Annotated in this window: 131 protein-coding genes, 1 tRNA gene, 1 pseudogene and 1 riboswitch (1 of these 134 cut by a window edge); of the genes and pseudogenes, 97 read left to right on the forward strand and 36 right to left on the reverse strand. The window is 46.6% G+C overall.

Going from position 1 to position 113053, the window contains the following annotated elements; translation table 11 throughout:
* A partial coding sequence (locus BR62_RS0109000) for an IS3 family transposase (RefSeq protein WP_032870582.1) occupies positions 1-258 on the reverse strand: 258 nt, incomplete at its 3' end.
* Between the two features lie 111 nt (positions 259-369).
* A complete protein-coding gene (locus BR62_RS0109005) occupies positions 370-951 on the reverse strand; it encodes a nucleotidase (protein WP_032870585.1) in 582 nt (193 codons plus the stop codon).
* 133 nt (positions 952-1084) lie between these two features.
* Between BR62_RS0109005 and BR62_RS0109010 the strand changes: the two genes are divergently transcribed.
* Positions 1085-1462 (forward strand): DUF308 domain-containing protein, encoded by a 378-nt coding sequence (locus BR62_RS0109010; RefSeq protein ID WP_087920773.1) that lies wholly within the window; start codon positions 1085-1087, stop codon positions 1460-1462.
* Positions 1463-1494: 32 nt separating this feature from the next.
* On the opposite strand, the gene ispG is transcribed toward BR62_RS0109010, so the two are convergent.
* The 3 genes from ispG to BR62_RS0109025 form a co-directional block, all read right to left on the reverse strand.
* Positions 1495-2613: a flavodoxin-dependent (E)-4-hydroxy-3-methylbut-2-enyl-diphosphate synthase gene (ispG, locus tag BR62_RS0109015; RefSeq protein WP_169510269.1), complete on the reverse strand. Its 1119-nt coding sequence runs from the start codon at positions 2611-2613 to the stop codon at positions 1495-1497.
* Between the two features lie 132 nt (positions 2614-2745).
* On the reverse strand, positions 2746-3048 hold the full coding sequence (locus BR62_RS0109020) for a LysM peptidoglycan-binding domain-containing protein (RefSeq protein ID WP_007408299.1): 303 nt from the start codon (positions 3046-3048) through the stop codon (positions 2746-2748).
* Between the two features lie 91 nt (positions 3049-3139).
* Positions 3140-3904: a DUF1189 domain-containing protein gene (locus BR62_RS0109025; protein ID WP_020954234.1), complete on the reverse strand. Its 765-nt coding sequence runs from the start codon at positions 3902-3904 to the stop codon at positions 3140-3142.
* A 158-nt stretch (positions 3905-4062) separates the two neighbouring features.
* Here BR62_RS0109025 and BR62_RS0109030 point away from each other — a divergent pair, with 158 nt between their 5' ends.
* The 9 genes from BR62_RS0109030 to pstB (BR62_RS0109070) all read left to right on the forward strand — a co-directional run bounded on the left by BR62_RS0109030 (position 4063) and on the right by pstB (BR62_RS0109070) (position 13514).
* A complete protein-coding gene (locus BR62_RS0109030) occupies positions 4063-4545 on the forward strand; it encodes a DUF456 domain-containing protein (RefSeq protein ID WP_015240226.1) in 483 nt (160 codons plus the stop codon).
* Between the two features lie 165 nt (positions 4546-4710).
* Positions 4711-5316 (forward strand): superoxide dismutase SodA, encoded by a 606-nt coding sequence (sodA, locus tag BR62_RS0109035; protein WP_032870587.1) that lies wholly within the window; start codon positions 4711-4713, stop codon positions 5314-5316.
* Positions 5317-5435: 119 nt separating this feature from the next.
* The gene (locus tag BR62_RS0109040) at positions 5436-6725 is read left to right on the forward strand and encodes an MFS transporter (RefSeq protein ID WP_012118002.1); all 1290 of its coding nucleotides are present in this window, start codon (positions 5436-5438) and stop codon (positions 6723-6725) included.
* A gap of 101 nt (positions 6726-6826) precedes the next feature.
* The gene (pbpA, locus tag BR62_RS0109045) at positions 6827-8974 is read left to right on the forward strand and encodes a penicillin-binding protein 2A (RefSeq protein ID WP_015240224.1); all 2148 of its coding nucleotides are present in this window, start codon (positions 6827-6829) and stop codon (positions 8972-8974) included.
* A 156-nt stretch (positions 8975-9130) separates the two neighbouring features.
* On the forward strand, positions 9131-10033 hold the full coding sequence (locus BR62_RS0109050; RefSeq protein ID WP_007408304.1) for a phosphate ABC transporter substrate-binding protein: 903 nt from the start codon (positions 9131-9133) through the stop codon (positions 10031-10033).
* A 48-nt stretch (positions 10034-10081) separates the two neighbouring features.
* Complete coding sequence (gene pstC, locus BR62_RS0109055; RefSeq protein WP_007612605.1) at positions 10082-11011, forward strand: phosphate ABC transporter permease subunit PstC; 930 nt, start codon at positions 10082-10084, stop codon at positions 11009-11011.
* Positions 11011-11895 carry a phosphate ABC transporter permease PstA gene (gene pstA / locus BR62_RS0109060; protein ID WP_032870589.1) on the forward strand — a complete coding sequence of 295 codons (885 nt, stop codon included), beginning with the start codon at positions 11011-11013 and terminating at the stop codon, positions 11893-11895. Before pstC ends, pstA begins: the two co-directional genes overlap by 1 nt.
* Before the next feature lie 18 nt (positions 11896-11913).
* Positions 11914-12720, forward strand: a complete 807-nt coding sequence (gene pstB, locus BR62_RS0109065; RefSeq protein WP_032870592.1) for a phosphate ABC transporter ATP-binding protein PstB — start codon at positions 11914-11916, stop codon at positions 12718-12720.
* A gap of 11 nt (positions 12721-12731) precedes the next feature.
* Positions 12732-13514 (forward strand): phosphate ABC transporter ATP-binding protein PstB, encoded by a 783-nt coding sequence (pstB, locus tag BR62_RS0109070; protein WP_003153040.1) that lies wholly within the window; start codon positions 12732-12734, stop codon positions 13512-13514.
* 98 nt (positions 13515-13612) lie between these two features.
* On the opposite strand, the gene BR62_RS0109075 is transcribed toward pstB (BR62_RS0109070), so the two are convergent.
* Positions 13613-14077 (reverse strand): endolytic transglycosylase MltG, encoded by a 465-nt coding sequence (locus BR62_RS0109075; RefSeq protein WP_007408308.1) that lies wholly within the window; start codon positions 14075-14077, stop codon positions 13613-13615.
* Positions 14074-14427, reverse strand: a complete 354-nt coding sequence (locus BR62_RS0109080; RefSeq protein WP_003153047.1) for a hypothetical protein — start codon at positions 14425-14427, stop codon at positions 14074-14076. Before BR62_RS0109080 ends, BR62_RS0109075 begins: the two co-directional genes overlap by 4 nt.
* Before the next feature lie 346 nt (positions 14428-14773).
* Here BR62_RS0109080 and rpmG (BR62_RS19160) point away from each other — a divergent pair, with 346 nt between their 5' ends.
* From rpmG (BR62_RS19160) to BR62_RS19555, 3 genes are all read left to right on the forward strand, one after another.
* A complete protein-coding gene (gene rpmG, locus BR62_RS19160) occupies positions 14774-14923 on the forward strand; it encodes a 50S ribosomal protein L33 (RefSeq protein WP_003153056.1) in 150 nt (49 codons plus the stop codon).
* A 78-nt stretch (positions 14924-15001) separates the two neighbouring features.
* Positions 15002-15556: a 5-formyltetrahydrofolate cyclo-ligase gene (locus BR62_RS0109085; RefSeq protein ID WP_025285003.1), complete on the forward strand. Its 555-nt coding sequence runs from the start codon at positions 15002-15004 to the stop codon at positions 15554-15556.
* Between the two features lie 70 nt (positions 15557-15626).
* The gene (locus tag BR62_RS19555; protein WP_007408311.1) at positions 15627-15800 is read left to right on the forward strand and encodes a hypothetical protein; all 174 of its coding nucleotides are present in this window, start codon (positions 15627-15629) and stop codon (positions 15798-15800) included.
* 75 nt (positions 15801-15875) lie between these two features.
* Here BR62_RS19555 and nhaC read toward each other — a convergent pair whose 3' ends face one another.
* Positions 15876-17240, reverse strand: coding sequence for a Na+/H+ antiporter NhaC (nhaC, locus tag BR62_RS0109090; protein ID WP_015240219.1), 1365 nt, complete (start codon positions 17238-17240; stop codon positions 15876-15878).
* 197 nt (positions 17241-17437) lie between these two features.
* On the opposite strand from nhaC, the gene BR62_RS0109095 reads away from it, so the two are divergent.
* The 5 genes from BR62_RS0109095 (at position 17438) to BR62_RS0109115 (ending at position 21283) form a co-directional block, all read left to right on the forward strand.
* Positions 17438-17647 (forward strand): YqgQ family protein, encoded by a 210-nt coding sequence (locus tag BR62_RS0109095; RefSeq protein WP_007408313.1) that lies wholly within the window; start codon positions 17438-17440, stop codon positions 17645-17647.
* 34 nt (positions 17648-17681) lie between these two features.
* Positions 17682-18644: a glucose kinase GlcK gene (glcK, locus tag BR62_RS0109100; RefSeq protein ID WP_015240218.1), complete on the forward strand. Its 963-nt coding sequence runs from the start codon at positions 17682-17684 to the stop codon at positions 18642-18644.
* 81 nt (positions 18645-18725) lie between these two features.
* Positions 18726-19853: a M14 family metallopeptidase gene (locus BR62_RS0109105; RefSeq protein WP_032870594.1), complete on the forward strand. Its 1128-nt coding sequence runs from the start codon at positions 18726-18728 to the stop codon at positions 19851-19853.
* A gap of 72 nt (positions 19854-19925) precedes the next feature.
* Positions 19926-20963: a YqgU-like beta propeller domain-containing protein gene (locus BR62_RS0109110; protein ID WP_020956082.1), complete on the forward strand. Its 1038-nt coding sequence runs from the start codon at positions 19926-19928 to the stop codon at positions 20961-20963.
* Positions 20964-20968: 5 nt separating this feature from the next.
* Positions 20969-21283 carry an MTH1187 family thiamine-binding protein gene (locus BR62_RS0109115; RefSeq protein WP_003153073.1) on the forward strand — a complete coding sequence of 105 codons (315 nt, stop codon included), beginning with the start codon at positions 20969-20971 and terminating at the stop codon, positions 21281-21283.
* Between the two features lie 32 nt (positions 21284-21315).
* Here BR62_RS0109115 and BR62_RS19165 read toward each other — a convergent pair whose 3' ends face one another.
* Positions 21316-21489 carry a DUF2759 domain-containing protein gene (locus tag BR62_RS19165; protein ID WP_003153076.1) on the reverse strand — a complete coding sequence of 58 codons (174 nt, stop codon included), beginning with the start codon at positions 21487-21489 and terminating at the stop codon, positions 21316-21318.
* Positions 21490-21643: 154 nt separating this feature from the next.
* On the opposite strand from BR62_RS19165, the gene BR62_RS0109125 reads away from it, so the two are divergent.
* A complete protein-coding gene (locus BR62_RS0109125) occupies positions 21644-22282 on the forward strand; it encodes an MBL fold metallo-hydrolase (RefSeq protein WP_032870596.1) in 639 nt (212 codons plus the stop codon).
* Positions 22283-22321: 39 nt separating this feature from the next.
* Here BR62_RS0109125 and BR62_RS0109130 read toward each other — a convergent pair whose 3' ends face one another.
* Positions 22322-22567 (reverse strand): DUF2626 domain-containing protein, encoded by a 246-nt coding sequence (locus tag BR62_RS0109130; RefSeq protein ID WP_003153078.1) that lies wholly within the window; start codon positions 22565-22567, stop codon positions 22322-22324.
* Positions 22568-22803: 236 nt separating this feature from the next.
* On the opposite strand from BR62_RS0109130, the gene BR62_RS0109135 reads away from it, so the two are divergent.
* The gene (locus tag BR62_RS0109135) at positions 22804-23184 is read left to right on the forward strand and encodes a Spx/MgsR family RNA polymerase-binding regulatory protein (RefSeq protein WP_003153079.1); all 381 of its coding nucleotides are present in this window, start codon (positions 22804-22806) and stop codon (positions 23182-23184) included.
* Between the two features lie 64 nt (positions 23185-23248).
* Here BR62_RS0109135 and BR62_RS0109140 read toward each other — a convergent pair.
* A tRNA-Gln gene (locus BR62_RS0109140) sits at positions 23249-23319 on the reverse strand.
* 71 nt (positions 23320-23390) lie between these two features.
* Here BR62_RS0109140 and BR62_RS0109145 point away from each other — a divergent pair.
* Positions 23391-24221, forward strand: a complete 831-nt coding sequence (locus tag BR62_RS0109145) for an STAS domain-containing protein (RefSeq protein ID WP_015240214.1) — start codon at positions 23391-23393, stop codon at positions 24219-24221.
* Between the two features lie 37 nt (positions 24222-24258).
* On the opposite strand, the gene BR62_RS0109150 is transcribed toward BR62_RS0109145, so the two are convergent.
* A complete protein-coding gene (locus BR62_RS0109150; protein ID WP_032870599.1) occupies positions 24259-25560 on the reverse strand; it encodes a hemolysin family protein in 1302 nt (433 codons plus the stop codon).
* Positions 25561-25705: 145 nt separating this feature from the next.
* On the opposite strand from BR62_RS0109150, the gene BR62_RS0109155 reads away from it, so the two are divergent.
* From BR62_RS0109155 to BR62_RS0109195, 9 genes are all read left to right on the forward strand, one after another.
* Positions 25706-26656 carry a magnesium transporter CorA family protein gene (locus tag BR62_RS0109155; protein WP_032870601.1) on the forward strand — a complete coding sequence of 317 codons (951 nt, stop codon included), beginning with the start codon at positions 25706-25708 and terminating at the stop codon, positions 26654-26656.
* A gap of 191 nt (positions 26657-26847) precedes the next feature.
* Positions 26848-27918: a competence type IV pilus ATPase ComGA gene (comGA, locus tag BR62_RS0109160; RefSeq protein WP_032870603.1), complete on the forward strand. Its 1071-nt coding sequence runs from the start codon at positions 26848-26850 to the stop codon at positions 27916-27918.
* Entirely contained in the window at positions 27905-28942 is a 1038-nt protein-coding gene (gene comGB / locus BR62_RS0109165) for a competence type IV pilus assembly protein ComGB (RefSeq protein WP_032866436.1), read from the forward strand. Before comGA ends, comGB begins: the two co-directional genes overlap by 14 nt.
* A gap of 4 nt (positions 28943-28946) precedes the next feature.
* Positions 28947-29255, forward strand: a complete 309-nt coding sequence (gene comGC / locus BR62_RS0109170) for a competence type IV pilus major pilin ComGC (RefSeq protein ID WP_003153087.1) — start codon at positions 28947-28949, stop codon at positions 29253-29255.
* Positions 29245-29682, forward strand: a complete 438-nt coding sequence (gene comGD / locus BR62_RS0109175; RefSeq protein WP_012117983.1) for a competence type IV pilus minor pilin ComGD — start codon at positions 29245-29247, stop codon at positions 29680-29682. The genes comGC and comGD overlap by 11 nt, the downstream gene beginning before the upstream one ends.
* Positions 29666-29980: a competence type IV pilus minor pilin ComGE gene (comGE, locus tag BR62_RS0109180; RefSeq protein ID WP_007408323.1), complete on the forward strand. Its 315-nt coding sequence runs from the start codon at positions 29666-29668 to the stop codon at positions 29978-29980. Before comGD ends, comGE begins: the two co-directional genes overlap by 17 nt.
* Positions 29889-30389, forward strand: a complete 501-nt coding sequence (gene comGF, locus BR62_RS0109185; RefSeq protein ID WP_258566475.1) for a competence type IV pilus minor pilin ComGF — start codon at positions 29889-29891, stop codon at positions 30387-30389. Before comGE ends, comGF begins: the two co-directional genes overlap by 92 nt.
* On the forward strand, positions 30390-30767 hold the full coding sequence (gene comGG / locus BR62_RS0109190; protein ID WP_007408325.1) for a competence type IV pilus minor pilin ComGG: 378 nt from the start codon (positions 30390-30392) through the stop codon (positions 30765-30767).
* 56 nt (positions 30768-30823) lie between these two features.
* Positions 30824-31003 (forward strand): YqzE family protein, encoded by a 180-nt coding sequence (locus BR62_RS0109195; protein ID WP_003153093.1) that lies wholly within the window; start codon positions 30824-30826, stop codon positions 31001-31003.
* 39 nt (positions 31004-31042) lie between these two features.
* Here BR62_RS0109195 and BR62_RS0109200 read toward each other — a convergent pair whose 3' ends face one another.
* Entirely contained in the window at positions 31043-31372 is a 330-nt protein-coding gene (locus BR62_RS0109200) for a DUF3889 domain-containing protein (protein WP_020954231.1), read from the reverse strand.
* A gap of 258 nt (positions 31373-31630) precedes the next feature.
* Between BR62_RS0109200 and tapA the strand changes: the two genes are divergently transcribed.
* The 3 genes from tapA to tasA all read left to right on the forward strand — a co-directional run bounded on the left by tapA (position 31631) and on the right by tasA (position 33708).
* Entirely contained in the window at positions 31631-32302 is a 672-nt protein-coding gene (gene tapA / locus BR62_RS0109205; RefSeq protein WP_020954230.1) for an amyloid fiber anchoring/assembly protein TapA, read from the forward strand.
* Complete coding sequence (gene sipW, locus BR62_RS0109210) at positions 32274-32858, forward strand: signal peptidase I SipW (protein WP_007408328.1); 585 nt, start codon at positions 32274-32276, stop codon at positions 32856-32858. The genes tapA and sipW overlap by 29 nt, the downstream gene beginning before the upstream one ends.
* Positions 32859-32922: 64 nt before the next feature.
* Positions 32923-33708: a biofilm matrix protein TasA gene (gene tasA, locus BR62_RS0109215; RefSeq protein WP_007408329.1), complete on the forward strand. Its 786-nt coding sequence runs from the start codon at positions 32923-32925 to the stop codon at positions 33706-33708.
* 47 nt (positions 33709-33755) lie between these two features.
* On the opposite strand, the gene sinR is transcribed toward tasA, so the two are convergent.
* From sinR to BR62_RS0109235, 4 genes are all read right to left on the reverse strand, one after another.
* Entirely contained in the window at positions 33756-34091 is a 336-nt protein-coding gene (gene sinR, locus BR62_RS0109220) for a transcriptional regulator SinR (RefSeq protein ID WP_003153104.1), read from the reverse strand.
* A 33-nt stretch (positions 34092-34124) separates the two neighbouring features.
* Positions 34125-34298 (reverse strand): anti-repressor SinI, encoded by a 174-nt coding sequence (gene sinI, locus BR62_RS0109225; RefSeq protein ID WP_003153105.1) that lies wholly within the window; start codon positions 34296-34298, stop codon positions 34125-34127.
* Between the two features lie 176 nt (positions 34299-34474).
* The gene (locus tag BR62_RS0109230) at positions 34475-35269 is read right to left on the reverse strand and encodes a YqhG family protein (protein WP_007408330.1); all 795 of its coding nucleotides are present in this window, start codon (positions 35267-35269) and stop codon (positions 34475-34477) included.
* 21 nt (positions 35270-35290) lie between these two features.
* A complete protein-coding gene (locus BR62_RS0109235) occupies positions 35291-36961 on the reverse strand; it encodes a DEAD/DEAH box helicase (protein WP_007408331.1) in 1671 nt (556 codons plus the stop codon).
* 144 nt (positions 36962-37105) lie between these two features.
* A riboswitch (glycine riboswitch) is annotated at positions 37106-37206 on the forward strand.
* A 178-nt stretch (positions 37207-37384) separates the two neighbouring features.
* On the opposite strand from BR62_RS0109235, the gene gcvT reads away from it, so the two are divergent.
* The 3 genes from gcvT to gcvPB are packed head-to-tail and all read left to right on the forward strand — an operon-like array spanning position 37385 to position 41314.
* Positions 37385-38485 (forward strand): glycine cleavage system aminomethyltransferase GcvT, encoded by a 1101-nt coding sequence (gene gcvT / locus BR62_RS0109240; protein WP_020956076.1) that lies wholly within the window; start codon positions 37385-37387, stop codon positions 38483-38485.
* 14 nt (positions 38486-38499) lie between these two features.
* Entirely contained in the window at positions 38500-39846 is a 1347-nt protein-coding gene (gene gcvPA, locus BR62_RS0109245) for an aminomethyl-transferring glycine dehydrogenase subunit GcvPA (RefSeq protein ID WP_020956075.1), read from the forward strand.
* A complete protein-coding gene (gene gcvPB, locus BR62_RS0109250; RefSeq protein ID WP_022552970.1) occupies positions 39839-41314 on the forward strand; it encodes an aminomethyl-transferring glycine dehydrogenase subunit GcvPB in 1476 nt (491 codons plus the stop codon). The genes gcvPA and gcvPB overlap by 8 nt, the downstream gene beginning before the upstream one ends.
* A gap of 52 nt (positions 41315-41366) precedes the next feature.
* Here the strand turns inward: gcvPB and BR62_RS0109255 are convergent, their stop codons facing one another.
* Positions 41367-41747, reverse strand: coding sequence for a rhodanese-like domain-containing protein (locus BR62_RS0109255; RefSeq protein WP_007408335.1), 381 nt, complete (start codon positions 41745-41747; stop codon positions 41367-41369).
* 193 nt (positions 41748-41940) lie between these two features.
* Between BR62_RS0109255 and BR62_RS0109260 the strand changes: the two genes are divergently transcribed.
* From BR62_RS0109260 to BR62_RS0109270, 3 genes are all read left to right on the forward strand, one after another.
* Positions 41941-42777, forward strand: a complete 837-nt coding sequence (locus tag BR62_RS0109260; RefSeq protein ID WP_003153114.1) for a lipoate--protein ligase family protein — start codon at positions 41941-41943, stop codon at positions 42775-42777.
* Between the two features lie 99 nt (positions 42778-42876).
* A complete protein-coding gene (gene mntR, locus BR62_RS0109265) occupies positions 42877-43305 on the forward strand; it encodes a transcriptional regulator MntR (protein ID WP_007408338.1) in 429 nt (142 codons plus the stop codon).
* Between the two features lie 114 nt (positions 43306-43419).
* A complete protein-coding gene (locus BR62_RS0109270; protein ID WP_032870606.1) occupies positions 43420-44295 on the forward strand; it encodes a patatin-like phospholipase family protein in 876 nt (291 codons plus the stop codon).
* Here the strand turns inward: BR62_RS0109270 and BR62_RS0109275 are convergent.
* Positions 44292-44687, reverse strand: coding sequence for an SA1362 family protein (locus BR62_RS0109275; RefSeq protein WP_007408340.1), 396 nt, complete (start codon positions 44685-44687; stop codon positions 44292-44294). The two genes, BR62_RS0109270 and BR62_RS0109275, sit on opposite strands and share 4 nt — an antisense overlap.
* Positions 44688-44721: 34 nt before the next feature.
* Entirely contained in the window at positions 44722-45678 is a 957-nt protein-coding gene (locus BR62_RS0109280) for a DUF1385 domain-containing protein (RefSeq protein ID WP_007408341.1), read from the reverse strand.
* A 221-nt stretch (positions 45679-45899) separates the two neighbouring features.
* Here BR62_RS0109280 and BR62_RS0109285 point away from each other — a divergent pair, with 221 nt between their 5' ends.
* The 26 genes from BR62_RS0109285 to spo0A all read left to right on the forward strand — a co-directional run bounded on the left by BR62_RS0109285 (position 45900) and on the right by spo0A (position 68260).
* Positions 45900-46430: a YqhR family membrane protein gene (locus BR62_RS0109285; protein ID WP_003153121.1), complete on the forward strand. Its 531-nt coding sequence runs from the start codon at positions 45900-45902 to the stop codon at positions 46428-46430.
* A 131-nt stretch (positions 46431-46561) separates the two neighbouring features.
* A complete protein-coding gene (locus BR62_RS0109290) occupies positions 46562-47623 on the forward strand; it encodes a M24 family metallopeptidase (protein WP_032870608.1) in 1062 nt (353 codons plus the stop codon).
* 24 nt (positions 47624-47647) lie between these two features.
* Positions 47648-48205, forward strand: a complete 558-nt coding sequence (gene efp / locus BR62_RS0109295) for an elongation factor P (protein WP_003153123.1) — start codon at positions 47648-47650, stop codon at positions 48203-48205.
* 145 nt (positions 48206-48350) lie between these two features.
* Complete coding sequence (locus tag BR62_RS0109300) at positions 48351-48632, forward strand: YqhV family protein (RefSeq protein ID WP_003153124.1); 282 nt, start codon at positions 48351-48353, stop codon at positions 48630-48632.
* A gap of 77 nt (positions 48633-48709) precedes the next feature.
* Positions 48710-49633 carry a stage III sporulation protein AA gene (gene spoIIIAA, locus BR62_RS0109305; protein ID WP_007408342.1) on the forward strand — a complete coding sequence of 308 codons (924 nt, stop codon included), beginning with the start codon at positions 48710-48712 and terminating at the stop codon, positions 49631-49633.
* Entirely contained in the window at positions 49627-50142 is a 516-nt protein-coding gene (gene spoIIIAB / locus BR62_RS0109310) for a stage III sporulation protein SpoIIIAB (protein WP_032870611.1), read from the forward strand. Before spoIIIAA ends, spoIIIAB begins: the two co-directional genes overlap by 7 nt.
* A gap of 22 nt (positions 50143-50164) precedes the next feature.
* Entirely contained in the window at positions 50165-50371 is a 207-nt protein-coding gene (gene spoIIIAC / locus BR62_RS0109315; protein ID WP_003153142.1) for a stage III sporulation protein AC, read from the forward strand.
* A 12-nt stretch (positions 50372-50383) separates the two neighbouring features.
* Positions 50384-50773 carry a stage III sporulation protein AD gene (spoIIIAD, locus tag BR62_RS0109320; protein WP_071392571.1) on the forward strand — a complete coding sequence of 130 codons (390 nt, stop codon included), beginning with the start codon at positions 50384-50386 and terminating at the stop codon, positions 50771-50773.
* A gap of 32 nt (positions 50774-50805) precedes the next feature.
* Positions 50806-52014, forward strand: a complete 1209-nt coding sequence (spoIIIAE, locus tag BR62_RS0109325) for a stage III sporulation protein AE (protein ID WP_003153145.1) — start codon at positions 50806-50808, stop codon at positions 52012-52014.
* 16 nt (positions 52015-52030) lie between these two features.
* Positions 52031-52651, forward strand: a complete 621-nt coding sequence (spoIIIAF, locus tag BR62_RS0109330; protein WP_003153146.1) for a stage III sporulation protein AF — start codon at positions 52031-52033, stop codon at positions 52649-52651.
* On the forward strand, positions 52644-53336 hold the full coding sequence (gene spoIIIAG / locus BR62_RS0109335) for a stage III sporulation protein AG (RefSeq protein ID WP_032870613.1): 693 nt from the start codon (positions 52644-52646) through the stop codon (positions 53334-53336). The genes spoIIIAF and spoIIIAG overlap by 8 nt, the downstream gene beginning before the upstream one ends.
* A gap of 3 nt (positions 53337-53339) precedes the next feature.
* Entirely contained in the window at positions 53340-53990 is a 651-nt protein-coding gene (locus BR62_RS0109340) for a SpoIIIAH-like family protein (RefSeq protein WP_007408346.1), read from the forward strand.
* A 153-nt stretch (positions 53991-54143) separates the two neighbouring features.
* Positions 54144-54623, forward strand: a complete 480-nt coding sequence (gene accB / locus BR62_RS0109345; RefSeq protein WP_007408347.1) for an acetyl-CoA carboxylase biotin carboxyl carrier protein — start codon at positions 54144-54146, stop codon at positions 54621-54623.
* A 14-nt stretch (positions 54624-54637) separates the two neighbouring features.
* Positions 54638-55990, forward strand: a complete 1353-nt coding sequence (gene accC, locus BR62_RS0109350; RefSeq protein ID WP_007408348.1) for an acetyl-CoA carboxylase biotin carboxylase subunit — start codon at positions 54638-54640, stop codon at positions 55988-55990.
* Between the two features lie 21 nt (positions 55991-56011).
* Positions 56012-56419 (forward strand): Asp23/Gls24 family envelope stress response protein, encoded by a 408-nt coding sequence (locus BR62_RS0109355; protein WP_003153156.1) that lies wholly within the window; start codon positions 56012-56014, stop codon positions 56417-56419.
* 264 nt (positions 56420-56683) lie between these two features.
* Positions 56684-57076 (forward strand): transcription antitermination factor NusB, encoded by a 393-nt coding sequence (gene nusB, locus BR62_RS0109360; protein ID WP_007408349.1) that lies wholly within the window; start codon positions 56684-56686, stop codon positions 57074-57076.
* Between the two features lie 11 nt (positions 57077-57087).
* Positions 57088-57939: a bifunctional methylenetetrahydrofolate dehydrogenase/methenyltetrahydrofolate cyclohydrolase FolD gene (gene folD, locus BR62_RS0109365; protein WP_007408350.1), complete on the forward strand. Its 852-nt coding sequence runs from the start codon at positions 57088-57090 to the stop codon at positions 57937-57939.
* Positions 57940-58062: 123 nt separating this feature from the next.
* Entirely contained in the window at positions 58063-59406 is a 1344-nt protein-coding gene (gene xseA / locus BR62_RS0109370) for an exodeoxyribonuclease VII large subunit (RefSeq protein ID WP_007408351.1), read from the forward strand.
* Complete coding sequence (locus BR62_RS0109375) at positions 59406-59660, forward strand: exodeoxyribonuclease VII small subunit (protein ID WP_007408352.1); 255 nt, start codon at positions 59406-59408, stop codon at positions 59658-59660. Before xseA ends, BR62_RS0109375 begins: the two co-directional genes overlap by 1 nt.
* Positions 59650-60540 carry a polyprenyl synthetase family protein gene (locus tag BR62_RS0109380; protein WP_012117964.1) on the forward strand — a complete coding sequence of 297 codons (891 nt, stop codon included), beginning with the start codon at positions 59650-59652 and terminating at the stop codon, positions 60538-60540. Before BR62_RS0109375 ends, BR62_RS0109380 begins: the two co-directional genes overlap by 11 nt.
* A 143-nt stretch (positions 60541-60683) precedes the next feature.
* On the forward strand, positions 60684-62585 hold the full coding sequence (dxs, locus tag BR62_RS0109385; protein WP_032870616.1) for a 1-deoxy-D-xylulose-5-phosphate synthase: 1902 nt from the start codon (positions 60684-60686) through the stop codon (positions 62583-62585).
* On the forward strand, positions 62582-63427 hold the full coding sequence (locus tag BR62_RS0109390) for a TlyA family RNA methyltransferase (RefSeq protein ID WP_007612503.1): 846 nt from the start codon (positions 62582-62584) through the stop codon (positions 63425-63427). Before dxs ends, BR62_RS0109390 begins: the two co-directional genes overlap by 4 nt.
* Before the next feature lie 96 nt (positions 63428-63523).
* Positions 63524-63973: a transcriptional regulator AhrC/ArgR gene (ahrC, locus tag BR62_RS0109395; RefSeq protein ID WP_003153173.1), complete on the forward strand. Its 450-nt coding sequence runs from the start codon at positions 63524-63526 to the stop codon at positions 63971-63973.
* 31 nt (positions 63974-64004) lie between these two features.
* On the forward strand, positions 64005-65735 hold the full coding sequence (gene recN, locus BR62_RS0109400; RefSeq protein WP_007408359.1) for a DNA repair protein RecN: 1731 nt from the start codon (positions 64005-64007) through the stop codon (positions 65733-65735).
* A gap of 163 nt (positions 65736-65898) precedes the next feature.
* Positions 65899-67179 carry a SpoIVB peptidase gene (gene spoIVB / locus BR62_RS0109405; protein WP_007408360.1) on the forward strand — a complete coding sequence of 427 codons (1281 nt, stop codon included), beginning with the start codon at positions 65899-65901 and terminating at the stop codon, positions 67177-67179.
* A 280-nt stretch (positions 67180-67459) separates the two neighbouring features.
* Positions 67460-68260, forward strand: a complete 801-nt coding sequence (gene spo0A / locus BR62_RS0109410) for a sporulation transcription factor Spo0A (RefSeq protein WP_003153177.1) — start codon at positions 67460-67462, stop codon at positions 68258-68260.
* 148 nt (positions 68261-68408) lie between these two features.
* Here the strand turns inward: spo0A and alr are convergent, their stop codons facing one another.
* The 6 genes from alr to BR62_RS0109440 all read right to left on the reverse strand — a co-directional run bounded on the left by alr (position 68409) and on the right by BR62_RS0109440 (position 72722).
* Positions 68409-69590, reverse strand: a complete 1182-nt coding sequence (gene alr / locus BR62_RS0109415; protein WP_032870619.1) for an alanine racemase — start codon at positions 69588-69590, stop codon at positions 68409-68411.
* A gap of 175 nt (positions 69591-69765) precedes the next feature.
* Positions 69766-69978 carry a spore germination protein gene (locus BR62_RS0109420; RefSeq protein WP_003153181.1) on the reverse strand — a complete coding sequence of 71 codons (213 nt, stop codon included), beginning with the start codon at positions 69976-69978 and terminating at the stop codon, positions 69766-69768.
* Between the two features lie 125 nt (positions 69979-70103).
* Positions 70104-70316 (reverse strand): spore germination protein, encoded by a 213-nt coding sequence (locus BR62_RS0109425; RefSeq protein ID WP_007408362.1) that lies wholly within the window; start codon positions 70314-70316, stop codon positions 70104-70106.
* 127 nt (positions 70317-70443) lie between these two features.
* Complete coding sequence (locus BR62_RS0109430) at positions 70444-71562, reverse strand: NADH-dependent flavin oxidoreductase (RefSeq protein ID WP_032863662.1); 1119 nt, start codon at positions 71560-71562, stop codon at positions 70444-70446.
* 93 nt (positions 71563-71655) lie between these two features.
* Positions 71656-71793, reverse strand: coding sequence for a hypothetical protein (locus BR62_RS19710; RefSeq protein WP_162839613.1), 138 nt, complete (start codon positions 71791-71793; stop codon positions 71656-71658).
* A gap of 296 nt (positions 71794-72089) precedes the next feature.
* The gene (locus BR62_RS0109440) at positions 72090-72722 is read right to left on the reverse strand and encodes a helix-turn-helix domain-containing protein (protein WP_007408365.1); all 633 of its coding nucleotides are present in this window, start codon (positions 72720-72722) and stop codon (positions 72090-72092) included.
* A 146-nt stretch (positions 72723-72868) separates the two neighbouring features.
* On the opposite strand from BR62_RS0109440, the gene ytaF reads away from it, so the two are divergent.
* The 10 genes from ytaF to prpB all read left to right on the forward strand — a co-directional run bounded on the left by ytaF (position 72869) and on the right by prpB (position 82442).
* Positions 72869-73492, forward strand: coding sequence for a sporulation membrane protein YtaF (gene ytaF / locus BR62_RS0109445; protein WP_007408366.1), 624 nt, complete (start codon positions 72869-72871; stop codon positions 73490-73492).
* Between the two features lie 308 nt (positions 73493-73800).
* A complete protein-coding gene (locus BR62_RS0109450; RefSeq protein WP_032870622.1) occupies positions 73801-74118 on the forward strand; it encodes a hypothetical protein in 318 nt (105 codons plus the stop codon).
* A gap of 18 nt (positions 74119-74136) precedes the next feature.
* Entirely contained in the window at positions 74137-74763 is a 627-nt protein-coding gene (locus BR62_RS0109455) for an N-acetylmuramoyl-L-alanine amidase family protein (protein ID WP_032870625.1), read from the forward strand.
* A gap of 87 nt (positions 74764-74850) precedes the next feature.
* Entirely contained in the window at positions 74851-75588 is a 738-nt protein-coding gene (locus BR62_RS0109460) for a glycerophosphodiester phosphodiesterase (RefSeq protein ID WP_032870627.1), read from the forward strand.
* Between the two features lie 140 nt (positions 75589-75728).
* On the forward strand, positions 75729-76910 hold the full coding sequence (locus BR62_RS0109465; protein WP_032866408.1) for an acetyl-CoA C-acetyltransferase: 1182 nt from the start codon (positions 75729-75731) through the stop codon (positions 76908-76910).
* Positions 76911-76929: 19 nt separating this feature from the next.
* Positions 76930-77781 carry a 3-hydroxybutyryl-CoA dehydrogenase gene (locus tag BR62_RS0109470; RefSeq protein WP_032870629.1) on the forward strand — a complete coding sequence of 284 codons (852 nt, stop codon included), beginning with the start codon at positions 76930-76932 and terminating at the stop codon, positions 77779-77781.
* Between the two features lie 29 nt (positions 77782-77810).
* Positions 77811-78944 (forward strand): acyl-CoA dehydrogenase, encoded by a 1134-nt coding sequence (locus BR62_RS0109475; RefSeq protein WP_032870631.1) that lies wholly within the window; start codon positions 77811-77813, stop codon positions 78942-78944.
* A 23-nt stretch (positions 78945-78967) separates the two neighbouring features.
* Positions 78968-80065 carry a citrate synthase gene (mmgD, locus tag BR62_RS0109480; protein ID WP_007408375.1) on the forward strand — a complete coding sequence of 366 codons (1098 nt, stop codon included), beginning with the start codon at positions 78968-78970 and terminating at the stop codon, positions 80063-80065.
* A 25-nt stretch (positions 80066-80090) separates the two neighbouring features.
* Entirely contained in the window at positions 80091-81518 is a 1428-nt protein-coding gene (locus BR62_RS0109485; RefSeq protein WP_020956067.1) for a bifunctional 2-methylcitrate dehydratase/aconitate hydratase, read from the forward strand.
* Positions 81519-81536: 18 nt separating this feature from the next.
* Positions 81537-82442, forward strand: a complete 906-nt coding sequence (gene prpB, locus BR62_RS0109490) for a methylisocitrate lyase (protein WP_015417790.1) — start codon at positions 81537-81539, stop codon at positions 82440-82442.
* A gap of 28 nt (positions 82443-82470) precedes the next feature.
* Here prpB and BR62_RS0109495 read toward each other — a convergent pair whose 3' ends face one another.
* Positions 82471-82713: a DUF2627 domain-containing protein gene (locus tag BR62_RS0109495; RefSeq protein ID WP_007408378.1), complete on the reverse strand. Its 243-nt coding sequence runs from the start codon at positions 82711-82713 to the stop codon at positions 82471-82473.
* Positions 82714-82866: 153 nt separating this feature from the next.
* Between BR62_RS0109495 and BR62_RS0109500 the strand changes: the two genes are divergently transcribed.
* The 8 genes from BR62_RS0109500 to BR62_RS0109535 all read left to right on the forward strand — a co-directional run bounded on the left by BR62_RS0109500 (position 82867) and on the right by BR62_RS0109535 (position 92899).
* Positions 82867-84936 carry a sigma-54 interaction domain-containing protein gene (locus BR62_RS0109500; RefSeq protein ID WP_015240180.1) on the forward strand — a complete coding sequence of 690 codons (2070 nt, stop codon included), beginning with the start codon at positions 82867-82869 and terminating at the stop codon, positions 84934-84936.
* A 122-nt stretch (positions 84937-85058) separates the two neighbouring features.
* A complete protein-coding gene (gene yqiS / locus BR62_RS0109505; protein ID WP_032866400.1) occupies positions 85059-85952 on the forward strand; it encodes a phosphate butyryltransferase in 894 nt (297 codons plus the stop codon).
* A 13-nt stretch (positions 85953-85965) separates the two neighbouring features.
* Entirely contained in the window at positions 85966-87060 is a 1095-nt protein-coding gene (gene bcd, locus BR62_RS0109510; RefSeq protein WP_003153209.1) for a branched-chain amino acid dehydrogenase, read from the forward strand.
* 17 nt (positions 87061-87077) lie between these two features.
* Positions 87078-88193, forward strand: coding sequence for a butyrate kinase (gene buk / locus BR62_RS0109515; protein ID WP_094032254.1), 1116 nt, complete (start codon positions 87078-87080; stop codon positions 88191-88193).
* On the forward strand, positions 88183-89604 hold the full coding sequence (gene lpdA / locus BR62_RS0109520) for a dihydrolipoyl dehydrogenase (RefSeq protein WP_032870632.1): 1422 nt from the start codon (positions 88183-88185) through the stop codon (positions 89602-89604). Before buk ends, lpdA begins: the two co-directional genes overlap by 11 nt.
* Positions 89605-89626: 22 nt before the next feature.
* Positions 89627-90619, forward strand: a complete 993-nt coding sequence (locus BR62_RS0109525) for a thiamine pyrophosphate-dependent dehydrogenase E1 component subunit alpha (RefSeq protein WP_014418336.1) — start codon at positions 89627-89629, stop codon at positions 90617-90619.
* 12 nt (positions 90620-90631) lie between these two features.
* Positions 90632-91615: a 3-methyl-2-oxobutanoate dehydrogenase subunit beta gene (gene bfmBAB, locus BR62_RS0109530; RefSeq protein ID WP_032870635.1), complete on the forward strand. Its 984-nt coding sequence runs from the start codon at positions 90632-90634 to the stop codon at positions 91613-91615.
* Between the two features lie 21 nt (positions 91616-91636).
* Positions 91637-92899 (forward strand): dihydrolipoamide acetyltransferase family protein, encoded by a 1263-nt coding sequence (locus BR62_RS0109535; RefSeq protein ID WP_007408384.1) that lies wholly within the window; start codon positions 91637-91639, stop codon positions 92897-92899.
* 43 nt (positions 92900-92942) lie between these two features.
* Here the strand turns inward: BR62_RS0109535 and BR62_RS0109540 are convergent, their stop codons facing one another.
* Positions 92943-93839, reverse strand: coding sequence for a YegS/Rv2252/BmrU family lipid kinase (locus BR62_RS0109540; RefSeq protein WP_020956063.1), 897 nt, complete (start codon positions 93837-93839; stop codon positions 92943-92945).
* Positions 93840-94017: 178 nt separating this feature from the next.
* Between BR62_RS0109540 and brxB the strand changes: the two genes are divergently transcribed.
* The 6 genes from brxB (at position 94018) to BR62_RS0109570 (ending at position 98534) form a co-directional block, all read left to right on the forward strand.
* On the forward strand, positions 94018-94455 hold the full coding sequence (gene brxB, locus BR62_RS0109545) for a bacilliredoxin BrxB (protein ID WP_003153223.1): 438 nt from the start codon (positions 94018-94020) through the stop codon (positions 94453-94455).
* A gap of 245 nt (positions 94456-94700) precedes the next feature.
* On the forward strand, positions 94701-95468 hold the full coding sequence (locus BR62_RS0109550; RefSeq protein ID WP_015240174.1) for an arginine ABC transporter substrate-binding protein ArtP: 768 nt from the start codon (positions 94701-94703) through the stop codon (positions 95466-95468).
* A 61-nt stretch (positions 95469-95529) separates the two neighbouring features.
* Positions 95530-96189 (forward strand): arginine ABC transporter permease ArtQ, encoded by a 660-nt coding sequence (locus tag BR62_RS0109555; protein ID WP_003153227.1) that lies wholly within the window; start codon positions 95530-95532, stop codon positions 96187-96189.
* Complete coding sequence (locus BR62_RS0109560) at positions 96182-96904, forward strand: arginine ABC transporter ATP-binding protein ArtM (protein WP_003153229.1); 723 nt, start codon at positions 96182-96184, stop codon at positions 96902-96904. Before BR62_RS0109555 ends, BR62_RS0109560 begins: the two co-directional genes overlap by 8 nt.
* A gap of 76 nt (positions 96905-96980) precedes the next feature.
* Positions 96981-97934, forward strand: coding sequence for an aromatic acid exporter family protein (locus BR62_RS0109565; RefSeq protein ID WP_007408388.1), 954 nt, complete (start codon positions 96981-96983; stop codon positions 97932-97934).
* 69 nt (positions 97935-98003) lie between these two features.
* Positions 98004-98534 (forward strand): L,D-transpeptidase, encoded by a 531-nt coding sequence (locus BR62_RS0109570; RefSeq protein WP_014418329.1) that lies wholly within the window; start codon positions 98004-98006, stop codon positions 98532-98534.
* Between the two features lie 13 nt (positions 98535-98547).
* On the opposite strand, the gene prli42 is transcribed toward BR62_RS0109570, so the two are convergent.
* Positions 98548-98643, reverse strand: coding sequence for a stressosome-associated protein Prli42 (gene prli42 / locus BR62_RS19560; RefSeq protein WP_007408390.1), 96 nt, complete (start codon positions 98641-98643; stop codon positions 98548-98550).
* A 93-nt stretch (positions 98644-98736) separates the two neighbouring features.
* On the opposite strand from prli42, the gene mce reads away from it, so the two are divergent.
* The 3 genes and pseudogenes from mce (at position 98737) to BR62_RS0109585 (ending at position 101806) form a co-directional block, all read left to right on the forward strand.
* A complete protein-coding gene (gene mce / locus BR62_RS0109575; RefSeq protein WP_007408391.1) occupies positions 98737-99165 on the forward strand; it encodes a methylmalonyl-CoA epimerase in 429 nt (142 codons plus the stop codon).
* Positions 99152-100674, forward strand: a pseudogene (locus BR62_RS0109580) (acyl-CoA carboxylase subunit beta). Before mce ends, BR62_RS0109580 begins: the two are co-directional and overlap by 14 nt.
* Positions 100675-100690: 16 nt before the next feature.
* A complete protein-coding gene (locus BR62_RS0109585; protein WP_003153237.1) occupies positions 100691-101806 on the forward strand; it encodes a tripeptidase T in 1116 nt (371 codons plus the stop codon).
* Between the two features lie 111 nt (positions 101807-101917).
* Here BR62_RS0109585 and BR62_RS0109590 read toward each other — a convergent pair whose 3' ends face one another.
* Both BR62_RS0109590 and BR62_RS0109595 read right to left on the reverse strand, forming a co-directional pair.
* Positions 101918-102754 carry a membrane protein insertase YidC gene (locus tag BR62_RS0109590; RefSeq protein ID WP_007408393.1) on the reverse strand — a complete coding sequence of 279 codons (837 nt, stop codon included), beginning with the start codon at positions 102752-102754 and terminating at the stop codon, positions 101918-101920.
* A 32-nt stretch (positions 102755-102786) separates the two neighbouring features.
* Positions 102787-103068, reverse strand: a complete 282-nt coding sequence (locus BR62_RS0109595; RefSeq protein WP_003153239.1) for a hypothetical protein — start codon at positions 103066-103068, stop codon at positions 102787-102789.
* A gap of 75 nt (positions 103069-103143) precedes the next feature.
* Between BR62_RS0109595 and BR62_RS0109600 the strand changes: the two genes are divergently transcribed.
* Positions 103144-104388, forward strand: coding sequence for a DNA polymerase IV (locus BR62_RS0109600; RefSeq protein ID WP_032870638.1), 1245 nt, complete (start codon positions 103144-103146; stop codon positions 104386-104388).
* A gap of 108 nt (positions 104389-104496) precedes the next feature.
* Positions 104497-105906 (forward strand): NADP-dependent phosphogluconate dehydrogenase, encoded by a 1410-nt coding sequence (gene gndA, locus BR62_RS0109605; RefSeq protein WP_007408395.1) that lies wholly within the window; start codon positions 104497-104499, stop codon positions 105904-105906.
* An 89-nt stretch (positions 105907-105995) separates the two neighbouring features.
* Here gndA and zwf read toward each other — a convergent pair whose 3' ends face one another.
* Positions 105996-107465, reverse strand: a complete 1470-nt coding sequence (gene zwf / locus BR62_RS0109610) for a glucose-6-phosphate dehydrogenase (protein ID WP_020956056.1) — start codon at positions 107463-107465, stop codon at positions 105996-105998.
* 208 nt (positions 107466-107673) lie between these two features.
* Between zwf and rnz the strand changes: the two genes are divergently transcribed.
* Both rnz and rpmG (BR62_RS0109620) read left to right on the forward strand, forming a co-directional pair.
* Positions 107674-108600, forward strand: coding sequence for a ribonuclease Z (gene rnz / locus BR62_RS0109615; RefSeq protein WP_032870641.1), 927 nt, complete (start codon positions 107674-107676; stop codon positions 108598-108600).
* A gap of 75 nt (positions 108601-108675) precedes the next feature.
* On the forward strand, positions 108676-108825 hold the full coding sequence (gene rpmG, locus BR62_RS0109620) for a 50S ribosomal protein L33 (protein ID WP_003153246.1): 150 nt from the start codon (positions 108676-108678) through the stop codon (positions 108823-108825).
* A 49-nt stretch (positions 108826-108874) separates the two neighbouring features.
* Here rpmG (BR62_RS0109620) and BR62_RS0109625 read toward each other — a convergent pair whose 3' ends face one another.
* The 3 genes from BR62_RS0109625 to BR62_RS0109635 form a co-directional block, all read right to left on the reverse strand.
* A complete protein-coding gene (locus tag BR62_RS0109625; protein WP_012117933.1) occupies positions 108875-109648 on the reverse strand; it encodes an alpha/beta fold hydrolase in 774 nt (257 codons plus the stop codon).
* Positions 109649-109761: 113 nt separating this feature from the next.
* Positions 109762-110778 carry an NADPH dehydrogenase NamA gene (gene namA, locus BR62_RS0109630; protein ID WP_003153250.1) on the reverse strand — a complete coding sequence of 339 codons (1017 nt, stop codon included), beginning with the start codon at positions 110776-110778 and terminating at the stop codon, positions 109762-109764.
* 139 nt (positions 110779-110917) lie between these two features.
* On the reverse strand, positions 110918-111241 hold the full coding sequence (locus BR62_RS0109635; RefSeq protein ID WP_032870644.1) for a GlpM family protein: 324 nt from the start codon (positions 111239-111241) through the stop codon (positions 110918-110920).
* A gap of 138 nt (positions 111242-111379) precedes the next feature.
* On the opposite strand from BR62_RS0109635, the gene BR62_RS0109640 reads away from it, so the two are divergent.
* The gene (locus tag BR62_RS0109640) at positions 111380-112258 is read left to right on the forward strand and encodes a LysR family transcriptional regulator (protein ID WP_015240165.1); all 879 of its coding nucleotides are present in this window, start codon (positions 111380-111382) and stop codon (positions 112256-112258) included.
* Positions 112259-112593: 335 nt separating this feature from the next.
* Here the strand turns inward: BR62_RS0109640 and loaP are convergent, their stop codons facing one another.
* On the reverse strand, positions 112594-113053 hold the 3' portion of the coding sequence (loaP, locus tag BR62_RS0109645; protein WP_007408401.1) for an antiterminator LoaP. The gene runs 71 nt beyond the window's last position; 460 of the gene's 531 nt are visible here — the last part of the coding sequence; its start codon lies off the right edge, out of view; its stop codon occupies positions 112594-112596.

The raw sequence follows: 113053 nt of genomic DNA on the forward strand, positions 1-113053 counted from the left end.
TCTCAGGTAACGAATCTCTGCCTGCAGTTTCTCTAAATCGGAAGAATACTCCGGACCTTTTCCGTAAGTGTATTGCTTTCCAACAGGCTGTTCGAATCGATGTGTATCACCAGCCTTATACCATCTAACCCATGTCTGAACCTGTGTCTTATTCTTAATATTCAACTCCTGCAGGATCTCTTTCATAGGTACGCCTGCCAATCTCATTTCTACAGCCTTCTGTTTCACTTCAACCGGATAACTCACTCTTGTCCCCATAGAAAAAACACCTCCAAGTCTAATTTCGGATAACAATCATCCGTATTCAAACTTGAAGGTGTTTTTATTTGTCTCATCTTATGGGGTCAGTCCCTATACAGGAGGTTTTTTTCAGCTTTTAACATGCTGAAAGCTGTGTTTGTTTTTATTAATCCAGGCGACGGCTTCAAGCCAATTCTGCACCCTGATAATATTGGAATCGATGGGGAGCTGATTATATGGGGAGTTAAAAAGGATAACCGGAATGCCTGCTTCTTTTGCGATCATTGTCGCATTGCCGTGGTGATCTTCGAAAAATAAATCAATGCCGTGTTTTTTGACGGCTTCCACTTTGTGATGGCCTCCGACAAGCTCAATGTGATCGTAATGAATGTCCCGGTTTGCAAACCAGTCCAGTGTAACATCTTCTAAGTGGCCGCGTCTTGCCGTAATGTAGATCAGACGGTGCTCTTCTTTCAGTCCGTCCAGTGCCTGCTTGGCAAATTCCGCGAGCTTCGCTTCTTTATATATGGCTGCTTCATGAACGTTCATCCATTCCCAAAATTCCTCGTCTGTAATGTTCAAAAGCTTCGTCAGATCATAATCAGTCATATCATCCAAGGTAATGGAAAGATGAAATGAGCTGTTTAAATAAGGGACAAATGTATCCTGTGCCGTAACTGTGCCGTCAATATCTATACCTAACCGTAACATGTCCACACTCCTATAAATTCATCCCTTCAAGTGTAACATAAACAATTAACAATACCAGAAAAGTTTAGCAAACATGAATTCGTAAAAAACGCGGAAACTAAAAAAGCTCCTTTCATAAAAGAAAAAGGGGGAATTGAAGGTGGCATACGATTACGAAAATCGAAAAGGCAACGACTACTACGTGGATCATGGATCGGAAGGAACCGATATCACGCGTGATGTTTATTCAGAAGAAACAGCGGCCGAAATTTCAGAGCCATATCGTGCTTCTGACCGGGCAGCAGACCGTGATGATAATCGGGACGGAGTAAGTGAAGGCCGGGGGATAGGGTATGCAGCATTGGCTATTTCTATCATTTCCCTGTTTGTGCTCCCTGTTTTATTAGGGGCATGCGGCATTATCGTCGGCTATATCGCCAGAAGAAGAGGAGCAGGCGCTTTAGGCGGATGGGCGATGGGAATCGGTATTGTTTCCCTTGTGCTCGGCATCTTCATTACACCGTTTTTTTAACACAACGCAAAAAAAGCTTGGCGGAATATCCGTCAAGCTTTTTGTGTTTCTTGTTCTGCTTTTGCTTTTTCCGCTTCAAGCTTTGCGTAGTGTTCTTCTGCCAGCTTGTCGATTTCTTTTTTCAGCTCTTCGACCATGGTTTCTTCAGGGACTTTGCGGACGATTTGGCCTTTGCGGAAAAGAAGTCCTTCGCCGCGCGCGCCGGCAATCCCGATATCAGCTTCTCTTGCTTCGCCCGGTCCGTTAACGGCACATCCGAGAACGGCTACTTTAATCGGCGCTTTGACTTTAGAAATGTATTCTTCCACTTCATTTGCGATGCTGATGAGATCAATTTCGATCCGTCCGCATGTCGGGCATGAAATAAGCGTAGCCGCGTTTGAAGCGAGACCGAATGATTTCAGCAGTTCTCTGGCTACTTTTACTTCTTCAACCGGGTCGGCGCTCAGAGAGATCCGGAGCGTGTTTCCGATTCCTTTGCTTAAAATCGCTCCGAGTCCGGCCGCGCTTTTTACCGTTCCGGCAAACAGCGTGCCCGATTCTGTAATTCCGAGGTGGAGCGGATAATCAAATGCTTTTGAAGCTTTTTCGTATGCTTCTATGGCTAGATTGACGTCAGACGCTTTCATGCTGACGATGATGTCGTGAAAGTCAAGGTCTTCCAGGATTTTGATATGATGAAGCGCACTCTCAACCATTCCGTCAGCAGTCGGATAGCCGTATTTTTCTAAAATGCGTTTTTCCAAAGAACCCGCGTTTACGCCGATCCGGATCGGAATTCCTTTTTCTTTCGCTGCTTTTACGACGGCTTCCACTTTTTCGCGGCGGCCGATGTTTCCCGGGTTGATTCTGATTTTGTCGGCCCCGCCCTCAATTGCTTTTAATGCAAGCTTGTAGTCAAAATGAATATCGACAACGAGAGGGATGGAAATTTGTTTTTTGATGTCGGCAATCGCGTTAGCGGCGCGTTCGTCCGGACATGCCACCCGGACAATTTGGCAGCCGGCTTCGGCTAAACGGTTGATTTCCGCAACTGTTGCTTCTACGTCGTGTGTTTTGGTCGTCGTCATACTCTGAATGACGACTTCGTTATTTCCGCCTATTGTTAAAGGTCCCACTTTGACGGGACGCGTTTTTGTACGATGTGTGATTTCACTCACTTGTCAATCGCTCCTTAATTGTAGTTACCGCTTTTGCAGGCTGAGCCTTTTACATGTCAGGCAACTTCTATTTACATGTTATATTGTAACAGTGTATTTGCCGAACTGACAAGAAATTAACGTTTAATTGCGGTAGACGGGGAATTTATAAGCGGTGCCTGCCTGAATGGCATTTGCTTTTACATTCGGATTCAGCGCTTCAAAATCTTGTGCAATATCATCTGGCGCTTTATGTGCGCCGACTATCGACATCACCGTATCGCCTTTTTTGACCGTAACCGTTCTGTATGAAGATTCCTGTCGGGCTGGCTGTGCCGCCGCTGCGTATGCTGGAAGGTCTTGAGAAGGGATCGTGCCGATTTTAAGATCGTAAAAGATAATGAATATCACAAATAAACTGCCGAATACAAAAGTAAGCCGCTTCATTCCAACCGCCTCCCGCATACATTTTTACTTCATTGTATGCTTGTCCCATTTTGTTCATGACAAAAAAGAAGACCGCCGGGGGCAGTCTTTGTTACACAGCTGTTTTACTTCGCGGTATCTCTTTTAAGACGAGGAAAAGGATGATAAAGTTTACAAACCAATTCACTAAAAATTCACTCGGCACCGTAATAACAAGCGCGCGCATGATCGTAAAGAATATGGTCGAAAGTGTAATGGAATAAGCCGAAAGCTTCCAGAGCTGCTGGTAATTCAATGTCTTTCTTTGCGCATTTTTCAATATCAGGCCGATGACGGCGAGAAATGATACTTCAATGAATTTTCCGGCCGCTGTCATGATGAACAGCAAAATGGACAGGACAGTGACGATCATTGTTTTATTTTGGTTTAATGCTGATATGATTTCTTTTTTTGTGATATCAGCTGGCATCAGCGAATAATTCATTTCTGTCGCCTGTCCGTCTACAGCAAGCACCATTTTATTTTTCAAAATGCCGATCGCATTTTGTTTCGCCGCTATTTGTTTCGCGCCGTAAGCATCTGTCGGATCAAACACGATGACGAACCCGTTCGCTTCCGTTTCCTTAGAGGCGGATGCTTTCGTCTGCAATTCTCCGTTTGAAATGCTGAAATCAGGGAAATCTTTCTTTAACACGGTTTTGAAACCGTTCATTGAGTTTACGGTGCCTGAGGAAAGGTAATAAGCGCTTGGCAGCGTAAAAAGGACAGACAGCAAAAATACATAAAGGATCGCTTTTCCTATCCCCTGAAAACGTGTTTTTGCAATATCCGCCGGAGAGTATGTACTTTTCAATAAAGCCGTAAATATGTTCAACATCTTCACTTCCTAGCCTAAACTGGTATATGTTGCTTATTGTATCGTTCACAGGGGATGAACACAAGTGAGAGTATTTAAAGCGGTGATAAGGAATCATACATAATAAGATAAAGCGGGAAGCGGTGATCGCCCGCAAAACAAAGGAGGGTGTTTTTGTCATGAGTGTTTTGTATTGGCTGATTATCATTGCGGTCTTCGTCATTGCTTTTATCGGGCTTGTATATCCGGTGATTCCAAGCGTTATTTTTATTGTGGCCGGTTTTCTTCTCTACGGATTTTTGTTTTCCTTCAGTCCTTATTCTTACCTGTTTTGGCTCATTGAGGCGGTATTTGCGGCCGTTTTATTCGCAGCTGACTATGTGTCAAATTTACTTGGCGTTAAAAGGTACGGAGGAAGCAGGGCGGCAATCTGGGGAAGCACGATCGGATTATTGATCGGACCCTTCGTTATTCCCGTGGCAGGCATTATATTAGGCCCGTTTATCGGTGCTCTCTGCGCTGAGGTGTTTGTTCATCAAAAGGATATCAAGTCCGCGGCAAAAGTGGGGCTCGGCTCGTTAATCGGCTTTTTAACAAGCGTGGCGGCAAAAGGCGTCATTCAGCTCTTTATGATCGGGTATTTCTTATGGACGGTGCTTTAGAAAGGTTTAATTTCGGCCGTGAACGGATAAAGTGTAATATGTCTGCTGGAATCGCCGGATTGTGAGCTTTTTCATTGATTACCACGCTTTCTTTTGTTACATTGAGATTAGAAAAGTTCGCGTTAAGCGGCATTTCAGTACATATATTTAAAGGAGGAAAAAATTATGGCTTACAAACTTCCAGAATTGCCTTACGCTTATGATGCTTTAGAACCTCATATCGATAAGGAAACGATGACGATTCACCATACGAAGCACCATAACACATACGTGACAAACCTCAACAAAGCGATCGAAGGATCAGCGCTTGCAGAGAAATCTGTAGATGAGCTTGTTGCTGATTTGAACGCAGTGCCGGAGGACATCCGCACGGCAGTCCGCAACAATGGCGGCGGACATGCAAACCACTCTTTATTCTGGACTCTTTTATCTCCGAACGGCGGAGGCGAACCGACTGGTGAGCTTGCTGAAGAGATCAAAAGCACGTTCGGAAGCTTCGATCAATTTAAAGAAAAATTCGCCGCAGCAGCTGCAGGCCGTTTCGGTTCAGGCTGGGCTTGGCTCGTTGTAAACAACGGCAAACTTGAAATTACAAGCACGCCAAACCAAGATTCACCGCTTTCAGAAGGTGAAACACCTGTTCTCGGTCTTGATGTTTGGGAGCACGCGTACTACCTGAACTACCAAAACCGCCGTCCTGATTACATTTCAGCTTTCTGGAATGTTGTGAACTGGGATGAAGTTGCCCGTCTTTACAGCGAAGCAAAATAATTGAGTTGAATGATCACAAGGTCTCCCGCGGGAGGCCTTGTTTTTTTATTGACTTTGATTCCTTTTACATATCTCAGTTTGAGTGAGACAAACTAATGTGTAGTAAAGGGGAGTCAATGATGAGCAAAATAAAAAAAATTATCGGCGACATCGAAATAAATAAAGGGCTGCTGCTGTTATTGACGATTGGCGGCCTTTACTCATTGGGCATCGCGCTGTCAAATACATTTGTCAACGTGTATTTGTGGAAGCAGTCGGGAAAATTTATTGATTTGGCCATATACAATTTGTCGGTCGTGACGATGCAGCCGGTTACCTTTCTGCTAGCTGGCCGGCTGGCTAAAAAAATTGACAGGGTGTTTATTCTCAGGTTCGGCGTTATCTTTTTGGCCGCTTTTTATTTAAGTGTGCTGCTTGCCGGAGAAACTGCGGCTTCCCGTCTCGTTTTGATAGGGGCCGTGCTCGGAGTTGGATACGGCTTTTACTGGCTGGCTTTTAATGTGCTGACTTTCGAAATCACGGAACCGGAAACGAGAGATTTTTTTAACGGGTTTTTAGGCATTTTGTCTTCATCGGCGGGTATGATCGGTCCGATTGTGGCCGGATATGTCATTTCAAGACTTGAAAACAATACGGGTTATACAATCATTTTCAGCCTGTCGCTCGGCTTATTTGCCCTTGCCGTGGTAATGAGCTTTTTTCTGAAGCGGAGGGAGTCGAAAGGCCGGTTTATGCTGAAAAAAGTTTTTGATGAGCGCCACACGAATCTGAATTGGCGCCGGATTACCAACGCGCACTTTTTTCAAGGCTTGAGAGAAGGGATTTTTGTTTTTTTAATCAGCGTATTTGTATTCATTGCGACAAACAGTGAGCTGGCGCTCGGAACATTCGGTCTCGTCAATTCCGCGGTTTCTTTTTTTGCCTATTATTTTGCATCAAGGCTCATCAAAAAAAGAGCGCGGAAAAAGGCGATTCTTATCGGCGGATTGATCTTGTACGGCGCCCTGTTTCTCATAATTTTTAAAATGAGCTTCACGACGCTCCTTTTGTACGGAGTGTTTATTGCGATCGGCTATCCAGTTCTGCTCGTGCCGTATGTCTCGCTTACATATGATGTGATAGGCCGGGCGCGGCTTGCCAGAAAAGCCAGAATTGAATACATTGTGCTCAGGGAGTTATTTTTAAATGCGGGCCGGATCGTTTCCATCCTTTGTTTCCTTGTCATCGTTACATTGTTCAAGGAAAAAGTGGGAATACCGGCGGCGCTCGTGCTGCTCGGAGCCGGCCATCCGCTGATTTATTACTTTATAAAAGACATCAAACTGGATACGGAAACTTCTGATGAAACAGTAGAAGAAGACCGACAAAAACAGGCGGCGGAACCGAATTTTATAAAAGGAGAAAGATAAAAGGGTTATCTGTAGAAAAATATCGAAAAAACCTTTAGAATGAAAAATGGCACCTGAACAGAAGGTGTCATTTCTTTCTGTAAATAAGAAAAGGTGATGTCATGAGGAGAAATAAAAAGAAAATAGCTGTAAACAAAGAAAAGAAAAAATCACTGCCGATCCGGCTTAATTTTTTGTTTTTGGCCGCGTTTCTTATTTTCACTTGGATTATCGTCGAGCTTGGCATCAAGCAGATCGTTCAGGGTGATGATTATAAAAACGCCGCTAATAAGCAGGAGGAGTCTGATGTCAGCACGGCGGTTCCGAGAGGGAAAATATACGACCGGAACCTAAATCCCATCGTAACGAATAAAGCATTAAATGCGATTACATATACACGTTCAGCCTCAACCACCCAGGCGCAGCGTTTGAAAATCGCAAAAAAACTGTCGGGTATGATTAAGGTAAGCACCAAAAAGGTGACTGAGCGGGATAAAAAAGACTATTGGATGTTAACGAGGCCTGATGAAGCGAAAAAACTGATTACGGCCGAAGAAAAGCAAAAAGCTGAAGACAAAAAACTGTCTGACGATGATTTATATCAGCTTCAGCTGAAACGCATCACAGACAAACAGCTGAATGAGCTCACTTCAAAAGACATGCAGATTCTTGCGATCAAAAGGCAGATGGATTCAGGCTACTCCCTGACGCCTCAATACATCAAAAATGAAGGCGTGTCGGCAAAAGAAATGGCCGTCGTCAGCGAACATTTAGATGAACTGCCGGGAGTTGACGTGACGTCTGACTGGGAACGGTCTTATCCTTATAAAAGCCTGATCCGGACATTGCTCGGCAGTGTATCCAGTTCGAACGAAGGTCTCCCGTCCAACCTGCTGGATCACTATCTGTCACTCGGCTACAGCCGGAATGACAGGGTCGGAAAAAGCTATTTAGAATATCAATATGAAAGCCTGCTGCAGGGTCAAAAAGAGAAAGTGCAGAACTTAACCGACTCATCCGGAAATGTCACGGGCAGCAAAGTGATTTCAAAAGGACAGGCCGGCAAAGACCTTGTTTTATCCATTGATATGGACCTGCAGAAATCCGTTGAAAAAATCATTGAGAAAAATTTAAGATCGGCAAAAGCGAGACCGAGCACGAAGCTTCTTGATCGGGCCTTCGTCGTCATGATGAACCCGAAAAACGGAGAAGTGCTGACGATGGCCGGCAAACAGATTACGAATGACCATGGAAAGTACAAAATTAATGATTATGCCCTCGGCGCAATGACTTCCTCCTACGCAATGGGATCGGCGGTCAAAGGAGCGACGGTGTTGACCGGACTGCAGACGGGCGCGATTAATTTGAACACCGTTTTCCAGGATGAACCTATGTATTTCAAGGGAAGCAAAAACCCGAAAAAATCATGGACGAATTTAGGTCCCGTAGATATCCAAAAAGCGCTTCAGGAATCGTCAAACGTGTTCATGTTCAAAACGGCGATTGCCGTCGGTAAAGGGGAATACAAAAAAGGCCAGTCCCTGCCGCTTGATATGAAGGCATTCGATACTTTCAGATATTACTTCAATCAGTTCGGACTCGGAGTTAAGACGGGAATTGATCTCCCGAATGAAGCGACCGGGTACCAAGGGTCACAGCGAATTTCCGGTCTTCTGTTAGACTTTGCCATCGGACAGTATGATACGTTTACACCGCTGCAAATGGCGCAGTATGTATCTACAATTGCCAATGGAGGCTATCGTTTGAAGCCTCAGCTTGTAAAAGAGGTCAGGCAGCCTGATTCGAAAAAAGGAATCGGAGCCGTTGTAGAGTCTGTTCAGCCCCAAGTACTGAACAAGATTGATATGAATAATGCAGACATTAAAGAAGTGCAGGCAGGTTTCAGACGTGTCATGACAAAAGGGACAGCCGCAACTGATTTTGCGACGGCGACATACAGTCCTGCCGGTAAAACGGGTACGGCGCAATCTTTCTATGACGGTCCGGACAAATCAGAGACGGGTGAAGGAACGTATAATACGACTCTTGTCGCTTATGCACCTGCGGATAATCCGGAAGTGGCTATTTCTGTAGTCGTTCCTTGGGCCTATATTGATTACAGCGATCGATATTCGATTACGAATGATATAGGAAGAGCAGCTCTGGACAAATACTTTGAGCTGAAAAAGAAACAAGAAGATAATAATACGAAGCAGAAAAACGAAGATAAAATTCAGGAAGACGCTGAAAACGGCAATACAAATCACTAACAGAAAAACGCTCACAACTTGTGAGCGTTTTTTTTTATACAAAAAAACATCCGGATTTACAAAACCTTAACACTTGATTTATACGCATTTTACAAGAACCCTTTACTCTAGACCTGTAGGACAAATTACACATTAAATGCAGGGGGAATTCAGGAAATGAAAAAAAACAAATGGATGCTTATGCTTCTGATGGCTGCTGTTATGATTGTTGCTGCAGCATGCGGAAATGCAAAGGAAAGCGGCAAGACAGACAGTCAATCTGCAAGTGAGGATAAAAAAGCATCAGGTTCTTTAACCATTTCTGGTTCATCAGCCATGCAGCCGTTAGTACTGGCAGCGGCGGAAAAGTTTATGGAAAAACATCCGGATGCTGATGTGCAGGTGCAAGCGGGAGGTTCAGGAACAGGTCTTTCGCAAGTGTCTGAAGGGGCAGTGCAAATCGGCAACTCAGATGTCTTTGCTGAAGAAAAAGAAGGCATTGATGCAAAAGCCCTAAAAGACCACCGAGTAGCGGTAGTGGCGATGGCGGCTGCGGTCAACCCCGGTGCGGGCGTAAAGGATATAACCAAAAAACAGCTGACAGACGTCTTTACAGGAAAAATTAAAAACTGGAAAGAGCTTGGCGGTAAAGATCAAAAAATTACACTCGTGAACCGTCCTGATTCATCAGGAACACGCGCTACGTTCGTCAAATACGCGCTTGACGGAGCAGATCCTGCTGAGGGCATTACAGAGGATTCCTCCAATACAGTCAAAAAAATCATTGCGGAAACGCCGGGAGCTATCGGTTATCTGGCATTCTCTTATATAAACGATGACAAAGTAACGCCTTTATCGATCGGAGGCATCAAACCGGAAGAGAAAAACGTCGTCACAGGCGAGTATCCGATTTGGGCTTACGAGCACTCTTATACGAAAGGTGAAGCGTCAGGCCTTACAAAAACGTTTCTTGACTATATGAACAGCGATGAAGTACAGAAAAGTATCGTAAAAGATCAGGGCTACATCCCGATCTCTGATATGAAAGTCACACGTGACGCAAACGGCAAGCAAAGCTGAGGGGAGGGCGGGCTCCCCGCCTCTTCTTCCTTATAGGAGTGTAAACAAATGATAAATCACAGAGAAAAAGAGTCTGTAAGCGAACGCTTAATAAGCTCAAAACAAAACAGGCAATTGGATGAAGTCCGCGGAAGGGTGATTGTGTCTGTGTGTGCCGCGATTATCATTGCGGCATCAGCGGCGATCACAATTTTTCTCGGCATTAAGGGGCTGCAATCTTTTTTTGTAAATGGTGTAAGCCCGATTGAGTTCTTAACAAGTCTGAATTGGAATCCAACCCAGGCAAAACCTGAGTTCGGCGCGCTGCCTTTTATTTTCGGATCATTTGCGGTCACGGTTCTGTCCGCTCTGATCGCAGCGCCCCTCGGAATTGCGGGTGCCGTGTTTATGACGGAAATTGCGCCGACTTGGGGAAAAAAGGTGCTGCAGCCGGTAATTGAGCTGCTTGTCGGCATTCCGTCCGTCGTTTATGGATTCATAGGTCTTACAGTATTGGTTCCGTTTATCGGCTCATTTAAATCAAGCGGAACGGGTCACAGCCTTCTGGCGGGGACGATCGTACTCTCGGTAATGATTCTGCCGACTGTTACATCGATTTCCGCTGATGCGCTTGCGTCACTTCCGAAACATCTTCGCGACGGTTCATACGCGCTTGGTGCGACGAGGTGGCAGACAATCAGAAAGGTGCTTATCCCGGCGGCGTTTCCGACATTGCTGACCGCCGTCGTGCTCGGGATGGCAAGAGCGTTCGGAGAAGCACTCGCCGTACAGATGGTTATCGGAAATACAAAGCTTCTGCCGGAAAGCCTGCTTGATACGGCGGGAACATTAACGACGATTATTACGTTAAACATGGGCCATACCACATACGGCAGTATTGAAAATAATACGTTATGGTCTATGGGGCTTGTTCTTCTTATCATGTCGTTTCTGTTTATATTGCTCATACGCTACTTGTCATCTAGGAGGAAAGTGTAATGAACCGGAAAATAACGGATAAATTGGCCACCGGTGTATTCGGGTTATGCGCCGCTGTAATCGCGGCGATTTTGGCAGGATTGTTTTTGTACATTCTTATTCACGGCGTCTCTGAAATCTCCTTGCATTTTCTTACGTCAAAATCGAGCGCCATTGCGTCAGGCGGCGGAATACGGGATCAGCTTTTTAACTCCTTTTACATTCTGTTTATCACCATGCTGATCACGATACCGCTTGGAGTGGGGGGCGGCGTCTTCATGGCTGAATATGCGCCCCAAAATAAAATCACTAATTTTATCAGAACGTGTATTGAGGTTCTGTCTTCGCTTCCGTCCATTGTCATCGGGATGTTCGGCATGCTGATGTTTGTAAACCTGACCGGATGGGGTTACACGATTATCGGGGGCGCGCTCGCATTAACGGTCTTTAACCTTCCCGTTATGGTCCGGGTGACGGAAGGCGCGCTCACTGCAGTTCCTAAGGAGCTGAAAGAAGCTTCTCTCGCTTTAGGCGTATCGAGATGGCATACCGTCAAAACGGTGCTGGTTCCGAGTGCGGTTCCTTCGATTTTAACCGGAGCCATTCTCGCATCCGGAAGAGTATTCGGAGAAGCGGCCGCATTGTTATTTACAGCGGGACTGACAACGCCGCGGCTGAATTTTACGGATTTGAACCCGTTTTCTGAATCATCTCCTTTCAACATTTTCAGGCCGGCTGAGACGCTGGCGGTTCATATATGGAGTGTCAATACACAGGGAATCATCCCTGACGCCGAAGCGATTGCAAACGGCGGCTCGGCGGTGCTGGTGATTTCGGTGCTCTTGTTTAACCTTTGTGCAAGATGGCTCGGATCTGTCATTTATAAAAAGCTTACGGCAAATTAATCGGAAAGAGGCGAAAACATGATTGATCACATCATCAGGGAACATGCGGAACAGACAAAGCGTTCGCCGGAGTCTTCAATTTTGGAAGTGAAGCATCTATCAATTTATTACGGTGACAAACAAGCGGTTAAAGATGTAAACATGGATATTGAAAAACATGCGGTGACGGCTCTGATCGGTCCCTCCGGCTGCGGGAAATCAACATTTTTGAGACAGATTAACAGAATGAACGATGCCATTCCTTCGGCAAGAAGCGAGGGAGAGATCCTTTATGAAGGGCTGAATATTTTGGGGGAAGCGATTAATGTCGTGTCTCTCAGACGGGAGATCGGTATGGTGTTTCAAAAACCGAATCCGTTCCCGAAATCCATTTACAATAACATCACACATGCGCTGAAGTATGCGGGGGAACGCAGGAAAGCCGTTTTGGATGATGCGGTCGAGGAAAGCTTAACGAAGGCGGCGCTTTGGGAGGAAGTTAAAGACCGGCTTCATTCATCGGCTCTTTCGTTATCAGGCGGCCAGCAGCAGCGTCTTTGCATCGCCCGTACGCTTGCGATGAAACCTGCCGTGCTACTTTTAGATGAACCGGCCTCAGCTCTGGACCCTATTTCAAACGCCAGAATCGAGACGCTTTTGACAGAACTGAAAAAAGATTATTCGATTATTATCGTTACGCATAACATGCAGCAGGCGCTTAGGGTGTCTGACCGAACGGCTTTCTTTTTAAACGGGGAAGTGGTGGAATACGGGCAGACAGAACAAATTTTCACGAGTCCTAAAGCGCAAAAGACAGATGACTACATTAACGGAAAGTTCGGATAGGGGGAAGGACTGTGAGCCTTGTGAAGGAAGCGGTGCACACACAGAATTTATTTGATATTCACGGCATGAACGTATGGTACGGAGCCCACCAGGCTTTAAAAGACATTACGATCGGTTTTGAGGAGCGGAAGGTAACTGCGATCATCGGTCCGTCCGGCTGCGGGAAATCCACTTTTATTAAAACATTAAACTTAATGCTGCAAATGGCCCCGAATGTCAAAGTGACAGGCGACATGATCTATAACGGGCGCAATCTGCTGAAAGAAAAGACGGATGCGGCAGAATTAAGAAAACAGATCGGTATGGTGTTTCAAAAAGGCAATCCGTTTCCCCAGTCAATATTTGAGAATGTCGTGTACGGTCCGAGAATTCACGGCGAAAAAAATAAAAAGAAACTGCTTGAAATCGCCGAGGAATCTTTAAAGGCAGCTGCGCTCTGGGATGAAGTGAAAGATCGCCTTCACCAGCAGGCGCTTTCACTGTCAGGCGGTCAGCAGCAGCGGCTGTGCATCGCAAGGGCGCTCGCCACAAAACCGGACGTCCTTCTGATGGATGAACCGACGTCTGCTCTTGATCCCGTGTCCACGCGGAAAATAGAAGAGCTGATTTTGACATTGAAAGAAAAGTATACAATCGTCATTGTGACGCACAACATGCAGCAGGCTGCGAGGGTCTCTGATCAAACCGCATTTTTCTATATGGGCGAACTGGTAGAGTGGGGCGATACGGGCAAAATATTTTCTCAGCCGGATCATCAAAAAACACATGATTATATCACCGGAAAATTTGGATAAAAAAACGGGCCCGGCCATTGACCGGGTCCGTTTTATACTGCCTATTAAAAAAGCCTGCCGGCCGTATCCATCTGAATGGACGATGCCTGCAAGCTTTTTTAGCGGGTTAATGTTTTGACGATTTTTTTAAAGCTCATATCTGAGTCGACTTTGAAATGGCCGGCGCGGATTTCTTTATGGTAGCCTGCGTCAATGACGTAATCATTAAAGTCCTTCGCTGAAGGAATAATCCCTTCTTTTTCAAGAATGGATGACACATCAGCAGTGCTCATTCCGTCTTTAATCGTCAGTTTGTATGTTACTTTTTTCTTTTTGGCGTCTGTGTTTTGGTCGTTGTTTAACGATTTTTCTTTAGAATCAAGCAGTTTTTGATAGTCATCTCGGTTGACGGAGACTTTTTGCTGATCGTCGAGGTAGCTGTTTACTTCTTTTTCTGTCAATGCTGTTTTTTCGGTTTTAACGGCGGCTGCCTGGTCATGGTCAGTCAAATAGAAGACAGCGGCGAGAACGGCCGTCGCTAAAATCATGCCTGCTGCAAAAGCCTGAATGCCCCGTTTTGTCATACGAGCACCTTCTCATTATCTTTAATAATGGTATTGACGTCCTCGACAGACACGTGCTCCGCTTTTGCGATAGCTTCCGCAGACATTCCGTTGTTATATTTTGAAATGATTTGTTTGGCGATTTTTTGGTTAATGCCGCTGCTTTTGGCTTTGCGGATCACGAGGTTGGTTTCCAGCAATTCTTCTTCAAGCACCGTCATTTTCTTTTTCAACTTGTAAATTTCCTGCATGGCGGAAAGCTGAAGCGTTTCAAGCTCCTGTTCCACGTCTTTCATCGGATCTCTTTGAGAATATGAGAATGCAATAAGCGCTATACTGACGATAAACAACGCAATAATAGCAATTTCCACGTTTCATCACCTTCTATTATTAATTTGCCCTTCTTTTTTATACCATAAAACGCCGCCATTCTAAAGGAAATAGAGAAAAAAACGGAATTTTGTCGGGAAATCTTTTTTATTCGGGGAGCAAACGGTTATTTCTCTATAGATTTCGTATCAGAAAGTCCTTTTTTGTCCTGTTTCGTCATATTTTCCCTTCATCTGACGCAAGCTCATTCAGAGGATCAGAAGCATAAACTGATGTTTTCTGCACTTAAACAACATTTCATGTAAATCACTCTAGCATTCCGTCCATTATAGTGGTATTATATATAAGTCTGAATAAGTAAATGATATTTAGTTTGGAGGGAAAATAATGCGCGTTAATATTACTTTGGCTTGCACTGAATGTGGTGAGCGTAACTATATTTCTAAAAAGAACAAACGCAACAATCCGGACCGCGTTGAATTTAAAAAATATTGCCCACGTGATAAAAAATCTACGTTACACCGTGAAACAAAATAAGCTGTTTAAAGCAGCGGAAAAAGCTGGAGCTTTCAATAAAGTTCTGGCTTTTTTGTCTTTCAGGGAGGTTTGAGAAACGTGAAAGCACAAATCAGAACCGCTATAAAAGCAAAGCTTTCTGACATGACAGAAAGTGAATGGGAGAAAAAATGCCGCAGCATGCGTGAAACGCTGTTTTCTTTAAAAGAATGGAAACAGGCCCGCGTGATCGCCGTTACCATCTCGACACGCCTGGAAATTCCGACACAGCCGATTATTGAACAGGCCTGGAAAGAGAAAAAACAAGTCTGTATCCCAAAATGCTTTCCGCAGACGGGAGCGATGGAGTTCCGTACATTTTCTGCGTATGATCAGCTGGAAACCGTATATGCGGGCCTCAGTGAACCGATCGAGAGCCTGACGGAAAAAGCCGCCCAAACAGACATTGACCTTGTGGTTGTGCCCGGCGTGGCTTTTGACCGGGAAGGCTTCAGAATCGGATACGGCGGAGGATATTATGATCGGTACCTCTCCGGTTATAAAGGCCGTACCGTGTCGCTTCTCTTTGACTGCCAGCTGACAGACCGCATTCCCCGCATGCCCCACGATATTCCGGTCGATATGATCGTGACTGAATCTGAAACCATCGCTTAATCGCATAAAAAACTTCTTGCACCGGAATAATTCTCGCTGTTTGACAAACGATAGGGGCAGGAGGGATAAGATGAAAAAATTGTTGATCTACTCATTATGCGCCGTATCTGTTTTAGCCGTTTACCAAAACCGCTACCGTCTGATGAACAGCGTGCTCAGCCAGCCGGGGATCAGACGGTCATTCATTCATTTCTTTTTAAAAATACCGTTTATCAGAAACAAATTCATTCAGCAGGCATTTTAAACAAATCCCGTTTTTCAGCGGGATTTTTTGCATAAGAAAACCTGCCGGTAAAAAACGGCAGGTTTTCTCGTATTGTCAGCTCTTTTTCAGGAAACCGAGCAGAATTGAGATCATAGGAGAAATGTACAGGAAAAAGGTAAACGGCAGGTAGTCGATGACGGAAACCCCTAATGCGCTTGCCATAAAAGCGCCGCTTACTCCCCAGGGAATCAGCGGGTTGATCAATGTTCCGCCGTCCTCAAGCGACCGCGCAAGGTGAATCCGCTTAATGCTGAGCTTGTCATATAAAGGTTTATAAGATTGACCCGGAATTAAGATCGACAAATACTGCTCACCTGTCGCAAGGTTTACGCCTATACTTGAGAAGACGGTCGCCATGACAAGACGTCCTTTCGTATGCACGCCTTTTATCAATCCTTGAAGCAGCGCCGCGATCAGGCCCGTTTTTTCCATCAGGCCGCCGAGCGCAAAGGCGATCATGATCAGAGAGACTGATCCCATCATCGATTGGAGCCCGCCTCTGTTGATAATGCTGGCCACAGCCTGGTCGCCGGTTTTAAACGCCGTCCCGCTTTGCAGGGCGGATATAAATCCTTGAATGCTGCTGTCAGGAATAAAAACAGCAGTCAGAAGCCCTGCGGAAATAATACCGGCGGTAAGCACCGGAATCACGGAAACCCGTCTCACAGCTAAAATGATCACCAACAGAGGTGAAAGAAGCGACCAAGGCGTAACGTGCACGGCCTCTTTTATTCCGGAAATGACCGCATCAATATTTTGCGTTGAAGCGGCATTTATTGAAACCGATGAACCGAGAATATAAAAAAGAACAATCGTGATCAGCAGTGCCGGAACGGTAGTGCCCATCATATGGCGAATATGCTTAAAAATCGGAATTTCGCCGATTCCGGCGGCAAAATTCGTCGTGTCGGACATCGGTGACATTTTATCACCGAAACAAGCCCCGCAAATGACTGCTCCCGCCGTCCATTCGAGCGGAACTCCCGCCGCGCTTGCTACCCCTAACAGCGCGACGCCGATTGTACTGACAGTTGTCAGACTTGAGCCGACAAGCGTGCTGATAATCATGCAGGAAAATAATGCGGTCAAAAGCAGCTGACTCGGCTGTATAATTGACAAAGCGTAAACGGTGACGGTGGGAATGGCGCCGCTGTACATCCAGGCGCCGATCAGCACACCGATCAAAGCCAGCACGATAATCGGCTGCACACCGTTTTTCAATCCGCTGACAATTCCTTTTTCAAGACTCTCCCACGAGAAACCGAGCCACAAACCTGCCAGAGACAGAATAATGACGCAAAAGAACAGCGGCATATGCGGCTCTGTATGAAAGAAAAACAGGCAGGAAATAATGACTGCTAACATCAAGACAAATAAACTGATGGCTGAGATGAACGTCAGCCTTTTTTCTTGTTTCAAAACAACACCCCATCAAACTTTAATCCTTTTGTGCTTTTGGGCACGAAAGTATTGTAACAGAAAAACGCATAAATGAGTGTTTTTTTACAATTGTGAATATACAATTTATGAAAATAATACAAGGATATTTTCTCCAATCGTTTTTTGCTTGACGCCCGGATCAGTGATGAAATACGCTTATACTAAGAAGAATAGAAATGGTGAAGAAGATGAATTCATTTTATGACGTGCAGCAGCTGTTTAAGTCATTCGGACATATCGTTTATTTCGGTGACAGACAAGCCGAAATTGACTTTATGAAAGATGAATTAAAGGAAATGTACTTGTCAAACGTGATTGAAAGAGAATTATGGCAAAAAGCCGCCGGAGTTCTTCAGAGAGAATCGGAGCGGATCAAAGGCAGATAACACAGCAGGATTTTAATAAGAAAAGGAGATTATTATGGAAGATACATGGTTTGCGGGGATTGATCTTGGCGGAACAACCATCAAGCTGGCCTTTATCAACATGTACGGTGAAATTCAGCATAAATGGGAAGTTCCGACCGATAAATCAGGAAACACAATTACGGTCACGATCGCCAAAGCGCTTGACCAGAAGCTGGAAGAACTGAACAAGCCGAAACGGATCGTAAAATGGATCGGAATGGGAGCGCCCGGACCCGTGGAAATGACGACGGGGATGGTCTATGAGACGACAAATATGGGGTGGAAAAACTATCCGCTGAAAGACCATCTCGAGGCGGAAACGGGTATTCCGGCCGTCATTGAAAACGATGCCAATATCGCGGCGCTCGGAGAAATGTGGAAGGGTGCAGGTGACGGGGCCAAAGATGTCATTTTAGTGACGCTCGGAACCGGAGTCGGCGGAGGCATCATCGTCAACGGAGAAATCGTTCACGGAAAAAACGGGGCCGGCGGAGAAATCGGTCATATTTGCAGTATTCCGGAAGGAGGAGCTCCGTGCAACTGCGGAAAATCCGGCTGCATCGAAACGATTGCGTCCGCAACCGGCATCGTCCGCATCGCGAAAGAAAAGCTTGCGGCGGTTTCCGACTCTTCGCTCTTACAAGTGCGCGATCTGACAGCACGTGACGTGTTCGATGCGGCTAAACAGCAGGATAAGACAGCGCTTGAAGTCGTCGATTATGTCGCAAAACATTTAGGCCTCGTGCTCGGAAATCTGGCAAGCGCCATGAATCCGACGAAAATCGTGCTCGGCGGAGGCGTGTCTAAAGCGGGTGAAATCCTGCGGTCAAAAGTGGAAGAGACTTTCAAAATCACCGCATTCCCGCGTTCTGCGGAAGCGGCGGATATTTCGATTGCGGCACTTGGAAATGACGCCGGAGTCATCGGCGGGGCGTGGATTGCCAAAAATGAATGGCTCAAACATCAAAACTGCTGAAGAAAGTCTGCCTGCCCATATCGCGGGCGGCTTTCTTTTTTTATCTCCCCAGTCATATAGTTTTAAAAAAGGGGGATGAACATGGCGGGAATTCGTGTCAAACCTGAATTGAAACAGCATATGAAAGATATTGCAAAGGTGCTTTCAATTGATGAAAAACTGTTGAAAGCCGCTGATAAAACGGCGGAAAATGATGAATTATTTTGTCCCGGCTTTGCCGTGAGCGGGCAGTCAGAGGGTCCGCCGCTTGAGACGCTGAGCGGGCTTTCGCGATACATCCGGCACTGTGAAAGGATTCTTTCCGCTGATCAATGGGTGAAGGAAGAAAAGGTGTACGACTCCCAATCGGTTTATGAAGAAATTGAGAAAATAACGGATGTCTTTCCGTTTGTCACGTGCCGTAAAATCGGCAGTTCCGTATTGGGAAAGCCGCTTTATGAGCTGAAAATAGGTGCGGATACGGCTGAAAGAAAAGTCCATGTAAACGCCTCATTTCATGCCAATGAATGGATCACCACCTCGGTCGCGCTTAAATGGTGTAAAGAATATTGCGCGGCATTATGCGAAAATAAAACCGTTTTCGGGCACTCTGCGCTTGATATATTCAGCCTGACATCATTGTCATTCGTTCCGCTCGTAAATCCCGACGGTGTTGATCTCGTACTTTACGGATGTGAAGATTTATCAGAAAAAAATGAATTTCTTAATCGATTAAATGAACACCGCCCGGATTTCCGCGAATGGAAGGCGAATATAAACGGTGTGGATTTAAATAAACATTTCCCATCCAATTGGGATATTGAACAGAGGCGCAAACCGAAAGCCCCTTCATACCGTGATTTTCCGGGGACGGCGCCGCTCACTGAACCGGAGGCGCAGGCAATGCACCGGCTGATAACGGAGCAGCCGCCTGACAGGCTGATCGCGCTTCATACGCAGGGAAAAGAGATTTATTGGGGATACGAAGGATGTGAACCGGAGCAATCATCCCGGATGATTCGGGAGTTTGAAGCGATAAGCGGAAACCGCTATCAAGGCGTTAAAACCATTGACAGCCATGCGGGTTTTAGGGATTGGTTTATACAGCAGTATGGAAAAGAGGGCTATACCATTGAGCTCGGGAAGGGAAAAAACCCTTTGCCTTTTCATCAGTTTGCTGATATTTATCAAGCGACGGAAGGTATTTTGTGGAGGTCGCTTGTTTTTTGAGACATCTGTGAAATTTCTCATTTGTTTACATAAACAAATATGGGACAATAGAAAAGAATGGAGGGAAGGCTGGTGAGATACTTGGTTTGTGTTCTGCTGTCCGCATTCGTTCTGTGTTTAGCGGCCTGTGAACCATCTCATCAGCAGCAAGACACAGGCGTTTCGGCAAAATCGGCAGAACAGAAAATCGTTCCGCTCAGTAAAAAGGAAGCGGAGAAAACGGAAGGATGGCTGGATAACAGAACGATCCTGTATACAGCACATCATCAGCTGATGAAATATGATCTTTTCAGCGGAAAATCCGAACGGCTCTATGAAACAAAGGGCAATATTGTCAATGTAAAGATCAGCCGGAAAAAACAGCTGATTCTCGTACAGGTGACAAGCAGCGGTCAGACTGAGCTTGTGCTTATGAACAAGCAGGGGAAAAGACTTTATCACAAAGCCTTTAACTCTTATGAACTGGAGACGGCTTGGAATCCGTATGACCCGTATCAAATGATGATTACCGTTTTTACTGAAACATGGGACTTCACAGCCTATACGGCCGATATGAACAACGGCATTTTAAAAAAGAGTCCCGTTCAGGCCCCTTTTGTCCATTGGACCTCCACTGATGAATTCCAATATATCAAGCAAGGAAAAACGGAGGAAGAGGGTCCTTTATATTCTTATGACTTGCAGACAAAAAAAGAAAAAAGAGTGCTTCATCACGTCATCTGGGCCGATTCCCGCCCGGGCATGACGATTGCCGTCAGACAAACGGATCAATCGGACGGAGACGGCGAGTTCCTTTTCCAAAAGCCGGCATCCGTGACGCACCGCTTTCCTCTCCAAAAAAAGTATCAGAGCTTTGCGCCGATGGAATATGATTACGATCAGACACACAAGCGGTTTTACATATTCAAGCCTGAAGGCCGCTCTTACAATCTGATCAGCTTTGACTTAGGAGACGAACGGGAGCGGACGGTGCTCAAAAACACGGAAATGGAGCCGATTCAGATCTCTCCGAACGGGGAATACGCTTTATACGGCTTTACGTATGACCGTCTGATTTCACTGAAAACAGGCATGACAGAACCAATCATAACAAATGAAAAAGGAGTTTGAACCAAATGGCAATTGCAGATGTGACAATCATTCCGATCGGAACAAAAACACCGAGCGTCAGTGAGTATGTAGCGGATGTGCAAAACATTTTGGAGGGTTACAAAGCTGCCGGCAAGATCAAATTTCAGCTCACGCCGATGAACACTTTGATTGAAGGTGAGCTGAGCGACTTATTCGCAGTCATTCAGGACATTCACGAAGCCCCGTTCCAAAAAGGGCTGCACAGAGTGGCGACAAATATCCGCATTGATGACAGACGTGATAAAGAAACGACACTGGAGAGCAAAATCAAAAGTGTCAGCAAACATTTGCAGCAATAAAAAATAAGCCTGTATCCATTGGATACAGGCTTTTAATGTGCAGTCGGATAGCCGCTGGTTACAACGGTCATTACGGTAAACCAGCCAAACACGCCCAGCGTTGCGGCGGCTAACAAAAATCCCAGGATATTTCTCTGTCTGACAGCCCGCAGGACTCCTAATACAGCTAATAATGCGACAAGGCCGAAGATTACAACAAGTAACATCATGCTCCTCCTTTGTCATTGGAACCTGAAAATCTTTCCATTTCATTTTAACCGTTTTCATTTTGTTTGTCGATAGCGTTTTCCCGGCCGCATTCATTGAATCTTCCGCAGAAAACCTTCATAATAAGGGCATATACATAAAGAGGTGATGAAAGTGAAATGGAGACGAATGCCGGCCGGTCCGATTCAGGCAAACGCGTATTTTCTTGTCAGTGAGGATCAGTCCTGTCTTATTTTTGATCCGGGCGGGGAAGCGGACAAAATCAACAATTACATAAAAGAAAACAATCTGAAGCCGCTGGCCATCTTACTGACGCACGCCCATTTTGACCATATCGGCGCGCTTGACGAAGTAAGAGACAGATGGGATGTTCCCGTATATCTTCACAAAAATGAAGAAAAGTGGCTGGAGGACTCTACCTTAAACGGATCGGGCATATTGCGGGGCATCGCCGTAACGGCACGGCCCGCCGAACGGCTCATCGAAGGCGACGGCATTTTGGACATCGGGCCTTTCCATTTGGAGACATTGTTTACGCCGGGACATTCACCGGGAAGCGTTTCTTATTATGTGAAGGACGCGGATCTGGTGATTTCAGGTGATGTGCTCTTTCAGGGAGGCATCGGCCGAACTGATTTACACGGCGGAAGTCAGGACGTATTGCTTGATTCCATTCATCAAAAACTGCTCACGCTTCCCGGACATACACTTGTATTAAGCGGGCACGGGCCGGAAACGGATATCCAGACAGAGCAGGAGCGAAACCCGTTTATCAATGGTTTTTCACTGTAAATGAAAAAAGACAGACCATAATCGGTCTGTCTTTTTCTGTCAGTGGGTTCCGCCGCCCGGTGTCATAATAAAAATAGAGTAATATGTAAATCCGGCGAAAAATACGGTTAAGTAAGCTCCGAAAATATAAATATACATCCGCTCAGTCAGATTCAAATAAGAAAGAAATACGAAAAAGATCGTCTGTCCAAAAAACAAAAGTGAAGCGTCTTTCATGCCCCCTAAAAAAAACATGACTGCAAATATCCCCGTCCAAAATCCTAACACCCGGAACATGCGATTCATTCCTTATCCCCTCCCGAGAGTCTATCTGAAGTTTATTATAATAGATCGGCACTCGAAATGTAAACATTTTCATGATTATATTTATTGTGGAATTTATGTCTTTCCCTGTGTTTTATATCTTATGCCGCTCTCTGAAAAAGATCCGAAAAATCTTTTTGAAATATGTTTAATGAAAAAAAGTTCAGGGTACTTATGTTAACAAAGAGACGGATTATCCGAGGGAGGAATTTTTAAAAATGAAAGAACTTATTTTTTATTCATACCCGAGCTGCACATCATGCCGAAAAACGAAACATTGGTTAAAAGCCCACAATGTTGACTTTCAAGAGCGCCATCTATTCAGGGAGACACCGACAATTGATGAATTGAAGCAGATCTTATCATTAACGACTGAAGGAATTGATGAAATATTGGCGACGAGAAGTCAAACATTTAAAAATCTCAACCTGAACATTGAAGAAATGACTGTAAATGAAGTGCTGAAGCTTTTGACTGAGAAGCCGAAACTGCTGCGGCGTCCGATTCTGATCGATCGCAATAAGCTCGTTATCGGATACAATCCGGGAGAACTGATGAAGCTGACGAAGAAAAAAACGGTACATCAATCTGTATCATAAGAGAAAAACGAAGATCCGCTGATCAAAATTTATCAGCTAATCTTCGTTTTTTGCGGTTGCGGGACTGGGCTAGCTGGATTCGAACCAACGATCACGGAGTCAAAGTCCATTGCCTTACCGCTTGGCTATAGCCCATCGGATGTAATTACAGTATGTGCGTCCGGCGCCGATTTATACATACAAAGGAATTTGAATGGAGGAGACCCGTGAAACATTTGAGTGAAACATTATCTCGAACCTTAATTGAAGAATCAGGTGAAATCACACGCCAGTGGCTGCTCATACCAAAATCGGGGCGGCCTACAGATGATCAGAAAGCGGAAATGCAGCACCGTCTGTTAATTGAAATCGTTGCCGGCATTTTATCGGAAAAAGACGGCGGGGAAGAGGAGCTGACAAAATGGGCGCTTCAGTTCGCAAGGGACCGGGCCGTCCATGAAGTACCGGTCTATGAAAGCGTCACGAGCTTTAAAGAATTCCGGAGATTGGTCTGGAACCGCATACAGACGTGCTGTGAAACAATGTCTGAGAAGCCTGGGGCGAATGCGGTATTCCATTGGGGAGAGAAGCTGAACAAAGCAATTGACCATATGATTGAAGTATTTACAGAGGAATATTATAAAGTGACGGTTACACAATTAAACGCCCAAAAAGAAATGATTAACGAACTAAGTGCGCCGATTATGCCGATTGCCGACGGTATTGGAATTTTGCCGCTCGTCGGCGAAATTGACACCTACCGGGCAAAAATGATTTTGGAATCGGTGCTTGACCAATGTTCTTCACTCCGTCTTTCTTATTTATTTTTAGATATATCAGGTGTGCCGATTGTGGATACGATGGTCGCTTATCAGATTTTTAAAGTGATTGACAGCACAAAACTTCTTGGCATAGAAACGACAATCTCAGGCATCAGGCCGGAAATCGCGCAGACCGTCGTGAAGCTCGGCATCGATTTTTCTCAGGTGAAAACGGAGCAGAGTCTGGCGAAAGCGCTGGCAAAAAACGGATTTATCGTAAAAGAATCATTAAGATGATAAAAAGCTGAATGGTCGGGAGGGATTTCTCCCTCAGCTATTCAGCTTTGTCAGCTTCAATCGTAATGATATGATGGCTGTCGATTTCTTTTACCGTAAATGTGTAGCCTTCAAAATCAATGGTGCTTCCGGGCTTCGCGTCAATATGCTGAGTAAGAAACCAGCCTCCGAGTGTATCGACTTGATCAGCCGTAATCTCTGTTCCGAGTAAATCATTGACGTCACTGATCAGCAATTTGGCGTTCAGGAGATAGCGGTTCTTCCCAAGCTTTTGAACGGAAGGTGTTTCGTCCGTATCAAATTCGTCGCGGATTTCGCCGACGATCTCTTCAATGATATCTTCCGCCGTTACTAATCCCGCGGTTCCGCCGTACTCATCAATGAGAATGGCCATATGGGCGTGTTCCCGCTGCATTTTAACGAATAATTGATAAATCGGAATCGTCTCAATCACATGGATCGCCGGCTGGATGTAAGGGCCGAGTTCGTGTTTTGTAAACGCCGCTCCTTCTGACAGGAATCTGAATAAAACTTCTTTAATATTGATGATGCCGACTACATGATCTTTATCTCCTTTTACTACGGGATACCGGGTATATTTATTTGTTTTGATAATGTCCCGGAGCATATGTCCCGATCCGCTGTCTAACGGCAGGCTCACCATTTCATTCCGGGGCACCATAATTTCTTTGGCAGTGCGCTTATCAAATGTAAAAATGTTATTTACGTAATGCAGCTCGCTTTTTTTGATCATGCCGCTTCGATAGCTTTCGGCAAGGAGCACCCGCAATTCCTCTTCCGTATAAGCCATTTCATGTTCGGAAGCAGGCTTCAAGCCGAACATGGCTGTAATCAGGCGTGCGGAATGATTGAGCAGCCAGATGAACGGAAACATTAACTTATAAAACAAAATCATCGGTCTGGCAGATAAAAGTGTAATCCGCTCGGCTTTTTGGATAGCAAAACTTTTCGGGGCGAGTTCGCCGATGACGACATTCACATATGTAACCAGCAGAAAGGCGATGATTAATGACAGTACTTGGGCAACCGCTTCGTGAACTCCGGTTTTTAAAAATAACGGCTGAAGCATTGCTTTGACTGTCGGTTCACCCAGCCAGCCGATCCCCAAAGCGGTGACGGTGATGCCCAATTGGCACGCCGATAAATATTCATCGAGGTGTGTAATGACATGCTTGGCTGCTTTTGCTCCTTTTACATCTTCCTCAATGAGCTGATTAATGCGGGAGCGCCTTGCTTTAACGATTGAAAACTCTATGGCGACAAAACACGCCGTTAATAAAATAAATAGTACGATGGCAGATAGTTTGATGATATACAATGTAACGCCTTCCGCGAAGGAAGGCTTGCACCTCCCTTTTTTCGGAATAATACCACTGTAGAAAGCTGCTCAAACATCGAACCTGGTTTAGCCTGCTTCATTTACGGTAATAAAACAAGAAAGCGATACTGGAGGATGACAAGAGATGAAGGTACATTCGGGTGCGGACTGGCTGTGGTACCAGCTCGGTCCGCATGAAAAGACAGAAGCGAAAAAAATGATCCATCACAATCACTGGCCGCAATGCGAAAAGTGGTTTGAACATGAAAATCATATAAACTTTCTGCGCTCAGATACAAATGATCAGAATAATGAAGCGGTTTTCGGTTCTTTAATCTATCATCAAGGATTAGATGATGAAAAAAACCATACCGTATTTCACTTTTATATTACGAGAGACTTCTTTTTTACAATTAATTTTGATTTTTCGCTGCTGCGCGGTGTAAAAGAAAAGCATGCCACACAGCAGATTCAAACCTGTGAAAATCCGATTGAAGGCTTTTTTGTTCTGCTGGGAGAGCTGATGAATTCCTATCTGATCGGACTGGATGAATTTGAAGTCAAGCAGCGGACGCTGAAATGGCAGATTCATGATGACAACAGCAAAGGAATCTTGGAAAATGTGCATAAACTGCGCCATGAGCTGTTCATTTGGAAAGGCCTTACACTGGGGGCTCAAAAAGTGGAAATGGCTTTAAAAGAAGCTTTTCTCCCGAAAAATGACAGGCAGAAAGATTACCTCAGAGCTCATCAAAAGATGGAAAGAGGAATTACATATATCAATGAGTTTGATCAGGAACTGAGCAATCTGCTGCACGCCGAGGAAGTCATTACCTCCCAAAGAGGAAATGAAATTGTGAAAGCCTTGACGATCTTTACAACTCTCTTTACACCGATGACGGCGCTTGGAGCTCTCTGGGGGATGAACTTTGATAACATGCCGGAGCTTCATTGGAAATATGCGTATATTTGTTCCATCGTGCTCATTATTGTATCAACCCTGCTGATTTATATTTATCTGCGGCAGAAAGGCTGGACAGGGGACATTTTGAAGGAGCATCAAAAAAAATATTTGCGGAAAGAAAAGAAACGCTAAGAAGAGCAGGCATACGCCTGCTTTTTTTGATGGCTGAAAATGGCCGAATGGTTCCGGATTTCATTCGGTAAATCAATGTCAGGGGGCTTATTTTTATTTTTTTACGTTTTACACACTGTAAAACGCATAATCTCTCCTTTGCCGGCTTTTGTGTATCTGATTTACAATACGTGCGGAAGGAGGGAAGTCTTGTGAAAAATATAGAAACATACAGCAGGAACATCATAAACGAGGCCTATACGGCAAGGGCTTCAGATATACACATTGTGCCGAGAGAAAGGGATGCTTTCATTCATTTTCGCATCGGCCATGCTCTTGTGAAAAAAAGAGTCTTAAAAAAAGAGGAATGCGTAAGGCTTATTTCTCATTTTAAGTTTTTATCGGCCATGGATATAGGAGAAAGACGTAAGCCGCAAAACGGGTCATTGTCTCTGCCGCTTCCGACGGAAACCGTTCATTTGAGAATGTCAACCTTGCCGACAATGAATGATGAAAGTCTTGTCATCAGGCTTTTGCCTAAGCGGCAGATTCCCCCTCTGGATAAATTGTCCTTATTTCGGGGGGCGGGCGCCGCATTATTGTCCTTTCTGAAGCATTCGCACGGCCTGCTTCTGTTTACCGGCCCCACCGGATCTGGAAAAACGACCACTCTTTACTCGCTTGTCAACTATGCAAAAAGGCATTTCAACCGGCGTATTGTCACGCTTGAAGACCCCGTAGAAACAAGAGATGAGGATGTGTTGCAAGTTCAGGTGAATGAAAAAGCCGGAGTCACATATTCCGCCGGTTTAAAAGCGATTTTAAGACATGATCCCGATATGATCATCTTAGGGGAAATCAGGGATGCCGAGACGGCTGAAATCGCAGTCCGCGCGGCCATGACGGGACACCTCGTTCTTTCAAGCCTGCATACAAGAGATGCTAAGGGCGCCATATACAGGCTGCTGGAGTTCGGCGTGAACATGACAGAAATTGAACAAACCGTCATTGCCATTGCCGCTCAGCGTCTGGTTGATTTAACATGTCCGTTCTACAAAGAGGAAAACTGTTCCGTGTACTGCCGGATGTACAGGCAGACACGCCGTGCGGGCATTTATGAACTGCTCTACGGGAAAAACCTCACCCAATGCTTTCAGGAAGCAAAGGGAGAGCACGCCAATTTTCAATATCAGACGCTCCGCAGGCTGATCAGAAAAGGAATCGCGCTCGGCTATGTCACGACCGACAATTACGATCGGTGGGTGTATCATGAAGCGGATTAAACGAACCTGGCCGTTGAAGGATCAAGCGGCTTTTTTGAAAAGGCTCGGTGAAATGACGGAAAAAGGATACAGTCTGATTGAAGGGCTCAGACTGCTGCAACTCCAGCTGCATAAACGTCAGCTTGCAGAGCTGACGGACGGAATCCGCCGGCTGAGGGAAGGTGATGCGTTTTACCAAGTGCTTGAGGCACTGTCTTTTCATAAAGAAGCCGTCTCTATCTGCTATTTCGCGGAGAAACACGGGGAATTGCCGGGGGCGATGAAACAAAGCGGCGAATTATTACAGAGAAAGCTCATGCAGACGAATCAAATCAAAAAAATGCTCCGGTATCCGATGTTTTTAATATCTTCCGTCTGTGTCATGTTTTATATTCTGCAAAGTTTAATTATTCCGCAGTTTGCTGGGATTTATCAATCAATGAATATGAATACATCCGGTACGACTGCTTTCATCTTTGCGTTTTTTCGGCATTTTCATGAAGCCTGCGCACTGGCGCTGTCCGCCGCTTTCTGCTTGTTTTTGTACGTTTGGTTCTTATGTAAAAAAAAATCCCCGCAAGATAAAATGCTGATTGTTGTGAAAATACCCCTCTTAGGAAAAGCGGCCGTTCTTTTTAACAGCTACTTTTTCTCTTTACAGCTCAGCAGTCTTCTGAAATCCGGCCTTTCTATCTATGACAGCTTAACAGCTTTTAAAGAACAATCTTTTCTGCCTTTTTATCGTGAAGAAGCAGAGATGCTCATTACACGTCTGAAAGCCGGAGAAACCATAGAATCCGCTCTTTCCGGGCATCCGTGTTATGAAAAAGACCTTGCGGCTGCAGTCAGCCACGGACAGGCAAACGGCCTGCTTCACCGCGAACTTTATACGTACAGCCAGTTTATGATGGAGCGTCTTGAACAAAACGCGGCGAAGTATACCGGCATTCTCCAGCCTGTCATTTACGGTGTTGTGGCCGGTATGATTTTAATTGTCTACATGTCAATGCTGATGCCGATGTACCAGATGATGAACCAAATGTAAGGGAGTGCTTCGTCTGAAAAATCAAGATGGATTTACTTTAATTGAAATGCTGATCGTTTTATTTATCGTTTCCATTCTGCTTTTAATCACCATTCCTAACGTTACAAAACATAATCAAAGCATTCAGCATAAAGGCTGTGAAGGACTGCAGAATATGGTGAAAGCCCAAGTGACGGCGTACGAAATCGATCATGAAGGTAAAATGCCGGATATGAACGATTTACAATCAGAGGGGTATATCAAAAAGAATACAGCCTGCCCGAATGGTAAACAGATCTTAATTAGTGGCGGAGAAGTTACAGTTGAACAATAACAGGCGGACAGAAAATGGGTTTACCCTTCTTGAAAGCCTGATTGTGTTAAGCCTGGCGTCCGTCCTGCTGACGGTTTTGTTCACGACGGTTCCGCCGGCCTACACCCACCTTGCCGTGCGGCAAAAAACAGAACAGCTCCAAAAAGATATTCAGCTTGCTCAGGAAACGGCTATCGCAGAACATAAAAGAACAAAAATCACTTTTCTTCCAAAAGAGCATAAATATAAACTGCAGTCAGGCGGAAGGATTGTCGAGCGTTCCTTTGATTCGCTTCACATTACACTTGTGACTTTACCGGAGAGCCTTGAATTTAACGAAAAAGGCCATCCGAATTCGGGAGGAAAGATTCAATTGAAGAGCGCCGGGTTCACCTATGAGATCACAGTTTACTTAGGGAGCGGAAATGTCCATGCTAAACGGAAATAAGGGGTTCTCTACTATTGAAACACTATCAGCAATGGCCATTTGGCTGTTCCTTATGACGTCTATCATTCCGGTCTGGACGGGCATGCTGACTGATGGTCTGAAAATAGAAGATCGCCATGAAGCGTACCAGCTTCTTCAGAAACATATCAGCACTTATATGATGACCGGAAAAAAGCCGCCGTCTCCCGGTGTGAAGTGGAAGGAGGATGGTGAGTATTACAAAGTGTGTACGGCTGACCGCAGCGAAAAAGAAATGTGCCTCAGCATTCTCAAAACAGACTGGCTTTACGCTTCTTAATGTTTTGTTCTCCTTGGCAGTCTGTCTTTTCCTATCAGGCACCTTGGGCCCGATTTTACATCTGTTTTTATCAAACCGGACCGATAACGGCGGATTAGACAGCCGGGAGCATCAAATTGCCGTTCAGCAGATCATGAACGAATGTAAACAGGCTGAGACTGTGAAGCCGGCGGACGGCGGACGGGCGTTAGCATGCCGGAAAACAGGAGGCGAAGAAGTGCGTTTTGAAATTTATCATAAGATGATAAGGAAAAGAGTAAACGGAAAAGGCCACGTGCCGATCCTGCAAAACGCGGCATCATTAACGGCTGATGTGAAAAACGGCCTGCTCTTATTAGAGATCTCAAGCGTTGCAGGTAAAAAGAATCAGGCGGTCATTCCGGTTTACAGCTTTTTTAAAGGTGATTAAATGTACAAATCTGACGGTTTTATATATCCCGCGGTTCTGTTTGTTTCTGCCGCAGTTTTACTTGTCATCAGCTATACTTCATCTGATTTCATCACCCGAAAAACATTTGCAAAAGAGGCCGGGGAGTACTGGACCGGAGAGAACCTGCTCCAAAACGGCGCGCTGCTGTCAAGCCGCCATATGACACAGGGACAAAGGGTCCAAACTGGTACACAGCGTTTTCCGTATGGCACCGTTTCTTTTCACATCACGGGGAGTGATCGGCGGGAAACGGTTCAGGTTACAATTCAGGCGGAAACCACGACAGGAACGAGACGGGAGGCTCACCTTTTGTTCGATCAGAAGAAGAAACAGCTGATTCAATGGACGGAAGTATAAAAAAGAGGCGGCGGGACAACACTTCATAGTAAAGACAGCACTATGAGGTGAGAGCCGTGAAAACAAATGATTATGTAAAATATATGACTGAGCAATTCGTTAAATATTTCGATACGCCGAAACAGGAACGGAGAGAGCGAAAAGAAGTGCGGAAAGAAAAGAAAGTGCCGGCTTCTCAGCACTGGTTCGGAATATTGCCGTATAGTTTTAAGCTGTGGATGCAGCGGAAAAAATAAAGTGAATCACACGAAAGGTCCTCCTGATACAGGAGGGCCTTATTGGTATTCCTCAATGACGGCAATTTTATTTACCTTTTGGCTGTAGGGATTAAAAGAAATCGTAACAAACACGCCAAATTCTTTTTCGCCATCCCGCAATGTCAAGTGGTATTGCTTGACTGCTTCGTCCGTTCTTTTCCGATCCCACACCTTTTGAATAAATAACGTTTGGGCGAGCGGATATCTTTTTTTAGCTTCCTTTTCTGCTAACTTTTCCCATTTTGATTTATGGTGAACAGCATAATAAGGCACCGTTTCCGCCTGAGCTGTTCCTGAAACCCCGAAAACAAGAAGAGAAAGGCAAATCAGACTTTGTTTGATCATCATTCTTCGTCCTTTCGCTGTATATACTTTCCATTTTGTTCTAGGCACCTCGTTATTTTCTCACGTTTTATTAGAAAAAATTCCAAAAAGGTGTGTAATTTGAAGCAAAACGCTGTTTTTAAAAGATACCATTCTCAAAAACGAACAATTTGACCGATTTTGACATTTTTCAAGACGATAATCCTTGATTATACTTTGTTCATACAGTTCTTTAAAGAGAACGGTTGTCATATTTATTAACAGTTTTACAGGGGGTAAGGCATGTTCCGATTGTTGCGAATGGAAAAAAAGGGCAAGGTGAGATGGCGGATGATGCTATTTTTACGGCTTTCGTTCATTTTTTGCCTGTCCGTGACGATATGTGCTCAGTTCACAGGTGATACAAGTTCCTCCTTCAATGATGTGAAAAGCTTCAGTCTCCAGGTTCAAACGTGCGGAGATTTTCAATATACGGATGACGATTGCCGTTATGACGAACGCTGGGATCAAAGTGATTTACATATAACAAATCAAACTGATACGTCAGGCACCGTGTGTGCGCCGCTTCAGCTCTATGCCGAGCTGGAGAATAAGGGAAAAGAGCGGACTGTTTCTGACTGGAAATGGGAGCTCCATAAAATTGCTTCTCAGCAGCAGCCTTTACGAAACGGCAATGTTGTGGATAAAGGGCTTATTACTGATAAAAAAAGCAAAACGATTTATAAAATTGAGTCAAAGCGGTCTTTGCAGCCGGGCATATACGCATTCAAGGTTTACAAGCCTGAAGGGTATCCGGCGGACGAAGAAAAATTTGAGTGGTCAAAACCGATGAAACTCGTCAAATGCCGGGAACAGGCGACCGTTTCCGATCTAAAGAAAACGGAGAAAGAGCCGGCTGAGCCGGTAAAAGAAAGCGGGGAAGAACATGAAAAAAACGCTGAAACTGATCAGTAATATTTTGTATGCCGTCATCTTCAGCTTGATTATTGTGCTGACGTTAACGGTGATTTCGACCCGGGCTTCCGGGGGTGAGCCGGCCATCTTCGGCTATACGCTGAAATCCGTGCTGTCGGGTTCAATGGACCCGGAATTTAAGACGGGTTCGCTCATAGCGGTAAAGAAAATTTCTGACGTGAATGACTTAAAAAAAGGGGATGTGATCACCTTTACCCAAGATGACGGAACAGCCGTCACACACAGAATAATCGGGATCACAAAAAAGGACGGGAGCCTGCTGTTTGAGACAAAAGGGGACCATAATGCCGCCCCGGATGCCGCACCCGTTCAAGCTGAAAAAGTGGCGGCCCAGTATACGGGATATCAGCTTCCGTATGCCGGATATGTCATACATTTGGCCAGCCAGCCGATCGGAACGGCGATTCTGTTAATCGTTCCCGGCGTCATGCTTTTGATTTACTCAATAACAGTCATTGTCAGCGCCCTCCGCGATATTGAGCGGAAAACGAAAGCGCTGGAAGAACATGCGAAAAAGGGAACCATCTCTACATGAATACGGTTGCAACCTGGCGACAGGATTTGATAACAAAAATAAAAAGTAAGGGGAGAGTACAGACATGGGTATGAAAAAGAAATTAAGCTTGGGCGTTGCCTCAGCCGCACTCGGTTTAGCATTAGTAGGAGGAGGCACATGGGCCGCATTTAATGATGTGAAGTCGACAGACGCTACATTTGCGTCAGGAACACTTGATTTATCGGCTAAAGAACAATCAGCCAATGTCAATTTGTCAAACTTAAAACCAGGTGATAAATTGACGAAAGATTTTGAATTCAGAAACAACGGTTCACTTGCCATTAAAGAAGTGCTGATGGCTTTGAATTTTACTGACTTTAAAGGAGCAAAGAAAGGAAATGAATCTGCGGAGGATTTCCTCAGTCAGTTTGAAATTACGGTTCTGACAGTCGGTAAAGAAGGGGGCAACGGCTATCCTAAAAATATCATTTTGAAGGCGGCCAGCCTGAAAGACTTATACTTAATGTCAACAAAACAGGATAAAGCAGCTGCCGAAGCGATCAGCAAGCACATTGATCCGAAATTCCTGAGTGAGAGCGGAAAAGTCAATGTAGCAACCATTAACGGCAAAACAGCTCCTGAGTACGACGGAGTTCCGAAAACGCCTGCTGATTATGACCAGGTGAGAATGGAAATCCAATTTAAAAATGACACCGCAAAAACTGCGGACGGATTAAGTGTGCAAAACAAGTTCCAAGGCAATGCGATTTCTCTTCAATTCTCTTTTGAAGCAACGCAATGGAACGGCTTGACCATTACGAAAGATCATACGGATAAAGACGGTTACGTCAAGGAAAATGAAAAGGCTCACAGTGAGGATAAAAACTAATCCGAAAGTCGGACAGTTAAAAGAGGAGTTGTGCACATATGGCGGCACTACTCCTCTTTTTGCGCTTTTCTCCATTTTTGATAATCTAAAAATTCACGAAATTGTTTTTTTGATACCCCGGATGTCATCGCATCGCGAACTAATTTCTCCCATTCACTATCTAATTGACCATCGTATTCGGTTTCATGTTTTTCATCAAGTAAAGTATGAACCGAGACGTCCAGAACAGCGGAGACTTTTTCGAGAAATTGAATGGAGGGGTTCGTCTGTAAATTTCGTTCTATTGAGCTTAAATAAGACTTCGCTACCCCAGCTTTTTCAGCTAGTTCTGATAGTGAGTAGCCTTTTTCTTTTCGGTATTGTTTAATACGCTGGCCAATCAATGTCATCACCTTCCTTGTGATATTATAGCACATTCAGAAAGGATTTACGGTATGACTTCTGGCTGCCTGGATATGTTGAGAAGACTTTTTATGCGAAAGCAGGTATTTGCGTATTTCTTCTAGGCTGATATTTGCTTTTTGGGCTTCTAATATCAGCTCAACCCATTCCTTATCTAATTGCGAAAATTCCATTTTTGCATTTTTCATGCATTTTCTCCTCCTAAAATACTTGTTTATGTATTTCAGCCAATCCGCCCATGACCTTATCTTTACATGTCTGGAAGTGATTCATCGCATGCGAAACGCCAGAAATTTTTTCTATATACTTTTATTATAATATAGAATTTCCAGAAAAAACGGGAAAGGTGTCGAATGGATAACGCTTATCCAGAAAAATTACTTTGCAGGAAAAATAAACCGCCGTTTTCAATCTGAATGTGAATGTTCGGCTGATATAAGGCTTTCAGCGCTTGTTTTTCCAAATGGTATTCCTCAGGTTTTTCCTCTGTCTGCTCATAAAACTGATCGAGCAGCCTGAGGTCCTTTTTCCATCTGGCGATCGCGCTGTCAGCCCAGTCTGACGGCTCTTTGGCGGCAGCGTCTTTTAAGTAATGCTCCATTCTTTTAATTCCGCTTTCCGGCTTAATCATCGGCGATATGGTAAAGCAATAGTCTGATATTTGCGAGGTCAGCGGAAGCGGTGCAAGCTTCTGCTGAAACCCTTCTATAATTGTTCCAGATACAAGATGCAGGCCTAAAGACAAAAGTCTGTCTTTTTTCATGTCGGATTGGTATGAAATCACTACATTTAATCCAAGCCAGGGCTGAAGCGGCACTCTGGCTCCGGCTGATACAATTTTCTCATATATTCTTGTAAATCTCCCATTTTGTTTAACTGCTTGAAAGATTTGAAAGAGGCGCGGGGCTCCAAAGTAAATAAATTCGCCGTCCATATCCTCCGGAGCCGTTTCTTTATCAGTGATGAACGTGATCTTCATCGGGTTCGGTTCGCCGCCCGTTTTTTCACGCCAATGCCAATAAAACGGGCGGTTCATAATTTGTTTGTCCATCTCGACCGTCAACTGAACCGTCATAAAACCCGGCCCGTGTTCTGTAATCGGACAGTGGTTCGCTTCAAAAAAGCGCAGTAAAAATTCGTGAACCTCCTGCTGTCTCATGTCGCGCTTCCTCCTTTTAGATTAAGATCCTTTTTTTCTGGCGGGCTTTTCCGTACCGTACGACAGAAAAGAGGTGAGATTGTCCATTTTGATTCTCATTTCTTCCTCTGTCAGCGAATGGCATAAAATATCATGCAAATGGTCTTCAAAATTGCTCACTTTGATTTTTGTTAAGATGTCATCTAATTCTCCGACGACATTTTCAAATAAATGAATTTTGTCATACAGAAGTTTTAAGATATGCTCTTCCACCGTATGTTTTGTCGCCATATTGTAGATATGAACATCTCTTTCCTGACCGAGTCTGTGAATCCTTCCGATTCTTTGTTCAAGCCGCATCGGGTTCCACGGGAGGTCATAATTGATAATATGGTTGCAGAATTGCAGGTTGATCCCTTCGCCTCCGGCTTCTGTAGCGATCAGCACCTGCACTTTGCCGCGGAAGAGATCCTTCATCCAGTCTTTTTTTCCGCGTTTAAATCCGCCTCTGAACGGAACGGAGCTTATGCCGTTCTGCTGAAGGAACCATTGCAGGTAAATCTGTGTCGCCCTGTATTCAGTAAAAATAATGACTTTATCATTAATCTTTTGGATCAAGTCAACAACTTGAATCGCTTTTGAGTTTTGCGTGACTTGATTGATGCGGTCCATTAAATTAGCGATCGTCTGATCATCGAATGCGGGCGCTTGTTTGTCTTTTTGGTCAAGCATTTTTTTGAGCGTCATATACACGGCTTCCCTGCTTGAACAGCATTCTCTTTGCAGCGTCATAATGGAAAATGCGCTTGCGGGCTTTTCCGTGCCGTTTTTCAGTGCGACGATGTCATCGTAAAGCGCCTGTTCCGTCGGTGAAAAGGTGATCGGCACTGTTTCCACGTGGCGCTTCGTCCATGTAAGGCCGGTGTCGCTCCGCGTGTTGCGGATCATCACCTTATTGACGAGTTCTTTCAAATGCTCATGAGCGTCAATCCCGTCCTTCTGATTGAAGGTTTCTTGAAATCCGCTTTCGTTTCCTAAATGGCCGGGCTTTAACAGTGACACTAAATTGAAGATTTCTTCGATCCGGTTTTGAATCGGCGTTGCCGTCAAAAGCAGGCAGTATTTCTTCACAAGACTTCTCGCAAATTCATAATTTTTCGTTTTGCTGTTTTTGAGCTTGTGCGCCTCGTCAATAATGACGAGATCATACGGAATAGAAAGGACAATGTCTTTGTGAGGCGAGCGTTTGGCCGTATCAATAGAAGAAACGACGATATCGCACTGTTCCCACACATAGCTTTTCTTCTGTTCAACAGCGGGTATTAAAAACTTCTCCTGAAGCTCTTTCACCCACTGGGAAACGAGTGATGCCGGCACAAGAATCAGGATTTTTTTGGCCAGCCCGCGAATCATATATTCTTTTAAAATCAGGCCCGCTTCCACCGTTTTTCCGAGCCCCACTTCATCAGCCAAAATCGCCTTGCCGTTCATTTTTTCAACGACTTTCTGCGCGACCTCAAGCTGATGGGGAAGCGGAGTGAAATCGGGCAGGTATAAAGGAGCCCTCAATCCTTCAAATTCAGGAATGGCAAGGGTCTGCTGGACTTCAGCCGACAGTTTGTACATCTCCCAATTTGACCAGGGACCGTCCGTTTTCAGCCGCTCAGAAAACTCTCCCGGCCAGTTTGCATCAAATATGATCTCTGCTGTCATATGTAACAAAACCGCCTTTCTTTTAAAAAACTGATTTATCATAATTTTTGTTGCCGGACGTAAATGAGGGTGGTAGGATATAAGTAATGATTTCACTAAAAGATATTGCTTTAGTATGTCCATAAAATTGGTAAATATGAGCGAATGACAGCAAGGGGAGAGACTCGGACGAAAGATGGGCGTCCGGGCGCCGAAGGAGCAAACTGCGGAGTGAATCTCTCAGGCAAAAGAACTCTTGCTCGACGCAACTCTGGAGAGTGTCTGCACTTAGAAGAAGCAGGCCACCAAAGGGGACGTCTTTATGATATGTTCATAAAGTAAACTTTCAGGTGCCGGGACAGAGAAACCTTCATTTTCATGAGGTGTTTCTCTGTCCTTTTTTATATGTTTTTACAATGCGCCAATGACTGAAGGGGGAAGATGATGCTGAAACGAACACCGCTTTATGACGTGTATAAAGAATACGGCGGAAAAACGATTGATTTTGGAGGATGGGAGCTGCCGGTTCAATTTTCTTCTATTAAAGAGGAGCATGAAGCCGTCCGCACAAAAGCGGGCCTGTTTGATGTGTCCCATATGGGGGAAGTTGAAGTATCCGGTAAAGACGCCCTGTCTTTTCTCCAAAAAATGATGACAAATGACGTTGCCGATTTAAAGCCGGGAAACGCGCTTTATACCGCCATGTGTTATCCTGACGGCGGTACGGTGGATGACTTGCTGATCTATCAGAAAAGCGAGAGCTGCTATCTGCTCGTGATTAACGCGTCTAATATTGAAAAGGACATCGCTTGGCTGACGGAACATACGGAAGGCGATGTCACGCTGACGAATCAGTCTGACGGGATTTCACTGCTTGCCGTTCAGGGGCCGAATGCTCAGTCGGTTCTTACGAAGCTGACTGAATGTGATTTGTCCTCCTTAAAGCCGTTTACGTTTATTGACGAGGCGGACGTTGCCGGACGACAAGTCCTGCTTTCAAGAACAGGCTATACCGGTGAAGACGGATTTGAGTTATATTGCCGCAATGAAGATGCGGTTCATCTATTTAAGGAGATACTTGCAGCGGGAGAGCATGAAGGCCTCGTTCCGTGCGGCCTCGGCGCCCGTGATACGCTGAGATTTGAAGCGAAGCTTGCTTTATACGGTCAGGAATTGACGAAAGATATTACACCGATTGAAGCCGGAATCGGATTTGCCGTGAAACACAAGAAAGATTCCGATTTTTTCGGGAAGTCTGTATTGCGCGAACAGAAAGAAAAAGGAGCCCCGCGAAAGCTGGTCGGACTTGAGATGATTGAAAAAGGGATTCCGAGACACGGGTACGCCGTGAAAAAAGACGGTGTTCCGATCGGTGAAATCACGACAGGCACGCAATCTCCGACTTTAAAGAAAAATATCGGCCTTGCCTTAATCAAAACGGAATTCAGTGAAGTCGGAACGGAAGTAGAAGTGGAAATCCGTAAAAAAACGGTAAAAGCGAAGATTGTCCGCACACCGTTTTATAAACGTCCAAAACAGAGCTGAAAAAGGAGAGTCATATGAAGCATCGATATTTGCCCGCGACAGAACAGGATAAAAAAGAAATGCTGAAAGCCATCGGCGCAGAAACAATTGATGAACTGTTTGCCGATATTCCGGAAAATGTACGGTTTCAAAAAGACTACCGCATTAAACAAGCAAAGTCAGAAACTGAGCTGACGAGAGAGCTGACGAAGCTTGCGGCGAAAAATAAAGACGCTGTTACATATGCATCTTTTCTAGGCGCAGGAGTGTACGATCACTACCAGCCGGTTATCGTCGATCATGTGATATCCCGATCAGAGTTTTACACGGCATATACGCCTTACCAGCCTGAAATCTCACAAGGAGAGCTGCAGGCGATTTTTGAATTTCAAACGATGATCTGTGAATTAACGGGAATGGATATCGCAAACTCCTCTATGTACGACGGGGGAACGGCGCTGGCGGAAGCGGCGATGCTTGCGTCGGGACATACGAAAAAGAAAAAAATCGTTATTTCCGCAGCCGTTCATCCGGAATCGCGGGATGTTTTGAAAACATACGCAAAGGGCCAATATATTGAGGTTGTAGAGGTGCCCGCGAAAAACGGCGTCACAGATCTTGAAGCATTGGAACATGCCGTTTGTGATGAAACGGCCGCCGTGATCGTCCAGTATCCGAACTTCTTCGGACAAATCGAGCCGTTAAAGGACATTGAGCCGCTCGCACATAAAGGAAACAGCCAGCTGATTGTTTCTTCAAACCCGCTCGCGCTCGGTATTTTGAGACCGCCCGGGGCATACGGAGCTGATATCGTCGTCGGGGACGCGCAGCCTTTCGGCATACCTGCGGCGTTCGGCGGCCCGCACTGCGGCTATTTTGCAGTAACGAAAAAACTGATGAGAAAGGTGCCGGGCCGGCTTGTCGGCCAAACGGAGGATGAAAACGGGCGAAGAGGTTTTGTTCTCACTCTTCAGGCGCGCGAGCAGCATATCAGAAGAGACAAAGCCACGTCTAACATTTGTTCAAATCAGGCGCTGAATGCTTTAGCGGCTTCAGCCGCGATGACGGCGCTCGGAAAAAACGGCGTCAAAGACATGGCCCGCCAAAATATATTGAAAGCTGATTACGCGAGACGCCAAGCGGAAAAAGCCGGCTTGCACGTAGCATTTGACGGCCCGATATTTAATGAATTTGCCGTCAGGCTGAATCTTCCCATCAAGGAAGCAAACCGGCGGCTCCTGCAAGACGGCATAATCGGCGGATATGACTTAGGCCTTGCGTATCCGGAACTGAATCAGCATATGCTCATTGCCGTCACAGAGCTGAGAACAAAAGAAGAGATCGATTCGCTTATTGCGGGATTGGGGGATCAACATGAATAATCAAGATCAGGCGCTTATTTTTGAAATGTCCCGCGAAGGGCGTATCGGTTACAGCCTTCCGGAGCTTGATGTGCCGGAAACAGAGCTTGAAAGCCTTCTTCCCGGTGACTATATCCGCGATGAAGACGCAAAGCTGCCGGAAGTATCAGAGCTCGATATTATGCGGCATTATACCGCTCTTTCTAAGAGGAACCACGGAGTTGATTCAGGCTTTTATCCGCTCGGCTCCTGTACGATGAAATACAATCCGAAATTAAATGAAAAAATTGCCCGGATCGCAGGTTTTTCCGCTATTCATCCGCTTCAGGACGAGGACACGGTTCAGGGGGCGCTTGAGCTTTTATACGATTTAAGCGGACACTTGGAGGAGATTACGGGCATGGATGAGGTGACGCTGCAGCCTGCGGCGGGCGCTCACGGCGAATGGACCGGCCTGATGATGATCCGCGCCTATCACGAAGCGCGGGGAGACTTCGGACGGACGAAGGTGATTGTCCCTGATTCAGCCCACGGTACGAATCCGGCATCCGCCACGGTCGCCGGTTTTGAAACGATTACCGTCAAGTCAAATGAGCACGGGCTGGTTGACATTGAAGATTTGAAAAGAGCGGTAAACGAAGAAACAGCGGCGCTGATGCTGACGAATCCGAACACCCTCGGGTTATTTGAGGAAAACATTACGGAAATGGCTGAAATCGTCCATCAGGCCGGCGGAAAGCTTTATTATGACGGAGCGAATTTAAATGCCGTTTTAAGTAAAGCAAGACCGGGAGATATGGGATTTGACGTCGTTCACCTTAATCTGCATAAAACATTTACCGGGCCGCACGGCGGGGGAGGACCTGGCTCAGGGCCGGTCGGAGTGAAAAAAGAATTCATTCCGTATCTGCCGAAACCCGTTCTCACGAAAAAAGAGGGCCGTTTGACTTTTGACTATGACCGGCCGCAGTCGATCGGGCGCGTAAAACCTTATTACGGCAACTTCGGCATTAATGTCAGAGCCTACACGTATATCCGTTCCATGGGGCCTGACGGCTTAAAAGCTGTGACCGAAAACGCGGTTTTAAATGCAAATTATATGATGAGAAGACTCGCGCCTTATTATGATCTCCCGTATGACCGTCATTGCAAGCATGAATTTGTGTTATCGGGAAGAAGGCAGAAAAAGCTCGGCGTACGAACGCTTGATATTGCCAAACGGCTTTTGGATTTCGGCTATCATCCGCCGACTGTGTATTTTCCTCTCAATGTTGAAGAAAGCATCATGATCGAACCGACGGAAACGGAATCAAAGGAAACGCTAGATGCGTTTATAGATGCCATGATTCAAATTGCGCGGGAAGCGGAGGAATCGCCTGAAATCGTTCAGGAAGCGCCGCATACAACAGTTGTCAAAAGAATGGATGAAACCAAGGCGGCAAGAAAGCCGGTTTTAAAGTACGAACATACACCTGATGTCAGCCGCTGACACGGTGTAAAAAAAGAGCTGTCCGTTTTATACGGAAGCTCTTTTTTTATGATTAGTTTTTTGCTTTAATTTTTCCGCCCCATTTTTTAAATCCGCCTTTCAGGTTGTAAATATCTTTACAGCCGTGTTTGCGGAGCGTCTGTGCCGCGCGTCCGCTGCGGACATTGTTTTGGCAGTACAGATAAACGGGTTTATCAGGACGGATTTCACTTTTGCGCTGTTTCAGCTGTGACAGCGGAATGTTGCGCGCGCCGAGAATATGGCCGCCTTCAAATTCATTCGGTTCGCGGACGTCAATCAGCTGCGCTTTTCTGTAGCCCGCGCGGAATTCCTCTTCCGTAAGTGTTTTCATTAAACGCTGCTGGTAAAAATACGACACGATCATATAAACGATAAACGCCGCAACAATAATTAAAGCAATCATATTAGACAATGCGATTCTACTCCTTTAGCTTATAAAATCAAAGCCCTGCTTCCTGAAAACAAGGCTTACCGGACGTTTTGGGACAAATACTATTATAGTAAAGCATGAAGCGATTGTCATCCTTAATGAAACGAAATATTTTTCATTTTCAAGGCAGTTTGTTAAACTGATTTTATTAAAACGATAAAGAAGGGTTCAGTGTATGGAAAAAGAAACATGGCGGTTTATTGACTCAGGGAATGAAAGCCCGGCATTTAACATGGCGCTGGATGAAGCGCTTTTATATTGGCACAGCCAAAAAAAAATTCCTCCGGTGATCCGTTTTTACGGCTGGAATCCGGCAACTTTGTCTGTCGGGTATTTTCAAAATATTAAGAAGGAAATTAACTTTGACGCAGTACATAAACACGGCCTCGGGTTTGTCAGAAGACCGACAGGCGGACGGGGTGTTCTGCATGATAAAGAATTGACATACAGTGTAATCGTTTCAGAGGATCACCCGGAAATGCCGGCCACGGTGACAGAGGCGTACCGGGTGATTTCAGAAGGTATTCTGCAGGGATTCAGAAACCTTGGACTTGATGCCTGCTTTGCGATTCCGCGAACGGAGAAAGAAAAAGAAAGCTTGAAAAATCCGCGCTCGTCCGTCTGCTTTGATGCGCCTTCGTGGTATGAACTGGTCGTCGAAGGACGGAAAGTTGCCGGAAGCGCACAGACACGCCAAAAAGGCGTCATTCTTCAGCACGGTTCCATCCTGCTTGACATTGATGAGGATAAGCTGTTTGATCTGTTTTTATATCCGAGCGACAGAGTCCGTGAACGCATGCAGCGGAATTTCAAAAACAAAGCGGTAGCCATCAACGCCTTAGCGCCGAAACGGGTAACGATGGATGAGGCCAGAATCGCTTTTAAAGCCGGTTTTGAGGAAGGGCTGAACATACATCTTGAGCCCTACACACTCACGTCTGAAGAGCTTGCATTTGTCAATGAGCTGGCTGAGACGAAATACGCGTCCGATGAATGGAATTATAAGCGCTGATAAGGCTTGACAGACCGGAAGCATCCTTGTTTTTTCATGACCGTTAGTGTAAACTTGTAATGGTTTATAAAGTTAAGGTGCTTTTTGGGAGGGTTACTTATGACAACACCAAGTATGGAAGATTATATTGAACAGATTTATATGCTGATAGAAGAAAAAGGATATGCACGGGTTTCTGATATCGCGGAAGCTTTGGCAGTCCACCCCTCCTCTGTAACGAAAATGGTTCAAAAACTAGATAAAGACGAGTATTTGATTTATGAAAAATATCGCGGGCTCGTATTGACGTCAAAAGGCAAAAAAATCGGCAAACGCCTCGTATACAGACACGAATTGCTTGAGCAGTTTTTAAGAATCATTGGTGTTGATGAAGAGAAGATTTACAATGATGTTGAAGGAATCGAACATCATCTGAGCTGGAACAGCATTGACCGCATCGGCGACCTCGTTCAGTATTTTGAAGATGACGAAAGCCGGAAAAAAGAATTGAAATCCGTACAGAAAAAAACCGAAAATCCCGGTGAATAAAGGGCAGCCCGAAATGGGGCGCCCTTTTTTTAATGTCTTCATTCTTTGGTCTATTTCGCCCAGCCGTTTCTTAAAATAATAATACACCTTGAGATGGAAGGGAGAGGGCGCGCTATGCAGATTGACGGCGTATTTTCGGGCGGGGGGATAAAAGGGGTGGCGCTTGCCGGCGCTTATGAAGCGCTGGAAGAAAAGGGCTTTCGCTTTGAAAGGCTCGCCGGAACAAGCGCCGGCGCAATTATTGCCGCATTTATCGCTGCGGGCTATACGAGCAGAGAGGTTCATTCCATCATAGATGAGGTGGACGGAAGGCAATTGCTTGATCAGAGATACTCATTCCTCCCGCTGAAAATCCTGCGGTGGGTGTCGATATATTGGCGCCTCGGACTATACAGAGGCGATATGCTGGAAAAATGGATTGCGGATAAATTAAAAGCGAAGGGCATCATCGCGTTCGGCGATTTGAAAAAAGGCTCGCTCCGTCTCATCGCTTCAGATCTGACGAACGGAACGATGATCGTGCTTCCTGACGATCTTCCCCGCTACGGATTAAATCCGGAGATGTTCCCGGTTGCCAGAGCCGTCAGAATGAGCTGCAGCATTCCTTATTTTTTTGAACCGATAAAACTGAAGACAGAAAAAGGCAGCTCAACGGTTGTTGACGGCGGCGTGTTAAGCAATTTCCCGATTTGGCTGTATTCAAAAGAACGCAAACGGCCGGTCATCGGAATTTCGCTTTCGCCAAACGAAAAAGAGCGCCCGAAAAAATCAATCCGCAACGCTTTTGAGCTGTTCGGGGCTTTGTTTGAAACGATGAAAGACGCTCATGATGCCAGGCATATCGCGACAAAGTACGAACAGAATATTATTTTTATTCCGGTGGAACATGTGATGGCGACGGAGTTTCATCTCACACCGCAAAAAAAACTAGCTCTCATTGAGCTAGGAAAAAGCAGAACAGAGCAATTTTTGAAGCAATGGAGCTATTAAAAAAGCGCTCTGTTTTTCTTTTTATTCTTTTTGCCTTCTATGACGGTAAGCTGGGTCTGGCTTTTTTTCTTAAGAATCATCGGCTTCGGTCTGCTACTGCTCGGCACGCTCCGCAAATGGCTGACCCGGCCTCTGTGTCCGGCGCGGTGCTTCGCTTTTTGCTCCTTCATTCGGAGCCGCGATTGTCTGGCCGCTTTTCTGAAAGCGGTTCCGTCACGACCGGTGCGGCGGTTCAGGACCGTCCTCACGATAAAATAAATTATGATGCCTGCGATAATAACGGTGATCGCTCTTGAAATCATCTGCCCGGGGTTGGTTACCGCCGCATAAATGAAACCGAATGCGCCAAGCGCTATCAATACAGCAAAAAAAGGTTGTACACGATGATTCATAACTGCCCACCTCCAAAATAATAACGGTAACGGTTCAGATTACGTTGTGAGACGGTTTTTCGCTCTGTTCTGAAATGTCTTCCAGTCTGAGAAGCTCGTTAAAGCTTTCTATGGCAACCTCGACCTGGTCATCCGCCGGTTCCTTTGTCGTTAAAAGCTGCAGCCACAGGCCGGGATAACCGAGCACTTTCAAAACGGGGATATTCCGCACTCTGTTCGTCAGCTGGAGCACTTCAAAGGAGATGCCGAGAACGACCGGTATAAGCGCAATCCTGTCTAAAATCCGCACCCAAAGCGGATCTGTCGGAACGAGTAAATAGATGAACATGCCGACAATGATCGTAAATAAAATAAAGCTTGAACCGCAACGGTAATGAAGCCGTGACTGTTTCTGAACATTTTCTATTGTAATTGGCAAATTCTGTTCATAACAGTTTATGACCTTATGTTCGGCTCCATGATATTGAAACACTCTTTTAATTAACGGCGTCATTGATAAAAAATAAATGTAGCCGAGAAGCAGAATAAGCTTAAACAGACTTTCGATTCCGATCTGCGCGGCGTCTGAGGAAAATACGGGCCTTACAAGCTCCGCTAAGAAGACCGGGACGAGCGTAAAAACGAATTTGCTGAACAAAAACGACAGAACGCCGATCACCGCCAGGCTGAAAAACATCGATAAGCCCGAACCTTTCTTATCTTCCTGCTCCAGCTTTGCGTCATCTTGAGGATCAAGCCCGTAACGTTCGCTGGAAAAGTTTAAATGCTTTGTGCCGTTGGCGCTCGCCTCAATGATGGCGACGATTCCCCGCAAAAAAGGAATCTTTTTTAAAGCCGAAAGCTTGGCGTTCGGCACTCTCGGAAGCTTGAAAAAATCAATGCTTCCGTCATTCCTGCGGATGGCGGTAACATAATTTTTTCTGCCGCCGAACATGACCCCTTCAACGACAGCCTGCCCGCCGTAAGCAGGGGGCGTTTTTTGTTTGGACATTGTTTATCAACCTGCCTGTTTTTTTAGGATTTACTAACCATTTCCTTTCACTCTATTGTACAGGAAACCGCGGTAAACCTCTAGTTAGACAGCCGGAAAATCAATGCTTTTTCTACATGCAGTATACCCCGTTTCTTTAGATTTTACTCATTGAATGAAAATATGGCGCAGCTTTTTATGACTTTTCAATTTTGGGGCAGTCTATGACTGGAGGTGCCATGATGACAAGCGAAAAACATTCAGAACAGGAAGAAAAAAAGAAGCAGGATGATGATCAGCAGCCTGTTTCATTTACCGGCAGAATTTGCGGTATCGGATTTGCCGGCGGTGTATTTTGGAGTTTGATCGGCTATCTCGGGTATGTCTTTCATTTTTCAGAGATCAGCCCCAATATGATTCTTCAGCCGTTTATGATCGGAGAATGGAAAAAACAATGGCTCGGCACGATGGTCAGCATCGTTGTCATCGGATTCATTTCAATTGCCGGGGCGTTTATTTATTTCGTCTGCCTGAAACGTTTTAAAACCATGTGGCCGGGGATGGTGTACGGCGTCATTTTATGGTGTGCGGTTTTTTTCTTATTCAATCCGATTTTCGAAGATGTGAAATCCGTCACTGAATTGAAATCAGATACAATCGTGACGACGCTTTGCCTTTACATTCTGTACGGTTTGTTTGTCGGCTACTCAATTTCCTTCAACTACAATGAACTTACGTCAGACAAGCTTGCAAGGGCGCTTGGCAACAAGTGAATAAGTGTATAATCCCTGTCCGGTATGGTAAAATGTTCACGAGAAGTGAACATTTTTTATGCTGAAAACCGGGCGGGGATGCTCCCGCGTTGTCAGGCGGCAGTCAAGAATCGGCGAGGAGGAGAAAGGGAATGAAACTTGAGAAATTGCGAAATCTTTTCGGTCAGCTGGATATAGACGGAATGTTGGTGACAAGCTCCGCCAATCTGCAGTATATGACGGGATTTACGGGTTCGTCAGGCCTTGCGGTCATATCGAAAGAACGTGCGGCATTTATCACGGATTTCCGTTACACCGAGCAGGCGAAGACGCAAGTGAAGGGTTTTGACATTATCGAGCACGGCGGAAGCTTAATCCAAACGGCTGCGGATACGATTCTTGAGTACGGCATTAAAAAACTCGGCTTCGAGCAAAACAGCATGACGTACGGAACATATGCATCCTACCAAGCGGTGCTGCAGGAAGCGGAGATGGTTCCCGTCGCGGATTCCGTTGAAAAGTTGCGCTTGATTAAGTCAAGTGAAGAGATTAAGATATTAGAGGAAGCTGCGAAGATTGCGGATGATGCGTTTGAACATATTCTGACGTTTATCAAACCGGGCATCTCAGAGATTTCAGTTGCAAACGAGCTTGAATTTTATATGAGACGTCAAGGAGCAGACGGCTCTTCCTTTGATATGATCGTCGCCTCGGGAGTCAGATCCAGCCTTCCCCACGGAGTGGCAAGCGGCAAATTGATTGAAAAGGGAGACTTGGTCACGCTCGATTTCGGCGCTTATTATAAAGGCTATTGTTCTGATATCACACGCACCGTCGCGGTCGGAGAGCCAAGTGATAAACTGAAAGAGATTTATCAGGTCGTATACGATGCCCAAGCGCTTGGTGTCCTGCATATTAAACCCGGCATGACGGGAAAAGAAGCGGACGCCCTAACGAGGGATCACATCACCGCAAAAGGCTACGGACAGTATTTCGGCCATTCGACAGGACACGGGTTTGGAATGGAAGTCCATGAATCACCGGGGCTGTCTTTCAGGTCATCGGCCGTTCTTGAGCCGGGCATGGCGGTAACGGTTGAGCCGGGCATATACATACCGGAAGTTGGGGGCGCAAGAATCGAAGATGATATCATCATCACTGACGACGGCAACCGGACAATTACGCATTCCCCTAAAGAATTAATTATTTTGTGATCGGAATATAGGAGGACATCAAACATGATTTCAGTTAACGATTTTCGTACAGGACTAACGATTGAAGTAGACGGCGGCATTTGGCGCGTCGTTGACTTCCAGCACGTAAAGCCGGGAAAAGGAGCGGCATTTGTCCGTTCTAAATTGCGTAACCTCCGCACGGGCGCTATTCAGGAGAAAACATTCCGTGCAGGTGAAAAAGTCGCGAAAGCTCAAATCGAAACAAAAACGATGCAGTATCTTTATGCCAACGGCGATCAGCACGTGTTCATGGATACAAGCTCATATGAACAGCTTGAATTGAACGAAAACCAAATCGAAGAAGAATTGAAATATCTTCTGGAAAATATGTCTGTGCACATCATGATGTATCAGTCTGAAACGCTCGGTATTGAACTGCCGAACACAGTTGAACTGAAAGTTGTTGAAACAGAGCCGGGAATTAAAGGCGACACGGCGTCAGGCGGCACAAAACCTGCCAAAACGGAAACAGGTCTTGTCGTAAACGTACCGTTTTTCGTGAACGAAGGCGATACGCTGGTTGTAAATACATCAGACGGCTCTTACGTGTCAAGAGCGTAGTCAAAGAAATTCGGAGTCTGCTCCTTTTACGGGGCAGGCTTTTTTTGCGTTCTGCCTGAATCTTTCTTCTATATGAAAATAGTGAGACTACTTCCGTCAGCTAGAGCATATAGTGTAACAAAATGCTTGAAGTTGGGGGATTGCAATGAAATTTTTGTTTGGTTCAATCAATTCTACTGTTTTAACGATGGCCGGTTTACGAGTTTTGTCCTCGCTCATTGAATTATCGGCCGCTATTATCATGCTTTTGACAAACGACATCAGAAAGGCGGTTGTGGTGAATAGTATTTTGGCAATCGTCGGCCCGCTGATCTTTATCATCACAATGACGATCGGCATTTATCAGATTGCCGGACAGCTCTCATATGCAAAATTAATATTGATTTTTGCGGGAGTGGTGCTGATTTTGGCCGGTGTGCATAAATAGAGGGCCGGGGTGTCATAAAGTCTGTCCCGGATCATACATTTTAAAGAAGCCAATCGGTAAAAAAGGAGGAGACTCTATTGAATGAGATTACAGAGGTTCTCCCTGAATTATTGAGAGATGCCATCTCCGCTGTGCCCGAAGAAGCGAGGCGGGATACAGAAGAAATCAGAATCCGCGTCGACAGGCCGGTTGAACTGATCCAAAAAGGACAACCTTTGTATTTGTCATATGTCTGTACGGCCGGCGACGCACAGCTGATCCTCAGCCGGCTCAGCAATTACAGTATGTACACGCTGGAAGAAGAGCTGAAAAAAGGATATATCACAATCAGAGGAGGCCACCGTGTGGGGCTGGCCGGAAGAGTCATCGTCGAAAACGGAGCCGTCAAAGGACTCCGGGATATTACTTCTTTTAATATCCGAATCGCCCGGGAGAAGCTGGGAATCGCAGAACCGCTCATTCCTTTCTTATGGAAAGAAAACTGGCTGAATACGCTGATCATCGGTCCTCCGCAAACGGGGAAAACGACCTTGCTTCGTGATTTGGCCCGGCTTTCCAGCACCGGATCAAAACGCATTCCCGCAAAAAAGACAGGTATCGTAGATGAACGTTCGGAAATTGCCGGCTGCCTGCGGGGCATTCCCCAGCACAGTTTCGGCCGCAGAATCGATGTCCTTGATGCCTGTCCGAAGGCGGAAGGGCTGATGATGATGATTCGCTCTATGAGTCCTGATGTCATAATTGTGGATGAAATCGGGAGAATGGAAGACTCACAAGCGCTGCTGGAGGCGCTCCATGCGGGCGTATCCGTTATCGTATCTGCGCACGGGTGGAATATGAAAGACTTGGTCAAGAGGCCGTCGCTGAAAATGCTTTGGGAGGAAAACGTGTTTGACCGGTATGTTGAACTGTCAAGGCGCCGCGGTCCGGGAACGATCAGCAGGATGTACGGAAAGGACGGGGAACCTGTTCCGCATGCTGAAAGCGTGATGACATGCTGAAGCTTTTGGGTGCCGTGTTTATTCTGACAGCGACGACTTGGACCGGATTTGAGATCGCCAAAATGTATATAGAAAGGCCGAGGCAGATCCGTCAGCTGCGCGCGGCGCTCCAATCGCTTGAAGCGGAAATCATGTTCGGGCATACACCGCTGCATATCGCCTCGGGACAAATTGCCGCACAGCTTTCCAAACCTGTATCGTTATTGTTTCAAGCTTTCAGCAGAAGGCTTGAGCAGGGAAGCGATTCCGCCAAAACGGCTTGGGAACAGAGCTTGAAACATAATTGGTCGTCCATGGCGATGAAAAAAAGCGAATATGATGTACTGAAGCAATTCGGAGAGACGCTCGGGCTCCATGACCGTGTTTCTCAGCAGAAACATATCAAGCTTGCGCTTACACATTTGGAAGCGGCGGAAGCGGATGCCGGACGGGCGCAGGCGAAAAATGAAAAAATGGTGAAAAGCTTAGGATTTTTAGCCGGACTGTTACTCATTCTTCTATTGATGTAAACATGAGGGGAGCAAACATAAAATGGGAGTCGACGTAAATGTCATTTTTCAAATCGCCGGAGTCGGTATCGTGGTTGCGTTTCTGCACACCATACTTGACCAAATGGGAAAAAAAGAATACGCCCAGTGGGTGACGCTGCTTGGCTTTATCTATATTTTATTTATGGTGGCGACGATTGTCGATGACCTGTTCAAAAAGATCAAAGCTGTGTTTCTATTCCAAGGATAGGGGGGCTTACAGATTGAGATTGTTCAAATTGTAGGTTTAGGCCTGATCGCCACATTTCTCTCCCTGATCGTAAAAGAACAGAAACCGACTTTCGCGTTTATGATTGTCGTCTTCAGCGGCTGCGTGATCTTTCTTTATCTCATCGACCAGATTTACGACATTATCAGAATGATAGAAAAAATAGCCGTCAATGCAAATGTCAATATGGTCTATGTGGAAACCATTTTAAAAATTATCGGCATCGCCTACATTGCTGAATTCGGAGCGCAGCTTACAAAGGATGCGGGCCAGGGAGCGATTGCTTCGAAAATAGAGCTGGCCGGAAAAATTTTGATACTGGTAATGGCCGTGCCGATACTCACCGTCATTATTGAAACGATTCTCGGACTTATTCCTTCTTGATCATAAATAAAATGGAAAGGGGGGCACAAAAAATGAAGCGCTTTCGGTGGGCGGGAGCTTTTTTGTTCATCCTCTTATTTTTTCAGACTGAATGTGTACAAGCTGCCGGAACAGACGGTGCGTCGCAGGAAACCGCAGTTCACCAAGAATCCGCTGATGAAGTGGCGAAAAAGCAGGCCGAAGCGCTGAAAACAGAAGGCATCGGAAAGTTTTGGGACGACATCATGACAGAATACGGCGGTCTTCTGCCTGAAAGCCAAAAGGGAAGCATCATCGACTTTATTAACGGAGAAAAAACGTTCTCACCGGAGGCATGGCTGAAGGCTTTATTTTCATACTTGTTTCATGAAGTGCTCGCAAACGGAAAGCTTCTGGGAACTTTGATTCTTCTCACCATTTTTTGTGTCATTCTGCAGCTCCTGCAAAATGCGTTCCAGCAGAGCACCGTCAGCAAAGTGGCTTATGCAATCGTCTACATGGTGCTGATTATTCTCGCTTTAAACAGCTTTCATGTTGCCGTCAATTATGCCAGTGAAGCAATTCAGACGATGACAAGCTTCATTCTCGCGCTCATCCCGCTTTTACTCGCGCTTTTGGCGTCTTCCGGGGGAGCCGTCTCCGCAGCTTTTTTTCACCCCGTTATTTTATTTCTGATGAATACGAGCGGCCTTCTTATTCAAAACATCGTCATGCCGCTTATCTTCCTGTCAGCGATTTTAAGCATCGTCAGCACGATGACGGATCAATATAAAGTCACGCAGCTTGCCAATCTGCTCAGAAATATCGCGATCGGCGCGCTTGCCGTATTTCTCACCGTGTTTCTCGGCGTCATCTCCGTACAGGGGGCTTCGGCTGCCGTGACGGACGGGATTACGCTCAGGACTGCAAAATTTATAACAGGCAATTTTATTCCCGTGCTCGGCCGGATGTTTACGGATGCGACGGATACGGTCATCAGCGCCTCGCTCTTATTAAAAAACACCGTGGGAATCCTCGGAGTCGGAATTTTGATCTGCATCTCCGCGTTTCCGGCGATCAAAGTGCTCTCGCTCGCTTTTATTTATAAGCTCGCGGCCGCTATTCTGCAGCCGCTCGGAGGCGGGCCCGTCATTACGTGCCTCGGCGTCATCAGCAGAAGCGTACTGTATATTTTCGCGGCGCTCGCCATCGTCTCTCTCATGTTTTTCCTCAGCATCACAGTCATTATTACAGCAGGCAACCTCACCATGATGATGAAATAAAGGAGGCCCATTGGATATGAGCTTTTTAACAGAATGGCTGACAAGCATTATTTTATTTATCTTATTCGCCATCGTCATCGACATGCTGCTGCCCAGCTCCAGTATGCAAAAATACGCAAAGATGGTTGTCAGCCTGCTGTTAATCATTGTCATGCTCAACCCGATATTCAAACTTTTCAAAACAGACCCGGAAATCATCTTCGATTATTTGACAAAACAAGAGCAATCTCAATCCGCTGATATAAAAAATCAAATTAAATCAGAAAAAAAAGAAATACAAGCATCAAACCGCGCATATGTTTTAGAAGAAATGGCTGTCCAACTAAAAAAGAAAGCGGAGGAGATGTTCAGTCATGACGAATACAAAATAGACGACATCCGCCTTACAGCGGAAGAACAGGTTCGTTCAGAAGAAGATGTAAAAACGATCAGCGTGTATATGGCCCCATCTTCTGAAAAAACCGTGCAAACCGTCGCACCGATCGACATCCGCACAGACCGCAAATACGAACCGGAAGGCGCAGCCGACAAAAAAGAGGCCGCAGACATCAAAGAAAAACTTGCGGATATATGGGAAATCGGCAGTGAGAAAATTACGGTTTATATGGAAGGCGGGGAGAAAAACGGCCATGAATAAAAACGGACTATGGACCATACTCAAAAAACAGCTGATGATCGGACAGGCGAAAGACGGAGAAAAACCAAAACTGACAAAATATCATTACTTTCTGTTCGTGTTTGTGCTCGGGGTATCTTTTATGCTGGTGAGCCAGCTGTTCTCTTCACCGGAGAATACCGGGAAGGACCAAGCGGCGCAGACCGTCATGTCCGGCCGAACGGAAGACAAAAGCGGGCAAAAAAGCGCACCCGTTTTTAAGGCATCGAAAGACGGCAGCGCAAAAACCACGATCGATGATTACGAAAGAGACTATGAAAACCAGCTGAAAGAAATCCTTGAAACGATTATCGGCGTGGAGGATGTCTCAATTGTCGTAAACGTAGACGCAACATCTTTGAAAGTGTTTGAGAAAAATAAAACGAAAAAAGACACCACCACTGAAGAAACCGATAAAGAAGGCGGCAAAAGAAGCGTAACCGATCAAACCTCTGAAGAACAAATTGTCATGATTCGAAACGGGGATCAGGAAACCCCGGTCGTCGTCCAGACGAAAAAGCCCGATATCCGCGGTGTACTCGTTGTCGCTCAGGGAGTGGACAACGTTCAAATAAAAAAAACCATCATTGATGCCGTCACAAGGGTGCTTGATGTTCCGAGCTACCGTGTAGCGGTTGCCCCTAAAAAAATCAAGGAGGATTCATAAATCATGCTGAAAAAACAAACGGTTTGGCTTTTAACAATGCTCAGTCTCGTCGTGGTATTAAGTGTTTATTATATTATGTCGCCGGAAAGCAAAAATGCCGTGCAGATGAAAAGCGAAAAAAGCAGCGGAGAAGTCGCCACTGAAAAAACGCCGGCTCCTGAAACGAAAGATAAGAGCGGAAGCGGCACGGAAAAAGAAGACGGTACAAAAGGAACGAAAGATTCTAAAGGCACAAAAGAGGATAAAGAAACATCAGCCGAAGCTTCGGACAAAGACGGATCGGTCGCCACAGAAACAGCTGATGAAAACTTATTTACCGCATACCGCATGGAGCTTGAAGACGCGAGAAGCAAAGAAAGGGAACAGTTAAACAGCATTGTTTCAAGCGATGATGCGACCGCAAAGGAAAAAAGCGAAGCCTACGATAAAATGACGGCGCTGAGCAATGCTGAAGGGACGGAAAAACAGCTGGAAACGCTGATTAAAACACAAGGCTACAAAGATGCGCTCGTGGATGCTGAAGGAGACAAAATCAACATTACCGTCATGTCTGACAAACATTCAAACGCAAAAGCTTCCGCTATCATTGACCTGGTGGAAAAAGAAATCAAGACGATGAAAGACGTCGCCGTCACGTTTGAACCGACAAAATAAGAGACCTGAACCGCCCGCACCCGCTGCGGGCTTTTCTGATGTCATTTTAGATCAGTGTTGAATTTACACAAGCGCTCCTGTAAGATAAACATAGTATGTACTTTTAGTAGCAACCCATAAATTTCTATTTTTTATACATAGGAGTGGAAACTGATGTTAAAAATCAACGAAATTCATGAACTGATAAAAAGAATCGATGAATCTTCCATCGACGAATTTGTTTACGAAATTGAAGGCGTAAGCCTCAAACTGAAAAAAAATGAAGCGCCGGCAGTGAATGTAACGGGACAAGCCCAAGCCGTTCCCGCCGCTTACGCACCTGCTCCGCAGGCTGCAAAACCGGAAGCGAGTGAAGCCGCTCCTGCTCAGGAAGCGCCGAAACAAGACGAAAACCTGCACAAAATTACGTCTCCGATGGTCGGAACGTTTTATGCTTCTTCATCGCCGGAAGCCGGCCCTTACGTAAACCAAGGTTCAAAAGTGAGCGAAAATACAGTTGTTTGTATCGTAGAAGCAATGAAACTCTTTAACGAGATTGAAGCCGAAGTAAAAGGAGAAATCGTTGAAGTGTTAGTTGAAAACGGCCAGCTGGTCGAATACGGACAACCTCTATTTCTTGTAAAAGCTGAGTAAGGAGACCTGCTATTATGATTAAAAAGCTATTGATCGCCAACCGAGGAGAAATCGCCGTCAGAATCATCCGGGCCTGCAAAGAGCTGGGCATTGAAACTGTAGCCGTTTATTCTGAGGCAGATAAAGACGCCCTGCATGTCCAAATGGCCGATGAGGCTTTTTGTATCGGGCCGAAAACATCAAAAGAAAGCTATTTAAATGTAACGAACATCGTCAGCGTCGCAAAGCTGACCGGCACGGATGCGATTCATCCGGGATACGGGTTTTTAGCTGAAAACGCCGACTTTGCCGAGCTGTGCGAGGAATTAAACGTAACGTTTGTCGGCCCTACGGCTGACGCCATTTCAAAAATGGGAACAAAAGATATCGCGCGCGACACGATGCAGCTGGCGGGCGTGCCGATTGTGCCCGGTTCAAAAGGAATCATAAAAAATACGGAAGAAGCGGTTTCGCTTGCAGGTGAAATTGGGTATCCTGTCATTATAAAAGCCACTGCGGGCGGAGGCGGAAAAGGCATCCGGGTCGCACGCACAGAAGAAGAACTGATCAAAGGCATTGAGATTACCCAGCAGGAAGCCGCTACGGCATTCGGAAATCCGGGTGTGTACATCGAGAAGTACATAGAAGATTTCCGCCATGTTGAAATTCAGGTGCTTGCGGATAATTACGGAAACACGATCCATCTCGGAGAGCGTGACTGTTCTATCCAAAGACGTCTGCAAAAACTTCTTGAAGAGTCACCGTCACCTGCGCTTGATTCTGAAATCAGGGAGCAGATGGGTGAAGCAGCGGTAAAAGCAGCGAAGGCCGTCGGTTACACGGGAGCCGGCACAGTAGAATTCATCTATGACTACAGAGAACAGCGCTACTACTTCATGGAAATGAACACGCGTATTCAAGTAGAGCATCCTGTCACAGAAATGGTGACGGGAACGGATCTGATCAAAGAACAGATCAAAGTGGCATCCGGACAGGAGCTTTCGCTCAGACAGGAAGACGTTGAATTTAACGGCTGGGCGATTGAATGCCGCATCAACGCTGAAAATCCTGCGAAAAACTTCATGCCTTCACCCGGTAAAATTAACATGTACCTGCCGCCGGGCGGACTCGGCGTACGCGTGGATTCAGCCGCATATCCCGGCTACTCGATCCCGCCGTACTATGACAGTATGATTGCTAAAGTCATCACATACGGAACAACGCGTGATGAGGCAGTCGCACGGATGAAACGCGCGCTGAGCGAATTCGTGATTGAAGGTATTGAAACGACGATTCCGTTCCATTTGAAACTGCTTGAACACGAAACATTTGTCAGCGGAGAGTTTAATACAAAGTTTTTAGAAACATATGATGTAATGGGCTCATAATTTTTGCGGGAGGTGAATTGAATGGAAGACAACAGTGTGCTTAAAATGGATCATGATGAGGCTCATTTAGGCAAGGTTGAAATTGCTCCTGAGGTCATTGAAGTCATTGCCGGCATCGCCGCTTCCGAAGTTGAAGGAGTTGCGGAAATGCGCGGCAATTTCGCCACGGGCGTCGTAGAACGCTTCGGCAAAATCAATCACGGCAAAGGCGTAAAGGTCGATTTAGCCGATGACGGGATTACCATCGACGTCTATTGCGTCGTTCAATTCGGGATCTCGATCCCGAAAGTGGCGGCAAGCGTTCAGGAGAATATCCGCCAAACCTTATTAAACATGACGTCTCTGACCATTAATGAAATCAATATTCATATCGTCGGCATTCAATTTGACACGAAAGCCCAAGAAGTCGAAATCGACGAAGAAATGTAATGAGCGTATAAAAACCAAGGGGATGGGCAGCCCTTTGGTTTTTTATACGTTTCCCGTCATTTCAGGCATGAAGAAAGCCGGCTTACAAACGGCAGCCGAGTTTCTTCATGCTGTGAAATCCGAATGAAATTAATACGGTTTGTGAAAATATTCGGCATTAGGGTGAAAAAACCTAAATTTCGACATGCGATTGAGAAAAAAATATGTTATGATCTCTTTAAGCTTAACGACAAGCGGATAAAGCGGATCTGAAGGAGAAAGAAAATGAAAAGAAGAACAGCTAGAGAAAAAGCTTTGCAGGCACTTTTTCAGATTGATGTCAGCGATATTGCACCGAACGATGCCATTGAGCACGCGCTTGATGGTGAAAAAACAGATGCCTTCTTTGAACAGCTGGTGTACGGAGTGATCGAACATCAGGTTCAGCTTGATGAAATGATTTCCGGCCATCTCGTCAATTGGAAGCTTGACCGGATTGCAAACGTAGACCGCGCGATCCTGCGTCTGGCGGTGTATGAAATGGTTTATTCTGACGACATTCCTGCTAACGTGTCATTAAACGAAGCAATCGAGCTGGCAAAACGGTTCGGCGACGATAAAGCTGCAAAATTCGTAAATGGGGTTCTTTCTAACATTAAAACTGATATCGAATCATAGGAGGCAAGAAAATGACTGCAACAATCATCGACGGAAAAGAAACGGCTAAAGAAAAACGCGAACAATTGGCAAAAGAAGTAGAAGAGCTGAAAGCACAAGGCGTAGTGCCTGGATTGGCGGTCATTTTAATCGGAGACGATCCCGCTTCTGTTTCATATGTGACAGGCAAGAAAAAAGCCGCTGAAACAATGGGAATGAAATTTAAGCTTGACCGCTTTGACTCAAGCTTAACCGAGGCGGAGCTTTTAACAGTGATTGATCAGTATAATCAAAATCCGGAATTCCACGGCATTCTCGTCCAGCTGCCGCTCCCGGATCATATTTCTGAAAAAGCCGTAATCGAGCGGATCTCCCCTGATAAGGATGTTGACGGTTTCCACCCTCTCAACGTCGGGAAAATGCTGCTTGGCGAAGATACATTTCTTCCATGCACGCCGCACGGAATTGTCGAGTTATTGAAAAAGACGAACGTAGATCTTTCCGGCAAAGAAGTTGTTGTAGTCGGACGAAGCAATATTGTCGGTAAACCGGTCGGCCAGCTGCTGCTGAACGAAAACGCGACCGTCACATATTGCCATTCCCGCACGAAAAATATGTCTGAGCATACGAAAAAAGCAGATATTCTTGTGGTAGCGGTCGGTAAAGCGAACTTCATCAAAGCTGATCAAATCAAAGAGGGCGCCATTGTCATTGATGTCGGCGTCAACCGTCTCGAAAGCGGAAAACTCTGCGGAGACGTTCAGTTTGATGAAGCGAAAGAAAAAGCATCTTTCATTACGCCGGTGCCGGGCGGAGTAGGTCCGATGACCATCACAATGCTTGCGCATAATACTGTTAAATCTGCCAGACGTACGTTATCATAGATAACCGGAGACAGTCACAAAAATTGTGACAATGAGCACGATACCCGCTTCTTAAGGCTCCTTTCAGCCAGAGCGGGTTTTCTTAGTTTAGGGCAAAAAGCCTTTATGAAAGGAGTGCAGGATGTGAGTGAAGCGGCATATGTCACGGTTTCCGCGCTGACCAAATACATTAAACGAAAATTCGATGTGGACCCTCATCTTGAAGACATTTGGATTAAGGGTGAGCTCTCCAATGTTAAAATTCATACGAGAGGCCACATCTATTTTACATTAAAAGATGAGCATGCCCGCATGCAGGCCGTCATGTTTCAGAGGCAAAGTTCGAGGCTTGCGTTTAAGCCAGAAGACGGAATGAAGGTCATCGTAAGAGGCGGCATCTCCGTCTATGAACCGAGCGGAAGCTATCAGCTGTACGCGAAAGAAATGCAGCCGGACGGTGTGGGGGCGCTCTACTTAGCATATGAAGAATTAAAGAAAAAACTTGCCGGCGAAGGGTTGTTTGATGACCGGCATAAGCAGGCCATCCCCGCTTTTCCGGCCACGATCGGGGTCGTCACGTCACCGACGGGAGCAGCCGTCAGAGACGTCATTACCACACTCAAAAGAAGATACCCCCTTGTGAAAGTCATTGTGCTTCCCGCGCTCGTTCAAGGTGAAAATGCCAGCAGATCGATTGTGAAGCGCATTGAAGAAGCCAATGCACAAAAAATGTGTGACGTCCTGATCGTCGGAAGAGGAGGGGGCTCGATCGAAGAATTGTGGGCATTTAACGAAGAAATCGTGGCCCGGGCGATTTTTGCTTCCGCCATTCCGATTATATCAGCCGTCGGACATGAAACAGATTTTACAATCAGTGATTTCGTCGCGGATATCCGGGCGGCAACGCCGACAGGAGCGGCAGAAATCGCCGTCCCCCACACGACGGACTTAATGGAACGGACAAAAACGGCGGAAGTCCGCCTGACAAGAGCGATGCAGCAGCATATCAGCAAGAAAAAAGAACGGGTTCAATCGCTCCAGTCATCCTACGCGTTCCGTTTTCCGAAACGATTGTATACCCAAAAAGAACAGCAGTTTGACCTTTTGTATCAGCAGTTCCAATCACAGCTCACAGGGCTTACGGACAGGAAACAAAGGCAGCTGGAGCGGAATACGTACAGATTAACGGCGCTCCACCCTGAAACCCAGCTGAAACAGGCGAAAAAACGGTACGAGGAGCGCTCAAATCAGCTCGCCCGAAGCATGAATGTCCAGTTGAAGCAGCTTCATTCGCAGTTTCAGACGGTTCTTGGTAAACTGAATGCATTAAGTCCCCTTCAGGTGATGGAGAGAGGATACAGCCTGGCCTATAAAGACAAAGAGCTGATCAAAAGCGTTGATCAAGTGGAACAAAATGATACGCTTGAAGTAAAGATGACAGACGGCGTTCTGACGTGTGAAGTATTGCAAAAGAGAGGCGAACGATAATGACAGAAACCAAAAAAAGTGAAGAGCTGACATTTGAAGAGGCGATGAAAGGCCTTGAAGGCATTGTGGCAAAGCTTGAAGAAGGAGACGTGCCGCTGGAGCAGGCGATTAATTATTTTCAGGAAGGGATGGCCCTTTCAAAAATGTGCCATGAAAAGCTTCAGCATGTCGAAAAGCAAATGGACTTTATTTTAAAAGATAACGGCGAACTTGCACCTTTCAGCGTTCAGGAGGAAGACGAAGGTGACAAATAAACTGGACGCATTTTTAGCATCGCGCAAACAACTGATTGAACAGCAGCTTTCTTTGTATACAGAACGGCTTGCGATGCCGGAAACCCTCAAAAAATCTATGCTGTATTCTTTGGAAGCGGGCGGAAAGAGGCTGCGCCCCCTCGTCGTCTTAGCCGTTCTGAATGCTTACGGAAAAGATGAAAAAGACGGGATTCCGGTCGGATGCGCTGTCGAAATGATTCATACGTATTCTTTAATCCATGATGATCTGCCTTGCATGGACGATGATGATCTGCGCCGGGGAAAGCCCACAAACCATAAAGTCTTCGGAGAAGCGGCAGCCGTATTGGCCGGAGACGGGCTTCTGACAGAAAGCTTTAAATTGATCACATCTCATGTGTCTGAGGCGGTTTCAGCAGAAAAACGGCTCCGTCTCGTCGATGAGCTGATCAGCGCGGCGGGAACGGAAGGAATGGTCGGCGGACAGGCTGCCGACATGGAAGCGGAACAAAAGCGGATAACGCTTGAGGAGCTGGAATCCATCCACGAGCGGAAAACGGCCAAGCTCCTCGGTTTTTCCGTGACGGCGGGCGCCATTTTGGCAGATGCGCCGGAGGATGAAGTCGAAAAGCTCCGTTTGTTCAGCAGCCATATCGGCATCGGATTTCAAATCAGAGACGACATCCTTGATATTGAAGGGCATGAGGAGAAGATCGGCAAACCGGTCGGCTCAGACTCGTCGAATGAAAAATCAACGTATCCGTCGCTTTTAACGCTTGAAGGCGCGAAAGAAAAGCTTGCGTATCATATCAGCGAGGCGAAACAGATCATCAGCGGCCTTTCTCTTCAGAAAGAACTGCTGCATGACCTCTGTGATTTAATCGCGGCGAGAGATCATTAAAAACGGTCCTGATTTGAAGGGGCTGCCGCTCCTATGGTAAAATGTAAGCAGTTTCGATGAAAATACAAAGGGAGTCTTTTTCTTTTTTCAAAAAGACACTGTTTAATTTGCAGAAATTCATGCTGAAAGTGAGTTGATCCGCTTTGGATCTTTTATCAATACAGGACCCGTCATTTCTTAAAAAGATGTCAATTGAACAGCTGGAAGAGCTGAGTGAGGAGATCCGCAATTTCCTCATCACATCGCTGTCTGCCTCTGGCGGCCATATCGGGCCGAACCTCGGGGTTGTCGAGCTGACAATTGCGCTTCACAAAGAATTTGACAGTCCGAAAGATAAATTTTTATGGGATGTCGGACATCAGTCCTATGTTCATAAACTGTTAACCGGACGCGGCAAGGAGTTTGAAACCTTGCGCCAATATAAAGGGCTTTGCGGTTTCCCGAAACGCAGCGAAAGCGAACATGACGTATGGGAAACAGGCCACAGCTCAACCTCGCTCTCAGGCGCGATGGGAATGGCTGCCGCCCGTGATATTAAAGGATCGAAAGAATATATCATCCCGATTATCGGAGACGGCGCTTTAACCGGAGGAATGGCGCTTGAAGCGCTGAACCATATCGGTGATGAGAAGAAAGACATGATCGTCATCCTGAATGATAATGAGATGAGCATTGCGCCGAATGTCGGGGCGATTCATTCTATGCTGGGACGGCTTCGCACGGCCGGCAAATATCAATGGGTAAAAGACGAGCTTGAATATTTATTTAAGCGCATCCCGGCCGTCGGCGGAAAATTGGCCGCCACAGCTGAACGGATAAAAGACAGTTTGAAATATATGCTTGTGTCAGGCATGTTTTTTGAAGAGCTGGGCTTTACGTATTTAGGCCCGGTTGACGGTCATTCCTACCACGAACTGTTTGAAAACCTGCAATACGCCAAAAAAACGAAAGGCCCTGTCCTGTTACATGTCATCACGAAAAAGGGCAAAGGCTATAAACCGGCTGAGACCGACACAATCGGCACATGGCACGGAACGGGTCCGTATAAAATCAATACGGGTGATTTCGTCAAGCCGAAAGCCGCGGCGCCTTCATGGAGCGGACTTGTCAGCGGCACCGTGCAGGAGCTGGCACGTGAGGATGACAGAATTGTCGCCATTACACCGGCCATGCCGGTCGGCTCCAAACTGGAAGGGTTTGCTAAAGAATTCCCTGAACGCATGTTTGATGTCGGAATCGCAGAACAGCATGCGGCGACGATGGCGGCTGGAATGGCGCTCCAAGGCATGAAGCCGTTTCTTGCGATTTATTCGACCTTTTTGCAGCGGGCGTACGATCAGGTCGTCCATGACATCTGCCGTCAAAACGCGAATGTGTTTATCGGCATTGACCGCGCCGGTTTGGTCGGCGCTGACGGGGAGACGCATCAAGGCGTCTTTGACATCGCCTTTTTGCGGCATATACCAAACCTCGTTTTAATGATGCCGAAGGATGAAAATGAAGGCCGCCATATGGTCAATACAGCCCTTAATTATGAGGAGGGTCCGATCGCGATGCGCTTCCCGCGCGGGAACGGGCTCGGCGTAAAGATGGATAAAGAGCTGAAAACCATTCCGATCGGAACATGGGAAGTGCTCCGTCCCGGAAAAGACGCGGTCATTTTAACATTCGGTACGACCATTGAAATGGCGCTGGAAGCGGCTGAAGAACTGCAAAAAGAAGGCCTGTCCGTGCGTGTCGTGAATGCGCGGTTCATAAAACCGATTGATAAACAAATGATGAAGGCCATTCTTAATGAAGGTCTGCCGATTTTAACGATAGAAGAAGCCGTGCTTGAAGGCGGATTCGGCAGCACGATTCTTGAATACGCTCATGACCTCGGCATGTATCATACACCGATTGACAGAATGGGCATCCCAGACCGGTTTATTGAACACGGCAGCGTAACCGCCCTGCTTGAAGAAATCGGTCTCACGAAGGTTGAGGTTATGAACCGGATCAAACTGCTGATGCCGCCGAAGACACATAAAGGAATTGGATCATGACAGCAAAAAAAGAACGATTAGATGTACTTCTTGTAGAAAAAGGCCTTGCGGAAACGCGGGAAAAAGCGAAACGCGCCATTATGGCGGGCATCGTATACTCAAATGAAAACCGATTGGACAAACCGGGTGAAAAAATCGCCCGGGATCTTCCGTTAACGGTAAAAGGAAACCCTCTTAAATACGTCAGCAGAGGCGGATTAAAGCTTGAAAAAGCTCTGGAAGTGTTTCCCGTCTCGGTAAAAGGAAAAACGATGATTGACATCGGCTCGTCTACAGGGGGATTCACGGATTGCGCCCTCCAAAACGGAGCCGAGCGGTCCTACGCAGTGGATGTCGGCTATAATCAGCTTGCTTGGAAGCTCAGACAGGACGAGAGGGTCGTCGTCATGGAACGGACGAATTTCCGCTATTCCGAGCCTTCCGATTTCACAGAGGGTTTGCCGGAATTTGCGACAATCGATGTTTCTTTCATCTCACTCCGCCTCATTCTGCCGGTTTTAAAAACGCTGCTTGTACCGGGGAGCGATTGTATCGCACTGGTGAAGCCGCAATTTGAAGCCGGACGGGAATCCGTCGGAAAAAAAGGCATTGTCAGAGATCCCGGTGTTCATACTGACGTTCTCCGCCGCATGAATCAATTTGCCGCTTCTGAAGGATATACAGTGAAAGGACTGTCCTTCTCACCGATTACAGGGGGAGACGGCAATATTGAGTTTCTGCTTCATTTGGAATGGGGCGGAGAAGACGGAAACGGCGCTGAACTGCCGGAAGAAGACATTCTCCGTACCGTCCGCGAAGCACATGAGACATTAAAAGCCAAAAAGACAGATGTACCGGAATAATAGGGGGCTATTATTCCTTTTTTCTGCCATCATGTACTTTTTATCAAGAAGCGGTTAACATAATGACAAGAACAGCTTGAAAACAGAGGTGCTTACATGACAAAAGGCCAAAGGCATATAAAAATCAGAGAGCTTATTACAAGCCATGAGATTGAAACGCAGGATGACTTAGTTGACATGCTGAGAGAAGAAGGATATAAGGTAACTCAGGCGACTGTCTCCAGAGACATTAAAGAGCTGCATCTCGTAAAGGTGCCGACAAACAACGGCTCCTACAAATACAGCCTGCCGGCGGATCAGCGGTTCAATCCGCTGTCAAAACTGAAGCGTTCATTAATGGATGCGTTCGTAAAAATTGACTCAGCAAGCCATATGATCGTATTAAAAACGATGCCGGGGAATGCTCAGGCAATCGGCGCTCTGATGGATAATCTCGAATGGGAAGAAATCATGGGCACGATTTGCGGAGATGACACGATCTTAATCATCTGCAGGACGCCTGAAGATACGGAGGGCGTTCAAAGCCGTCTTTTGGAGCTGCTGTAGCGTAATTATCAGATAAAAGGTGGAATGCTGTTTGTTAGCTGAACTATCAATAAAAAACTTTGCCATTATAGAGGAACTGACGATTTCGTTTGAACGGGGGCTCACCGTCCTGACGGGAGAAACAGGGGCCGGCAAGTCAATTATTATAGACGCCGTTTCCCTATTAGTCGGCGGCCGCGGTTCGTCTGAATTTGTCCGTTACGGTGAAACAAAGGCCGAGCTTGAAGGACTGTTTCTTTTGGACAGCGGTCATCCCGTTTTTGAAGTATGCCGTGAGCAGGGAATAGACGCATCTGACGACATGATTGTCATGAGAAGGGACATTAATGCCGGAGGAAAAAGCGTCTGCCGTGTCAACGGAAAATTAGTGACGATTGCGGCTTTAAGGGAGATCGGCAGACTTTTATTAGATATTCACGGACAGCATGATAACCAGCTGTTAATGGAGGACGATAAACACTTAGAGCTGTTGGACAGGTTTGCGGGCGCTGAGGCCGAATCCGCGCTTCAGGCTTACCATGAAGGCTATGAGCGTTATATGAAGCTGCTCAAAAAAGTGAAGAAGCTGTCAGAAAGCGAGCAGGAAATGGCGCATCGGCTAGACCTGATTCAATTTCAGCTTGAAGAAATCGAGTCGGCGAAGCTTGAATTGAATGAAGACGAGCTTCTTCAGGAAGAACGGAAGCAGATATCCAATTTTGAAAAAATTTATGAATCATTGCAAAACGCCTATAATGCGCTCCGCAGCGAGCAGGGGGGGCTTGACTGGGTCGGAATGGCCTCTGCCCAGCTTGAAGATATTTCGGATATCAATGAACCGCTGCAAAAGCTGTCAGAAAGTGTGTCAAGTTCCTATTATCTGCTGGAGGATGCAACCTTTCAGATGCGCAATCTGTTAGATGATCTGGAATATGACCCGGAACGGCTGAATTTTATTGAAACCCGTTTAAACGAAATTAAACAGCTGAAGCGCAAATACGGAGCGACGGTAGAAGACATTTTGGAATACGGCTCCAAAATAGAAGAGGAAATCGATCAAATCGAGAACCGCGACAGCCACCTTGAAGCGCTGAAGAAGGAATTGGAGTCGGTCGGCAAAGATGTGGCCGTAGAAGCCGCCAATTTATCAAAAATCAGAAAAGCTTGGGCTAAGAAACTGGCGGAAGCGATTCATCAGGAATTAAAAAGTCTGTATATGGGCAAATCAACGTTTGATACGGAATTTCTCGTGAAAACCGATCCGTCAGCCAGTGAAGCACCGGTTGTTAACGGGCAGCCCGTGCAGCTTACCCAAAAGGGGATTGACCTTGTGAAGTTTTTAATTTCAACAAACACCGGTGAGCCTTTAAAACCGCTGTCAAAGGTCGCTTCCGGAGGCGAGCTTTCAAGGGTGATGCTGGCGATGAAGAGTATTTTTTCTTCCCAGCAGGATGTCACCTCCATCATCTTTGACGAAGTGGACACCGGTGTAAGCGGGCGGGTTGCCCAAGCCATCGCGGAAAAAATCCATAAAGTATCGACCGGTTCACAGGTGCTCTGCATTACACACCTGCCGCAGGTTGCAGCTATGGCGGATACGCACCTTCTAATCGCAAAAGAATTCAAAGACGGCCGGACGACAACGCATGTCACGCCGCTTTCCAAACAGGACAAGGTAGCGGAAATCGGCCGCATGATTGCGGGCGTCGAAGTGACCGATCTGACAAAACGGCATGCACAAGAGCTTTTAAAACAGGCCGGACAGGTAAAAACGACAGGATAAGCTGCTGATACAGGCAGCTTATTTTTTTGTTCCATTTCTCTAACAGTGTATCCAATGTTTTTCTTCGTATGCCGGTTATAAATCAAGCGCAGGAAGGCAAAAGTATAGATGTAGCAGAAAAAGAAAGTGGTGTGGGATAGGAGCGAGGAGAGTGAAGGAATGAATGCACGATAACATGAGGAAAGCAATAGGTGTAATTCTCCTTGTTTCTTTACTAAGTGTAGGCTTTTTTAAGCCATTTAAAGAATATTTACTGATACCATCAGAAATGAGCGTCTTTGAAAACCAGACACAGGCCGTTCCGGTCAATGCATCAATAAGCGCTGAAAAGGGCGAATTATCAGAAGCCTTTACGCTGAAAGAAGAGCACGGCCATGCAAACATAACAGGGCAAACACAAGGCCGGTCAGAAGTAGTATATGATCTTGCCGGATTTCCCATTAAAAAAACGAAAGTGCGTGTCCTTCCAGAATTGAAGGTCATTCCGGGCGGACAGTCCATCGGTGTAAAACTGCATTCAGTCGGTGTTTTGGTCGTCGGTTTTCACCAGGTGATGACAAAGGATGGAAAAAAGTCTCCGGGAGAACAAGCGGGAATTGAATCTGGCGACATCATTATTAAAATGAACGGACATAAAATTGAAAAAATGAGCGACATCGCCCCGTTTATTCAAAAAGCGGGCAAAACCGGTGAATCTTTGGATTTATTGGTGAAACGCGATAAGCAAAAAATCAAAACAAAGCTGATTCCGACAAAGGACGAAGCCGAGGGGAAATATCGAATCGGCCTTTATATCCGCGATTCGGCAGCCGGCATCGGCACCATGACATTTTTTGAACCGAAAACAAAAAAATACGGCGCATTGGGCCACGTCATCTCTGATATGGATACAAAAAAACCGATTGTTGTAGAAGACGGAGAAATCGTCCGTTCAACTGTAACATCGATTGAAAAAGGAAAAGGCGGCAATCCAGGCGAAAAACTGGCAAGGTTTTCGTCAGAACGGAAAACGATCGGCGATATTAACCGCAACAGCCCGTTCGGCATCTTCGGGACACTGCATCAGCCGATTAAAAACAACATTTCCGACAAAGCGCTTCCGATTGCTTTGTCAAATGAAGTAAAAAAAGGACCTGCGCAAATGCTGACGGTTATCGAAAACGATAAAGTAGAGAAATTTGATATTGAAATCGTCAGCACCACGCCGCAAAAATTCCCGGCGACAAAGGGAATGGTGTTGAAAGTGACAGATCCGAAACTGCTGAAAAGAACCGGCGGAATCGTTCAGGGGATGAGCGGAAGCCCGATCATCCAGAACGGAAAGGTCGTCGGAGCCGTAACCCACGTATTTGTCAATGATCCGACAAGCGGCTACGGCGTTCATATCGAATGGATGCTGTCTGAAGCGGGTGTTGATGTTTACGGGAAAGACAAAGCAAGCTGACTGCCGGATGATCCGGCAGTTTTTTTATGTGATGCGTTCTTCACTTCTTTCCTGGATTCATGTAAAATAAGACATGAAGATTTTTCGACAAATTCACGTTTCCTGATTTGTCAAACTTAATTTTTAGTCGAAAAACCTAGAAAATGCTAGAAAAACAAAGATATACCACTATTATTGGTAAATATGGATTTTTTAAAAGGGGAAGTAGTGGTTTTGTCGAATGTAACATGTAGCAGTCAAATGGGTTGCGTCCTGTTAATACATTGGGGGAGGAAGAAACGTGGAGAAAATTAAAGTTTGTGTTGCTGATGATAATCGAGAGCTTGTAAGCCTGTTGAGTGAATATATAGAGGGACAGGATGATATGGAAGTGATCGGCGTTGCTTATAACGGACAGGAATGTCTTTCTTTGTTTAAAGATAAGAATCCAGATGTGCTCGTTTTAGACATTATCATGCCGCATCTGGACGGACTTGCGGTTTTGGAGCGTCTGCGGGAATCAGAGCTCGAGAAGCAGCCGAACGTCATCATGCTGACGGCATTCGGTCAGGAAGACGTTACGAAAAAAGCCGTCGATTTAGGCGCGTCCTATTTCATCCTGAAGCCGTTTGATATGGAAAACCTTGTCGGCCATATCCGCCAGGTAAGCGGAAATGTCAGCAGTGTCACACACCGTGCGCCGTCTGCGCAAAGCAGCATTATCCGCAGCCAGCCTGAGCCGAAGCGGAAAAATCTCGATGCCAGCATTACAAGCATTATCCATGAGATCGGTGTGCCTGCCCATATCAAAGGCTATCTTTATTTGCGTGAAGCCATTTCCATGGTGTATAACGATATTGAACTCCTCGGCAGCATCACAAAAGTCCTTTATCCCGACATCGCCAAAAAATTCAACACGACTGCAAGCCGTGTAGAACGGGCCATCCGCCACGCCATTGAAGTCGCATGGAGCAGGGGAAATATTGATTCCATTTCTTCACTGTTCGGATATACGGTAAGCATGACAAAAGCAAAGCCAACCAACTCGGAATTCATCGCGATGGTTGCTGACAAGCTGAGATTAGAGCATAAAGCTTCGTAACGCAAGCTTTTGGCTAGATGTCTTTTTCGCGCCTTCTATTCCGTGCATGAACGCGGAAGAGAAGGCGTTTTGAAATTTTGCTGGCGAAAACAATGGAAATCACCCACGCCGGTACTTGTTCTATACATAAATGCGGGATCTATGCCGTCTACACGTATAATACCGGAGCTGATATTTTAATGATTTTGCCGTCTCTGAAATAAAAGCGGGGGACGCGGCGGCTTAACACAGCTAAGACTTCGTAGCTGATCGTACCGAGCATTTCGGCAATTTCATCAACGGAAATCTCGGCTCCTTTTTGTGTGCCGTAGATGACGACTTCTTCTCCTTGTTTGCCCTCATTCTCACCTAAACTGACCATGATCATATCCATTGTCACTCTCCCCGTCACCGGCACCCGTCTGCCGCGGTGAAGAATAAACCCGCGGTTGGACAGGGCGCGGGAGTAACCGTCACCATAGCCGATTGGAATCGTCGCGATGATTTCACCAGGTTCGGCGATATATGTGGCGCCATAACTGACGGTCCGGGGATCTGTCACCATGGCTTTCACATAAGCGATACGCGCCTTTAAACTTAGTGCGGGTGTGAGATCCACGAGGTTCAGTTCCTTTATCGAGGCGGACGGATATAAACCATATAACCCAATGCCTAAACGGATCATGTCGGCGCTGAATTCCGGGAATGCGATAGCGGCGGCTGTATTGCACATATGCACGGTAGGCAGCGTAATGTCTTGATTTTTTAAAAAGCGGAGAAAGCTGATAAACTTTTCGTGCTGCAGCATCGTCAGCTCAGTGTCCGGTTCATCCGCTGTTGAAAAATGTGTAAAGATGCCATCCCATGACAGATATGTACTCGACTTGAGCGCTTTCACCACTGCTAAAAGATCTTCTTCCGTACGCACACCCAGCCGGCCCATTCCCGTATCCACATTGATATGAATGGACAGCCGTTTCGAATCTGCTTCTTTTTCCAATATCCGATTCGCTTTTTTGATCCAGCTGACTTGAAACGCTGATAATGTTATGTTCCAAACGGCAGATTTTTTCACACAGCTGAGAGCTGTGAAGCCGAGCACAAGAATAGGTGCCGTAATTCCCGCTCTCCGTAACACAATTCCCTCTTCGACACTTGCGACAGCGAGCTCGCTCGCCCCGCTTTCCAGTGCCTGCCGCGCTACTTCCACAGACCCGTGGCCATAAGCGTTCGCTTTTACGACGGCCATAATTTTAGACGTATTCGGAATATGGCGGCGGATCGCCCGTACATTCTTTTTTATCGCATCAAGGTCAACTTCAATCCAAACTTCCCGGCAAAGTTTTTTCATCACGATTCCTTCTTTCCTTAATGAGATTCAGTACTCATGCTTTCAATCTGCATTCTATTCATCTTTAACTGAAATCATTCAAAACATGGAAAGGTGATCGCTGATGTTTAAAATCAAGTTTTCGGGAAATCAGTGTGCCTGCTTTATTTATGCAGTTAGGGCTGCTTGGCAGCCCTTAAATTGACTTTACAATATTCTGATCTGAAAATTGATGTTCAAACATTTTGGACTGGCTTACAGCATTGTTTTGAATGACAATGCCGATATTTCCCCCTCCGGCACCGAAAACGGTTTTTGATGCAGTCAGCGGACTGATGGATATGGCGCCGCCAACATTGACAACTCCGTTTCCTGATACGTTGTTTATCGTAATCGGGCAACCGCTCATTCTATTTTTTCTCCTTTCTCTCACAGTCTACTAACTATATGTACGCTGTGATATGGAATAAGATTAAACAAAACGGCAAAAAGAATCCGGCTGCTGCCAGCCGGAAAGGGAGGGAAATACGGATGTCATAGTGTTTTCGTTACATTTTGATCAGAGTATTGAGAGCTTGAAGATTGAGATGTGCTGGATTGATTCATTTGCAGGACCATCCCTGTATTTCCCCCACCTGAGCCGTAGACGGTTTTTGATACGGTTAAAGGACTTATCGAAAACGCACCGCCGACATTGACAACCCCGTTTCCGGAAAGACTGTTAATCGTAATAGGAAAACCAGCCATCATATACGGTCTCCTTTCTATTAATCTATTTACTATATGTACGCTGTGTGTTAGAAATAGGAGTAAACAAAGCGGTAAAAACTTGTAAATCAAAAAAAACTGCCGGACATCCGGCAGTTTTTTTAGTCTACTTTTCAAACGGCACCCAGCCGCCTGTATTCTGAATCATTTCCCATAACGGTTCAGGAAGTCGGTATTTCTCAATTTCAGATGCTTGAATGGCTTTTTCGATTTCCTGTTCGCGGCCTTCTTTGACCAGCACCGCCCATTCGGGGTTAATCAAAATGACACGTCCCAGAGCCACCAGCGGAATTCCGCTTTCTAATACAGCAAGCGCTTCGTCCGCGGTATAGATGGAACCGACGGCCATCAGCGGCACTTTATGGCCGACGCGTTCGTTTAATAAATCCATCCGCGTCCGTGAAGTATCCGCTCCGCGGCGGGCTTTGGAATTGACATCCATCAGTGAAATATGCAGATAATCCAAGTTCTCTTCCGCAAGCGCGTCAGCGAGCATGAATGTTTCTTTCATTGTAAGCCCCGGTGTTTCCGGCTCTTCCGGTGACAGGCGGTAGCCGAGAACGAATGGATTTTCAGCGTGTGTATCAATTGCCTGTTTGACAGCGTCAACGACTGCAAGCGGGAACGCAAGGCGCTTTTCATCGCTTCCGCCCCAGCGGTCTGTGCGCCGGTTTGTTTTCGGTGAATAAAATTGGTGAATCAGGTACCCGTTTGCCCCGTGAATTTCAACACCGTCAAAGCCGGCTTCAATCGCTCTGCGTGTCGCTTCGCCGAATGCTTTCACGATGTGCTCAATTTCTTGTTCGGTGAGAGCCCGGGACGTTTGTCTCCCGTCTTCTTCTGAGCCGCTCGGACTGACGACGTCGTTGTTTGGCACGAGTTCAGGAGGGCATTCCAATCCTCCGTGGTGAATCTGCACAACGGCTTTCGCTCCTTGAGACTGGATCGCCTGAGCGAGTTTTTTCAAGCCGGGAATGTGAGAATCATCATAGATGCCGGGCTGGCCTGGAAACGCTTTGCCGTCTGGCGTTACGTTTGCACATGCCGTAATGACCATGCCCATTTCTTTTGAACGGGGAGTAATGTAGCTTAATTCACGATCGGAAATCGTTCCGTCATCATTTGATGAATAGTGTGTCATCGGTGCGACTGAAATACGGTTTGGTATGGTGACGCCGCTTTCGAACGTAAAAGGTTCAAACAGCGGTTTATAAGTTTGCTTCATCATTTCGCCTTCTTCCTTAGGAGTTTAACTCGTCCGTATTCTAGCTTATGTTTTAATTGTGTGCAATTATTTTGCTTGTTCTTCTTCCTGAGGTTATGACCGGCTGAACCATCTAAACGAATGAAACGGTTTTCTCCGTTCCTTTTCAGGATCTTTATATCCTCCTGAAATTTGATGGCCGATCGAGCTGAATATGACAGCGGCGGCGAAGAGGAGAATGATTTTTTTCATATGCATATCTTCTTTCTTATCTTTTACAAGGTTATTTATAAGCATACGCTTGTGCGAAAAAACCGTCAATTTGTTTTTATTTATTCTTTTTTCCACTTTCCTGCGGCGAATATCGTTCCGATCTGAATCACAACACTTAACAGAGCGCACACTGCCACAACTGTGTTGCTGTCCATAGAAGACACCCTCCTTTTTGTTAGGTTGATGTATCATATGACAGCTGTCTCTGTTTTGACAAAACCGTAATGCGGTGTTTCATATTTTTCAACACAAAAAGGGCGCTTTTTTAAGCGCCTTTACTTTTTTTTCAGCCGGTTCAAAGCGATTTGAACGGCGATGGCGTCATCCAGGTAGCCGATCGGAAACATGTAATCCGGAATGACGTCGGTCGCTAAAATATAATACAGCAGCGCGCTCCCGAGAATCGCGCGGTCTTCAGCCGGTGTTGATTCATCCATATACTGATGATGCATGTTTTTCAAATGATCAATAAAAGGGCCGACGCTTTCTTCATTGTCCATTTTCTTTTGAAACTCATCGCAAATCAGGCGATGGCCCTGCTGGGTTTTGGCATATTGTTCATATCTGGTCAGTTCGCGCTCAATTTGCTCCCGGGAAAAAGGCTGATCAAACATCTCGGCCATATTCAGCATATCCTGAATCGCGTGCATCGGGTCTTGCGGCGCAGCTTCTTTTTCATGGCCGATGTCTATGCCTGACGCCTCAAGCAATTCCTCCAGCGGGGTGCGGAGATGTTTTGAAAATTCCTGAAGATGCTTTAAATTGGCCTTCTGCTTGCCGTTTATAATCCGGGAGATGGTGGCCGTATCAATGTTTGTTAAGGCGCCGAGTTTTCTCATGGAGAGCGAGTGCTTATCAAGCAGTGATTTTAAAAGGGGCCCCAGTGTCGTATTTTTATTTTCTGTCAAGGGTGTCACCTCGTTTCCGCCGGAATGATGATCATTAATCAATAATTTTTGCAGAAAAGGTACCTTTTCTGTGCTGCTGAATAGGATAGTGTAGATTCAACGGCACAACATGTTGAAAAGACATCAAAGAATGGAGAGAAACGAACATGGCTTGGTTATTGATTTTAGGTTTGGCAGTGTCCTCGAGCATTGATAATTTAGGAGTGGGGATGTCATACGGCATCAGAAAAATCAAAATATCGCATGCGTCAAATATGATGATCGCTTTTATCTGTTTTGTATTCAGTTATATCGGAATTTATTTCGGCAAATGGATTTCAGCCGTTTTACCGGGCTTTCTTCCTGTATTGCTGGCGGCGTTTATTTTATCTGTCATCGGTATCCGCATCATTCTGCTGGCTGTGCCGAGAAAAACAGCGCGTGTTGGCGCGTCAGGAAAAAAAGGCCGTTTTGCCGGTCTGCTGCAAAATCCGGAGGCAGCGGATGCCGACGGTTCGGGAGAAATCGGTATATTGGAATCCATGGTTCTCGGGGTGGCCGTATCCGCAAATGCGCTGACCAACGGATTAAGCGCGGGGTTGATCGGGCTTTCTCCCGCTGCCATTTCCATCACTGCGGCGGTCGGAAGCTTTTTGACCATATGGATCGGCTGCTCGCTTGGAAAAAAAGCCGCGTCATTGCGCATCGGTTCTTTTCACGTCGGACAGTTCAGCACGGTGCTGAGCGGAGTGATTATTCTCATCATTGCCGCCAATACGCTGCTCTTTTAAGTTGTCCCGTTCATTTTATGAAAAGCTCAAAATAAATATGAATGTTTCTATTCGGGAGAGCGCATGACGCGGCTCTCTTTTTTTGCCGATCTGATATTTTTTCAAAATGAACAGAAAGTCGTCCGTTTCCGTTAAATTCTGCATATTCGGCCTTCAGACAGAACTTTTTTCATAGACTGATCAGCTTGTTTTCTTTCTAAGTTCAGGTAAACAGCAGGTCAGATAGCCTTCATTCCAAATATGGAAAAGCGCTGGAGGAATGGAGGCTCCCTTTACAAATCGGTCATTCTGTTCAAAGATAAAGCCGAATGAGAAAACGTGAGGTGATCTGTGTGAAGTCTGTCATACTTCTGATCTTCACCGCATGGCTGTTATCAGGCTGCGAGTATACCGCGGAGGCTGATGCGGCGCCGTCATTTACACAGGAAGGAACATTTATAAAATCGGCCGGAAACGATACGATCGCGGTCGAAATTGACGGAGAAAGGCAAGAGGTGAAGGTGCCTTTCGCTAAGCGGTTTGAATGTCAGTCTCTGCCTGAACATACGGCGGTGCAAATCACCTATAAAAAAGAGAGCAACGGACAATTACGGCTTGAGGAACTGAAAAAAGAAACAGATATGTGAAAACGGGGAGGAAAAAACGTGGGTTTACTGACAAAAAGCGCTGCTGCCTTCGGTGCCGCTCTTCTTCTGCTTGCGCCGTCTGCTTATGCAGCTGAACCTTTGCAAGGGAAAACCATTTATATCGATGCCGGACATGGCGGAGAAGACAGCGGGGCCGGCGGAAATGGACTGCTTGAGAAAAACATCAATTTAGCGGTGTCAAACAAGGTGATCGCCAAATTGGAGACAGAAGGCGCAAAACCTGTTGCTTCAAGGATTGACGATACTTTTTTACGTTTGGACGAGCGGGTGGCGAAAGCAAGCGCCAGCCAATCCGATTTATTCGTCAGCCTCCATACGAATTCAGCCGTCTCAACGGCATCGGGCACGGAAACGTATTTTAATTCGACATATGAAGGAGCAGACAGCGAAAGGCTTGCTTCCGACATCCAGCAGCAGCTTGTCACGTCTTTAGGGATGAAGGACAGAGGCGTAAAAGAAGCTCCTTTTTATGTCATTACATATTCAAAGATGCCGAGTGTGCTGGCTGAATTAGGTTTTATCACAAATCCTCAAGATGCGGACAAGCTGAAAAGCGATAACGGACAAGAGCACGCCGCGGACGCCGTTGTAAACGGAATCGAAACCTATTACAGCGGACGGTAATTATAAAATATGTGTAAATAGCGCCCTCCTTATGTGCATAACGATTATAATAGAGAAAACCGATGACAAACACCTGAGGTGACACATATGACGAATATTTTTGCCCACCGGGGGGCGTCGGGCGACTGCCCTGAAAATACGATGCCCGCGTTCAAAAAAGCGATTAAGGACGGGGCTGACGGAATCGAACTTGATGTACAGATGACAAAAGACGGCCGGATCGTGGTCATTCACGATGAAACCCTCGACCGCACGACGTCTTTGAAAGGATTTGTGAAAGATACGGCGTATGACAAAATCAGAACCGCCGATGCCGCCGGAAAATGGAAAGATGCTTTTAAAGGTGTCAGAATTCCGCTTTTGTCAGATGTGCTGCGTTTTGCGGAACGTGCTGATTTTCTGATAAACATTGAGCTGAAAAACAGTGTGTTCCGTTACGAAGGAATGGAAGAAGAAGTGATTAAAAAAGTCAGATATTACGGACTGGAAAAGCGCGTTATTTTTTCTTCATTTAATCATGAGAGTCTTGCGGTTTGCCACGCCTTGGCGCCTGAAATTGAACGGGCGGTGCTGACAATGGATGTGCTGTACCGGCCTGAACGGTATCTTGCCGCCATTCCCGCTTCGGGTTATCATCCGAAGCTCGGTACGCCGGCGGTGAGCGCTGAAGTGATCAAACATCTTGCAAAACACCAAGCGGCGCTCCGTCCGTTCACCGTCAATCGTCCTGAGGATATGAAGCAGCTGATGAAAGCGGGAGCAGACGCAATTTTCACCGATTATCCAAAGCTGGCTGTTTCTATAAAAGAAGAATGCCGCAACTGAGAAGACTGTTCAGACAGTCTTCTTTTTTTATGGGCGGGAAAAAGACGGTGCACTCATAACTCGGTCAGCCGGTTCATATATTGTAACAGGGCGTTTTGTGTAAGCGTTATCTTTTATCTTATTGAAAGTGAGGCAAAATTGTGGGAAAAACGGTTATCGTCAGTGCGGCAAGAACGCCGTTCGGAAAATTTGGCGGCGCATTAAAAGAGGTAAAGGCAGCCGAGCTTGGCGGCATTGCCATAAAAGAAGCAATCAAGCGCGCCGCTATCAGTGAAAGCGAAGCGGAAGGAGCGGTGATGGGAATGGTCGTCCAGGCGGGTGCCGGGCAGATTCCGGCACGGCAGGCTGCAAGATATGCCGGGCTTCCGTGGTCCGTTCCGGCTGAAACCATTAATAAGGTCTGTGCATCAGGGCTCAGGGCCGTTACCATCTGTGATCAAATGATCCGGGCGAAAGATGCGGACGTGCTGATTGCAGGCGGAATGGAAAGCATGAGCAACATTCCGTACGCCATTCCGGCCGGCCGCTGGGGTGTGAGGATGGGGGACGGGGTGTTTCAGGATTTAATGGTTCATGACGGGCTGACCTGTGCGTTCGACCAGGTGCATATGGCTGTCCACGGAAGCACTGCGGCCAAAAAGTACGGCATTTCCCGGGATGAACAGGATCATTACGCTCTTTTGAGCCAGAAACGCGCGGCTGAGGCGGCCGAGGCGGGCAAATTGCGTGAAGAAATTGTCCCCGTCACCTGGACCGGCAAAAAGGGCAAACAGCATACCGTTGAAGCGGATGAGGGGCTGCGCCCTGATACGAGCCTTGAGCAGCTTGCAGCGCTCAAGCCAATTTTTACAGCCGACGGAACGGTTACAGCCGGAAACGCTCCCGGTGTAAATGACGGGGCCGGAGCATTTGTGCTGATGTCAGAGGAAAAAGCCGCGAAGCAGCATGTCAGGCCGCTCGCAGCGATACTTGGCTTTGCGTCAGTCGGACTGGAAGCGTGCGAGCTGGCAAGCGCGCCGGGAGAGGCCATCAGCCGGCTCTTGACAAAAACCGGACTGTCCGTTGACGATATTGATTTGTTTGAAGTAAATGAAGCATTTGCGTCCGTCGTGCTCGTGAGTGAAAAAATAGCCGGGTTCAGCCGGGAAAAAGTGAATGTAAACGGAGGGGCGATTGCGTTCGGCCACCCGATCGGCGCAAGCGGAGCGAGAATCATCATGAGTTTAATATACGAATTAAAGCGTCGCGGAGGAGGTTTAGGCATAGCGGCTATATGCAGCGGAGCGGCTCAAGGAGATGCCGTCCTGCTTGAGGTGTACTGATCAAAGGAGGGAGCGCCGGATGAAAATGAAAACAATCATGGTCGCAGGTGCCGGTCAGATGGGAGCAGGCATCGCGCAGACGGCTGCAGAAGCCGGGTTTGCCGTCATGTTATACGATTGGGAGCCGGAAACGGTAACAAAAGGTCTTCACCGCATAAAGACAAACCTGGAGAAAGAGCAGGCAAAAGGACGGAAGTCACGGCAGGAGACAGATGCCGTTTTCAGCCGTATTTCCCCGGCAGAACTCACAGAAGCGGGAGATGCTGATTTTGTAATTGAAGCCATTGCAGAAAACAAAAAAGCAAAAGCGGAATTGTTTGACACACTAGATAAAATCTGTCCCCCTCATGCCGTATTGGCAAGCAATACGTCTTCTCTTCCCATTACGGAGCTTGCCGCGGCCACAAAAAGGCCTGAAAAAGTAATCGGCATGCATTTTATGAATCCGGTTCCTGTCATGGAGCTTGTCGAAGTCATCAGAGGACTCGCCACATCGGAAGAAACGGCGGAAACAGTAAAGAAGCTTGCCGTCCGGATGAATAAAACCCCTGTCGAAGTCAATGACTTCCCGGGCTTTATATCTAATCGCATATTAATGCCGATGATTAACGAAGCCGTTTATTGCCTTTACGAAGGAGCAGCTTCAAAGGAAGCGATTGATGAGGTGATGAAGCTCGGCATGCGGCATCCGATGGGTCCTTTAACATTAGCTGACTTCATCGGGCTGGATACGTGCCTTTCCATTATGGAGGTTCTCTATGCGGGACTCGGAGATTCGAAATACCGCCCATGCCCTCTGCTCAGAAAATATGTCAGCGCCGGCTGGCTCGGCAAAAAAAGCGGGCGCGGTTTTTATGAGTACGGCAGATGACGTAAAGATCATGAGGGGAGACGGCAGCCATGCATTTTACAGAAGAGCACATCATGATGAGAAAAATGGTGCGTGATTTTGCCCGCAAGGAAATCGCGCCGATGGTTGAGCTCATGGAATCAACAGATGAATTTCCGGAGCGGCTGATTAAAAAAATGGGCGAAGCGGGATTGATGGGCATTCCCGTCCCGGAAGCTTACGGCGGGGCGGGTGCTGATACAACATCTTACATTTTAGCGATTCATGAAATATCAAAAGTCAGCGCGGCCGTCGGCGTCATTTTATCCGTCCACACATCGGTAGGGACAATCCCGATTTTGCATTTCGGGACAGAAGCCCAAAAACAAACGTATATTCCGAAGCTGGCAGCGGGCGAATATATTGGGGCTTTTGCGCTTACTGAGCCTCAATCCGGATCTGATGCGGGCAGCCTGAAAACAACGGCCGTGCGAAAAGGCGGTTCATATATTCTGAACGGTTCAAAAATCTTTATTACAAACGGCGGAGCGGCAGATCTGTATCTGACATTCGCCATAACCGATCCGGGTAAAGGGAGAAAGGGAATTTCAGCGTTTATCGTTGAAAAAAACACACCCGGTTTTTCTGTCGGAAAAAAAGAAAAAAAGCTCGGACTGTTAGGTTCCAATACTGTCGAATTGCAGTTTGACCAAGCGGAAATTCCGGTTGAAAACCGGCTCGGCGAAGAGGGTGAAGGCTTTTCAATCGCCATGAAAAACCTTGACGTCGGACGGATCGGCATAGCGGCCCAGGCGCTCGGGATTATCGAAGCGGCGCTCGGCTGCTCGGTGGAGTACGCCAAAACCCGCAGCCAGTTCGGCAGACCCATTGCTTCGAATCAGGCCGTTTCATTTAAATTATCTGACATGGCGACGAATGCGGAAGCTGCCAAATTATTGGTCTATCATGCTGCTGATCTGTATCAGCGAGGGCTTCCGTGCGGAAAAGAAGCATCTATGGCGAAGCAATTCGCGTCCGATGCGGCGATGAAAGCGGCGGTGGAGGCTGTGCAGATTCACGGCGGCTACGGCTATATGAAAGAGTATCCCGCGGAGCGTTTATTTCGGGATGCGAAAGTCACGCAAATCTATGAAGGAACCAATGAGATTCAAAGGCTGATTATTTCTAAGTATCTTCTTCAATAAAAAGTGCGCAAAGGAGCGAAACCATGGAATCTTATTCTCCCGGTTTAGATGGCGTCATAGCGGTGGAAACGGGGATTTCTTTCCTGGATACACAGCAGGGCAGTATTTTAATCAAAGGCCACGATCTGATTGAGCTTTCTAAAACGGCCGGCTATATGGACATTGTTCATCTCTTATTGGAAGACAGACTTCCTGATGCGAAAGAGAAGGCGGCGCTTGAAGAAGACGTTCGGCGCGGCGGGCACCTTCCCGAGGAAATCTTGCACATATGCCGTCTGCTGCCCGAACATACTCACCCGATGGACGGACTGAGGACGGGTTTGTCCGCGCTTGGAGGCTTTGACAAGGACATCGATGACCGCTCATCTTCCGTAAATCAGCACCGCGTACGCGGACTGATAGGCAAAATGCCGAATCTGACGGTCAACAGCTATCGAGTCATCAACGGGCTGGAGCCTTTGGCGCCGGTCGGAACCTTATCATACAGCGCAAACTTTTTATATATGATTACCGGAAAAACACCGTCATCTTTGGAAGAAGAAATCTTCGACAGGTCGCTTCTTTTATACAGTGAGCATGAATTGCCGAACTCAACGTTTACGGCCCGTGTCATCGCTTCGACGCAATCGGATATTTACGGCGCGCTGACCGGAGCCGTCGCCTCGCTTAAGGGAAATCTTCACGGCGGAGCGAACGAAGCGGTTATGTACATGCTTGAGGAAGCGAAGGATACAGACGGGTTTACACAATTATTAACTCAAAAACTCGCAAACAAAGAAAAAATTATGGGCTTCGGCCACCGTGTCTACATGAAAAAAATGGACCCGAGGGCGCTCATGATGAAAGAAGCGTTAAAAAAGCTGTCTGATCTTTCAGGTGATTTCCGTCTTTATCATATGTGTGAAGCCGGCGAAACCGTCATGCGGGAGAAAAAAGGCCTTTATCCGAATTTAGATTACTACGCAGCGCCGGTCTATTACATGCTCGGCATCCCGATACCGCTGTATACGCCTATATTCTTCAGCGCACGGACGGTCGGATTGTGCGCCCACGTCATTGAACAGCACAGCCGAAACCGGCTTTTCCGCCCGCGTGTCCGTTATACCGGAGCGCGCCTGTAAACAGATGAGAAAGGAAGATGAAAACATGACAGAACCCCGCCGAATGGACGCTGTAATCGAAGAGATTTCTGATTACGTGCTCCATCAGGAGATTGACAGTTCAGAAGCTTTCGCTACGGCAGGACATGTGCTTCTTGATACGATAGGCTGCGGAATTTTGGCGCTCAGCTATCCCGAATGTACAAAGCTGCTCGGCCCGATTGTCCCGGGAACCTCCGTGCCCAACGGCAGCAGAGTCCCGGGCACGCCTTTTGTTTTAGACCCGGTCACGGCTGCTTTTAATATCGGCTGTATCAACAGGTGGCTCGATTATAATGATACGTGGCTTGCGGCGGAATGGGGTCATCCGTCTGACAATCTCGGAGGCATATTGGCTTGTGCGGATTATATATCCAGAGTGCGGATTTCAGAAGGGAAAGAACCGCTTATCGTGCGCGATGTGCTTTGCGCAATGATCAAAGCGCACGAAATTCAAGGAATTCTCGCTTTGGAAAACAGCTTAAACAGAGTGGGGCTTGATCATGTGCTGTTTGTGAAAGTGGCGACTGCGGCTGTTTGCGCACAAATGCTGGGCGGCTCAAGAGAGGAAATCAATAACGCCGTATCTCACGCTTGGATTGATAATTCAAGCCTCAGAACGTATCGTCATGCGCCGAACACCGGATCACGCAAATCATGGGCGGCCGGCGACGCGACGAGCAGAGGCGTATATTTGGCCCTTATGGCGCAAAAAGGTGAAATGGGGTACCCGACGGCTCTGACCGCATCTGGGTGGGGATTTCAAGACGTATTGTTTAACCGGCAGGAAATGAAGCTTGCCCGCCCGCTTGGGTCCTATGTGATGGAGAATGTTTTGTTTAAAGTATCCTACCCGGCTGAATTCCACGCCCAGACAGCGGCGGAATGCGCGGTCCGGCTTCATCCGGAGGTGAAAGACCGCATCGAAGACATTGATAGGATCACGATTATGACCCATGAGTCGGCAATCCGGATTATCGATAAAAAAGGGCCGCTTCACAATCCGGCTGACCGGGATCACTGCCTCCAGTATATTACGGCAATCGGGCTGCTTTTCGGAGATATCACGGCGGATCATTATGAAGAGGAAACGGCGTCTGACCCGCGAATTGATACATTGCGGAGCAAAATGGAGGTGACGGAACACAAAGCGTACTCAAAAGATTACTTAGACCCGAATAAGCGATCCATATCAAATGCCGTACAGGTGCATTTTACAGACGGCACGGCTACGGGACGGATTGAATGTGAATACCCGCTCGGGCACCGGTTCCGCAGAAAAGAAGCCGTTCCGAAGATTCTTGCCAAGTTTTCAGCAAACATCAGCACTCATTTTTCATTGAAGCAGCAGCGTAAAATCGAAGAGGCCTGCGAACACTGCGGCCGAATGCAGAAGCTCAGCGTCAGTGAATTTATGGACTTATTTCTCGTATAAAATAGGAGGGTGACAAACATGACGTGGATCGTCAGCAAGCAGTCGTCTCAAGAGGAGCTTGCAGAGCGGTTCCGTACGCTGATGGCAGCGCCGGATCTATTGCAGATCCCCGGCGCTCACGATGCGATGGCCGCTCTTATCGCCAAGAAAACGGGGTTTTCGGCTCTTTATTTATCAGGCGCGGCTTACACGGCGAGCAGAGGGCTTCCCGATTTAGGGATCATCACGTCGGCGGAAATGGCTGAACGGGTTAAAGATCTGGTCCGCTCGTCTGATCTGCCCGTCCTTGTCGATATTGACACGGGTTTCGGAGGAGTGCTGAATGCCGCCCGGACGGCGAAAGAAATGTATGAAGCGCGCGCGGCCGCCGTCCAGATGGAGGATCAGCGCCTGCCGAAAAAATGCGGACATCTGAATGGGAAGCAGCTCGTGCCGATTGAAGAAATGGCGCAAAAAATCCAAGCGGTCAAGCGGGCCGCGCCGACTCTTCTTGTTGTTGCGAGAACAGACGCCAGACAGCAGGAAGGATTGGAGGGGGCATTAAAAAGGGCGTCCGCTTATATAAAAGCGGGTGCTGACGCTGTTTTTCCGGAAGCGCTCCAATCCGAAAGTGAATTCAGAGCGTTTTCCAAACAAATCAGTGTGCCGATTCTCGCAAACATGACTGAATTCGGAAAAACGCCGTATTACAGTGCTGATGAATTTTCCGATATGGGCTGTCAGATGGTCATTTACCCGGTCACGTCACTCAGAACGGCGGCCAAGGCTTTTGAGCGTATTTTCCGCCTTCTGAAAGAAGAAGGCTCGCAAAAAGAGGGGCTTTCGGATATGCAGACGAGAAAAGAACTATATGAAACGATCGCTTACGATGACTATGAAGAACTGGATCAATCCATTGCCAAAACAATACTGCCGGACGACTGAAAAAGCCCTTTTTTTGCAAGGGCTTTTTTTACAGCTTTTTTTTCCTGAACCGCGGGCTGACTTGATTGCGTTTCCGATCTCTGTACAGAATAAACCCGGCCAGAACATAAAGGCCGAACAAAAAAAACGCCAATCCGGCCGCCCCCTGAAGAAAAAGGGACGGAAACGGGGAAAACGCATGCCCGAATAATGCATCTCTCATCAGCTTAATGCCGAGCGCCGCGACAGCGCCGGGGAGGACCAGAATTAAAAGCGCAACAAGCCGGCTCATATTCAGAAAACCCCTTTACGATATGTTTTCCTTTATTGTCCAATCGAAAAAATATTTTGTCAAGAGATCAAAACGTGGTAACATAGGGGTTGTGCAAATTATTGCAACGGGAAATACAGGTGTGCAAATTTTTTCATATAAAGGGGTATCGGGATGCAGAAGGTGCTGATTATAGGTGCTGGTAAAGGAGGCACGGCGCTCCTACAGATTTTGATGAAAACAAAGCTGATCCGGATTATTGCGGTGGTTGATCAAGATCCGGAGGCGCAAGGGCTGCAAGAAGCCCGGAAATATGGAATTGCAACCTCATCAGATTGGAAACCCTACATAACTGAAGATATAGATATTATCATCCATACAACAGGCGATAAAGCGGTCATGGATGAGCTGCTCCATGAGAAAAAAGAACAAACCATCGTCATGCCGGGAAAATTGGCGTACATGGTGTTTCAGCTGATGGAGGAAAAACAGCAGCTTATCCAAATGCTGAAGTCGCAGACGTATAAGCATGACCGGATTTTTAATTCAACGCACGACGGCATGATTTTTATAGACGTCAACGAAACGATCATTTTATTTAATCAGATGGCAGAAAAAATGGTCGGCCAAAAACGGGAGGATGTCATCGGCCGCCAAATTAAAGATGTAGTGCCGAACACAAAGCTGCCGCGGATTCTGGAAACGAGAGAGCCGGAATATAACCAGAAGCAGCTTCTCGGAAAGCACCTGCAGATTGTCACGACAAGACTGCCGATCATTGATGAAGGCGGAAAACTTCTCGGCGCGTTATGCGTGTTTAAAGATATCACCGACGCAGTTGAACTGGCGGAAGAGGTCACGAACTTAAAACAAATCCGCACCATGCTTGAAGCGATTATACAATCATCAGACGAGGCCATTTCTGTCGTTGATGAAAACGGCATCGGAATGTTAATCAACAAAGCGTATACAAAAATGACCGGGCTGTCAGAAAGCGAAGTCATCGGAAAACCCGCTTCCACCGATATCTCAGAAGGGGAGAGCATGCACCTGAAAGTATTGGGGACAAGGCGGCCCGTGCGGGGTGTGAGAATGAAGGTCGGCCCCAATAAAAAGGATGTTATCGTAAATGTTGCCCCCGTTATTGTGGACGGTATTTTAAAAGGCAGCGTCGGCGTCATCCACGACGTGTCAGAAATTAAAACGCTGACTGCTGAGCTGAATCGGGCGCGCCAGATCATCCGCACGCTTGAAGCGAAATACACGTTTGACGACATTATCGGCACGAGTGAACAAATGCTGGTCGCCCTTGAACAGGCGAAGCTCGGGGCGAAAACGCCGGCGACGATTCTGCTGCGGGGAGAATCCGGCACAGGAAAAGAACTTTTCGCCCACGCCATCCATAATGAAAGCGACCGAAAATACAATAAGTTCATTCGGGTCAATTGTGCGGCCCTGTCTGAATCACTGCTAGAATCCGAGCTTTTCGGCTATGAGGAAGGCGCGTTTACGGGCGCGAGGCGCGGGGGCAAAAAAGGACTTTTTGAGGAAGCGAATAACGGCAGCATTTTCTTAGATGAAATCGGAGAGCTGACCCAAAGCACCCAGGCAAAGCTGCTCAGAGTTCTGCAGGAAAAAGAAATTATCAGAGTCGGCGGCGCTAAAGCGATTTCTGTCAATGTCAGAATTATCGCAGCGACAAACGTCAACATCGAAAAGGCCATGGCGGAAGGCGCGTTCCGTGAAGACCTGTATTACCGGATTAACCGCTATCCGATCTCAATCCCGCCGCTTCGGCAGCGCAAAGAAGATATTGAAGCGCTGAGCATTCGGCTCATTGAAAAAATCAATCAGGATTACGGCCGCAATGTAAAGGGGCTCACGCCGAACGCGCTGCGAGCTTTATCAGCCTACAGCTGGCCGGGAAACGTCCGGGAGCTTGAAAATGTTCTCGGACGGGCAATGATATTTTTAGAGCCGCACATGGAACGGATCGAACAGCAGCATCTGCCTGTTTTTGAATCAGAGCTGAATGAAAAAAACGGCACCCAAAGTGATTTTCCGGATGTGGAAGGGGAAAAGCTGTCTCAGGCTGTTGAAAAATTTGAAGCGCACGTCATTCAAAAAACGCTTGAAAAGCATAAATTCAACCGAACCAAAACGGCAAAAGCGCTTGGTGTCAGCATTCGGAATCTGTACTACAAAATGGATAAGTACGGCCTTGCAAATGACGGCATGCAATAAATTGCAGAGAAAGCGCAAACAGCTGCATGTTTTCTTGAAGAAAGCCGGAATAAACCCTCCCGCATATTTGGCACGGAACTTGCATTGTTAAAAGCGGATTCGCACAAGGAAGGTGGTACAAAATGAAGCTGAGAGACCTAGTTGAAAAAGCCGCGGCAAAAAACGCAAAAACCATTGCAGTGGCCCACGCAGCAGATAAAGAAGTGATCCAGGCCGTCAAAATGGCGGCAGAACACTTGTCGGCACGATTTTTACTGACGGGTGACAGCGGAAAGCTGAAAGAGCTTCTCGCAAATGAGCCGAAGTTCAATGCTGAAATCATCCACGCCGATTCACCCGAAGAATCTGCGGCAAAAGCAGTGCGCGCAGTGCGTGAACAAGAGGCGGACGTTTTAATGAAAGGGAATCTCCCGAGCTCAACTCTTCTGAAATCGGTTTTAAACCGCCATGAAGGGCTTCGTTCAAAAAGGGTGTTATCACATGTAGCTGTTTTTGAGGTGCCGGACTATGACCGGCTGATGTATGTGACTGATTCAGCGCTGAACATTGCCCCGTCTCTTGAAGAGCTCGGGCATATTCTGCAAAATGCTGTTCATGTCGCACATTCAGTAGGGAATCCTATGCCGAAAGCCGCAGTCCTTGCCGCTATTGAAACGGTTAATCCGAAAATGGAGGTGACGCTGAACGCGGCTGCGATCGTCCAGATGTGCAATAGAGGACAGATTACCGGCTGCATTGCGGACGGACCGCTTGCTTTGGATAATGCCGTATCCAAAGCGGCTGCGCTGCAAAAAGGGATTTCCGGAAGCGTAGCGGGCCAGGCGGATATTCTCTTGGTTCCTTCAATCGAGGCCGGAAATATGCTTTATAAGTCAATGATTTATTTTGCGAAAGCAAGTGTTGCTGCCGTCATCGCCGGTGCAAAAGCGCCGATCGCATTAACGAGCAGAGCGGATACCGCAGAAAATAAACTGTATTCAATTGCGCTTGCGATTTGCGCATCACAAGAACAGTAGGAGGAACGAACCTATGGAAATTTTTAAATATATGGAGACTTATGATTACGAACAATTGGTATTCTGCCAAGATGAACAATCCGGATTAAAAGCGATCATCGCGATTCATGATACGACGCTCGGCCCCGCACTCGGCGGAACAAGAATGTGGACATATGACAGTGAAGAAGCGGCGATTGAAGATGCACTAAGACTTGCAAAAGGCATGACTTATAAAAATGCGGCTGCCGGTTTAAACTTAGGCGGCGGGAAAACCGTTATTATCGGAGACCCGCGCAAAGATAAAAATGAAGAAATGTTCCGCGCGTTCGGGCGCTACATCCAAGGCTTAAACGGAAGGTATATTACGGCGGAAGACGTCGGCACCACCGTTGAAGATATGGACATCATTCATGATGAAACAGACTATGTAACCGGAATTTCTCCGGCATTCGGTTCATCAGGAAATCCGTCCCCGGTTACGGCGTACGGCGTCTACAAAGGGATGAAAGCCGCAGCGAAAGCGGCGTTTGGCACTGATTCACTGGAAGGTAAAACAATTGCCGTGCAAGGCGTGGGAAATGTGGCTTACAATCTATGCCGCCACCTTCACGAAGAAGGCGCTTCTTTAATCGTAACGGATATCAATAAAGAATCTGTTAAACGTGCCGTTGAGGACTTCGGCGCCCGCGCAGTTGATCCCGGCGACATTTACTCACAGGCGTGCGATATTTATGCCCCATGTGCTCTCGGCGCCGTCATTAACGATGACACGATTAAACAGCTGAAGGCGAAAGTCATTGCGGGAGCGGCCAATAACCAGCTGAAAGAAACACGTCACGGCGATACCATTCATGAAATGGGAATCGTGTACGCTCCGGATTATGTCATCAATGCAGGCGGCGTCATCAATGTGGCCGATGAGCTTTACGGCTACAATGCTGAGCGGGCTTTGAAAAAGGTTGAAGGCATCTATGCAAACATTGAGCGGGTGCTCGATATTTCCGCGCGTGACGGCATTCCGACATACTTAGCGGCCGACCGTCTGGCTGAGGAACGAATTGAGCGCATGCGCCGTTCAAGAAGCCAGTTTCTGCAAAACGGCCAAAGTATATTAAGCAGACGATAGGAATTTGATCTGGAGGTATGAAAATGTTCGAAAAGGAAAAACGCATTCTCATTCTGAATCCAGGCTCAACATCAACGAAAATCGGTGTCTTTCACAATGAACGCTGTATCTTTGAAAAGACGCTGCGGCATCCCGAAGAAGAGCTGAAAACATTTAACAGCATTATCGACCAATACGAATTTCGAAAAATAAGCATTCTTGAGTCTTTGCACGAACAGGGCATCAACATTTCAAAGTTCGATGCCGTTTGTGCCAGGGGCGGCCTGCTCAGACCGATTGAGGGCGGCACATATGAAGTGAATGACGCCATGATCACTGATTTGAAAAACGGCTACAACGGCCAGCATGCTTCTAATCTGGGCGGAATTATTGCCAGGGAAATAGCTGACGGATTAAATATCCCCGCGTATATCGTCGATCCGGTCGTGGTGGATGAGATGACTCCGCTCGCTAAAGTATCAGGAATGCCTGAGATCAAGCGGAAAAGCATTTTCCATGCTTTGAACCAAAAAGCTGTTGCCCGTCAGGCGGCGGCGTCCCTCGGCAAACGGTATGAACAGATGAAGATGATCGTCACTCATATGGGCGGCGGTACCACAGTCGGTGTCCATGATTGCGGACGGGTGACGGATGTCAACAACGGGCTTCACGGAGAAGGACCCTTCAGCCCGGAGCGCGCGGGAACTGTTCCGGCGGGTGATTTGGTAGAAATGTGTTTTTCCGGCAAGTATTCAAAAGCCGATATGATGAAAAAACTTGTCGGCACGGGCGGACTCTCCGGCTACCTGGGGACAACGGACGCGGTGAAGGTGGAAAAACGCATTCAGGCCGGAGATGAGCATGCGCGTCTCATTTATGACGCCATGGCTTATCAAGTAGCAAAAGAAATCGGGGCGGCAAGCGCCGTTTTAAAAGGAAAAGTAGACATTATCGTCCTGACGGGCGGATTGGCGTACGGGAAAAGTTTCGTATCCGCCATCAGATCGTACATAGATTGGATTTCGGATGTACTGGTGTACCCGGGAGAAAATGAACTGCAATCTCTCGCGCAAGGCGCGCTTCGGGTTTTAGCCGGTGAGGAGCAGTCAAAGCAATATCAGATCGGCGAAGGAGTGAAAACAAATGGCGACTGAGTATGATGTGGTCATTCTGGGCGGCGGCACGGGCGGTTATGTAGCCGCCATCAGAGCGGCCCAGCTCGGCTTAAAAACGGCCGTTGTAGAAAAAGAAAAGCTCGGCGGAACATGCCTGCATAAAGGATGTATCCCGAGTAAAGCGCTGTTAAGAAGCGCGGAAGTGTACCGAACCGCAAAGGAAGCGGGAGCATTCGGCATTGAAACGGAAGGTGTCTCCCTCAGCTTTGACAGCGTGCAAAAACGAAAGCAGGGAATCGTTGACCGGCTGGCCGGCGGTGTCGCCCACTTGATGAAAAAGGGGAAGATTGATGTATTCAACGGGTACGGACGTATGCTCGGCCCTTCCATCTTCTCACCTCTTCCCGGTACGGTTTCCGTCGAATACGCAAATGGTGAAGAAAACGACATGCTGATACCGAAACAATTGATTATCGCAACCGGTTCAAGGCCGAAAATGCTGCCGGGTTTAGAAGCAGACGGTACATATATTCTGACATCAGATGAAGCGTTAGAGCTTGAACGTCTGCCCCAATCCATGATGATCGTCGGCGGCGGTGTCATCGGAATTGAATGGGCCTCCATGCTGAACGATTTCGGCGTCAATATCACTGTGATTGAATATGCGGACCGCATTTTGCCGACGGAAGACCGTGATATTTCAAGCGAGATGGAAAAACTGTTAACGAAAAAAGGAATTAAGATCGTGACGGGTGCGAAAGTGCTTCCGGATACATTGGAAAAAGCGGACGGCGTTTCAATTGCCGCTGAAAAGAATGGAAAAAAAGAAACGTATCACGCGGAACAAATGCTTGTTTCCATCGGCCGCCAGCCGAACATTGAAGGGATCGGGCTTGAAAACACGGATATTGAAGCGGAAAACGGTTCTATCATCGTGAACGAAGCCGGGCAGACGAAGGAATCGCACATTTATGCGATCGGTGATGTTGTCGGCGGGCTGCAGCTTGCGCATGTGGCCTCCCGTGAGGGCATCATTGCCGTTGAGCATATGGCGGGTCTTAATCCGGCTCCGCTTGATGCCGCTCTTGTGCCGAAATGTATTTATTCAAATCCGGAAGCGGCGAGCGTCGGTCTGACAGAAGAGGAAGCTCTTCGAAAAGGGCATGAACTGAAGATCGGGAAGTTTCCGTTCATGGCGATCGGAAAGGCTCTTGTATACGGAGAAAGCGACGGCTTTGTCAAAATCGTCGCCGATCGGAATACAGATGATATTCTCGGTGTTCATATGATCGGCCCGCACGTCACCGATATGATCTCTGAAGCGGGGCTTGCCAAGGTGCTCGACGCGACGCCTTGGGAAATCGGCCAGTCCATACATCCGCATCCGTCGCTTTCAGAGGCGATTGGAGAAGCTGCGTTAGCCGCAGACGGAAACGCGATTCATTTTTAAAAGGAAAGAAGGAGGGGTTTGAATGACTACAAACCGCCATCAAGCATTAGGGCTCTCTGACGAAGAAGCCGTTGAAATGTATAGAACCATGCTGTTAGCCAGAAAAATCGACGAAAGAATGTGGCTCTTAAACCGCTCGGGCAAAATTCCGTTCGTTGTTTCATGTCAAGGACAGGAAGCGGCGCAAGTAGGCGCGGCCTATGCCTTAAACCGTGATACCGACTATGTGCTTCCGTACTACAGAGATATAGGGGTTGTGCTTGCATTCGGTATGACTGCAAAGGATTTGATGATGTCGGGTTTTGCGAAAGCAGCTGACCCGAACTCAGGCGGAAGGCAGATGCCGGGCCACTTCGGGCAAAAGGAAAACAGAATCGTAACGGGCTCATCCCCTGTTACGACGCAGGTTCCTCACGCAGTCGGAATCGCGCTTGCGGGACGCATGGATAAAAAGGATATCGTCTCTTTCGTTACCTTTGGAGAAGGATCTTCCAACCAGGGGGATTTTCACGAAGGGGCAAACTTTGCCGCCGTGTATAAACTGCCTGTCATTTTCATGTGTGAAAACAATAAGTATGCCATTTCTGTCCCGTATGACAAACAGGTGGCGTGCGAGAAAATATCCGACCGGGCGGCAGGCTACGGCATGCCGGGAGTCACTGTTGACGGAAACGACCTGCTGGAAGTTTACCGGGCCGTAAAAGAAGCGCGCGAACGGGCGTCTAAAGGCGAAGGCCCTACATTAATAGAAACGGTTTCCTACCGTTTGACGCCGCATTCCAGTGATGACGACGACAGCAGCTACAGAGAACGCGAAGAAGTAGAAGAAGCAAAGAAACAAGATCCGCTTCTTTTATACAAAGCATACTTGCAAGAAGCCGGGCTTCTAGGTGAAGAAGAAGAAAAGACCATGCTGGATGACATCATGGCTATCGTAAACGAAGCGACAGACGAAGCGGAGAAAGCGCCATATGCATCTCCTGAATCAACGCTTGATCACGTTTATGCGAAGTAGGGAGGAATACTTATGTCTGTAATGTCTTATATTGACAGTATTAATGCAGCAATGAAAGAAGAAATGGAAAGAGATCCGCGCGTTTTTGTTCTCGGGGAAGACGTCGGGAGAAAAGGCGGCGTGTTTAAAGCAACGGCGGGTCTCTATGAACAGTTCGGAGAAGAGCGGGTGATGGATACGCCGCTTGCTGAATCAGCGATTGCCGGTGTAGGGATCGGCGCCGCGATGTACGGCATGCGCCCGATTGCCGAGATGCAGTTTGCCGATTTCATTCTGCCTGCGGTCAACCAAATCATTTCAGAAGCGGCAAAAATACGCTACCGTTCAAACAATGATTGGAGCTGTCCGATGGTCATCAGAGCGCCTTACGGCGGCGGCGTGCACGGCGCGTTGTATCATTCCCAATCTGTGGAGGCTATTTTTGCCAACCAGCCGGGCCTTAAAATTGTCATGCCTTCAACTCCTTATGACGCAAAAGGGCTGTTGAAAGCTGCAGTCCGTGACGAAGATCCGGTGCTGTTTTTCGAACATAAGAGGGCGTACCGTCTGATTAAAGGCGAAGTCCCTGCGGATGATTACGTCCTTCCGATCGGAAAGGCGGATGTAAAACGCGAAGGCAGCGACATTACTGTTATTACGTACGGATTATGCGTCCATTTTGCTCTGCAGGCTGCCGAGCGCCTTGAAAAAGACGGAATTTCCGCACACGTATTAGATTTGCGTACGGTTTATCCGTTAGATAAAGAAGCCATCATTGAAGCCGCGTCTAAAACGGGAAAAGTATTGCTGATCACAGAAGATACGAAAGAAGGCGGTATTATAAGCGAGGTCGCCGCTATTATTTCTGAAAACTGCTTATTTGATTTAGACGCGCCGATCAAGCGGCTTGCAGGTCCTGACGTTCCGGCAATGCCTTATGCGCCGACAATGGAAAAATACTTCATGATGAATCCTGACAAAGCAGAAGCCGCGATGAGAGAATTAGCGGAGTTTTAAAGACGTAAGGAGGTTTTTGACATGGCGATTGAACAAATGGCTATGCCTCAGCTCGGAGAGAGCGTGACGGAAGGGACGATCAGCAAATGGCTGGTATCCCCCGGTGATCAAGTGAATAAATATGACCCCATCGCGGAGGTCATGACAGATAAAGTGAACGCGGAGGTGCCGTCTTCTTTTACCGGTACGATTAGAGAACTTGTAGGAGAAGAAGGCCAGACTCTTGCAGTCGGCGAGATCATCTGCAAAATTGAAACAGAAGAAACGGAAACCGAAGAGGCGCCGAAGCGGGAAGAAGAGCAGAATAGCCCTTCAGACACTGATGCAAACCGTCAAGGTAAAGATCAGTCAAATAAAGCGCGTTATTCGCCGGCCGTGCTCAGATTAGCGGGAGAACACGGCATTCAGCTTGAAAAAGTTGAAGGAACGGGTGCAGGCGGAAGAATTACGCGAAAAGATATTCAAAAGATCATTGATTCGGGAATGAAGCAGAAGTCGGAAGCACCGGCGCCGGCTGCCGTTCAAACAACGCAACAAGCGCCGAAACAACAGCAAAAACAAGCGCCGGCACCCGCTCTGTCAGCCGGTGATATTGAAATTCCGGTTACAGGCGTCAGAAAAGCCATCGCCGCCAATATGCATAAAAGCAAAACAGAAATTCCGCATGCCTGGACGATGATGGAAGTCGACGTCACGAACATGACGGCGTACAGAAACAGCATTAAAGACTCATTTAAACAGAAAGAAGGCTTTAATTTAACATTTTTCGCTTTCTTTGTAAAAGCGGCGGCGCAGGCTCTCAAGGAGTTCCCGCAGATGAACAGCATGTGGGCGGGAGACAAAATCGTCCAAAAGAAAGACATCAACATCTCCATTGCCGTTGCCACGGAAGATTCGCTGTTTGTTCCGGTTATTAAGCATGCTGATGAAAAAACGATTAAAGGCATAGCCAGAGAAATAACAGACCTTGCGAAAAAAGTGAGAAACGGAAAACTTACCGCGGAAGATATGCAGGGCGGCACATTTACCGTCAATAACACGGGATCTTTCGGCTCAGTTCAATCTATGGGCATTATCAACCATCCGCAGGCGGCGATTCTTCAGGTAGAATCTATCGTCAAACGTCCGGTTGTCATGAATAACGGGATGATCGCCGTTCGTGATATGGTTAATCTTTGCCTGTCTTTAGATCACAGAGTGCTCGACGGGCTCGTGTGCGGCCGATTCCTCGGACGCGTCAAAGAGATCTTAGAAAACATTGATGAACATACTTCCGTCTATTAAAAAAACTCCTTTTGCCCGGGCGGCAAAAGGAGCTTTTTTATTTTCATTGTGAATCCTCGGGAACAATCATAGTGAGATGATGTTTTTTCACTTCGATCGTACAAGGTGTTGTTCCGTATACCTCGCCATCTGTATCCGCGTCCATCTCACGTCCGGTTTCGATTTCAATCCTGGAGGCCTGAATATAGGACAGCTCCCCTTTGAAATCATCAAACGAACCCTGCTCCATCGTCATCAGCTCCCGCAACGCGGCAAGGCTTGTGTTGCGGCAGATTAACACATCGGCTAAGCCGTCCTGGAGGCTGGCATCAGGCAGGGGAACTCTGTTTGTCCCGATATAATGCCCGTTCATGACAAGCACCATTACGGCTTCGTCTTCTTTCACCTCGCCGTCAATCGTCAATTTGACAGGAAACGGGTTCGCGCTTGTCATCGTCCGCAAGGCGCTCGTGAAGTAGCTGATTTTACCAAGCCATGCTTTTTCAGTTTCATTAATATGGCTTGATGCTTCGGTGATCAGTCCGATGCCCCAGAAGTTCAGAAAATAGCCGTCATCCGTTTTACAGACGTCAATCATCCGTTTATGTCCGGCCGCGAGCACTTCAGCGGCCTTTTGAAGGTTTTGCGGGATGCCGAGCGCCCGGGAGAAATCGTTGCACGTTCCTCCCGGCAAAATGCCGACAGCGGGTCTGTGATCAAGCTTGCTGATGCTGTTGATGCATTGATGCACAGTGCCGTCCCCGCCTAAAATATATAAATGGTCAACTGAACTGTCGAGATTTTCACAATACTGACGGGCATCATCCTGATGTTTGGTCGGTTTAATCAAAAGTTCATCAGCTGACTGGGCCAAAATGGGGACGACCGTGCCGAGCGTTTTATCAATCTGTTTTTGACCGGCGTTTCCATTATAAATTAAAACTGCTTTCCGTTGGCTCATATGACTGCTCCTTTATTTCAGACAATCTCCTTAACAAGTTTCCCGTTTTTAAAGGGTCATAAACTTACATCGGGAACATAAAAGGGACAAAAAACAATTGGATATGAGCGGTGTCATTTGCCGATAGGGAGGTTCCTTGCTATCATAAGAAGAGATGATCAAAAAGGAGAGGTCCCAGTTGAATATGGATTTTAATTTATTTATGAATGATGTCGTGCGTCAAGCCCGCCAGGAAATCACGGCCGCCGGGTATACAGAGCTGAAAACCGCTGAGGAAGTGGACGAAGCGCTTTCGAAAAAAGGAACGACACTCGTCATGGTCAACTCTGTGTGCGGATGCGCAGGCGGTATTGCACGGCCTGCCGCGTACCATTCCGTACATTACGATAAACGCCCGGATCAGCTTGTGACGGTATTTGCCGGACAGGATAAAGAAGCGACAGCCAAAGCGAGAGAATACTTTGAAGGCTATCCGCCGTCCTCTCCGTCATTTGCCATTTTAAAAGACGGGAAAATCATGAAAATGGTGGAACGCCATGAAATTGAAGGCCATGAGCCGATGGCCGTCGTCACAAAACTGCAGGAAGCATTTGAAGAATATTGTGAAGAAGTATAAGTGAAAGAAAAACCCCGGAGCCAAGCGCTTGCGGGGTTTTTTTATATGGTATCTGTATAAATATAAATATTTATACATCGGCGTTCAGCTGTCACTAACCTGAAAAACAATGACTATAATAAACACAGAAAGGAAAATATATTTTTCAAAAATAGTATTGCATCACAATTAAAAAGTGTTTAAAATACAAGTTAACGAATAAATATTCAAATTTAAGAGATCAGTAGATATGGGGGAAATGAATCATGAAGAAATGGCTGTTGGTATTAGCTGCCGCATGTATCACCTTTGCGCTGTCCGCTTGCGGATCAGGCAATTCAGGCTCAGAGGGCGGAAAGAACAAGCTGATTATGGGTACATCGGCTGACTATAAACCATTTGAATATAAAGACGGCGATCAGATCACCGGGTTTGACGTTGATCTGGCAAAAGCTCTAGGCAAAAAGACTGGCTATGACGTTGAGGTGCAGGACATGGACTTCAACAGCCTGATTACAGCCTTGAAGTCCAAGCAGGTAGATATGATTTTATCTGGAATGACACCTACACCGGAACGGAAAAAGCAAGTTGATTTTTCTGATATTTATTATACTGCTAACAATATGATCGTTACGAAAAAGGGAAGCAGCATTAAATCCCTGAATGATCTGAAAGGCAAAACCGTCGGTGTTCAGCTCGGCTCCATTCAAGAGGAAAAAGGCAAGAAGCTCGCTTCGAAATACGGTTTTCAGCTCGAAGACCGCAACCGGATTTCAGACTTAACCGAAGAGATCAAATCCGGGCGTTTTGATGCCGCGATTATCGAAGACATCGTAGCACAAGGCTATTTCAGTTCAAATCAAGATCTGCAGGGCTTTGCGTCAGCAGATGCGAAATCAGACGAATCGGGTTCCGCGATTGCGTTCCGCAAAGACAGTGATCTGACAGCGAAGTTCAACAAAGCGCTGAAAGAAATGGAGAAAAACGGAGAAATCGAAAAACTGAAGAAAAAATGGTTCACCAACGAGAAATAAAAGAAAGCTCAACTTTTCGTTGAGCTTTTTATCTTGAATAAAGACAAAGGAGATCACACGTATGAATTTGGATTTCTCAGCGACAATCCCCCAAATTCCTTTTATATTGGAAGGCCTTGCGGTCACATTAAAAATTGTGCTCGTTTCAGCGGTCATCGGTCTTGTATTAGGCATCGTGCTCAGCTTATTTAAAATCAGCACGATCAGTCCGCTGAAATGGATTGCGGATTTTTATACTTCGATATTCCGCGGCACGCCGCTCGTGCTGCAGCTGATGATCATCTATTTCGGTATGCCGCAGCTTCTGGGCTTTCAGATCGATCAATTTTGGGCGGCGGTCACCGCATTATCGCTCAATTCAGCCGCTTACGTCTCTGAAATTATCAGAGCGGGAATCAACGCAATTGACAAAGGACAAAAAGAGGCTGCCGTCGCTCTCGGCGTGCCGTACGGAAAAATGATGAAAGATCTGCTGCTGCCGCAGGCGTTTAAAAACATTTCTCCGGCTATTATTAACGAATTAATCACCTTAACGAAAGAATCGGCGATCGTCACAGTTATCGGTCTTGGCGACATTATGAGACGGGCCTACCAGTCCGGCGCCGCAACATACAACTATTTAGAACCTCTTATTGTGGCGGGCTTAATCTATTACGTGCTCGTTTTGATCTTAGCATTCATCGGAAAAGGCGTAGAAAGGAAGCTGAAAGCCAATGATTAAGGTCGACAACCTGTCAAAATCATTCGGGAAACATGAAGTACTGAAAAACATTTCAACACAGATCGAAGAAGGGGAAGTCGTCGCTGTCATCGGCCCTTCCGGTTCCGGCAAATCAACGTTTCTGCGCTGCTTAAATCTGCTGGAAACCCCGAGCGGCGGAACGATTGCCATTAAAGAAAATGAAATTACCGCAGCTAAAACGAATAAACTGAAAGTGCGGGAAAATATCGGCATGGTATTTCAGCATTTTCATTTGTTTCCTCATAAAACGGTGCTTGAAAATATCACATACGCGCCAGTCAGCGTGAAGAAAGAGTCTAAAAAGGAGGCGGAGGAAAAGGCGTGCGCCCTCCTTGAAAAAGTCGGACTGCTTGACAAACGGAACGACTATCCGAACCGTTTGTCAGGCGGACAGAAGCAGCGGGTCGCCATCGCGCGGGCGCTTGCCATGAATCCTGACATCATGCTGTTTGATGAACCGACCTCGGCTCTTGACCCGGAAATGGTCAAAGAAGTTCTTGAGGTGATGAAAGAGCTCGCGCAGACGGGCATGACGATGGTGATCGTAACGCACGAAATGGGATTTGCCAAAGAAGTGGCAGACCGCGTATTATTCATGGATGAAGGGACGATCGTGGAAGACGGGCAGCCGGAAGAATTTTTTCTTTCTCCGAAGTCAAAAAGAGCACAGGACTTTTTAGAAAAAATATTATAAAATATAACTGTAAGAAAAGAAGAAGAATGCTCTTCTTCTTTTTTTTGAGAAAGAAACAAACAGAATGGAGCAAGCAATGTTTAAAATCGGTTACCGCACACTAAAGACCGCACTTGGAACGGCGCTGGCCATTTATTTAGCCCAGCTGTTGCATCTGCAAAACTTCGCATCCGCAGGAATCATCACCATATTGTGCATCCAGATTACGCAAAAGCGGTCGCTTCAGGCCTCGTGGGCCCGATTTGCCGCCTGTTTATTGGCGATCGTCTTCTCATATGTCTTTTTCGGGCTGATCGGCTATTATCCGTTTGCGATCGGAATATTGCTGGTGCTGTTCATTCCGACTACAGTCGTTTTAAAAATAAACGAAGGGATCGTCACCAGCTCAGTAATCATTCTTCATTTATATATGTCCGGCGGCATTACGATGGCGTTTATCTGGAATGAGTTCCAGCTGATCACCGTAGGTATCGGCGTCGCGCTGTTAATGAATCTGTATATGCCGAGCCTCGACAGAAAACTCGCGGCATACCGGAAAAAAATTGAGGACAACTTTTCCGTCATCTTCGCCGAAATCGAACGGTATTTGTTAACTGGTGAGCAAGATTGGTCGGGGAAGGAAATACCGGAGACGCATCAGATGATTCAAGAGGCGAAAAACCTCGCCTATCGGGACGTGCAGAATCATATTTTGCGCCATGAAAATCTTTACTATCATTATTTTAAGATGAGACAGAAACAATTTGAAATCATTGAACGGCTGCTGCCGAAGATTACCTCTATTTCAATAACGGTGGAGCAGGGCAAAATAATCGCCCATTTCATCCATGAATTAAGGGAAGCCATTCATCCCGGCAATACCGCTCATAAATTTTTAAAAAGACTTGCAGAAATGAGAACGGAATTTGAAGAAATGCCGCTCCCGGCAACGCGCGAGGAGTTTGAAGCGCGGGCGGCTTTGTTCCACCTCCTCGGTGAGATGGAACAATATCTCGTGATTAAAAGTTATTTCAAAGGCATCAAGCTGTAAAAAACATATGGATCAATCGCATGAGTCCTCCTTTCATTGGTCATTCTAATGAAAAAAGGAGGGGAGCCCATGCGATTTTTTTTATTGTCAGCCGCCCTGCTGCTGTCTCCGCTTTGGCCGCTTGGCGCGAACCCTTTGCCGGGTGACCCTTATATTATCGTCAATAAAGCCACAAATGCGCTTGCTGTTGTGAAGGATAACCGAATAGAAGGCATTTATCAGGTGGCGACGGGAAAAACGGATGATTTAACGCCTGAAGGAGAATTTACGGTAACGGTCAAAGCCGTCAATCCGTATTACCGGAAGAAGAATGTAAAGGGAGGCGCGCCGGAAAACCCGCTCGGCGTCCGCTGGATCGGTTTTGACGCGAAAGGAACTGACGGCAGGATATACGGCATTCACGGAACAAACAGAGAAGAGCTGATCGGGGGGTTTGTATCAAACGGCTGTATCCGTATGAAAAACCGGGATGTCATCCGTATTTTCCGGATTATCCCTCCCGGAACGAAAGTATTGATTACAAAAGAAAACCGCTCATTCGAGGACATTGCAATAGAGCGGAAAGCCCTCATAAAAAAGCAGGAAACCCCCTTGCAATGAGGCGCCTGCTTTTTTACCGCAAATACATCATAATGCCTGAGAGGAGGGTTGAAAGTATAAATACGCCCAAAATGACGATGACGGCGCTTTTCATAAATTTTTGAGACATTGTTTCACTCCTTAAGATTACTGTCTATCATTTTAACGTGTTTTGCTTGTATGAACAAGCCATATCCTATGGCGGAAAGCAGGTGGCCGCGCTATGAAAAAACTTGATCATGTCGGCATTGCCGTCAGCTCTATTGAAGCCGCGAGAGGATTTTACGAACGGATGCTCGGGCTTACGTATATCGGAGACGAGCTGGTAAGCGGCCAAAATGTGAGAGTTGCTTTTTTAGAAGCGGGAGGCACAAAGCTTGAGCTGATTGAGCCGCTGTCGGACGCGTCTCCCGTCAGCTCTTTTTTACAGAAAAGAGGCGAAGGGCTGCATCATTTGGCATTCCGCTGCGCCGATATGAAGGAAACGATCAAGGAGCTTGAAGCATGCCGCATGACTTTGATCCATCATGAACCGCAAAACGGAGCGGGCGGGAAGAAGATCGCATTTCTCTCTCCAAAAGAGGCGAACGGGGTCCTGATTGAGCTTTGTGAAACAATTGAAAAAGGAGAAACTCAAGATGAGCATGAGTGATCATATCAGACACTTAAATGAAAGACGTTCCTTTTTAACAAACGGCGGCGGAGCGGAAAAAATGAAAAACAGCACAAAAAAGGCAAGCTGACGGCAAGAGAAAGAATTGACTATTTATTGGACGAAGACAGTTTTTCAGAGCTGCAGCCGTTTGCCAAAAGCCGCATGCCCGGGTGCCAGAATGCTCCGGGAGACGGCGTTGTTACCGGATACGGCACAATTGACGGACGGCCCGTGTATTTGTTTGCCCATGACTTTACCGTACTCGGCGGGACGCTCGGCGAGACACATGCGGAAAAAATCGCGGCGGTAATGGATCTGGCGGCGAAAAATAAAACCCCGATCATCGGGCTGAACGACTCAGGTGGTGCGAGAATTCAAGAGGGTGTGGTATCATTAAATGGATACGGTCATATCTTTAGGCGCAACGTCCTTTACTCGGGAGTGATTCCGCAAATTTCTGTCATCCTTGGGCCGTGTGCCGGCGGTGCTGTTTATTCACCCGCATTGACGGATTTTGTGATTATGGCGGAACATACGTCGCACATGTTTATTACAGGCCCGAAAGTCATTGAACAGGTGACGGGTGAACAGATTGACGCGGAAAGTTTAGGCGGTGCGGGAATACATAATGTGATAAGCGGAAATGCCCACTATTCCGCACGAACGGAAAAAGAGGCTCTTTCCGCTGTGAAAACCCTGCTTTCTTATCTCCCGCACGGCGGACAGACGGCATTGCCCGTTAAAAAGGAAGACGCCAGACCGTTATTAAACACCCTCGTTCCCGCGGACAGTTCGAAACCTTACGATGTGTTACAGGTAATAAAAGAGCTGGCGGATGACGGAACGTTTTTTGACATTCAGCCGTATTTTGCCAAAAACATTGCTGTCGGTTTTCTGAAACTCGGACGGCGTACAGTCGGTGTTGTCGCAAACCAGCCGAAACACTTGGCGGGGAGCCTCACGATTGATGCCGCTGACAAAGCGTCGAGATTCATCCGTTTTTGCGACGCGTTTCATATTCCGTTATTGACGATCGCTGATGTTCCTGGATTTCTTCCGGGCCTTCAGCAGGAACATGCGGGAATCATCCGTCACGGAGCAAAATTGCTGTATGCTTTTGCCGAAGCGACGGTGCCGAAAGTGACGCTCATCATCAGAAAAGCTTACGGAGGCGCCTATGTCGCCATGAATTCGAAAGGGCTCGGGGCAGATCTTGTATTCGCCTGGCCCAATGCGGAAATCGCCGTGATGGGAGCGGAAGGCGCGGCGTCGATTTTATACAGCAGAGACATACAGGCTTCTGACGAGCCAGAGAAAACGAAGCGCGAAAAAAAAGCCATATACGAAAAGGAAAACGCCGGTCCGTATAAAGCGGCGGCCTGCGGAATGGTGGATGATATCATCCGGCCGGAAGACTCGAGGAAAAAATTGATTCAGGCATTTGACATACTTGCGCATAAGGAAGAGGAAAGACCGAAAAAAAAGCACGGTAATATACCGCTTTAAACGGAGGGAACTGAAAATGGTAAACGAAAAACGTCTGCTTGAAGAATTTCTTGAACTCGTTCAAATTGATTCAGAGACAAAACATGAAGCGGAAATCAGCAAGGTGCTCAAACAAAAATTCACTGATTTAGGATTGAGCGTAAAAGAAGATGATACAAAAGAAGTGACGGGGCATGGAGCCGGCAACTTAATCTGTACGTTAAAGGGCACAAAAGATGCGGATACGATTTATTTCACATCGCACATGGACACGGTTGTCCCGGGCAAAGGCGTTAAGCCGATTGTGGAAGACGGCTATGTAAAATCCGACGGCACGACGATTCTCGGCGCTGATGATAAGACGGGACTTGCCGCAATGTTTGAAGCCATTAAAGTGCTGAAAGAACAAAACATCGAGCACGGCACCATTGAATTCATTATCACGGCCGGAGAAGAATCGGGATTAGTCGGGGCAAAAGCAATGGATCGTTCAGACATTACCGCGAAATACGGTTTTGCGCTTGATTCAGACGGAAAAGTCGGCAACATTATTGTAGCCGCGCCGACACAAGCGAAAGTGAGAGCAACCATTTTCGGGAAAACGGCTCATGCGGGGGTAGAACCGGAAAAAGGCATCTCCGCGATTACAATCGCATCAAAAGCAATCTCTAAAATGCCGCTCGGCCGTATTGATAAAGAAACAACGGCTAATATCGGACGTTTCGAAGGCGGCACGCAAACCAATATCGTCTGCGACCAGGTTGATATTCTGGCTGAAGCGCGTTCATTAGTGCCTGAAAAAATGGAAGCGCAAGTGCAGAAAATGAAAGAAGCTTTCGAATCTGCTGCAGCTGAGATGGGAGGCCGCGCGGAAGTGGACATCGCGGTTATGTATCCGGGTTTCAAATATCAGGACGGCGATCAGGTTGTGGAAGTCGCGAAAAAAGCGGCGGCAAAAATCGGCCGGCCGAGCGAACTTCAGACAAGCGGCGGCGGAAGTGACGCAAACGTCATTGCCGGCCACGGCATTCCGACAGTCAACCTGTCAGTAGGCTATGAACAAATCCATACGAAAAATGAAAAAATGCCGATTGAAGAGCTCGTCAAAACGGCGGAAATGGTCGTTGCCATTATCGAAACAGCGGCCAACTAAAAACGAAGCACCCAGTTGATTGGGTGCTTTTTTCATTCTTCATGATAATTGGTTTAAAGCCTTGCAGATACAAGAAAAACTCGCCGGATAGGTTCCGGCAGGGTTTCAGTATTATGATTTGGCGGGCTCCGCCTGAGCCGCAGCCTGTTTCTTTTTATGATGCGTCTGCTGTAAAAGTACATTCTGCACTGTCAAAAACAGTCCGCTTGTAAACCAGTAAAGCGGCAGCGCAGCCGGTACGTTAAGTGAAAAAACGGTCATCATGACAGGGAAAATAAAGACCATGATTTTTGCTGACTGCATTGCGGCCGGATTTTGAGCAGCCGGTGAATATTTCTCGTTTAATTTTTGGGAAATATAAGCCTGTAAGAAATACATGGCCCCCGCGCACAGTGATACAAGAATATCAGAATGCCCTAAGCTGAACCACAGAAATGAGTGTGAAGCGATTTCCGGCGTTGAGCGGATGGCGTAATAAAAACCGATCAAAATCGGGAATTGCACCAGCATCGGAAGACATCCCATTGCCATCGGATTCAGATTGTGCTCACGGTAAAGCTTCATCATTTCCATTTGCAGTTCTTTTTGTTTCTCCGCATCTTTCGTTTGTTTCATTTTAGCCTGAATGCTGTCGACCTGCGGTTTGATCACAGCCATTTTTTCCTGGAACACCCGCTGTTTCTTAAATTGGTTCACAAACAAAGGCAATACAACGATCCGGACGATAATCGTCACCAGAATAATCGACAATCCGTACTCACCGTGGAACAGGCCCGCCACGCCTTTTAAAAGTGCCGAAAACGGCTCGATCAGGTAATCGTGAAAAAACCCGATATTCCCGAGGCCTCCCGTCTGAGTCTGAGATGTCGCTGCAAAAGCCGAGCGGCCTGTGCACAGTACGATAAAAAACAATCCGAATGCGATCCATTTTTGATATGTTTTAGACAATTATGTCTCCTCCTTTTTATCTTCACTTGCCGTTATAAAAGGAGGAAGCTGACATCTTCATCATCATTCGCCGGTGAATTCATGCGGATGACTTTACGTATCCAAGTTGTAATGCGATGATATATAATAATAAGAAAGTCTGTTCGGTTCAGCTGAACGACTGCTTGATGTTCATCTATTCGTTTCGTTCTCCAATGCTCGCCTGCGCGGCGCTCACGCAAAAGAAAAGCGATGCCGATCGCGGTCAGAGCGGGAAGAATAATTGTGAAAAAATCGACTAAAAATAAAAAGTCATTCATTGACTCAAGAATCATTTTATCACATCCATTCAGCTCTTATTTTACTACATATATATAAGGTTGTCTATGAAAGGAAAGGAGGCGCCGGGAGTGGCCGGAAAAGGGAGAATTATATTTCATATCGATATGAACAGTTTTTATGCCTCCGTAGAAATGGCGTATGATCCGTCTTTAAGAGGAAAACCTATCGCCGTTGCCGGAAACGTGAAGGAACGGAAAGGAATCATCGTCACCTGCAGCTATGAAGCGAGAGCGCGGGGCGTAAAGACCACCATGCCGGTGTGGCGGGCAAAACGCTTCTGTCCCGAACTCATCGTCGTGCCTCCGAATTTTGACCGCTATCGGAGTTCGTCAAAAGAAATGTTCAGCATTCTGAGGGAGTATACGGATTTAGTCGAGCCTGTTTCTATTGATGAAGGATACATGGATATTACGGACACACCGCACAGCCACAGGGCGTATGAGACAGCCGAAGACATTCAGGCGAGACTGCAAAAAGAGCTTTTGCTTCCGTCAAGCATCGGCATCGCCCCGAATAAATTTCTCGCTAAAATGGCTTCTGACATGAAAAAACCGCTCGGCATCACCATTTTAAGAAAAAGAGAGCTGCCGGACGTATTATGGCCTCTTCCGATTGAAGAGATGCACGGTATAGGAACGAAAACTGCGGAAAAAATAAAAACGCTCGGCATCAAAACGATCGGTGATTTGGCAAAAGGAGATGAACATGCGCTGAAAACGCTTCTCGGCATAAACGGCCCGAGGCTGAAGGATAAAGCGAACGGCATCCATCCTGCAGAAGTCAATCCCGAGCGGATATATGAATTTAAAAGCGTCGGCAACTCATCCACCCTGTCGCATGATTCGGCTGACTGGGATGAATTAACGGGCGTGTTTGACCGGCTCGCGCTGTCTGTGAGCAAACGGCTCCAGCGTAAGGAGGTCATGGCCTGCCGGCTGTTCATCATGATTCGGTATGCGGATTGGAAAACGGTCACAAGAAGCATGACCCTCAGCAATCCGGCTGATCAGAAAGAAGACATCATGGAAGCGGCGATGGAACTGTTTGACAAGCACTGGAACCAAAATCCGGTAAGGCTTCTCGGCATCACCGGAACGGAACTGGTTGAAAAACAGCAGGCGTATAAACAGCTTGATCTGTTTTCATTCAAGGAGGACGCAAAGGATGAGCCGATTTTTCAGATGATGAACGAGCTGAATGAAAAGTACGGCCAAAACCTGATCAGAAAAGGCGCTGTTATAAAAAAAGAAGAAAGCAAAACAAGGGGAACGAGCTTTAACAGAGACTTTTTTCAGGATGAAAAGAAAAGGTGAATAACTTGAAAAAAGGGGTTATGTATGATAATTTCTTTAGTATAAATATCATTTTATTTTAATTTAAATTTTAAAATGGTTAAACGTTTGAAGAAGGGACGTTAGAATATGTCAAAACAACAAATCGGAGTTATCGGTCTTGCGGTAATGGGTAAAAATCTGGCTCTTAACATCGAAAGCCGGGGATTTTCTGTGTCTGTATACAACAGATCAAGCAGCAAAACGGAAGAGTTTTTAGAAGAGGCAAAAGGCAAAAATGTTGTCGGTACATACAGCATTGAGGAGTTTGTCCAGTCTCTTGAAACACCCCGTAAAATTTTATTAATGGTTAAAGCGGGAACTGCAACGGATGCGACGATTCAATCTCTTCTTCCTCATCTGGAAAAAGACGATATTTTGATTGACGGCGGAAATACATACTATAAAGATACACAGCGCCGGAACAAAGAGCTTGCCGAAAGCGGCATTCACTTTATCGGAACGGGTGTATCAGGCGGTGAAGAGGGAGCGCTGAAAGGGCCTTCTATTATGCCGGGCGGCCAAAAGGAAGCGCACGAACTCGTAAAACCGATTTTAGAAGCCATTTCTGCTAAAGTGGACGGAGAAGCTTGTACGACATACATCGGCCCGGACGGAGCGGGGCACTATGTAAAAATGGTGCACAACGGTATTGAATACGGTGACATGCAGCTGATCTCTGAGTCATATTTCATTCTGAAACAGGTGCTCGGATTGTCTGCCGAAGAGCTTCACGAAGTATTCGCTGAGTGGAACAAAGGAGAGCTTGACAGCTATCTGATCGAAATCACGGCTGACATTTTCACTAAAAAAGATGAAGAAACGGGCAAACCGCTTGTTGACGTGATCCTTGATAAAGCAGGCCAAAAAGGAACGGGTAAATGGACAAGCCAAAGCGCTCTTGACTTAGGCGTGCCGCTTCCGATTATCACTGAATCTGTTTTTGCGCGTTTCATTTCCGCAATGAAAGAAGAGCGTGTGAAAGCAAGCAGCCTTCTGTCCGGACCAGACGTTAAGCCGGTCACTGAAAATAAAGAAGAACTGATTGAAGCGGTCAGAAAAGCGCTCTTCATGAGTAAAATCTGTTCTTACGCACAAGGCTTCGCCCAAATGAAAGCCGCGTCTGAAGAATATAACTGGGATCTGAAATACGGTGAAATCGCGATGATTTTCCGCGGCGGCTGTATCATCCGCGCGGCGTTCCTGCAAAAGATCAAAGACGCATATGACCGTGAACCGGAGCTTGACAACCTGCTGTTAGACAGCTACTTCAAAAACATTGCAGAAAGCTACCAAGGCGCCCTTCGCCAAGTGATTTCACTTGCCGTAGCCCAAGGCGTGCCGGTACCTTCGTTCTCAAGCGCACTTGCGTATTACGACAGCTACCGTACGGCAGTGCTTCCTGCAAACTTGATTCAAGCGCAGCGTGATTACTTCGGCGCGCATACGTATGAACGCACAGATAAAGAAGGCATTTTCCATACTGAATGGATGAAGTAATGAAGAAGCCCCCGCAGTTATTGCGGGGGCTTTTCTGATATTAAAAACCGCGGACCGTCATGAACGGCGCCGCGGTTTTTGATATTTTCTTATATATTCCACCAGTGGAGACCGTCTTTTTCAAGAAGATCGTCCGAAGCTTTCGGTCCCATTGACCCGGCTTCATAATTCGGAGAAAGGGTTTTGTCGGCTGCCCACGTTTCGGAAATCACATCGACGAAATTCCATGAAAGCGCCACTTCGTCCCAATGGGCAAAGTTTGTCGCATCACCGAGCAGACAGTCATGGATTAATTTTTCATAGGCTTCCGGTGTGTTCATTTCGTCACTGCAGTTGCTGCAGTAATCCAGCTTAATCGGCTGAGCATGAGCGGCTCCGCCTAATTTTTTAGCATTCAGATATAGTGTAATGCCTTCATCCGGCTGAATATGGATGACAAGCAGGTTCGGATTTACATTCGTTTCATTGCCGTAATAAAGGTTCATCGGAATGTCTTTAAATTGAACGACGATTTTCGTTGATTTTTCTTTCATCCGTTTCCCTGTGCGGATATAAAACGGAACGCCGGCCCAGCGGAAGTTATCGATCAACAGCTTTCCGGACACGAATGTTTCCGTATTGGAATCCGGTGCTACATTATGCTCATCTGTATAGCTTGGTACAGAGTTTCCGTCAATCGTTCCCGCTTGGTATTGTCCGCGGACGAAGTAGTCGCTCACTTCGTTTGGGGCGACAGGGCGGAGAGCCCTCAGCACCTTCACTTTTTCGCTGCGGATTTCTTCCGTGTTCAGTTTAATCGGCGGTTCCATCGCCAAGAGAGCGACCATTTGTAAAATATGGTTTTGAACCATATCACGGAGTGCGCCTGATTTCTCATAATATCTCGCACGATCCTCAACGCCAAGATCCTCACTTGACGTAATCTGGATGTTTGAGATGTAGCGGTTATTCCACAGCGGCTCAAACAGCGCATTCGCAAACCGGATGACTTCGATATTTTGAACCATTTGTTTGCCTAAGTAATGGTCGATCCGGTAAATTTGATCTTCCGTGAAAGCTTCGCGTATTTCTTTGTTAAGCTCTTTCGCACTCGGCAGGTCATGGCCGAACGGTTTTTCAATGACGAGACGGGACCAGCCATTTGTCGCTGTGACACCTTCGTTTTTAAGTGATTTTGCGATCGTGCCGAAAAACTCAGGAGCCATCGCCAAGTAAAACATTCTGTTGTTCGGGATTTCATATGTATGTTCAAGCTGATCAAGCAGGACATTCAGCTCCTGATAGGAACCCGGATTCGTTACATCAAACGGATGGTAATAAAAATGAGATGTGAAATCGTCTATGTCTTTTTGCCCGGCAGAAGAAACAGACGTTTTAACCGTTTCCCGGAGGTCCTCGTTTGACCAAGGTCTTCTTCCAACACCTACAACTGCAAACTCTTCACCAATTTGACCATTTTTATATAAACGGTGAATGGATGGGTAAAGTTTTCGTTTTGCCAAATCCCCTGTGGCACCAAATATTACAATTACTGCTTTTGGTTTGTCGTTTGTTTTCACTTAGAGTACCTCACTTTATCTGAAGCATGGTTTAAAACCCCGCATATTTCCTTCATTTTAAATCTAAAATTCATTGAAAGCAAACATTTCAGCCTGTTTTTTGCGGTTTGCGGAAAAAAATTAATCAGGCCGGAGAAGGCCCGGGTGAATTCACATTTTCAGTCTGATCCTGTATCCTTAGTAGTACAAAGATCTAGGAGGAAGCATTGTGGAATTATTATTTTTAGGGACGGGGGCCGGCATGCCGGCAAAGACGAGAAACGTAACGTCCGTCGCGCTGAAGCTTCTTGAAGAAAGGCGTTCCGTATGGCTGTTTGATTGCGGAGAAGCCACTCAGCATCAGATATTACATACAACAATCAAACCGAGGAAAATTGAAAAGATTTTCATCACCCACCTTCACGGCGACCATGTTTACGGTCTTCCGGGTCTGTTGGGGAGCCGTTCATTTCAGGGCGGTGAAGAAGAGCTGACGATTTACGGGCCAAAAGGCATTAAAGCCTTTATCGAAACAAGCCTGAACGTGACGGCGACTCATCTGACGTATCCTCTTACCGTACATGAAATCGAAGAGGGGACGGTTTTTGAAGATGAGCAATTCATTGTTACCGCAGCATCCGTCATTCACGGTGTGGAAGCGTTCGGCTACCGGGTTCAGGAAAAGGATATTCCCGGCGCATTGCAGGCCGGCAGATTGAAAGAAATGAATATCCCGCCCGGACCCGTCTATCAGAAAATCAAAAACGGCGAAACGGTCACACTTGACGATGGCAGAATCATTAACGGGCGGGATTTTCTGGAACCCCCGAAAAAAGGAAGAATCGTCGCTTTTTCCGGGGATACGAGGGCATCAGAGCGGGTAACGGAGCTTGCGCGCAATGCGGATGTGCTTGTTCATGAAGCGACGTTTGCCAAGGAAGATGCAAAGCTCGCACATAATTATTATCACGCGACGACAGAACAGGCTGCGCAAACGGCAAAAAAAGCAGGCGCCAAACAGCTGATCTTAACTCATATCAGCGCAAGGTATCAGGGAGAATCGCCGATAGAGCGTCTCGAACATGAGGCGAAAGCGGTATTTGAAAACAGTAAGATCGCATTTGACTTCATGGAGGTCACTGTGGAGCGGTCTTAAAAAATGGACGCTTGACATTTTTTTCTGATGAGATATAATAAAACGTAATAATTACGATTTGAAGGGGTGAAAATGATGCGTGTGAATGTTACATTGGCCTGTACAGAGACAGGGGACAGAAATTATATTACGACGAAGAACAAACGGACGAATCCGGACCGGTTAGAAATGAAAAAGTATTCACCCCGGTTGAAAAAGTATACGCTGCATCGTGAGACAAAATAGATCACGATAACAAAAGCCATTGTGCCGTTGCACAATGGCTTTTGTTTTATCAGTTTACCGCCTGATAGGCAGGAGCATTCATTTGCTGGCGCACCGCGCACCAAACATCATAAATGGCAAGGTGGACGATGTGCGGTTCATCGTGGTGAATGGCATGAGAACTGTTTTTGGCCTGAATCCATCCGCTTTGATAAGAGACATCAAGCATGCTTCTGTGCAGTTTCACCCATTGTTCATGAGCGTGCTTTAAGCGCTCATCCCGCTCTCCCGATGATAAAATCAACAGCGGCATATCGCCGAAATGAATCTGCTGATGCTTGATCTGACGAAGGCTCGTCAAAAATTCCGCGTGTGATCCTTCCAATATGAACTGTTTCAAATAGGCGGCTTTCATTTCTTCGGGAAGAAGCGGAAGCACTTTCGTCTCCTGATCCTCAGAAACCGGATCAAGCATCACCATCCCGAGAATATCACGGCGGTTCCGGCTCGCCCAAAGTCTGCTGATAATCGCGCCGTATGAATGCGAGACGACAAGATAAGGAGGCTTGACGCCGGCCTTCAGAAGAAGAGCGTTTAATTCCTGTACCATGTGGTCCGCCGTTCTCTTGTTTCGGCTTTGTCCGCTTTTGCCGATTCCGGCTCTGTCATATGTGAAAACCCCAAATTCTTCATCTATGTCAGCGAGTAATGATGTCCATGTTTCAGAAGAAGTGCCGTAGCCGGCTTCAAAGACGATCGTCACTTCGCCGGCGCCTTTACGGTGTTTCGTATAAAACGGACACCCGTCAATCAGATATGTCCTTTCCATCCATGCTGCTTTCATTGGAGTCATCCCCTCTAATTGGTTCTATAGGGAAGACGGAGAAGCTTCGGCAATCGTTTCTCAAAAAATAAAAAAAGAGACAGCCGGATCGAAAAACTCCGGCTGCCATTTCATCACCATGCTCTGTCGTATTGAACCGGTGACGGTATTTCAGTATTCAGCTGCTTCGCTGCACTCCTTGCAAAGTGCGGATCGCGCAGAAGTTCTCTCGCGACAAAAATAAGGTCAGCGCGGTTGTTTTGCAGAATTTCTTCCGCCATTGTTCCCGTCGTTATCAAACCGACGGCGCCTGTTGCGATTTCGGCCTGTTCACGGATTTTCTCTGCGAAGCTCACTTGGTAGCCTGGGAAGACATTAATATCAGCTTGAACGAGTGCGCCTGAGCTGCAATCAATGAGGTCGACTCCCTGTTCTTTCATCCACTTCGCAAAACCGATATGATCCGCAATGTCCAGCCCTTTGTCTGTATAATCCGATGCAGAAATACGGACAAATAACGGGCCGTCCCAGACTTCCTTGACGGCTTCAATGGTCTCGCCTAAGAAGCGGTAGCGATTTTCATGTGAGCCTCCGTATTCGTCTGTACGGTGATTGGACAGAGGGGACAAAAATTCGTGCATTAAGTAGCCGTGTGCCGCATGAAGTTCAATAATATCAAAGCCGGCTTCTTTCGCGCGCGCCGCTGCCTGTTTGAATTCCTGAATGGTTTCTTTAATTTGTTCTGTCGTCATTTCAGCCGGTGTTTTGGACTGCTCATCGAACGGAATGGCTGACGGAGCGTAAATGTCTCCCTCAAGCTCAGCTTTACGTCCGGCGTGCGCAAGCTGAATGCCGATTTTAGATCCTTGCGCTTTCACTTGTTCCGTCAGTTTGGCAAAACCTTCGATATGATCATCGCTCCAAATGCCCAAATCCTGATCGGAAATGCGCCCCTGAGGATTAACGGCTGTCGCTTCCACGATAATCAGGCCGACCTGTCCGATTGCACGCGATATGTAGTGCGCCATATGAAAAGGCTGCAGTTTTCCGTCCTTCTCATGTGAGGAATACATGCACATCGGTGCCATAACAATACGGTTTTTGATCGTTACATCTTTAACGGTCCATGGTGTGAATAATTTTCTGGCCATTTATTTCGCCTCCCGGAATGTTTTTAGACATTGATTATAACAACTCATGATCATTCAGTCATATAAACTGCTCACGACTGAGCGCATTGTTATTATTGTTCTGGACGGGCATTTTTTTATACACAGCGTGGCCGTATCTTCATAACAGGCATTTACAGCCGATCATATAGCAAATATAGATGAGAAACGCACCGATGACTGCGTGGCCACCTTTGAACCAGTTTGTCAGGATGAAAATACTGCTGATGAAGATCACTGCGCCGAAGGCACCGAATATTCCGTTTTTTTGAGCGGCTCTGAAATCGTCGGCGCTCATATTTTTCAGCTGCAAGTGAATATTCAGTAACGTCATGATCGGCAGCAATGTAATAACGCCTGATAAAAATAAGTATTTCGATTTGCTTAAATACGCGGCGGCCACCATAACGGTGCCGCCGATAAAAAATTGAATGAGAAAACTCATGCTGAAACGCTCACCTTCTGTTTGTGATCAAGTATAATGATGGAGACATTGCCATTTTATTTTTGATTGATGTATAAGTAAACTAAATATAACTAATGCATTGGATAATAAAGAATGATATCTGGGAGATGAAGCCGGTTGGATTTAAAGAAGCATTTAGCCTTTATTAAAACGGTTGAAAGCGGCAGCCTGACCCAAGCCGCTGCCATATTGAATTACACACAGCCGAACATCAGCCAAATGATCAGTAAATTAGAGGAAGAGTACGGTTTTCCGCTTTTGATCAGACAGCGGCATGGAGTGAGGCCCACCGCAAATGGCTTGAAAGTGTTACATATTATGAAGGAAATTCAAAAAAACTATGAAAAACTGTCTGAAACCGTTGATAATATTAATGGGTTAGAAAGAGGGGAAGTCCGGCTCGGCACTGTTACGAGCGTGGCGGTAAAATGGCTGCCGAAAATTTTGAGGGAATTTAATGAGCTGTATCCTTCCATTAAGGTGCATCTGTTTGAAGGAAATTCTACTGAACTGGAAGAATGGCTGAAAGATGATCGGATTGATGCGGCGATCGGGACATCCCACAGCGAGAAGTGGCATTTTTACCCGTTGGCAGAGGATCCGATTGTAGCGGTGATGAGCCCGCAGCATGAATTGGCGCAATGTGAAACGGTTCCGTTACATGTCATGGAGTCCGTCAAATGTATCGTGCCTTATCCGGAGACACATTTTGATGTGCTGAAAGTGCTGAAGGAAGAAAAGATTACGCCGCGGGTCGCTTATCAAATCAGAGGGGATGAAGCGATTATTGCAATGGTGCGGAACAATCTGGGGATCAGCATCTTGCCGCAGCTTTTGGTGAATGATTGTGATGTGCTCATCAAACGGTTTGACCGGTATGTCTCCAGGCAGCTCGGCATTTTGACAGCTCATGCAAAGGAGACGCAGACACCTTCTGTCCAGAAACTGATTCAATGCATACAAGAATGGGTTGCGGTCCGTCAGGCTTCTGTCTGAAGAAGCCTGATATGCGTTTAAGCCGGTTCAGCATAATAGACCAGCATAAAATATGTCACCGGTTCATCCGAGGAATTAAAATAACTGTGCGGCATCGCCCGAAGTCAGCACATGCTTTTCGTCATGAAGCTCAACCGTCAATTCACCGCTCTTGATTAAAATGTATCTTCCCCTAAATGTGATTTTGCCTCATGGGCGCAGCCCGGCTTCAGGTCAACTATGTCAAAAAGTCTGACCGTGACGGTGGTGAGCGGGGTTATTTTGATGTCGGGCTTTCGTCTGTTTATATAAAAAAAGCATCAACGGCACATGCTGTTGATGCTTTTTTTGATATGCTAGGGTTTGGAGAGCACTTCAATTCCGACGTTGACCATTTTGTCCAGTCCCATAAAAGACAGGCAGATTTTGGCGCGTCTTTTTCTTTTATCGATCTTTTTAATAATGCCTTCCATTCCTTTAAGAGGCCCTGAGGCAACGGTTACTTTTGAATTTTCAATATAGACTTTTGAATAATCTACAGTGTCTCCTTCTCCGATCAGCCTAATGATAGGGAGGATTTCTTCATCCTTAATTGTCGTGAAATAGGTTTTACGCTCTTTGGAATAATATGCGCCGTTATTCACGATTCTGCATGAAATGGGGAGTTCTTTGATTTTATGAAATGTCCGCTCTGTCATCTTCGTTTTAAACAGCACATATCCCGGAAACATCTTTTTGAGTGCCTCGTATTTGATTCCGGCTTTTCGTTCTGTGACTTTTTTCTTGGGTATGATTGAGTAGAGAGCCTGCTCATCA

Origin of the sequence: Bacillus sp. UNC69MF (assembly GCF_000746035.1) — a bacterium.
In the GTDB taxonomy this organism is placed as follows: domain Bacteria; phylum Bacillota; class Bacilli; order Bacillales; family Bacillaceae; genus Bacillus; species Bacillus velezensis.

Bases quoted from the DNA above. Each gene is read 5' to 3' on its own strand.
- BR62_RS0109005 (WP_032870585.1), bottom strand. From the start codon at position 951: ATGTTACGGTTAGGTATAGATATTGACGGCACAGTTACGGCACAGGAT.
- BR62_RS0109020 (WP_007408299.1), bottom strand. From the start codon at position 3,048: ATGAAGCGGCTTACTTTTGTATTCGGCAGTTTATTTGTGATATTCATT.
- BR62_RS0109025 (WP_020954234.1), bottom strand. From the start codon at position 3,904: ATGTTGAACATATTTACGGCTTTATTGAAAAGTACATACTCTCCGGCG.
- BR62_RS0109030 (WP_015240226.1), top strand. From the start codon at position 4,063: ATGAGTGTTTTGTATTGGCTGATTATCATTGCGGTCTTCGTCATTGCT.
- sodA (WP_032870587.1), top strand. From the start codon at position 4,711: ATGGCTTACAAACTTCCAGAATTGCCTTACGCTTATGATGCTTTAGAA.
- BR62_RS0109040 (WP_012118002.1), top strand. From the start codon at position 5,436: ATGAGCAAAATAAAAAAAATTATCGGCGACATCGAAATAAATAAAGGG.
- pbpA (WP_015240224.1), top strand. From the start codon at position 6,827: ATGAGGAGAAATAAAAAGAAAATAGCTGTAAACAAAGAAAAGAAAAAA.
- BR62_RS0109050 (WP_007408304.1), top strand. From the start codon at position 9,131: ATGAAAAAAAACAAATGGATGCTTATGCTTCTGATGGCTGCTGTTATG.
- pstC (WP_007612605.1), top strand. From the start codon at position 10,082: ATGATAAATCACAGAGAAAAAGAGTCTGTAAGCGAACGCTTAATAAGC.
- pstA (WP_032870589.1), top strand. From the start codon at position 11,011: ATGAACCGGAAAATAACGGATAAATTGGCCACCGGTGTATTCGGGTTA.
- pstB (WP_032870592.1), top strand. From the start codon at position 11,914: ATGATTGATCACATCATCAGGGAACATGCGGAACAGACAAAGCGTTCG.
- BR62_RS0109075 (WP_007408308.1), bottom strand. From the start codon at position 14,077: ATGACAAAACGGGGCATTCAGGCTTTTGCAGCAGGCATGATTTTAGCG.
- rpmG (WP_003153056.1), top strand. From the start codon at position 14,774: ATGCGCGTTAATATTACTTTGGCTTGCACTGAATGTGGTGAGCGTAAC.
- BR62_RS19555 (WP_007408311.1), top strand. From the start codon at position 15,627: ATGAAAAAATTGTTGATCTACTCATTATGCGCCGTATCTGTTTTAGCC.
- BR62_RS0109095 (WP_007408313.1), top strand. From the start codon at position 17,438: ATGGTGAAGAAGATGAATTCATTTTATGACGTGCAGCAGCTGTTTAAG.
- glcK (WP_015240218.1), top strand. From the start codon at position 17,682: ATGGAAGATACATGGTTTGCGGGGATTGATCTTGGCGGAACAACCATC.
- BR62_RS0109105 (WP_032870594.1), top strand. From the start codon at position 18,726: ATGGCGGGAATTCGTGTCAAACCTGAATTGAAACAGCATATGAAAGAT.
- BR62_RS0109115 (WP_003153073.1), top strand. From the start codon at position 20,969: ATGGCAATTGCAGATGTGACAATCATTCCGATCGGAACAAAAACACCG.
- BR62_RS19165 (WP_003153076.1), bottom strand. From the start codon at position 21,489: ATGTTACTTGTTGTAATCTTCGGCCTTGTCGCATTATTAGCTGTATTA.
- BR62_RS0109130 (WP_003153078.1), bottom strand. From the start codon at position 22,567: ATGAATCGCATGTTCCGGGTGTTAGGATTTTGGACGGGGATATTTGCA.
- BR62_RS0109135 (WP_003153079.1), top strand. From the start codon at position 22,804: ATGAAAGAACTTATTTTTTATTCATACCCGAGCTGCACATCATGCCGA.
- BR62_RS0109155 (WP_032870601.1), top strand. From the start codon at position 25,706: ATGAAGGTACATTCGGGTGCGGACTGGCTGTGGTACCAGCTCGGTCCG.
- comGB (WP_032866436.1), top strand. From the start codon at position 27,905: ATGAAGCGGATTAAACGAACCTGGCCGTTGAAGGATCAAGCGGCTTTT.
- comGE (WP_007408323.1), top strand. From the start codon at position 29,666: ATGCTAAACGGAAATAAGGGGTTCTCTACTATTGAAACACTATCAGCA.
- comGF (WP_258566475.1), top strand. From the start codon at position 29,889: ATGGTGAGTATTACAAAGTGTGTACGGCTGACCGCAGCGAAAAAGAAA.
- comGG (WP_007408325.1), top strand. From the start codon at position 30,390: ATGTACAAATCTGACGGTTTTATATATCCCGCGGTTCTGTTTGTTTCT.
- BR62_RS0109200 (WP_020954231.1), bottom strand. From the start codon at position 31,372: ATGATGATCAAACAAAGTCTGATTTGCCTTTCTCTTCTTGTTTTCGGG.
- tapA (WP_020954230.1), top strand. From the start codon at position 31,631: ATGTTCCGATTGTTGCGAATGGAAAAAAAGGGCAAGGTGAGATGGCGG.
- sipW (WP_007408328.1), top strand. From the start codon at position 32,274: ATGAAAAAAACGCTGAAACTGATCAGTAATATTTTGTATGCCGTCATC.
- tasA (WP_007408329.1), top strand. From the start codon at position 32,923: ATGGGTATGAAAAAGAAATTAAGCTTGGGCGTTGCCTCAGCCGCACTC.
- sinI (WP_003153105.1), bottom strand. From the start codon at position 34,298: ATGAAAAATGCAAAAATGGAATTTTCGCAATTAGATAAGGAATGGGTT.
- BR62_RS0109230 (WP_007408330.1), bottom strand. From the start codon at position 35,269: ATGAGACAGCAGGAGGTTCACGAATTTTTACTGCGCTTTTTTGAAGCG.
- BR62_RS0109235 (WP_007408331.1), bottom strand. From the start codon at position 36,961: ATGACAGCAGAGATCATATTTGATGCAAACTGGCCGGGAGAGTTTTCT.
- gcvT (WP_020956076.1), top strand. From the start codon at position 37,385: ATGCTGAAACGAACACCGCTTTATGACGTGTATAAAGAATACGGCGGA.
- gcvPA (WP_020956075.1), top strand. From the start codon at position 38,500: ATGAAGCATCGATATTTGCCCGCGACAGAACAGGATAAAAAAGAAATG.
- gcvPB (WP_022552970.1), top strand. From the start codon at position 39,839: ATGAATAATCAAGATCAGGCGCTTATTTTTGAAATGTCCCGCGAAGGG.
- BR62_RS0109260 (WP_003153114.1), top strand. From the start codon at position 41,941: ATGGAAAAAGAAACATGGCGGTTTATTGACTCAGGGAATGAAAGCCCG.
- mntR (WP_007408338.1), top strand. From the start codon at position 42,877: ATGACAACACCAAGTATGGAAGATTATATTGAACAGATTTATATGCTG.
- BR62_RS0109270 (WP_032870606.1), top strand. From the start codon at position 43,420: ATGCAGATTGACGGCGTATTTTCGGGCGGGGGGATAAAAGGGGTGGCG.
- BR62_RS0109275 (WP_007408340.1), bottom strand. From the start codon at position 44,687: ATGAATCATCGTGTACAACCTTTTTTTGCTGTATTGATAGCGCTTGGC.
- BR62_RS0109280 (WP_007408341.1), bottom strand. From the start codon at position 45,678: ATGTCCAAACAAAAAACGCCCCCTGCTTACGGCGGGCAGGCTGTCGTT.
- BR62_RS0109285 (WP_003153121.1), top strand. From the start codon at position 45,900: ATGACAAGCGAAAAACATTCAGAACAGGAAGAAAAAAAGAAGCAGGAT.
- BR62_RS0109290 (WP_032870608.1), top strand. From the start codon at position 46,562: ATGAAACTTGAGAAATTGCGAAATCTTTTCGGTCAGCTGGATATAGAC.
- efp (WP_003153123.1), top strand. From the start codon at position 47,648: ATGATTTCAGTTAACGATTTTCGTACAGGACTAACGATTGAAGTAGAC.
- BR62_RS0109300 (WP_003153124.1), top strand. From the start codon at position 48,351: ATGAAATTTTTGTTTGGTTCAATCAATTCTACTGTTTTAACGATGGCC.
- spoIIIAB (WP_032870611.1), top strand. From the start codon at position 49,627: ATGCTGAAGCTTTTGGGTGCCGTGTTTATTCTGACAGCGACGACTTGG.
- spoIIIAC (WP_003153142.1), top strand. From the start codon at position 50,165: ATGGGAGTCGACGTAAATGTCATTTTTCAAATCGCCGGAGTCGGTATC.
- spoIIIAE (WP_003153145.1), top strand. From the start codon at position 50,806: ATGAAGCGCTTTCGGTGGGCGGGAGCTTTTTTGTTCATCCTCTTATTT.
- spoIIIAF (WP_003153146.1), top strand. From the start codon at position 52,031: ATGAGCTTTTTAACAGAATGGCTGACAAGCATTATTTTATTTATCTTA.
- spoIIIAG (WP_032870613.1), top strand. From the start codon at position 52,644: ATGAATAAAAACGGACTATGGACCATACTCAAAAAACAGCTGATGATC.
- BR62_RS0109340 (WP_007408346.1), top strand. From the start codon at position 53,340: ATGCTGAAAAAACAAACGGTTTGGCTTTTAACAATGCTCAGTCTCGTC.
- accB (WP_007408347.1), top strand. From the start codon at position 54,144: ATGTTAAAAATCAACGAAATTCATGAACTGATAAAAAGAATCGATGAA.
- accC (WP_007408348.1), top strand. From the start codon at position 54,638: ATGATTAAAAAGCTATTGATCGCCAACCGAGGAGAAATCGCCGTCAGA.
- BR62_RS0109355 (WP_003153156.1), top strand. From the start codon at position 56,012: ATGGAAGACAACAGTGTGCTTAAAATGGATCATGATGAGGCTCATTTA.
- nusB (WP_007408349.1), top strand. From the start codon at position 56,684: ATGAAAAGAAGAACAGCTAGAGAAAAAGCTTTGCAGGCACTTTTTCAG.
- folD (WP_007408350.1), top strand. From the start codon at position 57,088: ATGACTGCAACAATCATCGACGGAAAAGAAACGGCTAAAGAAAAACGC.
- BR62_RS0109375 (WP_007408352.1), top strand. From the start codon at position 59,406: ATGACAGAAACCAAAAAAAGTGAAGAGCTGACATTTGAAGAGGCGATG.
- BR62_RS0109390 (WP_007612503.1), top strand. From the start codon at position 62,582: ATGACAGCAAAAAAAGAACGATTAGATGTACTTCTTGTAGAAAAAGGC.
- ahrC (WP_003153173.1), top strand. From the start codon at position 63,524: ATGACAAAAGGCCAAAGGCATATAAAAATCAGAGAGCTTATTACAAGC.
- spoIVB (WP_007408360.1), top strand. From the start codon at position 65,899: ATGCACGATAACATGAGGAAAGCAATAGGTGTAATTCTCCTTGTTTCT.
- alr (WP_032870619.1), bottom strand. From the start codon at position 69,590: ATGAAAAAACTTTGCCGGGAAGTTTGGATTGAAGTTGACCTTGATGCG.
- BR62_RS0109420 (WP_003153181.1), bottom strand. From the start codon at position 69,978: ATGAGCGGTTGCCCGATTACGATAAACAACGTATCAGGAAACGGAGTT.
- BR62_RS0109425 (WP_007408362.1), bottom strand. From the start codon at position 70,316: ATGGCTGGTTTTCCTATTACGATTAACAGTCTTTCCGGAAACGGGGTT.
- BR62_RS0109430 (WP_032863662.1), bottom strand. From the start codon at position 71,562: ATGAAGCAAACTTATAAACCGCTGTTTGAACCTTTTACGTTCGAAAGC.
- BR62_RS19710 (WP_162839613.1), bottom strand. From the start codon at position 71,793: ATGAAAAAAATCATTCTCCTCTTCGCCGCCGCTGTCATATTCAGCTCG.
- ytaF (WP_007408366.1), top strand. From the start codon at position 72,869: ATGGCTTGGTTATTGATTTTAGGTTTGGCAGTGTCCTCGAGCATTGAT.
- BR62_RS0109450 (WP_032870622.1), top strand. From the start codon at position 73,801: ATGAGAAAACGTGAGGTGATCTGTGTGAAGTCTGTCATACTTCTGATC.
- BR62_RS0109460 (WP_032870627.1), top strand. From the start codon at position 74,851: ATGACGAATATTTTTGCCCACCGGGGGGCGTCGGGCGACTGCCCTGAA.
- BR62_RS0109470 (WP_032870629.1), top strand. From the start codon at position 76,930: ATGAAAATGAAAACAATCATGGTCGCAGGTGCCGGTCAGATGGGAGCA.
- BR62_RS0109475 (WP_032870631.1), top strand. From the start codon at position 77,811: ATGCATTTTACAGAAGAGCACATCATGATGAGAAAAATGGTGCGTGAT.
- mmgD (WP_007408375.1), top strand. From the start codon at position 78,968: ATGGAATCTTATTCTCCCGGTTTAGATGGCGTCATAGCGGTGGAAACG.
- BR62_RS0109485 (WP_020956067.1), top strand. From the start codon at position 80,091: ATGACAGAACCCCGCCGAATGGACGCTGTAATCGAAGAGATTTCTGAT.
- prpB (WP_015417790.1), top strand. From the start codon at position 81,537: ATGACGTGGATCGTCAGCAAGCAGTCGTCTCAAGAGGAGCTTGCAGAG.
- BR62_RS0109495 (WP_007408378.1), bottom strand. From the start codon at position 82,713: ATGAGCCGGCTTGTTGCGCTTTTAATTCTGGTCCTCCCCGGCGCTGTC.
- BR62_RS0109500 (WP_015240180.1), top strand. From the start codon at position 82,867: ATGCAGAAGGTGCTGATTATAGGTGCTGGTAAAGGAGGCACGGCGCTC.
- yqiS (WP_032866400.1), top strand. From the start codon at position 85,059: ATGAAGCTGAGAGACCTAGTTGAAAAAGCCGCGGCAAAAAACGCAAAA.
- bcd (WP_003153209.1), top strand. From the start codon at position 85,966: ATGGAAATTTTTAAATATATGGAGACTTATGATTACGAACAATTGGTA.
- buk (WP_094032254.1), top strand. From the start codon at position 87,078: ATGAAAATGTTCGAAAAGGAAAAACGCATTCTCATTCTGAATCCAGGC.
- lpdA (WP_032870632.1), top strand. From the start codon at position 88,183: ATGGCGACTGAGTATGATGTGGTCATTCTGGGCGGCGGCACGGGCGGT.
- BR62_RS0109525 (WP_014418336.1), top strand. From the start codon at position 89,627: ATGACTACAAACCGCCATCAAGCATTAGGGCTCTCTGACGAAGAAGCC.
- bfmBAB (WP_032870635.1), top strand. From the start codon at position 90,632: ATGTCTGTAATGTCTTATATTGACAGTATTAATGCAGCAATGAAAGAA.
- BR62_RS0109535 (WP_007408384.1), top strand. From the start codon at position 91,637: ATGGCGATTGAACAAATGGCTATGCCTCAGCTCGGAGAGAGCGTGACG.
- BR62_RS0109540 (WP_020956063.1), bottom strand. From the start codon at position 93,839: ATGAGCCAACGGAAAGCAGTTTTAATTTATAATGGAAACGCCGGTCAA.
- BR62_RS0109550 (WP_015240174.1), top strand. From the start codon at position 94,701: ATGAAGAAATGGCTGTTGGTATTAGCTGCCGCATGTATCACCTTTGCG.
- BR62_RS0109555 (WP_003153227.1), top strand. From the start codon at position 95,530: ATGAATTTGGATTTCTCAGCGACAATCCCCCAAATTCCTTTTATATTG.
- BR62_RS0109560 (WP_003153229.1), top strand. From the start codon at position 96,182: ATGATTAAGGTCGACAACCTGTCAAAATCATTCGGGAAACATGAAGTA.
- BR62_RS0109565 (WP_007408388.1), top strand. From the start codon at position 96,981: ATGTTTAAAATCGGTTACCGCACACTAAAGACCGCACTTGGAACGGCG.
- BR62_RS0109570 (WP_014418329.1), top strand. From the start codon at position 98,004: ATGCGATTTTTTTTATTGTCAGCCGCCCTGCTGCTGTCTCCGCTTTGG.
- prli42 (WP_007408390.1), bottom strand. From the start codon at position 98,643: ATGTCTCAAAAATTTATGAAAAGCGCCGTCATCGTCATTTTGGGCGTA.
- mce (WP_007408391.1), top strand. From the start codon at position 98,737: ATGAAAAAACTTGATCATGTCGGCATTGCCGTCAGCTCTATTGAAGCC.
- BR62_RS0109585 (WP_003153237.1), top strand. From the start codon at position 100,691: ATGGTAAACGAAAAACGTCTGCTTGAAGAATTTCTTGAACTCGTTCAA.
- BR62_RS0109595 (WP_003153239.1), bottom strand. From the start codon at position 103,068: ATGATTCTTGAGTCAATGAATGACTTTTTATTTTTAGTCGATTTTTTC.
- gndA (WP_007408395.1), top strand. From the start codon at position 104,497: ATGTCAAAACAACAAATCGGAGTTATCGGTCTTGCGGTAATGGGTAAA.
- rpmG (WP_003153246.1), top strand. From the start codon at position 108,676: ATGCGTGTGAATGTTACATTGGCCTGTACAGAGACAGGGGACAGAAAT.
- BR62_RS0109625 (WP_012117933.1), bottom strand. From the start codon at position 109,648: ATGAAAGCAGCATGGATGGAAAGGACATATCTGATTGACGGGTGTCCG.
- namA (WP_003153250.1), bottom strand. From the start codon at position 110,778: ATGGCCAGAAAATTATTCACACCATGGACCGTTAAAGATGTAACGATC.
- BR62_RS0109635 (WP_032870644.1), bottom strand. From the start codon at position 111,241: ATGAGTTTTCTCATTCAATTTTTTATCGGCGGCACCGTTATGGTGGCC.